The organism is Chryseobacterium taeanense (genome assembly GCF_900099685.1).
Lineage (GTDB): Bacteria > Bacteroidota > Bacteroidia > Flavobacteriales > Weeksellaceae > Chryseobacterium > Chryseobacterium taeanense.
Genome location: NZ_FNDW01000009.1, coordinates 1 through 115,343, shown reverse-complemented (window position 1 = coordinate 115,343; position 115,343 = coordinate 1). Strand labels below are relative to the sequence as shown.

Genomic DNA, 115,343 nt, shown 5'->3' with positions numbered 1-115,343 from the left:
AAAAAAGCTTCTTTAATTTCATCTGAATTTTTAATATAATACTCTCCGGTAGCAAGACCTCTTCTTTTGCCAAACCCTTTTCCTACAGGCGTTGAAAGTTTTTCACCATCTTTGATACAGCTTACTATATCCTGAATATTAGAATCGTCTTTATTGGTATAAAACGTTTCGTTCTGCGCTAAAATTTTAACATTATATTTATCGGCAAAATGAAGCAGAACATCATTCAAATGCTCTTCTTCAGGCAGTTTATGGTTTTGGATCTGAACATAAAAATCATCTTCAAAAGTATCTTTCCACCATTTGAAAAGCTCCTCTCCTTTTTGTTCACCGGTATTTAAAATAGCATCCGGAATATCTCCGTGAATACCTGAAGTTAACGCAATTACACCTTCTTTATATTGAGCAATCAATTCGCGGCTTACCCTGGGAACACCAAAATAGAAACCTTTCAGAAAACCAATACTTGAAAGTTTCGCTAAATTTTTATATCCGTTAAAATCTTTCGCCAGCAAAACAACCTGAGTTCTTCTGTCGGGATCATCTTTCGTAAACTGTTTTTGTTCATAACGGTCTGAAATATAAAATTCGCAACCCACAACCGGAATCAATGGTTCTGAAACCGGTTCAGTTTCACTAAATACTTCACCCTTTTCCTCTGCTTCCTGTTTCTTGGCTAAATATTCCTTATGCTTTTTTGCACGATCGCCATTAGCGCCCTCTACAGCAGAAACAAACTTAAATGCTCCCATCATATTCCCCAGATCCACCATACCGACGGCCGGGAAGTTATCATCAGTCGCTTTCTTAATCAGATCGTTAATACTTGAAGTCGCAGATAATGTTGAAAAAACACTGTGGTTATCAAAATTGAAATATTTTCCGAGATCAATTTCATCAATACTTCCGAAATCCTGCTGCTTTTTCTTGTTATGGAAATCCGCAACCTGCCTTCTGATAATAATATTGAATGGCTTTATCGGATCAGGATACAGCGTTTTGAAATACGTAAGCTGATCTTCAGAAATTTTTAAAACCTCAGCAGGAATCACTCCGATTCTCATCATTTCAAAGAAAACCTGAGCAGTAGCATTTACGTCGGCCGCAGCATTGTGAGCTTCATCAAATTTATGCCCGTAAAGTTTTTCGTAAAGTTCCTCCAGTTTCGGAGGTTTGAATCTTCCTCCACGTCCTCCGCCAAGTTGGCAAAAATCTGTCCCCAGAACCATCGTATCAGCTCTGGGTTTTTCCTGAAGATTGTCTTTTATATTTTTACGGTAAAATTCGGCTCCAACGATATTATAGTCGAACTCTACATTATGTCCGGAAACGACTCTTACTTTTTCTAAAACTTTAGCAAATTCATTTAAAATCTCTGTAAGATCACGGCCTTCTTCATTCGCAATTTTGGTCGTGATCCCGTGAATTCTTGCAGCGTTGAAAGGAATATCATATCCTTCCGGCTTTATAATATAATCCTGATTTTCAATTAATGTCCCATCATCATCATGCAACTGCCACGCAATCTGCACCATTCTTGGCCAGTTGTCTGAATCTGAAAGCGGAGCGTTGAAATTTTTCGGTAAACCTGTGGTTTCTGTGTCAAAAACTAAATACATGTAATTTTTCTAGCTTTTATTTAAAAGAGAATGTAAAGTTACTTCATTTTTTTGATGTAAATAGCTTAATAAATTGTTTTTAATTTGACCGATATTTCTTTTCAGTGTTTTTAAAATTTTTGTGAAGACTGATAAATTAATAAATAAAATTTAAGATTAATTAAAATTTCATTAATATTAGTTAACGTATTGCTAAATAACTATCAAGAATTATGAACTTTATATACATTTGCTATGCAAATTTATAATCACTAACCGGCATGAAGAAAAATCTAGTCTTTATAGGCACTTTGCTGTGCATATTGAGCTACGCGCAAAAGAGCAATGAAATTTTAAGAAGGGAGTTTGAACAGCAGAAAATTCAGAATGAAAAAAAGTTTGATGCTTATGCTGAAAGAGTTTACGGAAAAAACCCTGATTCATCAACGAAGAAAAAAATAGATTCATTAAAATCACGACTTGGAGGTTTCCATTTTAACGTCCCTTATTTTTTAGAAGAGCATGATACCAGACAATTATCGAATTCCAATTCTGACCAATTGAATACCGCCGGCAATATAACTGGGCTTTCAGGTGCTTTTAACGGAGAAAATATTAAATATACAATATATGATGGTGGCAGAATATATGAAGCTCATACTGCTTTCAATAATGCAACCGGAAGAATCACCAATAAAGAAGCAAGCACACAAGACTATTCCGACCATTCTACAGGTGTAGGAAGTTTTATTGGAGGGAAAAGCGTTAATTTGTCCAACGGTGGTGTTTCTGTAGGAAATGCGAAAGGAGTTGCCATCAATTCTACGATAGACAGTTATATGTTTGCTACAACCACTTTGCCCGGTGACGCTTCCACAAGTTCTGTTTTCGATAAAATTCTTACTGCTGCACCTAATATTTCCAACCATTCTTATGGCATTAATGCAGGGTGGGACGAAAAATATGACAGCAGCGGAAACCTATCATCTTATGTTTACAATGGCTCTAAAAGCGGAAATACATTTTACGACTTTCAGGGAACTTACGATACCAACGATTACAATTATGATGCTTTGGTGTATAATAATCCGTCTTTTATTATTGTGAAATCCGCCGGAAATTCCTTTGGTATGGGACCCAATGGAGCATCAACAACAATTCCTAAATATTACAGAACGTCAAGTGGACAAAGTGCGTTCGGTACCAGTGATACACCTCCGGCAAATAACTGTGCACAAGGCTACGACTGTATTGGTCCGGGATCACTGGCAAAAAATATTATTGTTGTAGGAGCTACAGACATAATCACAACTAATAATTATCGATATACAGCCGCAAGTGATGTTGTACATTCCGATTACAGCAGCGCAGGGCCAAGAGACGACGGAGGAATAAAACCGGATATATCAGCAGTCGGTACGGACGTTCTCTATGCCGCAACATCAACCACAGGAAGCAGCCTTTGGGCAGGCGGAAGCGGAACTTCTTTTTCAGCGCCGGTGGTCACAGGAATTATCGGGCTATGGACTCAGATTTACAAGCAGCTTTTCAATAATGCAACACTTAATGCTGCTTCTGCGAAGGTGCTTACTGTTCATTCTGCTGCTGAAGCAGGAAATATTGGTCCAGATCCATGGTTCGGATGGGGATTTATCGATGCTAAAAAAGGAGCAGAATTACTGGTAGGAAAAGCTAATAACACCGTAATTTTTAACGATGAAACTTTAAACAGCGGAGTTAAAAACAGTAAAACGATTACCGCAAGCGGAAGTGAACCATTAAAAGCAACCATCAGCTGGATAGATCCTGAATATGAGCCAAATTACCAATTGGTATCCGATGTTTATAATAACAGAACATCCAAGCTGATTAATGACCTTGATCTTAGAATTATAGACCTTACGACCAATACTGTATATTATCCGTGGAAACTTAATGCCAACAGTCCAATGACACCGGCAACGAAAGCAGATAACACGGTGGATAATGTGGAGCAGGTGGTTATTGATGCTCCTGTTGCCGGCAGAAGCTACAGAATCGAAATAACAAATAAAGGAACATTGGTTGATGAATCGGGATCCATTGCTCCGCAAAACTATTCTATCATGGTAACAGGACAAACCACTTCTTCATTAGCAACGAGCGATGTTGTAAAAGACAGCGGAATCATCGTATCGCCTACGCTTACCAAAGATTTTGTTAAAGTGTTAAAAGCACCGAAAAAATCAATCTTCAATGTCTATGATCTTTCAGGAAAGAAACTTCAGAGCGGAACGATTAATAGCAATGAAGAAAGCATCGATTTGACTTCATACACTAAAGGAATATATATCATTGAAGTAAAAACTGACCGCGATATAGTATCTAAAAAAGTAATTAAAGAGTAATAAATTTACTGTTTGAACATTGATAAATCCATAAAACACTAACGGTTGTTAGTGTTTTATTTTTTTGTTTATCTTTGCTTTCTATGGAAAATACACTTCACGAAAAAGTTTCTCAGGATATTCTGCTTAAAGCTTACAACCATATGATGCTTGCCAAAGCAATGGCTGACATTTATGAGGAAAACAGAAATGTTACCAAATATGTTCATAGTACATCAAGAGGTCATGAAGCCATTCAGCTGGCCACTGCTTATCAGCTTAAAAAAGAAGACTGGGTTTCTCCTTATTACAGAGACGAAAGCATTCTTTTAGGAATAGGTTTTGAACCTTATCAGCTGATGCTTCAGCTATTGGCAAAAGCAGAAGATCCTTTTTCAGGAGGAAGATCTTATTACTCCCATCCATCAAGCAGAGATGAAGATAAACCTAAAATAATTCACCAGAGTTCCGCCACAGGAATGCAGACAATTCCTACTGCAGGCGTTGCACAGGGAATAAAATATATTCAGGATTTCAATTTACAACAATTTGAAAATAATCCGGTTGTGGTATGCAGCCTCGGAGATAATTCAGTAACGGAAGGTGAAGTGAGTGAAGCGCTTCAGTTTTCTGCATTGCATCAGTTGCCAATTATTTTCCTTGTTCAGGATAATGAATGGGGAATTTCCGTAACGAAGGATGAAGCAAGAACCTGTGACGCTTACGATTTCGTAGCAGGATTTACAGGCTTAAGCAGAATGAGAGTCGACGGAACAGATTTCATCGAAAGCCTTGAAGTTATGAAAAAAGCCTTTGATTTTGTACGTAATGAAAGAAAGCCTTTAGTCGTTTGTGCAAAAACCGTTTTGATCGGTCACCATACTTCCGGAGTACGTAGAGAGTTCTACAGAGATGAAGAAGATTTATCAAAACACAGAGCAAAAGATCCGGGAGAGATTCTTAGAAACCAATTGCTGGAATCCGGAGTTGATGAAGAACTATTAAAACAGATTACCAAAAAAGCCCGTCTTGAAGCTGAAGAAGCTTTTGAAAGAGCTCAGAAGGCTGAAGATCCGAAACCCGAATCTGTGATGGAACACATTTTCGCACCGACTCCTATTACTGAAGAAGTGGGAACACGCGAACCTCAGGGTGGAGAAAAGATTGTAATGGTGGATGCGGCCATTCATGCCATTCAGGAACTGATGTGGAAACATCCGGAAGCCTTGCTTTACGGACAGGATGTAGGAGAAAGAATCGGTGGTGTTTTCCGTGAAACGGTAACATTAGGAAAGAAATTCGGAAGTAAGAGAGTTTTTAATACGGCCATCCAGGAAGCTTATATTATCGGTTCTACAACAGGCATGAGCGCAGTCGGATTAAAACCGATCGTCGAAGTGCAGTTTGCTGATTACATTTATCCGGGAATCAATCAGTTGATTACAGAAATTTCAAAATCAAGTTATTTAAGTCAGGGAAAATTCCCCGTAAGTAATATTATTCGTGTTCCGATCGGCGCTTATGGCGGTGGCGGACCTTACCACAGCGGTAGCGTAGAAAGTATTCTGGCAAATATTAAAGGAATTAAAATTGCTTATCCAAGTAACGCAGCAGATTTCAAAGGACTTTTAAAAGCAGCTTATTATGACCCAAACCCGGTAATCATGCTGGAACATAAAGGTCTTTACTGGAGCAAAGTTCCGGGAACTGAAGATGCAAAAACAATCGAGCCGGCGGAAGATTATATTTTACCTTTCGGAAAAGGAAAAGTAATTATCGAAGCCGATAAAGCAGAAACAGAAAAAGGGAGAACATTATTAGTGGTAACCTACGGAATGGGGGTTTACTGGGCAAAAGAAGCCGCGAAGAAATTTAACGGAAGAGTTGAAGTGATCGATTTAAGAACATTAATTCCGCTTGACGAAGAACTTGTTTTTGAAAGAGTAAAAGCGCACGGAAAATGTATCGTTCTTACCGAAGAACAATTAACCAATTCTTTTGCAGAAGCCTTTGCACACAGAATTTCAAAAAATTGTTTTAAATATCTTGATGCTCCGGTAGAAACGATGGGATCTTTGGATACACCGGCAGTTCCGATCAATTTGGTATTGGAAAAAGAAATGCTTCCTAACGCCGAAAAGTTAAGTGCAAAAATTGAAGAAATGCTGAACTATTAATTCAGAAAAAATAAAATTGAACCTCTAAAATTTTTTTAGAGGTTTTTTTGTACACTTTTTGTTAACTTCAATAAACTCTTATAAAGCATTACAGAATATGATTACTACAAAATACATCAATTACAGACAGGTTCTCAATTTATCGGGATTTCATCTTATCCTGATTTCTGTTTGGTGTACATTAATTGCCGTTCTTTTTCATTTTTTCAATTGGAACTGGATGGTTATTCCCTGGGTTCCCGTAGCACTGATTGGTACAGCCGAAGCTTTTTTAGTCGGGTTTAAAAATAACCAGGCCTACGACCGATTATGGGAAGCCCGAAAAATATGGGGCGGAATTGTTAATTCAAGCAGAATGCTCGGATCAATGGTCTATGCTTTCAATACGGAAAACGAACTCATAGGAAAATTTGATTCCGAAGACCGTAAAAAGAAAATCATTTGCAGACACATCGCCTGGTTATACGCTTTCCGCGATCAACTTTTGGTTCCTACAGAATGGGAACATATTAAAGTGGAAGAAGATCTTTCAAAAAATACCGATCTCAAACGTAATCGATTGATTAAAGCCGGATTTCCAGACTATACAAGAACCCCTTTATTTCTGAATAAATACTTATCCGAAGAAGAAGCAGAATCAAGATCTCATTACAAAAACTTTGCGACCTATCTCATCGCTCAGCAATCGAAAGACATAAATGAGCTGAAGAATATGGGTGCCATTTCAGAATTCAACCAGATGCAGCTTCAGGAATGCCTGAACGAATTTTATACCCTTCAGGGACAAGCCGAAAGAATCAAAAAATTCCCTTTACCAAGACAGTTTGCAAGTACTGCATTTGTGTTTAATGTCATTTTCATTATGCTGCTTCCATTAGGATTGGTAAGCGAGTTTGCACAGTTGGGAGACTGGGGAATTTGGGCTTCCATTCCTTTCTGTATCACAATTGGCTGGATTTATATCATCATGGAACTGGTAGGAGATTATTCAGAAAACCCTTTTGAAGGATTAATGTTCGATATCCCGATGCTTTCCATCTGCCGAACCATTGAGATTGATCTCCTTCAGATGACCGGAGAAACAGAATTACCGGATCCGATTGCCTCTAAAAACGGTGTTTTGGTTTAAAAAAACTACGACGGATATTGTTAAAATTTACAGAACAATTACCGTCGTATTTTTCACTTCGGAAATCATAAAAGAGCTGTGAGTGCTGGCAATATGCTGTAAAGTAGTAAGCTTGGAGAGCATAAAATTCCGGTAGTCTTCCATATCTTTAACAGCTATTTTTAAAATATAATCGTAATCTCCGCTCACGTGAAAACATTCGGTTACTTCTTCCAGATTCATGATTTCTTTCTCAAACTGTAGTACATATTGCTTTTTATGCTGAGTCAGTTTCACATGGCATAATACCGTAAAATCCCGGTCAACTTTCTGACGGTCAAGAAGAGCAACATACCTGGAAATAACACCATTGTTTTCCAATTTTCTCACACGTTCATAAACAGCAGTTACAGACAATCCCAGCTTGTAAGAAAGCTCTTTCGTCGTTTGTTTAGCATCTTCCTGCAAAAAAAGAAGCAGTTTTTTATCCGTTTCATCCAAAGCCATAGATAATTTTTTGTTAAAAGTTTATATTAATCAAATATAATAAACTTTATTTCTACCAAATTAAATAATCATAGATTTATATTCTAATAATCTGGTTTTACCTTGTAAAAAATCTTAAATAAACTCATTTTAGCAAAAACTAAAAAGGATATGAAAGATTTTAACGCCGCAAACGAAATTCAGGATTTACAGTATTTTGGTGAATTCGGGGGAGTGAACCCGTCCATTTCAGACAGTTCCACCTACACCTTCCTTTCTGCCAAAACAATGTTTGATACATTTGAAGGAAACGCAGACGGATGCTACTTATATTCAAGACATTCATCTCCGATGAATCTTTATCTTTCGGAAGCGCTTGCCAAAATGGAAAACACGGAGGCCGCCAATGTAACCGCTTCAGGAATGGGAGCCATTACCTCTGTATTGCTTCAGCTTTGTAAAAGTGGCGACCATATCATTTCCAGCAGAACAATTTACGGCGGAACATACGCTTTCATGAAAAATTTTCTGCCACCGTTTCATATTCAAACCACTTTCGTAGACATCAATAATTTTGAGTCCATCGAAAATTCCATACAACCCAACACAAAGATCATATATTGCGAAAGCGTGAGCAACCCACTGCTGGAAGTTGCTGACCTGAGAAAACTATCAGAAATCTGTAAAAAGCACAACTTAAAACTGATTGTTGATAATACATTCTCACCACTTTCCATCTCACCTGCTGTATTGGGAGCGGACATCGTCATCCACTCCCTTACAAAATTTATCAACGGAAGCAGTGATACCGTTGGCGGAGTCTACTGCGGAACCCAGGAATTCATCAATGATACGAAGAATGTGAATACCGGAGCCTGTATGCTTTTGGGGCCTACTATGGACAGCCTTCGTTCTGCAAGTATTCTGAAAAACCTGAGAACGCTTCACATCAGAATAAAGCAGCACAGCCACAACGCGATGTATCTTGCAGAAAGATTTGAAAAAGACGGACTTAAAATCTCTTATCCCGGACTAAAATCCCACAAAAACCATGAACTCATGAAAAGCATGATGCACGAAGAATATGGTTTTGGAGGATTATTAACACTTGATGCCGGAACAACTGAAAAAGCCAATGAACTGATGGAATTAATGCAGAAAGAAAACTTAGGCTATCTTGCGGTAAGCCTGGGATTCTATAAAACCTTATTCTCCTGTTCGGGAAGCTCTACCTCTTCTGAAATCCCTGAAGAAGAGCGTTCTGAAATGGGAATCTCAGACGGACTGATACGATTTTCCATTGGTCTCGATCACGATATCGAAAGAACTTATGAAAAGATGAGAGAATGCATGCTCAAAACAGGCGTTCTCAACCATGAAACCATATCTATATCTTAATTATTGTTTAAAGCTGTTGTTCAATCCGACAGCTTTTATTTTTTGATGATAATATTAAGTTACTCAAATAAACGAAGCTCATGCAATATGATTATCTTTTGTAACTTTAATTCTGAAATTAGTTTAAACCGTTCTAATGTTAAAAAACATTACCCTTTATGAAAATGTTTCGGAAATGCCTCTTCTGGCTTCATTCTGAAAACATTTAGCAATACCCAGGATTTTAAAAAGCCGTAACCATAAGAAAACATCTGAATATAAGTAGAAATTACCGCCATTCCGGCAATGCTGATATTTTTGGTCACGAACATTGCATGAAAAAGCACCATAAAAGTGTACAATCCGTAAAAAGCAAGAATAACCCCTTTTCCCATAGTGAAATATTCAAGGAAACCAATGATATAGCCTAATAAAAATAAAGTTGGAAACGCAAAGGATATCTTTACATAATTCGGATGCCGTTGGTTAAGAATAGGCCGCGCACAACCAAACTGGTACACCTGTTTTGAAAATTTACCGAAGTCTACCCTCCTTTTATGATAAACGGCAATATCATCAAAAAACGCAGTCGTGTAGCCATTTTCCCAAAGCGTCATCGAAAGATCCGGATCCTCTCCTATTCTCATTTCCGAAAAACCACCGACCTTTTCAAAAACTTCTTTCTTCACACCCATATTAAAGCTTCTCGGCTGAAATTTTGAAACAGCTTTCTTACTCCCACGAATTCCTCCGGTAGTAAAAACTGAAGTCATAGAATAAGAGATCGCCTTCTGCATCAGGTTAAAACCTTTATGGGCCTTATCTGCACCTCCAAATGCATCACAAGGAATCGAAATGATATCTTTTTTGATATTCTCAACATAGTTCTCTTCCACAATAACATCGCTGTCTACAAAAACAAGCCATTCGTTTTCTGCTCTTCTCGCACCAAAATTTCTCGACAAACCGGGCCCTGAATTATCTTTTCTGAAATATCTGATATTCAGAAAGCTTTCAAAATTCCCAATCGTCGGACGTAGATCAACAAGAGAACCATCATCTACAATGATAATTTCAAAATCTTTATCTGTCTGTATGACAAGAGAATTGAGGAGCTCAAAAAGCTCATCTTTACGGTTGAAAATAGCAACAATGATGGAAATAGTAGGCTTCAAATCTGAAATTTTTTCAAAAATACTTATTCACGGAGGAATGCGCAAAGCATTTATAATAATTTATAAAATGAATAGCTGATATAATTGAAGAGAATCCGGCAAACGTGAATTCAAAACATGAAATTTTAAACAAAATAATTTGACATTTTAAACAAAATTAAAAATGTTTACTGAGCCTAACTTTGCTTCAATAATTTAAAACAAATTTAAAATGAAAATTAATAATCTACAGCAACCTATCGATTCAGGTTTTAATGCACAATCTACGGCACATGACGTTATCAGAGGAATCAATCTTTCAGGAAAAACAGCAATCGTTACCGGAGGATACGCAGGGATAGGTCTGGAAACCGTGAAAACCCTTACCGATGCAGGAGCAGAAGTCATTGTTCCGGCAAGAGACCTTGAAAAAGCAGCAAAAAACCTTGAAGGAATTAAAAATATTCAGATTGAAAAACTTGATTTGATGACTCCCAACTCCATTAATGATTTCGCTGAGAAATTTATAGCTTCAGGAAGAAAATTAGATTTGCTAATCAATAACGCAGGGATTATGTGGGTTCCTTTACGAAGAGACAGCCGCGGAATAGAATCACAACTGGCAACCAATTATCTGGGGCAGTTTCATCTTACTGCAAAATTATGGGAGAGCCTGAAAAAAGCAGATGGTGCAAGAGTGATTAATGTTTCTTCTTACGGACATCAGATGGCACCTTTTGACTTTAACGATCCTAATTTCATAAACAGGGAATACCAGACCTTATTGGGATATGGTCAATCAAAAACGGCAAGCAATCTTTTTGCTGCAATATTAGATGAAAAAGCAAAAGACTTCAACGTAAGAGCCTATGCTGTACATCCGGGATCGGTGTATGGAACAGATCTTGGAAGAGAAGAGCCTATCGACCTCTATATTCAGATGGGAACTCACGATGCGAACGGAAAAATAAAACCTGAAGTACAGGCAAAATTAAAAACCATTCCACAGGGTGCAGCGACAACGGTTTGGTGCGCGACAAGTCCTGATCTCAAAGATATCGGTGGCGTTTATTGTGAAAATTGCGATATTGCTGAAATCGATCACGGACAGATCGAACACAGGTATGATGACCCTTCCACCATCAGAGGCGTTCAACCCTACTCCATTGATTTGGATCTGGCAGAAAAGCTCTGGAGTCTCAGCGAAGAAATGACGGGCATAAGATTCGAAGTCAGATAATTCTTTTTAATTAAATTTACTCTTGAAAAAGTTTACCCATGGATTTCCAGATTAAATACCTCACCCCCGACATCAAACTCTCAACCTACGACGATAAGCTTTTCAAAACAGAAACAGTGTTTGAATTTCATATGCTGGTTTGGTTTATCTCCGGAGAGACAAAGATTATTCAGGCAGACAAATCATATCTTTTCAAGGCCGGTGATATTTTCCTGATTCCGAGAAATCATCTCGCTACGATCATTAATTACCCTAAAGACAACCTTCCTCATAAAGCAGTAGTCATGCATCTGACGAAAGAGCTATTGAAAAACTTTTATTCAGGTATTGAAATTCCGGAGAAAAATATTCGGGATAAAGCTAAAATATATAGTTTCGAGAAACATCCTTTGCTGGAAAGCTGCCTGGCCTCTTTAATTCCTTATTTCGATCTTACGGAAGCTTTTCCTGAAAACATCGCTGCTTTAAAGATTACAGAGGCCATCAGCATTCTTAGAGCCATAGATCCGGATATCGATAATGTTCTTGCAAATTTTGAAGAACCGGGAAAAATCGATCTGGTGAATTTTATGGAAAAAAACTTCATGTTCAATATGCCACTGGAAAGATTCGGATATTTAACGGGTAGAAGTTTGTCAACCTTTAACAGGGATTTCAGGAAGATTTTTCAGATAACCCCTCAGCGGTGGCTCACACAGAAACGGCTCGAGCTTGCATTCTATCATTTATCAGAAAAGAACAAAAAGCCATCAGATGTTTTTATGGAAGTAGGTTTCGAAGATCTTTCCCACTTTTCCTATGCTTTTAAAAAACAATATGGTTTTGCGCCTTCTCTTGTGAAATAGCATTTACCAATAACTCAAAAGAGGAATCCGTAAATTCCTCTTTTCTATATTGTAATATTATAAATTTAAAATGGGAAACCATTAGAATATCCCCGATCTGAAATAGATCAACAGAACCAACGATATACAAAACGATACCACCGAAAGACTGAAAAACAGCCATTGAAAAACACTTTTGAAATGGTACGTCTCAAGAACATTCATCATGAAAAAAATCACCAGAGAAACTGCAAAGCCCAAGATTGAAGCAACCACAACCGACTGAATATACGTATCTGAAACAGGAGGATTTTTAAAGACCAGAAAGAAAAAAACAGCTGAAAAAAGGAACAATACTGTGCTTATTTTTTCTCTGACGTATTTTGTTTTTTTTTCTTATTTCTTGTAAATCTGGTAGCTCCTGAAGAACCGTAACTAAGCAGATTCAGAGCATTGTTACAGATATCTAATAAATTAAAAATGTCGAAATTCATAGGTAGAATTTCGACATTTTTAATTTATTCGGTCATTCGGAAACTTACTTCCGATACTTTTATTTAACCAGCTGAATATCTACTGCAGAAAAACCTTTTGGAGATTTCTCTTTCTCGTAAGATACTTTGTTTCCTTTTTTTACAGGCTCTGCGCAGTTGTTGCTGTGGAAGAAAATATTTTCTTTCGATTTGTCTTCCGTAATAAAACCATATCCCTTTTCACTGAAAAAAGTAATGATCCCTGTTTTTCTGATTTCCTCCGCTTCAATAGGAGCCGCTCCCAACTGAATATCATCAATGTTGATCTCCTCTTTTTCCGCATGATCCGGTGGAGTTGAAGTCAGCTGACCGTTGGCATCTACATACATCAACATGTCGTCCAGACTTTTACCTTTGTTGTTGCTCGTTTTACGCTCTTCACGCTTAAGAGCTTTTTCCTTTTGTTTTTGAATTTTCTTTTTGAAATTTTCTTTTTTAGAAAAAGAATCCGCCATATATTATTATAAAATTTAATTGTTATTGAAATAAAAACTTTCCGCTATCCGAAAAGAAATAAAAAGTTTTGAATAAGATCTCCGATTACGCCTTAAAAGGGCTTAAAAACGAAATAGTATTAAAATCTGTCAGCTGTAAAAGCAAAAAACTGATTGGGAAATAGAAATTCTAACTTGTTACAGAGAAAGGCAATTACCTTTTATTAGGGACAAAGATACGAAAAAAAGCCTACACTTCCTAGTAATGAATTGGATCTCAATTTGTTTTTGTCGTAAATAAAAAGTATTGATTCTATGATAAACCAACTTAAATCAGTTTTTTCCACAATCACCAATATATATTTGGGAGGATTGTCTTTTAAAAGTTTTTTAGAATTTTAAATAAATATAATTTTACCTACTTACATAATTTAGATTTAATTTCATTAACAAATAAATTCAAACTACAATTTTTATCTAAATAATTACCTTTTCTTATTTTCTTTTCTTTACAAAAATTATCACTTAACCATTTATAATTATCATAATCCACAACACTTGGTATTCCTTCTTTTTTTAATTCAAATTGAAGTTTTTCTTTTGGTTTAGCTGACGAACAAGTGCTTTTATCATAATATATTGTGAGTACCCAAGCATCCATTTCTTCTATTGTAACAGCATGTAAAATTTTATCTACTATAGCTTCATCATCAATCCATTCGTCAATTTTAGATACAACCCTCCCTCTCATATCTATACAATAGTCATGGTTTTGTTTAGGTGGTCTAACAACAGGATATTCATCAGCCTCCGCAGTATCTAAATGTATTACAATAAATTCATTTCCTTCAAATAATAGAAACTCTTCTATCAATTCTTTTTCCTCACATTCTTTTTTAACTAGAGACCAAGTACTAAATTCAAGATCTCCCTTTAAAAAACTTTTGCTGGTTTCATCCAATAAGTCTTGAGGTCTTAGCGCAACGACATCAGATGAATCTATATCAGCAACGCCCTCTAAAATATTTTCAATCACAGCTCTATCACTATGCCCTTCACATATTACTCCTATTTTCATAATTAGAAATTTTTGGGAACAGCACCTAACAAACCTTTAATCCACATATCAGATAAACGATATTTTTTATCACTTAAATCTTGCTTAAATTTAATTCTACGAGTTTTAGTTTTTCCATTATTATCTCTATAAACTTCAAAAAGCCTTTGGTCATCATCTAATAAATTTAAGCCATCAAGAATTGCAGGATTATGAGTTGTAATTAAAACCTGCTTTCCTCGTTCTTCAGCTAACTTTGCTAGTAACTTTATTAGAACCCTACACAATTTAGGGTTTAATGCTGTTTCAATATTATCAATTGCAAATATTTTTGGAGTTTTGTTACTAATAAACAAAGCTAAATAGAAAAGTACATGTAATATTCCTTCATTAGAATTTTCCGCGGAAAAAGTATTATTTTGTTTTTGCATAAATTTATCTACAAACAATAATGTTGAAGCACTTCTTCCAAGTTTTAATCCATCAAGCTTAGCTCTATCTTCTTTATCATTAGAAATACTAAATAACCAATCAAATAAATCAACACAATATTTTGTTAGCATTTCCCTTTCATAAGAATTAAAATTTGCTATTAATAAATCTAATCCTTCTCCATTAATTCCCAATGGAGTTCTACGACTATCAGCTGGAATTACACCTCTTAAAGATTTTGTATTTAGGTCATAAATTACATATTCCGACAATATGCTTGGTAAGGTTTCTTGAGTTCTAATGATTCTAAGTTTCTCTATATGTTCTAAAAAATTATTCTCAGTTAACTGTATTGAACCATCTTTATATTCTTCCAAAAGCTCAATAAAAAACCCCAACATCTTATTTCTATCATTTCTTTTATCTATCCAATTGGTAAATATATCATTTGAGTTCTCAGGTATTAACTCCATATTATGTGAGTAAGTTTCACCATCTTCTGTATATTCTAACCTAAAGTTAATTGATTCGTCTTGTGACATTGACTTAAAAGAACTCATAGTTAAGTTAGGTCTTGCGATTCTTACTCCTCGACCATAAAGACCTTCAAAATCAACTTCTTTATTAACTGACGCGCCTGCCATTGCAAAAGCTTCCAAAACATTACTTTTACCGCTCCCATTGGTACCAATGAAAACATTAAATCTACCTAATTCAATTTTATCTTCGTCTATAGACTTAAAATTTTTAATCTCAAACTTCGTCAATTTAAAATTTGGCATTGAATTTTCAGGGAACTGTTTTAATTTAAACTCCTCTACAGCTGATTCCCATTTTTCAGTATTATACTTTTTTATAGTTTCAACAGCAAGATCTGAAAGTGCATAGTTAGTAAGAGAACTTGTAGGACTTAATTTCCCATCTGGATTAAGAACAGCTAAATTGTAATTGACAAAAGGATTTAAGGCAATTTTTCTAAAGGATTCTCTACTGTTAGGCTTATAATCTGCATCATAATAATCATTTACAAATGTCATTATATCTTTAGAAAGAGTTAATCTTTTTGCTGTAGCGTTTTTCCACTTATCATTTGGTTTAATTCCTGCTAAAGCCAATAAAGTTAAAGCAGATAATTTATTTTGTTGAGATTCGGGAAGCCCTAAATTTTCTAGTATAGTTTGAGCTTCAATTATTTTTTTATTTTCCATTACTTATATATTGGAATTTCAAAATTTTCATTAACAATTATATCAATATTGTATTCTCTACCATTTTGGATACATTTTAGTATCTTTAAACCGATCCTTTCTATTATTTCAAAAGCAGGTAGAGGTAAATTTTTCAGTTCAGTAGCACTTACATTAATATTCCCATTAAATGTTCTAAAATATAAATCTAAAATTTTACTATTTAATATCGCAGCTATACCATAAGTCTGAGTTATTGACAATGTATTCGTCTTACTATAAACATAGTTTAAATGATTTTCTATTCCAATCTTTCCAAAATTATTAAAAAAATCTTTAGTAATGGGTGCCGCAATAATTCTTTTCAAATCATCTTTTGAGCTAAATCGACGGATTAAAATTAAATTTCCTTTACTAACGAGACATTTCTGAGTAAATTCATTATCAACCACATACTGCCCTTTTGGTTTTCCTTTAATTTTATAATTTGGCCAAAGAATTTGCATTGGATAAATATTGTGCAGCCAAATTAAAGGAACTGTATCACTACCTTCTGCAAATCTAATCAATTCCTTATTCCTAAAATCAACTATTGGCCCAGTAGAAACTTCCAATTCATATTTTTTTAGAGAGCCATTCCAACTTTTAAACAATTTAATAATTTCATCATCCTTATCCGTTAATGGGATATGTATAATTTTTTGTTCTGACTTAAAATCAATTAAATTAGAAATTAAATAACTTTTCGAAAAAGATTTAGAAATATCAGATAAATCCATTGAAGACGACAAGAGAACATTATAATCATCCAATTTTTCATTTCTAGATGCCGATAAAATAATATTTTCTTGCAGTACATTATCTTTTTTGAAGGCTTTATCTCTAGAATCGAATACATGTATAGCATTGAGATTCACGTATTCAAGAAATTTTTCTCTAAATAATCTAAAATAGCTTCCTGAACAGAAACTACGGGGAATAATAAATATTAATTGCCCATTAGATTTCAATAATCTAGCGGAAATAGCCATAAAAATAGTATAAATATTTGATTGCCCATAAATTACTGATTTTGCAATTTTTTTTCTCGTATCATCCTTTGATAATTTAAAATAGGGAGGATTCGAAATAACAATATCAAATTCAGGTGAAAAAACTTTTTCGCCTTCTAGTACTGAAGAATTATGGAGTATAAAATCATTTTTGCACAAATAATACGAAAAAGAAATATTTCTTTCAGAAAGCCAATTTCTTAAATACTCGTAATTAGCCTCTGTTAATGTTAATATATCAGGGTCATTTTCAAATGCTATTAATTCTATGTTTTTAATATTTTCCTTAAAAGCTAGTTTTTGAATTAAGACTGTAGATAGAATGCCAATCCCACATCCTGGATCTAGTATTTTAATTTTTTTCTTATGAATTTTATTAAAATCTGCGATAAAATTCGCCAAATTTATAGAAGTAAAATATTGACCATTTTCTTTTTTATGAGTTGTTGTAACTAAATCAGAATAATAATTTCCTAATCTATCTGCATATACACTTGGGTCTTCATCATTAGTTGGCAAAGGAAATTGTAACGACATTTTATTTAATTCAATTGAATTTTCAAAGATAAAGAATGCTTAATAAGTAAGAAGAATAAAATTTAATTTAATTTGCCTCTATTATGAGCGATCCATTTTGCAGCCACAAAAAAATCAATACAACAAACTCGGTACAATTTAACATAAAATAATGATTATCAATTATTCACTATAAAAAGACACATCAATTCAAAATAAATTTTATATTTGTTCAGTAAATTTAAAAACACAAATACTATGTCTTCAATGTTCCCATCGGAAAGCAATTCCGAATCCGGCAAAAACAACAAAAAAACAGTAAGTGAAGTAGGACACGCCAGAAATGTCGCCAACCTGCACAAACTCATCCAGCAGGTTTCCGTGTATCCATTGTACAATCCGCCGGTTCCCGAACTGAGCGTCGACAGTCTTCAGACCCTTTACAACACAGCCACTGCAAAATTGAGCGAGGTCGAAGAAAAACGCAATGCCAACAAAAATGCCATCACTTTGCGCCAGACCGCCTTTGAAAACCTGAAAACAACCCGCACCCGCATTGTCAACCGTCTGGAGATCCTCGGATTACCACAAGGCACCGTAGACCAGGCGAAATCCCTGAAACGATCCATACAGGGAGCTAAAAAGAAATCTACCACTGCACCCGAAGCAGGTGTAGAAGCACCCAAAACCATTTCTACCTCCCGCCAGTCTTTCACCCAGCAGGCCGAAAATTTCGGAATCCTGTTGCAGATGCTGACCACCATTTCAGCCTATGATCCCCAGGAAGATGAATTGAAATTAGCTAGCCTCAACACCTACAAAGATTCACTGGTAAGCGCCACCCAGGCCGTAGATCAGACCGAAGCCGAACTCAACCTCAAAATGATGGAAAGAAATAAAATACTATATACGGAAGGAAGCGGCCTCTACTCCATTGCCCAGAACGTCAAAAAATATGTGAAGAGCCTCTATGGAGCCACTTCTCCGGAATATCTTACGGTTTCAGCCATCATATTTACCCGCACTAAATAAAATAGTATAATGATTGAAGAATGTAGGATCGATAGCATCTTATATTCCTCCGAGATAAAGTTACATTCCTGCAATGTAACTTTACTTTTTTATGATATGGTTTTACTTTCTTGTAATATGGTTTCACTTTCTTGCGATCCGGTTTCACTTTTTTGCCATCTGGTTTTACTTTTTTGCTTCATTGTTTCACTTTTTTACCTTATTGTTTTACATTGGCACGATATAAAGTTACATTTTTGCAATATCGTAAAAGACTTTGCCGTGCTTGGCATAAATTCTATTAATCCTGTACCACCAGAATTAGCTTGATTGGGTGCGTCGGACTTAAAAGTTCCACCACTTTCCCATCTAAATACCGCCATAAGATTATTTGCCATTTTAATTTTATTTTCTTCTCCCCACAGATCAGCACAAATCTCCACAACCTTTTTCCTAAATTCACAACTCACTTTATTCCCCCAAACCAAATCATACTGCTGGCACAAACACTTACCATCCTGTTTCCTCATTGGTTGACTCTTCACCCCAACAGTAGACCTCCCATGATTTCTATTCACCGTAATCTTCTTATCCTTCTGCGCTTTTCCCTTTACCTCCGCCCAATCAAGCAGATAACCATTGGCCTGATGGATCAAAATATTCTTTTCATCTCTCTTGGAAAGAGGCTTTTGTTCTGCTGGTGAGCCTTGTGCTTTTGGATGGAATTTCTTCTTTTCAAGAACTTTGTATAACGGATTATGGACATTCACATTCTCAGAATCATGAGTCTTGCCTTTGTAATATTCTACCGTTACATAAAACTCAAATTCTTTGGCATCAGCTTCACCTTTCATGGCTTTTTGCATCAAGCCTTTCGTAAGAGTAAATTCTAAGACGGCCAGCCCGTTATGACCCACTTTTGCTGTTGTTGTTTCTATAGCTTGGTTACCAGCGCTGTGTCCGGCACCTTTTGCATCATCCTCCCAAAGCGTAAAAACCAGTTCTTTCCCGTGCATCCCCGTTGTATGCGCTTTTGCCCGAAGCCGGTCATAGAAACTGAAAGTATCACCCTTTTTATCATCCACATAATGCAGCTCCACTTTTCCTATTTTGGGAATAGTTGAAGGTTTAGGATTAATTATCAGGCCCCCACCTTCCAGCTTATGAAGATATGCCTCAAGACGGTAGGTATTTTGGATTGAAATTTCGCCAAATGTAAAAGTTCCGTCTCCGATTTTTTTAATATTTGTTGAAGTAAACTTACCGTTGCTTCTCTTTTTGAAAAGCTCCCAGGTTACCTTTTCAGGGTTTCTATCTGCATATAGAGTGTCCTTATACCAGCCTGCAACGTGATAGGTATTTTTCTCTCCGACAACAGGAGTTGGGTTTCCCAAGACCATTGAAACGCCATGCTTACCCTTGTTTGCAAGCTGTCTTTTGATTCTGCTTTATTTATTTTTTACAGGGAACCAGTACAGCAGCTAAATTATTTTTATCGAAAGGATTTTCTGTTTCAATATTTTTCTTTAATTTTTTATGATAAAAACCAAACCATATTAAAATCAATTTAGATTCACTCACAATTTCAATCGTTCCAACTGGCTTCGTATTATCCATATCATCCCAAATCTGCATATTATCAGGTAAAGGAATAATTGGTGGGAAATCTGTGAAGTAAAATTCGTATTTGTCTGTATTAATTTTCTTTAATTGCGCATTCATTGAAAATCTACCATAAATACTGAACTGCACATTATTTATATTTGTTTCTATAATAATATCTTTTCTATATTCTTCTTGGTTACAATCTGATGACCATCTTGAAATTTTTGGAAAAACTATGCTGTCAGATAATTTTTCATCTTTATTATCCTGTATTTTTCCATTACCTTTTAATAAATCCAAGCAAAATTTTAAATAATCTTCTGGAATGTCTTTTGATTTTATACTTTTCAAAAGTTCCCATTTATTATTTCCTAAGTACAGATATATTTTTCTCTCTGCATTTTCTGTAATATCAAATTCTCCTGAGGTTACATCAAAATTTTGAATATATTTTTTATCTAAATAATTAGCAATAATATAGTAATTGTCTTTTCTTGTGTTTAAGATATCCCGAATTCTATTAGACTTTTTTGCCTCATTTTCAGGAAAATCATTATTAAAATAACCTGAACTATCTTTTATATTCCAGAAATCTCGTTCTTTCTTTGTCTTACCAATATAATCAACCGTAAAACAGCCCATATTTATATCAAAAAACGAGTACGATGGGTTTAAATTACCAGTTAAATTGTCAGGAATTGAATAACCCTTTTTTTGATATTTTAAATCTAAAAAATTAATAGGTTCAGACAAAGTATCTTTTTTTATATTTCGTCTTCTATCATTTAGGCTATTATCTTTTTTTTCTTGACCATTACAACTTATAAGTATAAGTAAAGGTAGAAGATATATAATTAATTTATTCATCATTTTATTGGATTTCCTTTGGTTGTTTCATCAAATTTTGTTTTCATAAATTCTTCTGGATCTACTCTGTTTTTACCCCTATAAAAGACCCCGTCCCTAGATGCTTCAATGTGGACATGGTAATATTGCGGTAAAATATTCTTTGCATTACCAGTATTACCAGATAGTCCTACAACAGTGCCATGTTTTGTCTTATCCCCCTTAGATACTTTGATTGAAGAAAGATGGCAATATCTTATCCAAATAAACTTTCCAGCCTTATCCTTAGATTTCACTGTAACTATAACCCCTAGATCTCCTTTAGTATCATACGCATCAGTTACTTCACCACATAACATAGATTTTAATGGAGTATTTAATGATGCTAAAATATCAGTTCCTGTATGGTAATACCCTTCGGGATGAGATTTATTATATCTCATTTTCCTGTGAAACCTATTTTTATTAACATCATTACTTTGATTATTAATTTTTGGGGTTTCAACAACATCTACATATTCTAAGCATTGGGAATAATCTTTCATGCATTTATTGTTAGCGTCTTGGTTTTGATTGTCTATATTGTTCTGGCAACAACCGTATCCAAACTCTTTTAAAAAACCCTTTTTTAAATATAAATTCCATGTTTGTGTTTCATTGAGTTCTTCTCTTAAATAATTCTCATAAATTGCTTTTACAATCGCAAAAGTATATCCTAGCTGCTGTTGACCATAAGGAGAATCAGGTAAGCTCGCCCAGCATAAACTAGATATTAAAGCCGCTCTTTTAATATCATTGTCAATAATCATTTGTATGATATCACCCTGCTGACCTTTAAACCTTTTTCTCCATTCTTTAATTTTTTCTTCTTTTTCGGTATCACGAATATGTTTTTTCTTATCTTTCCAAATTGTTGGGTTATAAAAGCTATCCGAACGATCTTTTACATAATTATGCTTCATTATTACTAAGCAGAATTTGTCTTGAGATTCTTGATCGAAACTTGTGATATTATATTTTTTTGCATAATCTATTTTTTCAGAATAATGCCATTTTTTATTTTCATCCTTATAATATCCTGTAAGATTTTTCCATGTATCTGTCATTATTTGATAAGCTCCTGCTGCTGACGAAGAATATTTTCCAGCTGTAATTACTTTTTCAGGGTGCTTACTCATATCTGAAAATTGTTTTCCACTATATTGAGTTGTATATCCTATGTCTTTATCAGTACCTTCTTTATATCTTAACATTCTCATAAACGCCCTCACTCTAGCCTCACACTCACAAACCTCATTTTTATCATCCTGTTTCACCGCCGGTGGAGCCTTCACCCCAACCATACTCCTCCCAGACTTCTCCATAGCATCAACCCCCACCTGCTTTTTATATTTCCCTTTTATAACAACTTCTTCAATCAGTATTTCTTTACCGTAAATCTTATTGGGGCCTATAGTGCTGCTTACAGTTTGTGTAAAAATATAATCAGGATTTTTTACCTCAGCATTTTTGCTTACAGATTTGTGCTGGGCGGTTTCTGCCACTACATAATATTCATGGATCTTGTCTTGGCTTCCATCCATCACGGCATTGGCAATTTTGGAAAATTCAACAGGCAGTTTAAACTCATGCCATAAGAATCCATCCTTATTCAGATTTCGTGTAATGCTGGCTACCTTATTTTTCTCATTCTTGGCACTATGCCCGGAGCCGTTAACATCATCTTCATACAAGCTAAGCTTTATTTTTTCTCCCGGCATATTTTGGGTGTAAACCTTTACCTTAATGCTTTGCCCGTATTTGAGAACAGTATTTTCTTTGATAGGAGTATCATCGCGCATAAACAATTCTACATTTTAAATTCTCTAATATCAATTAATTCAATACTGCTTGTTCCAACAATATTTAATTTATTTTTGTTGATTTACATTTTTTCTTATCATTATTAATTTTTCTATATCTTGTCTTTTCTGAAACCTTTTCATTAATAATTTCCTCACACTCTAATTTTTCAGTATATTCTTTTTTGTCAATTGTGGTACGAATAATTTTTTCGAGAATAATAGGATAAGTTTTTGATAGATAAATGTCTTCATACTGATTTGCATTATCTCCAATCTCAATGTTTATAACAATATTTTTTTTATCATATAAAACTTGTGCATAACTACTTTCACTTATTAACTGATTTTTAATCGGTTGAAAAAAATTGACAATCTCCTTTTTTGGACGACTTAGTATTTCTAAATCATAATCTTTATTAATATTAATAGCTATTGTATCTAGCTTTTTCATACTATTTATTTCACAAAGACTCTCCTCGAGAGAAACTTTAAAACTTTCTTTTTTACAATTTGTAAATAGAAATATTATTGTTAAAAAAATTATATTTTTCATGCTTATAATTTATTATATTCATTTTTCATTTTTGTGTGATAATGATTTTTTGCATAATCTTCACCATTGTACAACTCTGCAACTTTATTCCAGTTTTTATCTTTCATAGCTTTTATTATTGATGCTCCAGTAACATCTTTTAAAAAAACTTTAAAATATGCAAAGTGTTGTACCTCACATCTATTCATTGCTTCCTCTAATTCATTGGGAGAACTATATAAATAACTATAATATTTTCCCATAACCTGAAATTTTCCCCAAGAACAACTTTTTATTGCAGCACCATTATTTATTTTTTTGGCTTTACTAAGTTTCTCAAACTGTTCTGTTTCAGAACCATATTTAGCATTTGGATCTTTATAAGTTCCAACATTATGAACAAGATCTGGAGAAGCTTTCTTCAATTTTTCTAATTCGTCTTCAGATTTTATCTTTGTTAAGAAGCGATACATATAATGTCTCTCATAAAGTATTTTAGCCCTTTGTTCTCCTTTATAATTAATAAATGACTTTCTTCCACCAGACTCTATAATTGCAACTGTTTTAAATACTTTAGCTTCTACTCCAATATCTTTTGCTAGGTTTTGATAATGTTCATCCGTAACTGAACTACCTTTTCCACTGCATGGCATTTTAGCTATGCCTTGTAAAAAGCAATAGCAATTCTTTGAATTTTTATTAATTTCCTGTTTTTGAGACGACTGAGCTGCTACCTCAACCATACTTCTCCCATGATTTCTATTCACCGTAACCTCCTTATCCTTCTGCGCTTTTCCCTTTACCTCCGCCCAATCATGCAGATAACCATTGGCCTGATGGATCAAAATATTCTTTTCCTCTCTCTTGGAAAGAGGCTTTTGTTCTGCTGGTGAGCCTTGTGCTTTTGGATGGGATTTCTTCTTTTCCGGAGCTTTGTATAACGGATTATGGACATTTACATTCTCAGAATCATGAATCTTTCCTTTGTAATATTCCACCGTCACATAAAACTCAAGTTCCTTCACATCCGCTTCACCTTTCATGGCTTTTTGCATTAAACCTTTTGTTAGAGCAAATTCTGCGACGGCCAGTCCGTTATGACCCACTTTTGCTGTTGTTGTTTCTATAGCCTGGTTGCCGGCGCTGTGTCCGGCACCTTTTGCATCATCCTCCCAGAGCGTAAAAACCAGTTCTTTCCCGGGCATCCCCGTTGTATGCGCTTTTGCACGAAGCCGGTCATAGAAACTGAAAGTATCACCCTTTTTATCATCCACATAATGCAGCTCCACTTTTCCTATTTTGGGAATAGTTGAAGGTTTAGGATTGATGATCAGGCCCCCACCTTCCGGCTTATGAAGATATGCCTCAAGACGGTAGGTATTTTGGATTGAAATTTCGCCAAATGTAAAAGTTCCATCTCCGATTTTTTTAATATTTGCTGAAGTAAACTTACCGTTGCTTCTCTTTTTGAAAAGCTCCCAGGTTACCTTTTCAGGATTTCTATCTGCATATGGAGTGTCCTCATACCAGCCTGCAACGTGATAGGTATTTTTCTCTCCGACAACAGGAGTTGGGTTTCCCGAAACCATTGAAACGCCATGCTTACCCTTGTTTGCAAGCTGTCTTTTCACCTCTGCTTCGCGTGTTTTTTTCTCTTCTGCTAATTCCTTTTGATATTCCTTCTCATATTTCTCATTTTCATCAGCAAGAAAGCTAAATTTTCTTTTCGCCATATTTTTGTGTTTCTAAAATTAATAAGCATCCAATTCTTCTTCATCCATCTCATCCACAAAACTCCTCAAATCCACCAACGGATTGATATAGCTGTGGAAATTCCTGTCCGCATTCCTGAAGTTCTGTTTGGTCAGCTCTTCCCGCTGGCCGTGATCCATTACTTTTATTTTTCCGCCGATGGTGCATTGGAGCTCTGAGATTTCGGTAATAAGAGCGTTGTCCATAACTTTTACATTCTGGTAGACCTTCTGCCATTTACCTGCAGGAGAAAAAGTGCATGACTGGCCGTTTTGAAGCGAACAATTCCCAAAAGGTGCTGCAGGAGGATTGAATTGCACATCATTTTGGGTCACGGCAAGATAATTGTCGGATGAACCATCGTCATTGATATAATGCTTTTTGTGACTAGTAACCTTAAATTGTGGAAACTTAGCCCCCTTGTCGCAGATGGCTTTACCTTTCTGGATTACAAAAAGTTTTCCGTCGTGCTCACTTGCCGCTTTCTCTTTAGGTTCATTTTTATTTTCCCTTTCATGCTGATCTTCATTAGATTCTTTTTTGTTATTTCCGGAAATTTCCTTTGCATTTAATTTATCAGCATTTTTCGCTCTCTTACTTTCCATTTCACCGTTAATTTTCTCTACTTCATGGGCATCCGGGATGGTAAGGATCATTCCTTCACGGATGTCATTTCCTATACCTTTCTCTATAGAACCATTAAAATTGTGAAATGTTTTCAGCGTATAGGCATCAGGTAATCCTATATCTCGGGCGATAGACGATAAGGTCTCGCCCTTTTTTACTTTATATTCTTTCATTTGTGTGTATTTGTGTCGAATTAATGTTTCAAACGTATCTGTATTTCTTGAACTTTCTTTGTGTGATAATCTAATGATTCTACTTTTATTTCGGCATTTTGCAGTATTTTTTGACTTTTATCCAGATGGTATTTAGCCGTGATGGTAAATTCAGGCAATTCACTTTCATCATTCTGCTCCTCTTTACTTTTTATGTTCCCGAAGATTTCGTGCAGACTGCGTTTATCAATAGATTGAGATTCCTGCTTTATGGCAATCAGTTTATCATTGATGTCAATTTCATACACATTTTCGTGCAGTATTTCATCAAATAAGAAATGAGCTATATTTTCAGATTTCCCTTCAGCATACATTTTAAAATAAACCGAAAAATAAAACTGAAGAAAAATTTCCTTCCTAAGATAAGAGGTCAGAGTATCCCTATCTTCTATAACAGTATTTATTTCATCAATATATCTTAGAGACAGAGCATCTTCATAAAGATTGTAAAGGTTCTCTTTTAAGGTTTTCCATTTATTATAAATCTCTTTGTAGTTATGAACATACGACAACAAAGCATTTTTGTTAATCCCTACCTCTACATAAGAAAACACAGATGCACATTTCGAGGCCAGATTATATACTTTCAATTCGGGCTTTTCACCACTTAATAAAAGATTTTCTTTTTTGAATTTAAAAATATAATTGGAGTCCTGTTTATCCAGATATTGTAATAAAACTTCAAATTGTACATGATCTGTTCTATTTTCAAAAACATCTCTTATTTCAACGATATAAGTGTGATCAATAGATTGAAAATCAGGCAATAAATTTCCGTTTTCAATCTGATTGTGATTTTTTATATTATTTTCTTCACTATTTAAATTTCTTTTTTCTAAAATAGTACGGATATCATTTTCATCAGGGATAAAAATTTCCTGTCCGGCAAAAAGAGTTGTTCCCAGATGATTGCTGTTTTTAGGGGCATGCTGATGGTGAAAATATTTCAATAGCTCTATATCAGGAATCTCATATAGTTCAGCAATCTGTTTCAAAGTTTCTCCCTTTTTTACAATATGGCATTTAAGGTAAAAACTCATACCGTAAAAAATGTTTTGAAAGTAAGCCTTGAAATTAAAGAAGAAAAAATAGAATTCTCCTGAAAAGGGAAATTTTGTGAAAGTATATTTTCCATGTATTTGTATTTCTGTTTGCTCAAAAATATAAAAATTAATTTAAATTTTTTGCCGCAAACATAAAATCCGGTAAATTCAAGGATATAAATGTTTTTTTTGAATGTAAATAAAAACATAACTAAACCCGTTGTGCATTTTGAGAAATTTTGACAATAGCTTTGTCACGTCGAGTGTTTTTTTCGCAACAAAGTGTAGAAAAATGTATTGAGGATGGAATCTATCTTCAAAATTATAAACTTCTCGATATGATTTTTTTCAAAAATCTACTCGAAGTGACGAAAATGAAGCAAAATACACAACGGGTTAACTAAATATTTGCTTACGCATACATTTAAGCAGAGATAAAAAGACGTTTGATTAGGTTTGAATTAGAAAAAATCTTTTAATTCCCAAACGGGGCAGTAATTAATACGCCAACTCAGAATTGCAATCCGAAACATCTTGGTCTTTACAGAATGCATGATCGATAACATCTTATATTCCTCCGACATAAAGTTACATTCCTGCAATGTAACTTTACTTTTTTATGATCTGGTTTTACTTTCTTGTAATATGGTTTCACTTTCTTGCGATCCGGTTTCACTTTTTTGCCTTATTGTTTTACATTGGCACGGTATAGAGTTACATTTTAGCAATACGGTAGAACATTCTTGCATGATAAACTAATATTCTTGTCCGAAAATGTAAAGAAAGTAATAGACATTCAAATGCTAAAGCAGTTTTTCCAGGAAAATTCTTCATTCCATTGCATTTCATTCAGCATGACACACCAGATAGCGCAGACTTACAATCCTTACTTCTATACAAGGCCAAACAAAAAACCACCGGAAATCCGGTGGTTTCAAATATCATAGATAAATACTAATCTTATGCTTCAGTTGAAGGATTGTTGTCCTCAGCAGGCTTTTCACCCTGTGGTTTTTGCCCTTCAGGTCGGTTTGGTCTTCCCTCACCTTCCTGTCTTGGTTTCCCTTCCGGCTTCGGAGGTCTTGGCAACAACACTTTTCTTGAAAGCTTCATTTTCTTACGGTCATCATATCCCATAAATTTCACTTCCACTTCATCTCCTTCTTTATAAGGTACTTTATCAAGACGCTTCCACTCGATTTCTGAGATGTGAAGAAGTCCTTCCGTACCTTTTGCAATCGCTACGAAAGCTCCGAAATCCATGATCTTCACCACCTTTCCGTTGTACACCTGTCCTACAACCGGTACAAAAGTGATTTCGTTGATTTTTGCCACTGCCGCATTGATCTTCTCTCTGTCGGTACCCGCAATTTCGATACGTCCGATTTCACCGATTTCTTCAATCGCGATAACGGTATCCGTATCTTTCTGCATCTGCTGAATGATTTTTCCACCAGGCCCGATTACCGCACCGATGAAGTCTTTCGGAATCTCCATTACGACCATTTTCGGAGCGTGTGGTTTTACATCCGCTCTTGGCTCAGCAATCGTTTCCGTAATTTTATTTAAAATGTGTAATCTTCCGTCTTTAGCCTGCATCAAAGCTTTTTCCATGATGTCCATAGAAAGCCCCTGGATTTTGATATCCATCTGACAGGCAGTGATACCGTCAGCAGTTCCCGTTACTTTAAAGTCCATATCCCCAAGGTGATCTTCATCTCCTAAGATATCAGAAAGTACGGTGAATTTACCTGATTTTGTATCTGTAATCAATCCCATTGCAATCCCGGAAACAGGTTTTGTGATCTGTACCCCAGCATCCATTAACGCTAAAGTACCCGCACAAACTGTTGCCATTGAAGACGAACCATTTGATTCTAAGATATCAGAAACAATTCTGATTGTATAAGGATTCTCTTCAGGAATTACAGCCTGTAAAGCTCTTTGAGCTAAGTTTCCGTGTCCTACTTCTCTTCTTGAAGTTCCTCTCAAAGGTCTTGCTTCACCTGTAGAGAACGGAGGGAAGTTGTAATGTAAAAAGAATTTTTCGTCGTGCTGAGAAATAACGCTGTCCACCATGTTGGCATCTTTTACAGAGCCTAATGTTACCGCTGTTAAAGATTGCGTTTCCCCTCTTGTAAAGATGGCAGAACCGTGTGCTCCCGGAAGATAGTCGATCTCAGACCAGATAGGGCGGATCGTTTGAGGATCACGGCCATCCAGACGGATGTTATCTTCTAAAATCATCTGACGCATAGCCTCTTTCTCTACATCATGATAATATATTTTTGCGAAAGGAGATACTCTTTCCAGTTCTTCAGGATTATCTACATACTGAGCAAGGAATTCTTCCAGAACCGCTTTGAATTTTTCTCCTCTTTCTTCTTTTGCAGAAGGAGTTCTTGCAACTTCGTAAACTTTATCGTAAGTTTCTTTCCACACTTTTTCACGGATATCTTCATCGTGAACTTCGTGAGAATATTCTCTTTTCGGGAAAGCCTTACCTACTTTTTCAGCTAATCTTTCCTGAGCTTCAATTTGTTTTTTGATTTCAGCATGGGCGAAGATGATGGCTTCCAACATTTCCTGTTCAGAAATTTCCTTCATTTCCCCTTCTACCATTACGATGGAATCTTTTGTAGCTCCCACCATGATATCCAGTTCAGAATCTTTTAGCTGCTCATAACTTGGATTAATAGCCAATTCACCGTTGAATCTTACCACTCTTACTTCAGACATCGGCCCGTTGAAAGGGATATCCGTAATAGCGATTGCCGCAGAAGCTGCCAAACCTGCTAAATCATCAGGGATGGTTTTTCCGTCGTAAGAAATTAATGAAATCATCACCTGCACTTCCGCATGGAAGTCTTCAGGGAAAAGTGGACGTAGCACTCTGTCTACCAATCGCATTGTTAAAATTTCCTGATCAGAAGGTCTTGCTTCTCTACGGAAAAAATTCCCCGGAATTCTGCCTCCTGCATAGAATTTTTCTCTGTAATCAACCGTTAATGGTAAAAAATCCACTCCCGGATTTGCTTCTTTATTGGCTACAACGGTTGCTAAAAGCATCGTTCCGCCCATTTTCACTACCACAGATCCATCAGCCTGTTTTGCCAATTTACCTGTTTCAATTGTAATTTCTCTGCCGTCTGCAAGAGTAATCGTTTCTGTAAACGCTTGAGGTACGCTCATAAAATTTTTCGTCTCTTGTACTCCGTATGAGTACGAATTAATATTTAAACTTTTTAAATTTTCGATGCAAATTTAATGTAATTATTTGGATATATCACTTCTTCAGCCTAAAATCCGTATCAAAACACAGGTTTGTCTATATTTTTTATATTCAAACAGTCTGTTTTTCCAGACTATAGGCAAAGAAAAAAGCAACCTCTTTCGAAGTTGCTTCTTTTTAAATCTTTGTAGATTATTTTCTTAAACCTAGTTCAGCAATAATTGCTCTATATCTTTCGATATCCTTATTTTTAAGGTAATCTAGTAAACTTTTTCTCTTACCTACCAATTTCACCAAAGATCTTTCTGTGTTGAAATCGTGACGGTTAGCCTTTAAATGCTGAGATAAGTGATTGATTCTGAAAGTGAAAAGTGCAATCTGTCCTTCAGCACTTCCTGTGTCTTGTGCAGATTTTCCGTGTTTTGCGAAAATTTCCTGCTTTTTTTCTGTTGTTAAGTACATTCCAATATTGTTTAATGATTATTATGTAACGGCTGCAAAATTACAACAATTTTTTAATTCTGCAACAATTATTGATTTCATAAATTGAATTTGATAGATAAAAATGTTAAAAATTTCTTAAAAACATTATGCTATCCCGTTAAAAGGCAATAATTTTGCATATGAGTTCATGATGAGAAAATCTACTACTTTCATAATTTTCGCCCTATTCATTTTATCCGGCTTTTCTTTGTTTAAAGCGCAAAGAAATAATGGCCATAAGATAAAAAAAGTCTTATACTTCAATCCTGAAGTAGATCCTGATATTGAAGAAATCAAAGAGCCGACTAATACCGCTTTTTTCAGTGCTGTTTCTGACAATTTAAGCGAAAGAAAAAGTAAAATGCTAAAAACCGAGGTACAAATTTCTTTTGACAGTATTGATAAAAAAACGATTTCAGATTATTGCCTCAATAATGATGCGGATTTTGCGATTGTACCTAAAGTTAAATATTTTAAGGTTGGAATCGGAAAATATGTTTTCTCCAATCAGGTTATCGTAAGTATGAAGCTTTTCGATGCTGAAGGTAATCTCATTACCCAAACCGATTACGACACCTACCGAAAGAATATGCGACTGTTGGGATCTACTGTAAATTCTATAAAAATAGGGACAAACGGTGCCATCAAAGGAATCCTCAAACAATTAAGGAAGATAAAACCTTCTGATGAAAATGGTTTTTAGTTTCTAATCACTATAGCCTTAACTACTTATAGCATTACTGCACAATCTCTTAATTAAAATACTATGCACATCATTAAAGTTCATAAAATTATATTCATCACATGGTGAATAATTAAAATATATTTTTTATTTTAGTCGAAACAATTCATTTCAAACTATCTCAATTCAAATTCTTCATACACTCGCAGTTTTTGTGGGTGTTTTTTGTTTTATTAATACATAAATGATATATAACAATCACTGTAATACACATTTAATTGGTATTTTTTATCATTTAAGAGTGAATAATTAGATTTATTTTATTACATTTATTATCTAATTAAAACTTACTATTTATGAAAAATTTAAAGAAACTGACCCGAAACGATCAGAAAACAATCAACGGCGGCGTACTGCAAAAATGTAAATATCATTTTGAATGTCCTGGTGGATCCTGTTGCCAGAATGTCTGTGTTTATTATAACTGCCCGGAAGTTTAAGGAATAAAACAATAATAATCACCAATAATCTATTATTATGAAAAATTTAAAAAAATTAACCCGCAAACAACAGGAAAAAATTAATGGTGCCGCACTTACTAAATGTACCAGCCATTCACAATGCGTAATCGGCTGGTGTTGCAACAGAATGTGCGTTGAATATGCGTGTATAGAGGAGTAAACCATTAAACTAAATTTGATTTTAAGCATCTGTAAGCAGATGCTTTTTTTATTCTTCCAGTTTAATTAATTCTTAAATTTCTGGCAGTCTTGGCTTGTTTTAAAAATTTGAGCTATTTTTGCGTATCCAAAAAAATGACGTTTTGAATTCTAGAGATGAACTTATCTTCAATCCTGCCGATATTGCCGAAACTCTAAGCGAATTGCACGCTGATGAGAGGCTTTTGGCATTTCTGAAAGTTCCGAAAGAATACAAAGCGGAGGTTTTTTCACATCTCGATCCTGATTTTCAGGAAGAAACGATCCGAAGTATCGGAAGTGATGAGGTTTCTGAAATCCTCAATGCCATGACCCCCGATGACCGGACAGCACTGTTTGAAGATTTTCCAGATGAACTCATTAAATATTCTATTAATCATCTGAATCCGCAGGAAAGAAGAATCGCATTAAAATTATTGGGATATGATTCCGATTCAATTGCGCGTCTGATGACACCTTATTATATTCAGATCCGTAAAGAATGGACGATAAAAAGATGTCTTCAACAAATTAAAAAAGTCGGAAGTAAGGTAGAAACGATGAATTACCTGTATGTTGTTGATGAAAGAAACCGACTGATTGATGACATTGCGTTGGGAAGCCTTCTACTTGCAGAAGAAGAAACTTTAATTTCAGAGATTACAGATAATCATTTCGTAGCTATTACAACAACCACTTCAAAAGAGGATGCCGTGCAATATTTTGAGAAATATGACAGGGCTGCCCTTCCGATTATTACAGAAGCCGGCGTGTTAGTAGGAATCGTAACTATTGATGACATTCTCGACCAGATTGAGCAGCAAAACACTGAAGATATCCAGAAATTCGGGGGTCTTGAAGCCCTAGACCTTCCCTATACGCAGACTTCACTGATGGAAATGGTAAAGAAGAGAGGAATGTGGTTGATTATCTTATTTTTCTCAGAAATGCTTACCGCTTCGGCGATGGGATATTTTGAAGATGAAATTCAGAAAGCCGTTGTACTCGCTTTGTTTGTTCCTTTGATTATATCGAGTGGCGGAAATTCGGGTTCCCAGGCAGCAACACTGATTATCAGAGCAATGGCACTTCAGGAAATCGGATTGAAAGACTGGTGGTATGTGATGAGAAAGGAAATATTCACGGGATTATTTCTAGGTGGGATTTTAGGGATTATCGGATTTTTGAGAATCATGATCTGGCATAAAGCCGGCTTTTTCGACTACGGAATACACTGGTCTTTTGTAGGCTTAAGTGTAGGTTTTTCTCTTGTTTTGATCGTTCTTTGGGGAACACTCTCCGGTTCTATGGTTCCATTTATTCTTAAAAAATTAAAACTTGACCCGGCTACTTCTTCTGCTCCTTTTGTAGCAACACTGGTTGATGTTACAGGACTTATTATCTATTTTTCCGTTGCCGGACTTTTCTTAACGGGTAAACTTTTGTAATTTTAGGCGACATCTAAAATATTATAATGAAAGTAGTTTCTTTGGTTCCCTCTATAACTGAGGCTTTATTTGATTTGGGTTTAACGGAAAATGAAGTAATCGGAAGGACAAAATTTTGCATCCATCCCAAAGAAAAAGTGAAAAACGTTGACATTGTCGGAGGGACAAAAAATATTAATATCGATAAAATAAGAGCATTAAATCCGGATCTTATTCTAGCCAACAAAGAAGAAAATATAAAAGAACAGGTCGAAACCTTAATGAATGATTTTAAAGTCTTTGTAAGTAACGTTGAGAATATTGAAGACAATTATTATTTGCTCAAAAATTTAGGCAAAATCTTTAATAAAGAAGATAAAGCCCAACTTTTCAATCTTAAAATTTATGATATTCTCAATCAGGCTAAAATTAATCAAAAAGTAAAAGTTGCCTATCTCATATGGAAAAATCCTTATATGACGGTAGGATCTGATACATTTATCCATAAAATACTGGAAGAAATTGGCTTTGAAAATGCATTTAAAGATCAGAAACGTTATCCTGTCATTGAAACTGAAGATTTAGCAGAAGCTGAGATTATCATGCTTTCTTCCGAACCTTTTCCTTTTAAAGAAAAACATATTAGTGAGCTGAAAGCGTTTTATCCTGATAAAAAAATTATGATTGTAGACGGCGAAGCTTTTTCGTGGTACGGAACGCATATAGCGAAATGCGAAAATTATTTTAAGGAACTGATTGCTGAAGTGGAAGCAATTAAAATGTAATATGAAATTATGCAACTGCTTTTTTATCTCCCGCAGATTTCACAAATCATACAGATATATGCGCGGAGATTGTGGAACTTCTGTGAGACGATATAGTAGCTTTTCAACCCATTTTTGAAATCACTCAATGCTTTTTAATTAACACATAACCAAAGATTTACACGAATTGCTTTAAGCAGATAATTTACTTTATTATTTTATCTCCCGCAGATTTTGCTTATTATGCAGATAATAATATTATATAGAAAATAGTCAGGTAAAAAAGAACGAAAACTAAATAACTCCGGCCCGTCGGGCCGGAGTCATTATAAATAAGAAACTTTTTAATTACAAAATCTTTGCAACTTCGTTGCAAAGCCACTCCAATAATTCCCTGTCTTCATCAGTAAAAGGATCCACAGTATGAGAATCAATATCGATCTGGCCAATATTTTTTCCGTCTTTGAAAATAGGAACAACAATTTCGGCTTTCGTATCAATGGAACAGCTTAGATAGTTGCTTTCTTCATTTACATCGGGAACGACAAATGTTTCATTAGAAACCGCAACCTGTCCGCAGATTCCTTTTCCGTATGGAATAATCGTATGATCTGTAGGAGCCCCGACGTAAGGCCCTAGTTTCAATTCGTCTTTATCCCCATTTTTGAAATAAAACCCGGTCCAGTTGAAATAAGATATTTCCTGATCCAAAAGATGGCAAACTTTCTCAAGTTTCTCTTCCGTATTATGTTTAGGGCTTTCTAAAATCGATGAAAGCCTTTTTTTTAATTCTGACATTTAATATTATTTTTAAGAAAATTGTTTTAGTGAAAGTTCTTCTTTGTAACCGAACATTCCACGTTCTTTAATCATTTCCGCCACACCTTCCGGAACCTGTGTTTCCCAGCCTTTTATATTGCATGCGATTTTCTTCAGAATATCTCTTGAATAAATTTCCAAAAACTCCGGATTATAATTCGTAATATCTACAATACGTTCGTTGTGCTTGAAATATTTATACAGCTCTTTCAGATTTTCTTCTACTTTTAATGTGGAAGAATCCAGCAATTCATGTGTTTCAGGATCTTTATAAGGATATAAATATACCTGCATTCCATTTCGGAAAAACTTACCGAATGCTTCCAGGATTCCTCCAGAAAGATTTTTGTAATATTTTTCATCGAAAACCATGAGGAGATTATTTACCCCCATAGCAACGCCGATGTTTCCGCTTGTGTATGAGGCAAAATAATCAATAAGCCTGTAATACTCCGAATAATTTGAAATAATTACCGTATATCCCAGCTTAGCCAGCACATCAACTCTGTCAAGGAAATCCCGTTCATCAATATCGCCGTCTGCACGAAGATTCGAAATAGTAATCTCAATCAGAACTTCAATTTCATCAGGTGTACAGATTGCATCTTTCTGGAACATCTCAAGACCGTTCTTCAGCATATCAATATTCACTTTAGTCACCGGGCGAAAACTTCCTCTTACGGCAAAAATATTTTTCTTGTATAAAATATCTGCAGGAAGCATATTGTTTCCTTCGGAATTAAAGATCACCGCATCTGTCATTCCATTTTTAACCAATTGCAAAGACATCAGCCTGTTATCAACATAAGAAAACGCAGGTCCGCTGAAATCAATCATATCAATTTCAAGATTGTCTTTAGCAACATCATCGTATAGAGATTCAATTAAATTTCGAGGATTATCGTAATAATGAAATGCCCCGAAAATAAGGTTTACCCCAAGATTTCCTAAAGTTTCCTGTTGTAACGTGGCATCATTTTCTTTAAATTTTACGTGAATAACAATTTCATTGTAATCTTCATTTTCCTTTACCTGAAAACGGATTCCTACCCAGCCGTGACCTTTAACTGTTTTATCGAAATTAATTGTCGTAACGGTATTTGCGTAAGAAAAAAACTTTCTGTTCGGGTTGTTTTCTCTGGAAATCCGCTCTTCAATCAAAGCTACTTCATAACGAAGCATTTTTCGCAGCCTGTTTTGGGTGACGTATCTGTTTTTTACCTCTTTTCCATAGATCGCATCACTAAAATCTTTGTCGTAAGCAGACATTGCCTTAGCGATTGTACCGGAAGCCCCCCCTGCTCTAAAAAAGTGTCGAACAGTCTCCTGCCCTGCTCCAATTTCTGCGAAAGTACCATAAATAGTAGGATCTAGATTAATTGTTAATGCTTTTTGTTTAGGAGTTAGTTTCTGATACATTAGGACATTAAATTTTTCGTAAATTTACCAAAATTAAAACAACCTCAAAAGAAATGAAGTTGAAATTTTTAGGAACGGGAACTTCCCAGGGTGTACCCGTGATTGGCTGCACCTGCGAGGTATGCAAATCAGAAAATCCCAAAGACAAGCGTCTAAGATCTTCTGCTATGATAACCACCGATGAAGGCAAAAAAATATTGATTGATTGTGGTCCCGACTTCAGGCAACAAATGCTTGTAAACAAAGAAAATACAGTTGATATTACACTCCTTACCCATGAACACAACGATCATGTAATTGGTCTTGACGATATGCGGCCTCTCATTTTCAAAAGTGGAAATGATGTACCTATTTACTGCCAATCAAGAGTAGGAAATGAGGTAAAAAAACGATTTCCTTACGCTTTTGCAGATGAAAAATACCCCGGAGCTCCTACCTTTGAGCTTCATGAAATTGAAAATGAACCATTTACTGTATTTGATACTGAAATTACACCAATTGAGGTCGTTCATTTTAAGATTACCATTTTTGGTTATAAATTTAAAAAGCTTGCCTATATTACCGATGCCGGTTTTATTTCTGACGCTGAAAAAGAAAAACTCAAGAATTTGGACGTATTAATTTTAAACTGTATCAGGAAATCTGATCCACATCCTGCTCATTTCATCTTGCCTGATGTGATAAGATTATTTGAGGAACTAAAACCTAAAAAATTATTTTTAACACACATCAGCCATCATTTGGGACTGCATGATATTGAAGACAAACAACTTCCATCCGGGATGCACCTTGCTTACGATGGATTAGAAATAATTTTTTAATTTTTTTCTTAATATTTTTTCGGAATTCGTAAAAAGTTTCTATATTTGCACACCGATTCAAACAAGGTAACACTGGCCCAGGTGGCGGAATTGGTAGACGCGCTGGTCTCAAACACCAGTTCTTAGGAGTACCGGTTCGATCCCGGTCCTGGGTACAAAACCGGAAAGAGGTGATAATTCACTTTCTTTCCGGTTTTTTTTCGCTCCTAACTCATTGTTTATCTGATATATATAAGAGAGTATAACATTAGGTCGGGTGGTTCGATAATGATTTTTTGAAAATTGCAATTTTTCAGGAAATATCGAACCAATGATCTTACGTTTTACGTCAATATCCCCATCAGTATAGACTTTCGCAAGGTCTACTAGGTTCGATAATGCTTCGTCTAGTAGTTTTGGAAAATCTGTTTTCTTATTATCTTTTCCTTTAGTTAACTTAGCTTCGAGCTTTTCAATTTGTACCTTACAATCTATTTTAATTTCAAGATAATCTTCATCATCAATTACCTCCTGCATCAGTTTATTTCTTGCCTGTTTCAATCTGCTGTTTAAACGATCTATTTCTAATAGAATTGCTTTCCTTTCTCTTTGGGGATTATTAATAAATTTTTCAAAATTTTGCTTCAGCACCTTTTTCAAATAATTTTTTATAGATGCACGCATTTCCAATGACTGTAATATCTCTAAAAATTTAGAATTTAAAATCTCAGATCTGTAACGGTATGAACACGGTGACTGGCAATGGTAGTAATAATATTTATTTCCGGAACGTCCCGTAGATGCACTGCCGGTAACCAAATGACCACATTCCGGGCAAACTAGAAAACCTCGCAAAGGTAAATTATCGTCGGACAATACTTTTACATTGGGTCTGGCTGGATTCACGTTTCCATCCATTATACATTGAACTTTTTCGAATAGTTCTTCACTAATCAGAGGTTCATGAATACTTTTAACAAAATGAGCCTCCTCTTCATTGAATTGCTCCACGTAAATTTTTCCACAATATGCCGTATTGCGTAAACTTGCGAGAAAGGCACTTATTTTAACTGATTTTCCTTCCTTCCTGTTCATCATATCCATAATTTGGCTCGCTGAATATACTCCTCTGGCCATCTCGTTAAATGCCCATTGCATATTAGAAGCTTCCGGTTCCTTCGGCGTCACATACTTTTCCCCTTTCTCCGTAATTCTATTAATATAACCGTAAGGTGCCCTTCCCATTAATCTGCCTTCTTTTTTTGCACGACGCATTCCATAATATGTGTTCAAAGCGCGCCTGTCGTTTTCGACTTCAGGAGCAGCAAGATAGATCGCCAACATCATTTTATTTTCGGGAATTGAAAGATCTAATGGTTGCTCAATAGCCTGTGGTTCCACGCTAATTTTCCTAAGTATATTAATCATTTGATAAGCATCTCCAGCGTTCCTGCTGAAGCGATCCCATTTTGTAAAGAGCAGTAGATTGGTTTTTGAGCTTTTTCTCTTTAGCGTATCCAGTAGTTTGATCCACTCTGGCCTGTTAAAGGTCTTTGCGGAATAATCTTCATAGATTATTTGACCTACTTTAATATTATTGTTTTCACAGTAACGTTTTAATCGCTCTTCCTGATCTCTTTGCGAATAGCCCTTATCTGCCTGCTCGTCAGTTGACACACGAATATATAAATCAGCTTTTTTCATATATAAATCTTAAAATGTTATTCATCTAAAAAACGCTTTATCGTAATTGTTGCTAGCATTTTTAGAAATTCTACAATCAGTTCCGCATCCGCAATAGTTAGTTCAACTCTCTCCTCTTCTTTAAATATTTTGATAATTTCATCTACCGTAATGTTACTAATTTCAACTTTCTTCTCCATGCCAATACTTTTTTAATAAAAGTATTGGACAAGTGTTCTAAAAGTAAATCCAGACACTTTTCTGTTGCATTTGGCTTTAAATATAAATGTGTGAAGCTTAAAAAAAAGTGAAATCAAACGAAATACTTAACATTTACTATCATAGTAGAAAAATTTCTGTTTACAAAAGATGTGATTACGTTTAAAATTTATTTTTAAGTGCAACAAGAGAAAATTAATGCAAAGAAATTCATCATTCTTAGCTTAAACTAATTTACAAATAAAATCAAAAATGTTGAAATTAAACATTCAATTCATATAAAAAAGCAGGTTATTGACCGTTATTAGACTTAACATTTTCCATAATAAAACCGGCAAGAAGGCAGCTAAGGTATTGTTGTCAGCCGTCATCTTATCCCACCAAAACACTACGGCATAAACGGCTTCCTCCCTAAAGGTACCCTCCAATTATTCCGTTTCCTTTTGGCTTTTACTTATTGTCAACACTTCATATCTGCTTTCTTTTTTCCAGTTTTTCTTTTGAAAAATATTCAGCGAAGCCTGAAAGGCTTTCAAGAGCAAGAACGGAGAAGAGATTGAAAACAAATCAAAATGTACAATCTTAAAATAAGCAATTATGAACATTATCGGAAGACTGACAAGAGATGCGGAAGTCCGTACCCTGTCAAACAAAAAACAAGTTGTCAATTTCTCTATTGCTACCAATGACAACTATCGCAATAAGCAAGGCGAACGAATCGAACAGACGACCTATTTTGAATGTGCTTATTGGATTTCTCCAAAAGTAGCGGAAATCCTCACCAAAGGAACATTAGTTGAGTTAAGCGGTAGAGCTTATACAAGCGCATGGATAGGAAAAGACGGAGAAGCCCATGCAGGGCTTAATTTCCACACCTCACAGATCAAAGTTCATAGTAGTAGTAGTAGTAGTAGTACTGAAAACAAGTCTACTGAATCGAAAAATACACCTCGGAAGGAAATTTCGAATTCTGCTCCTCAAAAAGGTGAGGAAGATGATGATATCCCATTCTAAAACGATAAACAAGATTTTTAACAATTAAATATTATCATCATGGCACATAATTTAAATTTCAACAACAGAACAGGGAAATATTCATTTTTCAGTGTTAAGGAAAAACCATGGCACAATTTAGGACAGATCATAGAGGAACATCCAACAAGCAAAGAAGCTATCAAATTTGCAGGACTTGACTATCAAGTCGAAAAATCTCCCTTATTTACTAAAGTTTCTGGAATTATAGAAAACAATAGCGGAATCGAAATAATATATTCAGAATTGAAAGTTCCCAACTATTTTGCCAATATCCGTACCGACAATAACACCGTTTTAGGCGTAGTCGGAAAAGATTACCAGATCGTACAAAACCGCGAAGCCTTTTCATTTTTGGATTCTATTGTAGGCGGTGGAGATTGAATCCTATATGAGACTCTGATTAGATAAAGCATACTAAAATTTTAATTTCATAACAAATCCCGACCAATGTCGGGATTTGTGTTATTCAATACCTTTATTCTCTATTTCATTTCAGGAAACAAACAATAACCTACAACTATGCAGTGTATTCACCTTCTTCCTCTTTATGCCAGAATCGCACCCTGCTTGCATGCACTTTGATCAGACAGATGCCTGGAGTATCGACGCCTTCCGGAAACCATTGGTCAAGGCCTTCAACCCATTTTTCTTTAAGTGTGTCCTTATCCTTTATAATTTCACCGGTACCGGTACATTCGATAAATAACATATCATCAGTTTGGTATATAAGATTGACATGCTTATTTTCCTTAATCTGCTCGACTTTATGACTATCTTCATAGGAAAAGAACCAGGAGTCGCCGTCATATTCAACTTTACCGTTGTTGCTCATAGGCCTTGAATAAGAGACCTGTTGTTCGTCCTGCGTGACCATCATACAGAAATCGAGATTCTTCATTCTTTCTGCAATGGTTTTCAATGATGCTTTTTTCATAATATTGTTCTTGGTTTAATGGTGATCATATCCTGAGCTCATAAATAGCAAGGGTATTGATCTGCTTTATTTGCACAGACCAAAATCCGTACCGATACATGATCTCTTGTCCGTTACCATTCTTTATTATTGTCGCATCTTTTCTGTAAGAAGGTTTGGCAATTGCATTTCCTAAAATTACCATGATCTTTTAAAAAGCGTTTTAAATAGTATCATTAAATTAGTTATTTTTAAATATAAAACATCTGTCAAAATGATAAGACCAACCGATCCAAAACCATCAGATTTTTTTCAATTCGTAGAACATCATTGCCGATTGGATGAAAAAGCCGGCATTGCATTACATTCTAAAATTAGAGAACAAGCATATAAAAAAGGGGATATTCTTGTAGAGGAAGGGAAGATCTGCAATAAAATATACTTTTTAAATATCGGACTTGTAAAAACCCTATTGACTACTGACAGCCGGGAATTTACGATGCGCTTCTTTTCGGAAGGCAATGTGTTTTCAGTGTTGGATAGTTTTATTCAACAAAAACCTTCCGTTTGCGATATTGTAGCACTGGAAGATTCTACGGTAAGCTATATTCTCCATAATGATCTTCAAACATTATGTCAGGAGTATCATCAGATCGAAACATTTTACCGCAAGCTCCTTTCTATGGCAGTTATTGAAATGATGAGCCGGGTGGGCCATTCGCTGGAGGAAACGGGAGTTGTTGCATATAACAGATTTTTAAAAGATCAGGGGCATCTCCTACAGCGGATCAGTCTGGCCGACCTTGCCTCCTATCTGGGAATTACCCAAGTTTCCTTGAGCAGGATTCGGAGGATAAAATAGCGATTTTATCATTTGATAAATGCAGGCTATAAGCGGATTTGTAATTTGGCCAAAAATTCATACCGCTATGATCCATCCATTATTCTTTAATCAAAAACTCAGCGTTGCTTTAGTAGTCGTCATTACCATTGTTACCCCGATAGCAGGATATTTTTCCATCGGACTTCCACCGGTCATTATCGTTGGCGGCTCAGCAATTATCGCATTTTTCTGCTGGCATAGGACCTATCTAAGGAATCCTGTCAGTCCATCATTGATATTACCACTCTTTGTTCTTACGGTAGCCGCATTGCAGATCCATATTATTGAAGAGTACCAGATGGGTTTCGCTCCCGCAATGAGCCGCCTATTCGGAATTCCATGGAGTGAAAAAAGTTTCCTAATGGTATTTGCACTGGTAGGACCTACCATTTATACGCTGACCTCCTTGGGTTTATATTACAGAATTCCGATTGCCGGATTTGTAGCCTGGTTTATTTTCATCGGTCCTGGTGTCGCTGAATTTACGCACTTTATTTTTCCATTAATTGCGCCTGATCTTTTTCCACATAACCCCCATCCCATCACGGGTTCAATTAAAGGATCTGTCATCGAAAACATGCCTAATTTCTACTATAAGACGACGGGGAAATACTACTTTCCCGGGATGTGGACAGCCATTCTGCCGATGATCCCGGGATGTTTTGCTATTATTAGATTACGTGTATTCTGGAAGAAGACCCTTTAATCCGATTAAGGAATCGTTATAATATAAGAATACTTTCATGATTTTCTATTCTAGGTTGGTATATTTCAATATACTAAGGTACTGATATACTTTAACGGTACCGTTAGTATCTTCACCTTAAATTATGAATTTTACTGTTGATCAAAAAATGAACTAGCTTCATCAGGGGCACTTAATCTTCCATATGATCGAGTTTGGCTCAAAAATTATTTCTTGGAACACTGAAGAATATTATCATTTCCTTAACAATTTAAGTCAATGGAAAGATTTGTGGGATGATCATATCTCATAGCTCGTCAGCAAAAAATCATTCAATACTTTCCGAAAACGGATTCACACTGATCTCTATCATGAGATTTTCAAAATAGAAATAGAAACTAAAAATATTTCTGATAGATTCGGTTCTGCTTCAAATCGTAAGTTTTCTTTCTCCCTGAGCTTTCTGTACATATTCCAAACAGCTTCCTCATCCTCCTGATAAAATCCGATATGGAAATTCTTGGGATAGTCAGGTATCTTCCTTTTTGTTCAATACCTGTCCCCAGATCACAAGGGCAAATTGATCGTTGTTTTCCAAGACTGCCATTTTGCTGTTGCGGTTTGCGATTATGCTGAAGCCGAAATAATTTTTAAATAAATGCAAAGCCTTGTCTACATCTTTTACCACCATACGCTCCAAATTGACAGGGCAATGAAAAAAGCACATATATTGTAAAAATTTCTATCGTTTTTTTTGGATTCTGATCTAATTATTATAAGTAGCACATATTTTAATGTACCGATTTAAATTTAATAGATTTTGGCTATATTATGTTTTAAGGTAACAAATAGATAATATTCTCAAAATTCTCTTTCTAATTGAGAATGGTCATAATTTTCACTAAAATAGTGAAATAGTTCCCTATTGGTACATAGAAGTATATAGCCACCTTGGAGAGTGTTTTCACTACCAGTTCATTTGCGCGCAAGCTCATACTTGTTAAAATTGTTACCTTACATGTAAAGTTCCTGTGGCGATGAGAAATGATGAAAAGAAAAAAGATTTTAAGCCTATTTCCAAAACATGGATTATAGAGAGAGCTTTCGCTTGGTTTGATAATGGCAGAGGGTTATGCAGGGACTATAAACTTCTATGGAAAATTATGAAACTATGGTCAAATTATCCGCAATAAAAATTTTATTCAATAAAATTTAAACAGGCTCTTATTAATGAAGATTTCTATATCCTTTTTTATAGATGTCTTAATTGTGTAGGTTTCCCGCTTTCAGTAGTATTCAAAAGTAGTAATTTTTCATCCAATAAAAAACATTTTCATGGAAAATATTTAGTTTGGTTTACTACGAAAAAGTTCAATATATTTGTGGAAATACATTTATAATTAATGAAAAGAAGCCAATCCTTGTTGTTTCTGCTGTTATTTCCAATTACGATGTTGGCTCAGCAAAATGCTACTGCTGATGAGCTGTTTCAGAAAGCGTATACTACGGCTTTTGAGAAGAAAGACTATGCGGCATCTATTTCTCTCGCAAAAGAGGCATTAGAAAAAGCTCCCGATTATACAGATATTTCTATTTTTTTAGGCAGATTATACACATGGAATAAAGATATTTCTGCTGCCAGAACTGTATTTGAAAATTTGCAGAGTAGAGGAGTAAAAGATGAAGACTATTTTATCGCATATGCCTCGCTTGAGTATTGGAATGATCAAAATACAAATGCCATTAAGATGATCGATGAGGGATTGATCAATCATCCTTCGTCTGAAGCATTATGGCTTTTGAAAGCAAAGGTTTATTTTGGAATGAATGAGTATTCCGAGGCTGAAAAAGCGATCACTAATCTTTTAGTAATCAATCCAAAAAATACGGAGGCAAGAGCTCTTGCTGTTAGAATAAATGAGTTTTCTTCTAAAAATGAAGTAGGTATAACTTACAATTATTCACATTTTGATAAGCAATTTGGCGATGATTGGCATATTGTAGGGGTCAGTTATAAAAGAATGACTTCGCTGGGATCAATAATCCTGAGAGGAAATTATGCCAACAAGTTTGCGCAAAACGGTACACAGATAGAACTGGAAGCTTATCCGAGATTGTCTAAAACATTTTATTTGTATGTAGGTGCTGGTTATTCTGAGGATGTTGGTATTTTCCCGAAATACCGTACGGGAGTTTCTTTGAATGCCAATTTACCACACAGCTTTGAAGCAGAGATTGGTTACCGACAACTTTATTTCACGAATAATATATGGTTGTATACCGCTTCAGTAGGTAAATATTACAAGAATTTTTGGTTTAATCTGCGTACCTATATTACTCCAGATAACAAAAATATTTCACATTCTTACACAGGAACTGTACGTTACTATACTAAAAGCAGCCATGATTATTTTGCCTTTCAGATAGGAAAAGGAATTAGTCCTGAAGAAAACCGTAGCAATCTTTTGGAGAACGAAACCTTTAAACTAAAAACTTTCAAAGTAGGAGCAGAATATAATTTTGCTGTCTACAGAAATTTCTTTTCAGTGGGAACAATGTATTATAATCAGGAATATCTACCGAATGTAAAAGGCAATCAGTTTGATGTTACATTAGGGTACACAAGAAAATTTTAGTTATTTAAATAATCAAAAACAATTGGTGAAATTCTTTGAAACACAGGTTGTTTTTGATATATAAAAGGTTTATTGAAATTTATTTAATAAACCTTTTTTTTTATGTTTAAAAATTCAACAGAATCTTTCAAAGTCTTAATATAATTTCATCTGGAAATATGATTTCGGAGAATTTATTTTAGAAAAACCCTACTTTACTTTTTTCATAAAATTAACAACTACCGAATCTGGCATTAATTTTTTAGAAGCATAGAAGCGGGAGTTCATTGTTTTAAATTGATTGAATCTTGCATTGAGCTTTTGTAGTTGTGCATCATCATTGTAGACACCTTCTTCTAAATTTTTGGTAATAAAAAGCTGTCCGTCATGAAGATAATAATTTTTAAAAACAAAATCGATCAGAAGGTTTTTACTTTGCATCATAGGAATCCCGGAAGTTAAAGTTTCCGAACCCACAGAAAGTCCTCTTCCCAACCATGCAACCGTAGAAGGTGTATGTAAGCTGTAATTATTTCTGTAATAAGATAGCAACGAAGGCGCAAGATCAAAATGGCTAACGATTTTATTAAATTTTGTTGGCGTTTTGATTAATGGCGAATAAACCATCATCGGCACATGAAATCTATCAATTTTAGATTGCAGAATAACCTCCGGCATACTGTGGTCACCGGTGATTACAAAAATTGTATTGCCAAAATCCGGACGTTTGCTGTAATTTTCGAAGAATTTCTTTAGAGCATCATCAGCATTCAGAACAGAAATTAATTCTTTCTTATGTATTGTTGCCCACTTTTTTTGCTCAGGATTCAAAATATCAGATTGCAGCCTTTTGCTGTACATTTTTTCGTAATAATCATTATTATTTATCAAGAAAGGATTGTGAGTTGATAAGGTCAAAATCATGTTAAAATAAGGTCGATCGCTTGGAGTTTGTACTTCTAGCATCTTACTAAATACAGCCTGATCTTCGTATCCCCAACTATCTCCATTTTTAGAAGGAAGCTTACGGTATGGTTTGCTGAATAATTCTTCATCTACAATATGATCTACCTTGCTGTACGTCAAAAACTCACGATAACGGTCAAACTGTATATGGCCACCATAATAGAAACCGGTTTCAAAACCATTTGCTTTAAGGACATTATATAAATTAAAATTGTGCGGAGTTTTTTCGAGTTCTAAAAATCCATTCTTACCAAAAGGAAGAGAACCTGTCAATGAAGGCAATGCTCCAAATGTTCTACCTGCCGAACTTAAGCTGTTTTCCCAATAGAGACTTTTATTTGATAATGAATTCAGGAAAGGAGTAAAGTTACCGACATATCCTTTCGGAGAAGAATACGCATGCCCAAAGCCTTCCATAACAATAAAAACCAAGTTAGGTGCTTTTTCAGATTTGTTAAGATATTGACCTAAAAAGTCGGGCGTAGTTTCTTTTCTCCAAAAAGGAAAATTCTCATTCAGCATTTCAGAATTCCTTTGAAACTTGTCACTTCCACCCCAAAGTTTAACGATTTCAGGATGATCGCTGATGAAATTATCTTCATTTGAATTAAAAAAATAGACCCACTTGCTTTTTGCGGCGTCTTTATTAAATTCGTTGGTATTGTTCAAAACAATTGTGTCTAAAACAAAAGAAGGGACAAAGAAAGCCAGTAACCCGATGATCAATAATGTCAGACCCATGTAAATTGATTTTAATGCTCGTTTCCCCATCACCCACAAGGGGACAAGTACCACTACAATCAAAATGCCCATTAAGGCAAAATTTTTGTAATTAAGCATTCCGCTTGCCCGTAAAATCTGTTTTATTTCTGCTTTTGTGTAATAGAAAACGTCTGCTCCGAGGAGATTATGGGTTTCAGAAAAATAAAGAAACAAAATGTATTGCGTAACAGCTACCGTAAGAAAAACTCCAATAGTGAGTGTTTTTGCCCAGCTTTTTTTAATGAACGATAAAATTAAATAAATAATACCCATTAAGGCTATCAGCTTTAAGGCAAATAGAATATTTTCAAACAAAAGGTTGCCAATTATTTGTGATGTGTCTATTGAGGGAAATGAATACCAATACCAAAGCGATTCTGCGGCAATTCCTACTAAAAAAAGAATCATGAATACGACCGCAAGAATTCCCCATTGCTTAAGTCCAGTTTTTAGGATAACTAAAATTCTTTCTTTTAAAGGTAAATTTTTTGTGCTTTGATTAAAGCCCTGTCTCGTCATTTCTCCCCAACCGTGAGAGTTTCTAAAATAATCGATAAATCCGTTAACCCCAGCTTTTACAACAATAGGATGAAAATAAAACGGTTCGGAAAAAGAAGTTGCAATAAGCGAAAAAAAGTCTTTTCTCTTGGTATACACCTGATAACTCACAAGATCAACCAATACTGCGTAGATAGAATACAAAAATCCCATTGAAATTACCAACGCAAACAGAACTGTGAAAAAGGGCCAACTGATAATGCCCAGTAATAGAAAAATAATAAAAATAATATATCCCGAAAATTCTACCAATGGACCCAGAAGCTCGAAAAAGAACCAATATGGAAGACTGATCATTCCCAGTTTTCCGTATTTTGGGTTAAACATCATCTTTCTGTGCTTCCAAAGTGTTTCTATGGTGCCGCGCATCCATCTGTTTCTCTGTTTTTTGAGGATGTCTTTTGTTTCCGGAGCTTCTGTCCAGCATAAAGGGTCAGGAATGGTAAGTACTTCATAGGGTTCATTTCTTTCTTCCATATACTTTCGCATACGTACGACCAACTCCATGTCTTCTCCTACAGTATTCTTATCATACCCACCACAGGCCAGTACAATTTTTCTGTCAAAAACTCCAAATGCTCCTGAGATTAAAATCAACCCCGATGCTCGTGACCAAGCCATTCTTCCGAGCACGAAAGCTCTTATATATTCTAATGCCTGAGTTCTTCCCAGCAGTGTTCTTGGCATATTGACACTGATTACTTTACCATTTTCAATAACGCAGTTGTTCGCCAGACGAATCACTCCGCCACATGCGATAAACTTTTTATCTTTTTGTTCCAAAAATGGCTTGGCTAGTTTAAGAATAGCATCCTGTTCCAAAATACAATCTACATCTATGCAGACAAGATATTGGCCGGAAGAAATATTAACACCAACATTGAGTGCATCTGCTTTACCACCATTTTCTTTATCTACAACAATGAGCTTTTTAAATGCAGGATTTTTACTTTTATAGACACCTCTCACTTTGTTGGTCTCTATTTTACCTTGTATGAAATAAGCAATAGATTCAAGATCATAAGCTTCAATCAGTTTTTGTATAGAATCATCTTTACTGCCATCATTTACAATAATAATTTCCAGATTGTGATAGTAAAGAGATAGAAGAGAACGCACATTTTCTACAATGGTCATTCCTTCGTTGTAAGCCGGAGCGATAATACTAAAAGTAGGAGCGTTGGGATTCGCTGCTATGATGCTATAATCTGTAAAAGTATTTTCTTTTTTATATCTTAATACAGCTCCCAATGCATAGATTCCTATCCATCCGTAAATAATTGCCACAGCTAAACCATAAATGAGAAACACCCATATAACGACTTCGTAAATGATATGCGAGAATTCTATCATATTTTTTCCTGCAATGCGTGTTTAATTATTTTTATTAATTCTTTTGAGGAAGATTCATCCTGAGAAAGCAGTTCTAAAAATTCCTGTTGTCCCAACGAAAAAAGTACTTCAGCAGCATAAACTTTTACAGCAGATTCAGTGCTGTTGAGCAGCTGATTTTTAAGAAAATTTAGAGAGCTTTTATCTCCTGAACTTTTAATTGCTTTAAGAATTTCGAACTGAACTTCGATAGGTTGATCGGGATAGGCTTCAATAAGATACGTAATCGTTGAGGCATTCTCTAGAGATAGTAAAGTTTGTACTGCCTGTACTCTTACTTCTGTGGAAGAATGCACCGTAAGTTCGGCAACCATAGAGTAAACCGAAAGAATCTGGAATTTCCTGATTAATTTAAGCGTAAAAATAGTCACAGAATCGTTTGAACTTTGTAGCCAGCCATTTATTAAACCATCAGAATTTTCTGAAATGTGAGTGATAGAACTCAGCAGACGCAACTGCTGCCACTCTGAAATTACAGACTGTATAGTATCTAGATAATGTAGTCCTTCAAAACCGTTAAAATTTACCAAAGCATATTGAGCTTCCTGATAAACCTGTGGCGAAGCATGGGTAAGAAATTTGGAGATTTCCGGCAGGCTTTCTTCCACGTTCATAGCGGTAAGTTCCTGTATTCCGCCTGCAATAAGATGGCTTTTCTTTTGGCTTAATTTTTTTAAGGCATCATCCTGAAGTTTATATTCTTCAAAAAGATGTTTTATCTTGCCTTTGGCAGCTCCGGAAAATTTCTTTTCAGAATCGACCAGTTTTTGCAAAAAAAGATTCCTAAAGAGTGGATCTTTGTTTGCTTCTATAAAATCATGATCGGTCAACGCTTCATCTTCCTCATAAACGATCACTTTTGTGATTTTTTTATTGATTATTTCAGACCATCCCGAAATGCGGACTGAAAATCGGTACTGATAAATACTGTAAATGATGACTATAATAATCATTACAAGTACCAGTGACAGCATTCCCAGAAAAACCAGAAAAATAAAATGTACAGAATCTAGCATCTTTACTCTTTATCTTGTAGAAAATCTTTTTATTCTTAACATCAATTCATTAGGACTGAAAGGCTTTACAATAAAATCGGCTGCACCTAAATCGAAAGCATTTAATACAACCTCTTCCTGACCCATACTTGAAAGAATGATTACAGGTATTCTTTTTTCCATCGATTGTATAGCAGATAAAATTTCAATTCCTGATGCGAAAGGCATCATAATATCTGTAATCGCAAGATCTACATGTTTGTTTTTCAAGGTTTCAATAGCTTCTTTGCCATTACGGCTTAAAATTACCTCGTGTCCTTCCTTTAGTAATTTATGTTCTATCGTTTTTAAAATAAGTTCGTCGTCTTCAGCAATTAGAATTACCATAATCTTATTATTTATACTAAATCTTTTATCAATTGTAATCCTACTGTTATTTCATGTGCTATTTCTTGCTCCATAGCAGAATAATCCATGTTTTCTTCAATGCGTTTCTCCCAACTGGAAGTTTCTTCTGTAAGCATGATTAAGCCAGCAGTTCCGGCAGTTCCTCTCAGCTTGTGAAGAATTTTCTTTAGCTCTTCGGTATTTTTTTCTTTTACAGCTGATTTTATATTTTCTCTAGCTTGATGAAGCTCCTGAATCAGTAAGTTTAAAAATATTACTTTAAAATCATCATCGTCACCCATCTGTTCGCTCAGAAGATTCATATCCAAAGAACCTTCAGGATGTGGTAGGATTTCAGACAATTCCTGAACACCAGTGCCAATATATTTTGTCAGCATTTCTAAAAGATCGTTTTGTCTAAGAGGTTTTGGCAGGAAATCATCCATTCCCGAACTCAGACATTTTTCTTTTTCACCTACAACATTTCCTGCGGTAATGCCAATAATCGGAACGGCAGAATATTCCGGCAACAGACGAATCTTTTTTGTAGCTTCAATCCCGTCCATTACCGGCATTTGCACATCCATTAAAACAATATCAAAAAACTGTTCACGGCATTGTTCTAAAGCCTGTAACCCATCCGTTGCTTCTGTTACTTTTGCATCCTGAATCAGCAATTTCATCATTCTGTTATTCAAAACCATGTTAACAGGATTATCATCAACAAGCAAAACGTTGGGAGAAGTCATTAGTGGAAAGTCTTCTTTCTGCACCGGTTTAGCGGCAGCCAATTCTTTTTCTGAACTTTTAACTGCACGTCGTAACGTCTTGTATAATTCCTCAGATTTAATCGGTTTTAGCAGAAAATAGGAGCTTTCTTCTTTCCTGAATGAATTAATAACATCATGTTCTTCAGAAGATGTATGAAGAATAACGAAAGGCGATGCCTCATTTTGTTCACTAAATAGCTGCTTTATTTTTTCAATTGTTTCTAGACCTGATATAATCGGCATGTGGTAATCTACCAGAATAATATCAAAACGCTCGCCGGCTAAAAGCATCTGAAGAGCTTCCATTCCGTTGGCTGCCAGTCTAGAATCTATATTCTTGTAAGCAAGCATGTGCTGAAGAATAACCCTGTTTGCTTCGTTATCGTCAACAATTAGAACCTTGTTAATTTTCAGTATTTCATCTTCGCTTTGGTCAGAAATTTCAAAAGGAATCTCAATATCAAAATAGAAAACAGAACCTTTCTCAGGTTCACTTACCAAAGTAAGATTACTTCCCATATATTTCAAAATGTTATTTGAAATGGTAAGCCCGAGCCCTGTTCCACCATATCGCTTGCTGATAGAACTGTTTTCCTGAGTGAAAGCATTAAAGATATGCTGCTGTTTTTCTATAGGAATACCAATTCCTGTATCTCTTACTGAGAATCTCAATTTTATATTTTTATCGTCTTTATTTAGTTTTTTAACTTTAAGCTCAATCTCACCTTGTTCTGTAAATTTTACAGCGTTCCCAAGAAGGTTGATCAAAATCTGCTTCAATCGTGTTTCATCAAGCCAGATTGTTTTAGGTAACCCAGGTTCAATATTTAAAAGAAGTTCGATGTTTTTTTTCTGAGACTGATAAAGAACTGCATTGATTACCTGGCTCACCATGTCATAAACATTGGCTTTTTCTATCAAAAGCTCCATTTTTCCTGATTCAATTTTAGAGAAATCAAGGATGTCATTAATAATAGCTAGAAGGTTTTCACCCGACTCATTAATGTAATTGAGATACTGTGTTTGTATCCCATTTAACGGAGTTTGAAGCAGAAGATCAGAAAACCCAATGACACCGTTCAGCGGAGTTCGTATCTCATGACTCATATTGGCTAAAAATTCAGACTTGGTTTTGTTGGCAATATCTGCCATCTGTTTTGCATTTTTAAGCTCTTCATTAATTTTTTCCGACTCCGTAATATTTTGTGCAGAAACAATAACTCCCCCCACCACATTATCTGATATATACCAGGGGCTTACCACAATATTATAATGTTGTATTCCTTCTTTATGAGGAACTTCTAAAGCCATGTTCCTATTTATGTAAGTTTTACCTCCGAGTGCATCTCTATATATTTTCTTTCTTTCATCGGGTACATTAGGCGAAACGATAAACATATTTTTTCCGATAAGTTCTGTATCATGCATCTGAAACTCATTTTTCCAACTGCTGCTTACTGAAAGATAGTTGAGGTCATTATCCAACATTGCTACTGCAGTAGGAACGTATGTTATAAATGACTGTAGCATGGCTTCCTTCGTAGCCAGTTCGACATATATATTTTTGAAGGTATCAATATCCTGAATAATCCCAAATACTCTTGTACAAACCTCATCCTCAAATTCAGGTATTCCCTTCACCCTTACCCATATCATCACTCCATCATTACGCATGAGCTGTAATTCTTCATCATATGGTATCCCTTTTTGTACAGCTGTTTCAAATAATGATTTTACTTTTTTTCTGCTTTCTGTACTGTAAAACCCTAATGCATTTTCAAAATCAGGTTGAAATGTTTTGTCTACTTTATGAATTTCTTTAGTAGATTGTGACCAAAAAACAGTATTGGCCTTAAGATTGACCTCCCAACCTCCTACTTGAGCTACAGCACTCGTCTGCTCTAGCATCTTTTTAGTGTACAGCAAATCTTTTTCAAGAGACATCCTTTCCGTTACATTCAAAGCGGTACTTACCACATATGGCATTCCTTCTTTATCAGTTTCTACAAGATTATGATACATCCAAACCATTTCTTCTCCTTCCTTAGATTTTAGGATCATGGTTCCGAGATCTTCCTGATTAGTGTTTATTCTTTCGAGATATTCTGCAAGTAAAGGCCAGTTTTTTTCAGGAATGAGATCTTTTAAATTCAATTTTCTTACTTCTTCTGCCGAATATTGAAGTATTTTTCTTCCTTTTTCATTAACTGAAAGTATATTTCCCTGCATATCATGCATACTCATTAATCCGATTGCGTTTTCAAAAAAACTTCTGAAGCGGCGCTCTGAACTTTCAAGTTTTTGCCTTTCTTTGATCTGTTGGGTAATATTGATACCGAAACAGAAAATCTCAGAGTTGTTTTGGTTCTGCTTTAAAAACCACTCTACTATAATCGCTGTGCCATCACTGATTTTCGTGGAAGTAGAAAATGTAGCTTCCTCATGAATATTACGAAGATTTTTTATGAGTAGTTGCAATTCACTATTATCTTCGCCCAATATCCTTAAAAAATTCTGATCATTGGTATTTATTTTAAACTTAAAAATTTTCTTGAAAGCAGGGTTAGCATCCTTAAGCATAAAATTATTATCCAGGACACAAATTAAATTATTGGAAATATTGAAAGTCTTCTGAAAATATTCAGCTTGAATATTGTTCCTTTTTGCGGTCAGTATATTTGTAACTGCACTTCCTATTTTTTGAAGAGCGGTTACCTGTTTTTCTGTTAATGTTTTAGGCTTAAAGTCAATCACGCACAGAGTTCCTAATGCAAATCCTTCGTCATCTAAAAGAGGGATTCCTGCATAAAAGCGAATTCCACCTTCTAATATCAGAGGATTGTCAGATGATCTTTCATCTAATAATGTATCATTGATGATGACAACCTCGCCACTTGCAATGGAATATTGGCATAAAGTGCTTTTTCTGTCTACAGAATCAAATGCAAGGCCTATACAACTTTGGATAACCTGCGTATCGCTTTCCATAATACCAATAAGAGAGGCCGGGCAATCGGCAATAAGGCACGCTGTTTCTGCGAAAATATCTAGCTGCGGATCTTTCTCCAACTGTAAAAGATCAAAAAACTTGAGTTTATTAATTCGTCCATATTCATTATCCGGAACAGGGTATTTATCCATATAGCAGCATCTTCTTTTAGAAATGATATTAGTTTTTTTCGGGCTTAAAAATTTAATTATTTTAACTAATAATCGATTATGTAAATAAAATCCTAAATTACAAATTATTTTACACTTAACTGTAAATCTTTATTTCCAGTAGTATAAAAAGTCTTGAGTTGCTATCTTTGTTAGGCCAGAATTCTTATACTATTCTATCTTTTAGATTATAATCTTCGGGAATTTAATCAGCTTTTATAAATCGTTCAGCTCATCCAATTCTTCCTTTTAAATCTTCATTATCAACAAGACGGTTAACCTATTCCTTTTGGTTCAAACGAAACAAAGCCATCATTAAAGGTATTGGAACATATTTAAGTTGTTTTCATTAGAGAGAATTAATTATTTTGAAATTTGTAAAATTTGCCGTAAATCTTTTAGCAAATCTTTCGACATTTCTTCAGTTATGGATAAAAGACAAGCGCAGCCATCTAAAGACCTACTATTACAATGCAGATTGTTTTTCATCTTTAAAACTAAATTTCGATACAGTTTACAATATTATCAACTAAAAGAAATTATTTCATGAAAATTAGTTTTGTAATTCTTGTTTAATTTTGCTCAATCGAACCGAATCATCGATAAAAGTGTTTGAAGATACGCTCGTCTTGGTCGAAAGACAGGATTATTATTTTAATATTTCAGAAATTCTTTCCAAATCTTCCACCAAATGTTTCGATATTTCTTCGGTGCTGGGTACACAAGCCAGATGGCACCAATTGAAGACAATTGGTGCTATTTTTTATGGTATTTATATTCAATAACGAAAGTTCCAGAAATTTGCTAAAACGTGAAGCAAGTTAAAAAAATCTACTCCTACCAAATCATCTTTGATGCAGGTTTAACCCAAATCATTCTTTTATTGATATAATCTTTGGCTACTATTAATTAACTTTTCTCATGCGAGATTAATTTTAAGTCAGTTAAATAACTTTATCATTTGAAAATTTAATTTAAAGTTTTGCTAAAAGATGTCCGAAGTAATCTTTCTTTGTCATAAGATAAGGAGCATTAACAGGATTTGATTCTATTTCCAAAGGAATTCTTTTGTTTAGCAAAATTCCACTATTATGAAAAGCTTTTAGTTTTTCAGGATTATTGGTCAATAAATTAACTTTAGTGACTTCAAGAATTTTCAGCATCTCAATGGCTACATTAAAATTTCTTCCGTCTGCCGGCAAGCCTAATCTCAAATTAGCCTCTACCGTATCGAAACCTTGTTCCTGAAGAGCGTAAGCCTTTAGCTTATTAATAATTCCTATATTTCTGCCTTCCTGCCTCAGATAAATAATAATTCCACCATTTTCCGACATAAATTTCATTGCGGCATCCAGTTGTTGTCCGCATTCACATTTCTTGGAATGAAAAACTTCTCCAGTAATACACTCCGAATGAAAGCGTACATTCACAACTTCATTAAAATTTGTTTTTTCAGAAACCCATACCAAATGCGGACTCCAATCATTTTTATTTTCAGAAAATGCATAGACGGTGAACATTCCAAAATCGGTTGGTATATTAGATTGAGCTTGTATTTTGAACATTAGTTATATTTTAAATCATTATTATAGTGCAAATTTATACTTTATTTATTTAATTAATAAAATTAATTACTAAATTCGTTAATAAATAAAATCAATAATGGAACAAGAAAATATAACCACAGAAGATAAAATATTTGAATTGTATGGCGATTACATTTTAAATCACGGCGAGAGACCAAAAAATATTTATCGTTTCGCAAAGGAAAATGATTTCGAAGAAAAAGACTTCTACACTTGCTTTTCAAGCTTTGAACAGGTCGAAAAATCAATATTGGCCAATCTTTTCGATAAGTCTGTAGAACTGGCCTCGGAAGTTAACAGTTCTGATAAAATCAATTCGAAAGAAAAGCTTTTAAATGTATATTTTATATTTTTTGAAAATATGACAATGAACCGTTCTTTGGTTCTCATGATTCTTGGGAATGGCAAATTACATTCAGCAAAAATTTTAAATCAGCTAAAGGAAACGCATCGACAATTCATTAAAACTCTTGATTTTAATGATTGGGAAATGATTCAAAAGGCGAAAGATGATGTGAAAAATTTTCACGAAAAAGCACGTGAAGAAGCACTTTGGATACATTTGGTTTCTGCGATTGATTTCTGGAAAAAAGATACTTCGACAGCTTTCGAAAAAACAGATATTTTCATTGAAAAAACCATTGATACCGGATTTGAGTTGATGGATAATGAACCATTGAGAAAAATAATCGATCTGGGGAAGTTTTTATTTAAAGAAAAAATTAAAAAGAACTAGATGAAAACACTCAATAAAATACCAACAGGAAAGTTGGAAAGAACAAGCAGTTTGCTGAAAGCAGGCGCAAAAGTGGGCATTAATTACATCAAATATTACGGAAATAAAATTACAAAAGATAAAGATGAGGACGAAGCAAAAAAAACTTTAAACGAAGACAACGCAACCGATATTTACGACTCTTTGAAAGAACTGAAAGGTTCTGCGTTGAAAGTCGCGCAGATGTTGAGTATGGAGAAAAACATTTTGCCACAGGCTTATGTAGAGAAATTTTCTTTGTCGCAATTTTCGGTTCCGCCGCTTTCCGGAGCTTTGGTAAAGAAGACTTTCAGAAAATATTTTGGAAAAAATCCCGAAGATCTCTTTGATGAATTCACAAATGAATCGGTCAACGCAGCGAGTATTGGCCAGGTTCATAAAGCGAAGAAAGACGGTCAGAATTTCGCGGTTAAAATTCAATACCCAGGTGTGAGGGAAAGCATTTCAAGCGATTTGAAAATGGTAAAACCAATTGCAATAAAGATGTTCAACATCAAAAAAGAAGGTTCAGAATCCTACTTTCAGGAAGTGGAAAACAAGTTGTTTGAGGAAACAGACTATAACCTGGAACTCAAAAGAAGTCAGGAAATTTCTGAAAAATGCGCGCATCTTCCGAATCTTCAGTTCCCCAAATATTATCCTGAATTCTCTTGTGAAAGAATCATCACAATGGATTGGATGAACGGAAAACATTTTTCAGAATTCTCAAAATTGGACAATTCTCGGGAAGATTTGAATAAAATCGGACAAACACTTTGGGATTTCTATATGTATCAAATGCATATTTTGAGGCAGGTTCATGCCGATCCGCATCCTGGAAATTTTCTGGTTTCGGAAGATAAGAATTTACTAGTAATTGACTTTGGCTGCATTAAAGAAATTCCCAATGACTTTTATAAACCTTATTTTGAATTAGCAAAACGAGAGAATCTAAATAATCCTGAATTCTATAAAGAAAAATTATACGAGCTTGAAATATTAAGCGATAATGATTCTGCAATAGAACAGGAGTTTTTCACCAAATTATTCTACGAATTGCTGGAATTGTTTACAAGACCCTTCAACGAAGAGATTTTTGATTTTTCGGATAAATCCTTCTTTCAGGAAATTGCAGACCTTGGTCAGAAATACGCAAAAATCAACGATCTGAAAGGGATGAATACCAACAGAGGCTCAAAGCATTTTATTTATATGAATCGAACTTTTTTCGGGCTTTATAATATGATGCACGATCTGAAAGCGAACAATATCAATATTGATCAATACAAAAATTTCATCCAATAAATGCCTGCTAACTTACCTTCAAAGATTTGTGAAGTTTGCGGGCTTCCCTTCAACTGGCGGAAATAGTGGAAGAAAAATTGGGACGATGTAAAATATTGCAGTGAAAAATGCCGGAAAAACAAAAAACCAACATCTTCTGTTGCAGAAACGAAGAATTTAAAAGAATGACAAAAGAATTTAATTTAATACATACAGACCGTATCATCGAGATGGCGTGGGAAGACAGAACGCCCTTTGAAGCTATAAAATTTCAGTTTGGAATTTCCGAATCTGATGTAATTGAAGTGATGAGAAGAGAATTGAAACCGTCAAGTTTTCGGTTATGGAGAAAGAGAGTGAATTCAGGAGTGAGCCAGAAACATGCGATAAAAAGAAATCCTGAAATTAATAGGTTTAAATGTACGAGGCAACGGGCAATCAGCCATAATAAAATTTCTAAACGCTAAATTGTAATAAAATGAAAAACATAGTCATCATCGGTTGTGGACAAGGAATTGGATTTGCTGCTGCAAAAATATTGTCGGAGAATTGCAACGTCATTGGCATTTCTAAAACTCAAAATCCTGAAGTTGAAAATTTAAATATTAAGTTTCATCCAATGGATATTCTTTCTGGAAATCTGGATGAAATTAATTTTCCGGATATAGTTGATGGGTTGGTTTATGCACCGGGAAGCATTAATTTGAAACCTTTCAACCGACTTTCTGTGGATGATTTTAAAAATGATTTTGAAATCAATGTTTTGGGTGCTGTAAAAATTATTCAGAAACTGTTGCCGAATCTTAAAAAGTCGGAAAGTGCATCGGTTGTGCTTTTCAGTTCGGTGGCGGCCAAACTTGGAATGCCTTTTCACGCTTCGATTGCTGCAAGTAAAAATGCAGTGGAAGGTCTTGCGAAAAGTCTGGCTGCAGAATTTTCAGCACAGAAAATCAGGGTGAATGCGATTGCACCTTCTTTAACGGATACGAATTTAGCATCACAACTTTTAGCAACGCCTGAGAAGAGAGAAGCTTCTGCGAAAAGGCATCCTTTGCACAGAGTAGGAACAGCTGAAGAAATCGCGGAAATGACAGCTTTTCTTATCTCGGATAAATCATCGTGGATTACAGGACAAATATTTGGAATTGACGGCGGAATGGGAAGTGTTAAATTGTAAAAATATTTAGATTAAATTTGCGCTATGAATACTGACTTTTTCATTGATTTACTTCATCAGGTCAAAGAATTTGAAAATTCTGAAATTTATAAACCTCACTCGACGGTCGAGGATTTCCGCATTTGGCTGAATGATAAAAAATACAAAGAAGAGAGTCCGACAAAGCTTTTTAAAAATGAACAGCATCAGGTTTCATTCACAGAGAACGAAATCTGTAAACAGGTTTTGCTTTTGGGACGATATTCTAAACAGCTCATCCGAAAAGGATTGAATGACTTCCCTGAACTTGCCAATGAAGAATTTACCTACCTCTATCGGCTGAAAGATGAACCAAATCTGACTAAAATTCAATTAATTGAAAGAAACGGACACGAAAAACAGACCGGAACACAGATCATCAAACGCCTTCTGGAATATGGATTAATCGAAGAAAAGAATGACAGTGAGGATAAAAGAAGCAAACGCCTCAACATTACAGAAAAGGGGGAAGATTACTTTCACCGTTCCGTTGAAAAAGTGAATACGACATCAAGAATTCTTGCAGGAAAACTTGAAAAAAAAGAAAAAACCGAACTTCTAGAGTTACTCAGAAAACTAAATGATTTTCATTCGCACATCTATTCGGAATATAAGAACTTAAATATTGATAAAATTCTGGAATTATCTGATTCTTAATAAAAACCAATTGTTACTTAATTTGGCTCAAAAAAACTGAATTAGTCAATACTTAATCTGACAGTTATAATCAAATTGAATAACTTTAAAACAGATTAAGTATAATGACAACACATCAAAAGATTATCAAAAAACAAGTTAAGTGTACTCGAATTAGCACAACATTTAGGAAACGTATCCAAAGCCTGCAAAATGATGAGGTATCCCGGATGGATCTGTATAATTAACGGGATCGTTCCAGGTATAAGCATAAGGCGACATCGTGATTTCTACCAATGGATCTACCGACAGCCAGAAACTTCTCTGCGGATCCTATACCGGCCTACATAATAGTACAGCCCGGTTTGAGAATCAAATTCTTACCGTTGATTTGTACGAGTTAATATAATTTTTATTGGTAAGCTCCAGTAAAAACACACCACATTATTGCCACATTATCTCTATAGTATACCAGTTTACAGATATTAAAAAGCTATTTTTTTCATCCGTTATAAAATATTCCATTCCGTAACATTCTTCAATCAATTTAGAGAAATATTTCCCATCTTTTAATACAAATATTTGATTTTTATTATAATAATCTTGTTCAAAAAAAATATAGACAGTTCCTGAAAGATATTTTTCAGAAAATACAAATTCATATTCATCCGTAGGCAATTTTTTTGAAATCTCACTACCTATAGATAAATGATCCGTAATTTTAAACGGTTTAAATTTATCAAATGTGTTTTTGATAAATCTCTCTGCTATTTCCCCTCCAATAACTGAATGCATCAAAAATAATTTCTTTGCTACAGTTTTTAACTCCTCTATTTTATGTAAAAAAACATGATTTTCCATTTACATCTTTAACTTCATTGATTTTAAAATAAATAATCGCTTGCATTTTTTTATTTGACACATCAAAAAATATAGTTATCTAAATTTTAAGGAATAAGTGTCGTAAAAAGATAAAGGAAAAAAATAGAAATCAAAACTAATCCCTGCATAATATTGGTTCGTCCCGTTGCCAGCGAAATTGTAATTATAAATAAAGACAATCCTAACAAAAGCATTGACTTTAAATCTATACCAAGTGTCATTCTGAAATCACCAATTACCGAAGCCACAGCTACAGCAGGAATACTGAGACCGATACTTGCCAATGCAGACCCAAAGGCCAGATTAAGACTCGTCTGTAATCGATTATTATATGCAGCACGGATTGCCGCAATTCCTTCAGGCAATAAAACAATTCCGGCTATGATTATTCCAACGATAGATTTGGGAGCTCCGACTTTGAATACAAGATCCTCAACATCTTTTGAGAGATATTTCGCTAAAAGAACGACAATTCCCAAACATAAAATCAAAAATATAATGCTGTAAAGCATCATCTTTCGAGTGGGTTTTTCTGGAAGGATTTCAGTCTCTTCATTCGCATCATCACTATTTTTCGGAATGGGCGCAATGAAAAAAGCACGGTGTCTGATGGTCTGAACCATTGTAAAACCTATATATAATAACAAACAGATAACAGAAATAAAGATTAACTGCAATGAAGTATATTCTCCTTCACTGTGACTTGTCGTGTAATTTGGAAGAATAAGTATAAATACTACAATCACAACAAGTGTAATCATTGCGGTACTTACACCCTGCAGCGTAAAAACTTGTTGTTTATAACGGATTGATCCAACAACAATACAAATACCGATAATCCCTGTAAGAATAACCATCACAGCGGCAAATACAGTATCTCTCGCAAGACTAATTGTTTCCAAGCCTTTTGCACTCAGCATTATCGAAATAATAAGAGAAACTTCTATCACGGTTATTGCAAAAGCCAAAAGTAAAGTTCCATAAGGCTCGCCTACCCGATAAGCAATGATTTCCGAATGATAAACCGCTGCTAAAACGGCTCCTATAAGGAAGAATGTAAGGATTAAAGAATATAAATGTCCCGTTAGCGAATAATGCAGCAAATAGACTATCCAAGCCAATATGGGAACAATTATCGTCCAGCCTAAAAGATAGATCTTTTTTTTCATATATTTTAATTATCTGATGATTGAAAATCTTGGTTGGTAAAATCAGATAACATCATAGTCGTTCAAAGTTGTTACAAAATGATAATCAATAAAACTTTTAGAAGTCTTGCATAATTCTAACAATTCTTCATCGGTGTGGTATTCAAAATTAAAATCGTCAGGAACATCAATTTTATATTCTGTTATTATTTCTGTATCCAGAAGATCAATTGCCATCAGATCATTAAGTGAACTAAGCAGACTTTTTTCTTTCAGAAGAGGCATTTTCTGCGTGACAGAGTTTTTAAATTTATATAATATGATTGTTTTCATTTTTTTATTTTTTCTTTCTCGAACGTAACAAGCTGCATCCTAATAGACGAAAGATATTGCTTTAGATCCTGAACCGTAATATCCTCCTGATTTATAGACATAAAAAGAGGCGTTTCATTCAACAGGAAATATAATTCTGGATGTGAAGACTGAATTTTACCCGTTACTTTAAAGATCTTTCTTGTAAGATTCTGCAAATTATCTGGTGGTCTCATATTTTTTATTTAAATGGAGCATAACATTGTAGGATATTTTCAAATAAAAAAGGACAGGGGCTTTAAAAGCACCTGCCCCTTTTTCTATTAAAAACCCATCAAAACATATGTACTATTTCTCTGGATTTAATATGCTCATTATGAAAGTTGAGTATTATTAAGAATCTTAATAACCTCTTCACGGCTTTTGCTTAGTTTATTTTCTAATCTTCCCAGCAATTCATTTTCTTTTCCTTTTTCAAGCACTAAATCTGAATCTTTAAGTTGTGAAAATTTTTCTTTCAATTGTTTTGATTGTTCTTTCCAATCTCCTGTAATTTTAAAAGCCTCATGAGCTTTATTGTGATTTGTATTCATAATTCGAATTTGTATGTAACAGAATTATTACAATCCAAAGGTGATCTATTTTAATCTTATCCTGTTATACATTTCGAAAGTAGATTTACAGATATCACACTTTATTATAAATCCTCTAAATTTTTCAGACGTTTTTGCTTCAGCTGTTTATAAAAAGAAGGCGAAAGTCCTGTTATTTTTTTAAACTGGTTGGAAAGATGTGCAACACTGCTGTAATTGAGTTTATAAGAGATTTCGGTAAGATTGAGTTCATCATACAAAAGCAGCTCTTTTACCCTTTCCACTTTATTGATAATGATAAAATGCTGTAAGGTCATTCCTTTCACTTCGGAAAATGTGTTGGCAAGGTAAGTGTAATCGTAGCCAAGCTTTTCACTGATGTAATCTGAGAAATTTTCTTTAGGAAGAGATTCGGAATAATGGATCATTTCTGTGACTGTATTTTTTATTTTTTCGATCAGAATGCTTTTTTTGTCATCCAGTAATTCAAGTCCGGTTTTGAGGAGGTTTTCTTTTAACAACTGTCGCTGTTCATCCGTAATATCATCCAATATTTCTACAAGTCCCAGATCTACTATGGCATTTCTGATATTCAGTTTTTCAAGCTCCTGATGAACCACCATTTTGCAGCGCAGGCTTACCATATATTTTATATATAACTTCATAATCCTTACCGTATTTCGAGTTTGTCAATCTATATGTTGACAGCCACTCTTTCAAAGTTAGTCCTTTAAATTTTAATATCTATGATTTATGTAACAAATTGAAAGACTATTACAAACCTTTCTTTTTTTAATAGATGACCTTTACATATAATTAAAAATATTTTAAAATGTCAAAAGAAAAGGATACAAAGAAAAAAACAGATAAAACACCTGCGTCAAAATCACTAAAAGAGAAACGGGAAGACAAACAAAACAAAAGGAAAGACAAAGAAAATGAAAGTCGCAACGCAACAACCTAAATGGTAGAAATAAAAAAAGAAGGAGTTATACTCAGAAAAACCAACATAAGTTTTGAAAACGAAGGAGTTCTGAATCCGGCAATCATTAAGGAAAATGGCAAAATACATTTATTTTATCGCGCTGTTGCCAAAGGTAATTTTTCAACTGTCGGGCATTGTATATTATCAGATCCACTTACGGTAGAAAAACGGTCAGATTCGCCAATCATTATTCCTGAATATGAATATGAAAAACACGGTATAGAAGATCCTCGAATTGTAAAAATAGATGATCTATTTTATCTTACTTACACCAGTTATGACGGCATCAATGCTTTAGGATCATTAACGACTTCAAAAGATCTTAAATCCTGGAAAAATGACGGAATTATTGTTCCGAAAATTTCTTATGAGGAGTTTAAGTTTTTATCGGAATCAGCGGGTTTAATACCGGATAAATATAGAAGATACAACCAATTTCAAATTAGTCATCCTGACAGTGACCCTATTTTTTTATGGGATAAAAATCTGATTTTCTTCCCCAGAAAAATAAACGATAAATTTTATTTCCTTCACAGAATAAGACCTGACATTCAGATTGTCAGCATAAAAAATATAGAAGATCTGAATTCTAATTTCTGGCAGGATTACTTTTCACATTTTAAAGACCATATTCTTTTATCACCTAAATACGATCACGAATCAAGTTATATCGGAGGCGGATGTCCGCCAATAGAAACAGAATATGGCTGGCTGGTGATTTATCACGGTGCTTATGATACCGTTAATGGTTATGTTTACAACGGCTGTGCAGCTTTATTGAACATTGAAAATCCTGAAAAAGAAATTTCCCGACTTCCCTATCCGCTTTTCAAACCCGAAGAAGAATGGGAACTGAAGGGTGAAGTTAACAATGTGTGTTTCCCGACAGGAACCATTGTAGAAAATGACAGACTGTATATCTATTATGGAGCTGCAGACGAAAGAATAGCTGTTGCATCACTCAATATTTCAAAACTATTGAAAGAGTTAATGATGTACGCGGTATAAAGATGATTAGGCAGAATATGGTTAAAGAAGAAATTAAAAATGAATAAAAGTATTAATTCAGACGTGGAGGATAAAGCAATTAGACAATCTTATAATGATAAAAAGCATAAAACCTATAATAACACCAACATTGTCTTTATAAGCACTTTCCCTCCGAAAGTATGTGGGATTGCTACCTACACACAAGATTTGATACAATCCCTTCAGTCGAAATTCGGAGATTCATTCAACGCAATCATTTGCCCGATAGAAACAGAAGAGGAAAACTATGAGTATAATGAATATATTGAGTATAAATTAAATCTCTCAGATGCCTTTTCTTATTTGGAATTGGCTGCAAAGATCAATAAAAACGATACAGTTGATTTGGTGATGCTTCAGCACGAATTCGGCTTTTTTAATGAAACCCGAAATGGGTTGTTTCTTTTTCTCAAGAACTTAAAAAAAGATGTTGTTATCTCTTTTCACACTGTTTTGCCGAAACCTGATAAAGAGCTAAAGCAAAAGGTGAAAGAAATTGCCGATTTTGCAAAATCTATTGTTGTAATGACGAGTATTTCTGCGGACATTCTCTCGAATGATTATGAAATTCCTTCCGATAAAATTACGGTAATCCCTCACGGAACACATCTCCTGCCTTTCACAGACAAAATTGCGCTGAAAGAAAAGTATAAACTTAAAAATAAAAAAGTTCTTTCCACTTTCGGATTACTAGGTTCCGGAAAAAATATTGAAACGACACTGAAAGCCTTACCGGAAATCGTTGCTAAAAATCCTTATGTAATTTTTTTAATTCTTGGCAAAACACATCCTGCAATAGTAAGGCACGAAGGCGAAAAATATCGTGATTTTTTGGAAGATCTCACTTGTAAACTTCATCTGGAAAACAACATCCGCTTTATCAATGATTATCTGCCACTCCCGGAATTACTAGAATATCTTCAGCTTACCGATGTTTATCTTTTCACGTCAAAAGACAGAAACCAGGCAGTGAGCGGAACATTTTCCTATGCAATCAGCTGCGGATGCGCTATTGTTTCCACTCCAATTCCACACGCTTTGGAAGTTTTAAAGGAAGATATCGGAATTATTATTGATTTTGAAGCTCCGGAGCAATTGTCTTCTGCAGTAAACACATTATTAGAAAATGAAAGCAAACGGGAGGAGCTACGTCAGAAATCATTGGAAAAAATGGCTCCGACAGCGTGGGAAAATTCATCTATTTTACACGCTTTGTTATTTCAGAAATTTAGAAATAATAAAACAGAACTTAATTATACTCTACCGGAAATCAATCTTGGGCATATTCAAAATATGACAACCGATTTCGGGATGATTCAGTTTTCAAAGATCAGTAAACCAGATATCAATTCAGGATATACGCTCGATGATAATGCACGGGCGATGATTGCTATTTGCAAGCATTTTCAGATCAGTAAAGACAAAGCAGATCTGCAATTAATTTCAATTTATTTAAACTTTATTAAATTTTGCCAGCATAATGACGGGAGTTTCTTGAATTACGTTGACGAGCACAAACAGTTTACACAGCAGAATTACGAAACTAATCTGGATGATTCCAACGGAAGAGCAATCTGGGCTTTAGGTTATTTAATTTCATTGAAACAAATTTTGCCGCAGGAATTTTCCGAGACTGCAGAAAAGATCATTCAAAAAAATCTTATCTGGGCAGAAAAAATCCATTCTACAAGAGCAATGGCTTTTATTATTAAAGGATTGCATTATCAAAACTCAGAAAAAAACCTTCCTTTATTAAAAGAATTAGCGAATCGTCTAGTAAAAATGTATCAACATGAAGCAAAAGACGATTGGCATTGGTTTGAGGGTTATCTGACCTACGGAAACAGTGTATTGCCGGAAGCTTTACTGTGTGCGTGGATTTCAACCAAAGATGAGCTTTACAAACAAATCGCAGAAGAATCTTTCCAATTTCTGTTATCTAAAATTATAATTGATGGCAATATAAAAGTGATTTCCAATAAAGGCTGGATGCAAAAAGAAAACACTGAAAACAGCACTCCAATTGGTGGAGAACAACCTATTGATATTGCTTATACTATTTTGGCATTATCATTATTTTACAAAATTTTTAATGATGAAAAATATTTACAGATGATGAATAACTCATTCAATTGGTTTTTGGGAAAAAATCATTTGAATCAGATCGTTTATAACCCTGCAACGGGAGGTTGTTATGATGGGCTTGAGGAAAAAAATGTAAATCTCAATCAGGGGGCAGAATCTACCGTCAGTTATCTGATGGCAAGGCTCAGTCTGGAATTTTCAATAGAATAAATAACTCCCTTTTGATACTTAAAATGAAACATACAATTAATAAAAGAAGAATTAAATTTCGCCTGCTCAATAAAAAAAACAGCTTGAATAAAATCTCTCATACTGAATTTGCCTCATTGCTTTATATCAGAAATACCAATATCGCCTTAAATAAAGACCTGGAAGAAATTCTTCGTATACTAAAAGAGCTGCAAAAAATAAATAAAAAATCCCGATTGGTTTTTAAGACCAACTGTACATTGACTCAACATATTCTTTGGGAAACCATTATCAATGAGATAAATCAAAATCTTATGTATATAAAACTCCAAATTGAATACCTAAAAGAAAATACTATACAAGCAAACCACTTTAATTTTTCTTTGTTTTGGCAACAGAATAAAATTTTCGTGAAAACCATTGAAGACAATTACGAAAAACTGGAGCTGTTAGGACATGAAATTCTCCCCAATGAAGAATTACTATATTGGAGAGCAAACATTTGTAATATGTATGATGAGTTTTTTCATATTCTGATTTCACTTTTAAATATTGGCAAAATAGAGCTAAACTTTATCAAAACCCATTCTCCTCATAATCTATCAGAGATCATACAGAACATTATTATAAACATTCCAAAAATCAAAAATAATGATAAACTTAAAAGGTATGAACGAATATATATTGAGGCTTTAAAAAACTATAAAGAGGAATCTAGCGAAAGACTTAGCTTTTGGAATGTAGTATTAAAAGCTTTGAGCATGAATAAAGATAAATCTCCCTCAGAACAAATAATGCTAGGAAGATGGATTGATGGTAAGGATAGAAGAATGATTAATAGCATTTAAAAACAATTTTAACCTCATAAAATTAATAGCATGAAACTGTTCAGCCAAAATTGCCTTGATATACGGTTTTAAATTATTTCTATACCGGTTTCCTATCCTTCTCCAATTTCCAAACACGGTGATTGGCGACCGCATTAATGAAAGATTCATCAGAATTATTATTCTTCAAATCCCTAATCATTAAAATAAATCTATGAATACTATACGCTTATATAAATTTAAAGATTCAATCACCAGGAAAATACCTTTTTTGAATAAGGAATCTAATTTGGATATTTTAGATGATCCGAGGCAAATTACAACGTTAGATATTCAAATTGTTACGGAATATGTAATTAATATCCCCAGTGCCTTTACTTATGAAGATCTGTCGTACAAAGAATTGATACACCTATGCAGTTCTGCAAAACAAACTATAGAACATTATTTTATTAAAAACAACAATGGCTATGATCTGATATAATATTTCTGAATTACAAAATTATATCTACAACCTGAAATAAGAAGCTTATATTATTTCTAATAGTCCATCCGCCAGCATTTTCTACTGAATTTCAGAAATTCAATCAATCCTCCGAAACCTGTAAAGAGATTTCTTATTTTTAAAAAAAAAATCCTACATATAGATTAGGATACTCGTTCCTTCCATAAACCCCTATCTTTAAATTTATCACCTCTGTAAACCTCTTCCGCAATAATTTTAGATTAAAAATCTATCTTTTCAGAATTTTGAATTGATTGTGATTTCAAACTTTCAAAATTCTTCTGACTTTCAGTATCGTTAAACTTCCTTGTATGTCTTTTGGTACTTTGCAATTGATTTAGGTTTAATTATTTAGATATTTTTTGTCTAACTGAAAATAATTATTAATGATTATTTGTCTAATTATTTTAAATATCCTTTTAAGCAAGAATAAATAGAGAAAAATCTAATCGAATAATTATGGTTAAATAAAATCTGTTTATTGATATTTTATTTTGATTATCTTAAGTTTCTGTAAAAAAACCATTGTCTGAAATCCCATGTCCCACTCAAACCACTTCGTTGCATTATTAGGTCTTTGCGGATGCTTATGATGATTATTGTGATAGGCTTCGCCCCAGAAAATAAAATCAAATGGTAGAATATTCTTTGAAGTATTTGTTAACTTATAGTTTTCATAACCAAATTTATGCGCCCACCAATTTACTGCCATTCCCTGTAGAGAACCCATTATTACAGTCGCTGGTAAAAAAAGCCATTGCCACCAAGCGGTTGCCAATAAAGCATAAATAATTACATATGCAGCAATCCAACAAAATCTTGTAATATAATTGTGTGCTATTTTATCAAACCTCTCCCATTCCGGAAGATTCTTTTTGTATTTTTCAGCGGCATCTGTTTTTCCTATATAAAGGTTAAAATAGTTATTTCGTGTCGTCCACATCATCACAAAAGGATTAGGATCGTTGTGAGGTGAATGCGGATCTTCGGTTTTATCTGTATGTGCATGATGCAAACGGTGCATTAGACCATACGTGTAAGCGCTGATGTAAGAGGAACCCTGAGTAAAAAAACAGCCGAGGTAAAACATCTTTTCCCAAAATTTTGACATTGTGAAAAGATTGTGTGCAGCATAACGATGGTGAAAAACCGACTGAAAAAAAAGAGATCCATACCAATGGATGAGTATAAAAATTAATATTGCCATAAGTTTTAAATTAAAGTGAATAATTATCGTAGAAGTATTACGGAAGACAAAGAAAAAATTATGCTTTATTGATGAGCCATTATTCACACGAAAATTAATTTTCATTCTGCAATATCTTTTATAAGGTACGACAATTTTGTGAATTTGTTTTGATTTTCTTTCAAAGATTTATAAAATAAATAGGAAAATAAAAATGTTGTGCCCTCTTTACTCATCAATATCAATTTACATTCTATCACTTTCAAAACATTATTTATTTATAAATAAAATGGTTTATGTAATGTTTCATGAGACAGATACCCGCTTTAATTATAGAAATTCATTATCAATATTTGTCATATTTTTTAAAATCTCAATCAAGATGTGAAAGACGATCGAAGTAAGACCAAATCAATCATATCAACTTCGATTATTTCATATGCTTAAGACTTTACAACTATAAGAAATCAAATGCTAAATTCGCAATAGCCAATTTTTGTTTAATTTGGCTCAAACGTACAAGGTCATCGATAAAAGTGTTTGAAGATACGCTCGTCTTGGTCGCAAGACAGGATTATTATTTTAATATTTCAGAAATTCTTTCCAAATCTTCCACCAAATGTTTCGACATTTCTTCGGTCCTGGGTACAAAAAAATCCTCTGCTAACAATAGTTTCAGAGGATTTTTATTTTAAAGGGTGACTATTTTTCCAAGTCTTTTTTTTATTTAATTATTATATTCAAATGCAACATTTGAACAGTTGCATGACCTAGTTTTACTGGTAACAATGAGCTATACAGGAAAGTAAATTGAACCATACAGGAAAGTCAGTTGGTTGATAAATAGAGACCTTTGTCTTATACATTAAATCAATCATATGTCAGAAATTACAAAAATTCAATTGGGTCAAAATGGACCTATGGTATCCAAGCTGGGGCTTGGATGTATGCGGATGTCTTCCATCTGGGGCGGGCCAACACCGGACGAAGCGGAAAGCATTGCCACCATTCATCAGGCTTTGGATAATGGTATCGACTTCCTGAATACTGGTGATTTTTACGGTGCAGGCCACAATGAAATCCTCATCGGAAAAGCTTTAAAAGGAAGAAGGGAACAGGCTTTTATCAGTGTCAAATTCGGGGCGATCTTCCATAACGGTCAATGGATCGGGATGGATCTTCGTCCGATAGCAATTAAAAACTTTGTCAACTATTCGCTGACCCGCTTGGGAGTTGAGGTTATTGACCTTTATCAACCCAGCAGGATAGACGACAGCGTACCCATCGAAGACATCATCGGAACGATCGCCGACCTGGTGGAGGAAGGCAAGGTACGTCATATCGGAGTATCTGAAATCACTGCTGATCAGCTTCGGAAAGCTAACAGCATTTATCCTATCAGCGCACTGGAGATAGGTTACTCTCTGGCTGATCGTCAGATTGAAAACGACCTCTTGCCGGCGGCTAAAGAATTAGGAATTAGCATCGTAGCATTTGCCAATACGGCAGAAGGCCTTTTAACCGGCGACCTACAGACACCTTTGCCGGTTGACGATTATCGGAATCACTTCTCGCGGTTTCAGGGTGACAACCTTATCTATAATCTTGAAAAAGTGGCCGTATTAAAAGAAATGGCACACGTTAAAAATGTTAGCCCTACACAGCTTGCGATTGCCTGGGTGAAAGAACAGGGCAACCATATCATGCCATTGGTGAGCATGAGCCGCAGATCAAGACTGCCTGAAAATATCGCCGCGATGGAAATTATGTTTACCCCGGACGAGATGAACATTTTAAACACTACATTTGCAATTGGTGCCATCAAAGGCGGCACTTACCTACAAAGATAAATGGAAAGTCCAGCAGAAATTCTTCCCGGTGTTATATTTTACTCCTATCTTTCTTCAGAACGAAAGGAAAAGGCCTGTGTTTGGAATCACCATACCCTGATATTGCAGGTCTCCGGTCAGATGGTTCTGGAAACTTCTGATCAGAATATCAGCATCTCTGCCGGAGAAGTATTGCTGATCCATAAAAATCAGCTGGGAACATTAACTAAAATGCCTGGATCAAATGGTCATTATGAAACGATCGTCATCTCCCTGCAAGAGGATCTGATGCGACAGATTGTGCTGGAGGATAAAATGGAAGTTCACGGTAAATATACAGGATCTCCGAATCTATGCCTTCCCAATAATGCGTTTCTCACAGGATATTTCCAGTCTATCATTCCTTATGCCAGAAGCTCTGGTTCTGAAATGACCGATGAATTGGGGCTGTTAAAGGTGAAGGAAGGTATCAAGTTAATGCTGATTGCCGTTCCCGAGCTTCATAATTTTCTGTTCGACTTTTCAGAACCTTACAAGATCGATCTGGAAAGATTTATGTTGAGCAATTATCATTTCAATGTGCCGGTTGAAAAGCTGGCACAGCTGACCGGGAGAAGCCTTTCAGGTTTTAAAAGGGATTTTCAGAAGATATTCGGAATGCCTCCACGTAAGTGGCTGCAGGATAAAAGACTGAATGAGGCCCGACATCTCCTTGAAAATAAAAATAAAAAACCGTCCTCCATCTATCTCGACCTGGGTTTTGAAAGCCTGTCACATTTCTCTTATGCATTCAAGAAGAAATTCGGGAGAGCGCTGACCGATGGTTTGGTAAAAACTGATTAAAATTACGTAGTGCATCGAAAAGATGAAGAGTTAAATAATTAACTTTAAGAAAAAATTCAGAACAAAATGAAATTTTAGCGTTTTCTAATAACCCGGTTTGATATCAAATGTCCTTTCGTATTAAGAATATGCTTTATTATCAATGTCTTTTAAGCACATAGCTGTAGGTGAAAGCGATCTTCTGATCCTGAAGGTCCCATTTTGCAGTTTCTGTGTTGATCAGTTCTCCATGCTTTTTGCTGATATCCCTCAAAGAATTGCCAACCGACTTCCGAAGGTATTCACTATCGTTGGCTTTATGCCGGCTTATGAGATCGATAGCCACTTCAGGATGCATTTTAAAATAAGGTCGCCCCGTCCATATCCGCAGACCTTCGGTAACTGCACGGCAAACATTGGGATGTTCATCACTGAGCCATTCCTTAATTTCGGGGAGCGAATTTTCATAGCCATTCTCTTTGCAGTAATGGTCAAATGCCTTTGCAATGATTTCCTGTACCTGCCAGCTTTCATCTGAGCGGGCAATTCCTTTTAATAAACAAAGTACGGAACAATCTTTGGATGCAATAAATCCGAGGATGAAGATTGCACAACATCGCACTTGGTAGAACTCACTCCGAAGCATATCAACAGCTATAGCTTTTGAATCCGATAACGTTTCTTTATCGACTATTCTTTGAGCTTCCAGTTCAAAAGGTTTGAAGCCGTGTTCCACTGCCATTAATTTATCTATAAGCGCATTCATTATTTCATTATTTAATCTGTATCAATCTTTCATTCACATTAGTATTTGAATTAACTTTGCCTGATTCCTATTAATTTTACTTTATTAAGCCAAATTTTACGTTGATTTTCATCAGAGGTTTTAATAATTCCTATGTAAGTAACTTTTACCGGTTTTATTCCGCAAAACTGCAGAACCGATTTCCTGAGCTGATTCACACTTGGTCTTCCAAACATCAATCTGTAATATAGCCCAGGTTGATCTAATGTCGTAATAATATGTGCTGTTTTACCCTTCAGAAGCTTATCCCACCAGACAGAATTTTTCCTGTATCTGAAAGCATATCCGGGTAAAAACAACCTGTCAATAAAACCTTTTGTGATTGCCGGTAACCCACCCCACCAGACAGGATGAATCCAGACCAGATGATCTGCCCAGACAATTTTTTCCCAAGCCTGTATAAGATCAGGTTCCAGTTGCATTATTTTCTGATATCCAAACTGAAGATTAGGATTAAAGTCCAGTTCTGCAATAATAATTTCCTTTACCTCAGCACCTGATTCAACAGCTCCTTTCCTGTAGGATTCAGCAATTCCAAAATTAAAGGATTCCTTATTTGGGTGACCATTGATAATCAATATTTTTTTCATTATGCTCATTTAATACTGTCAACAATTTAAAGATATATTTTGTAATACAGATTGTTTTAAAGAAATTAAAAACTTATTGAAATCAATTCCTGCAATCGGCGCTAAAGTTAAAAAAGATTGCGATATACATCTTTGATTCAAAAATTATAAAATCGAAACCCACTGCAATCCAAGTCGCAGTGGGTTTTTATATGAGTTTCGATCGTGGGTATAAATAATAAATGGATTAAAACTAAAGTAAAAAAACTTTTGTTCTGTGTCTCTTTTTCTCAGATTTAATTTTTTTAAAGATGAGTTACCATATTTATTTATCAGATAATCGTTTTTCTACTACTGAGCATATTATCAGGATCTTTGCTATAGTCTTTTTTTATTTCTTTGAGCCTGTCATAATTTTCCTGAAAATAAACACGTGTCGGAATGCTGTCGTCTTTAAAACTGATGAAAGCACCATATGTGGCAGGAATCTCATAATTTCGGCAAACCTCTAACCAATCCATAGCACGGTTCACGTAAGGCTGAACTTTAGGATTTTCAATGCCGTCATTGTCCCACCACGCTTGATATTGGATCGTATAAAAGCATTTTTTATATGCGAAAGAACTTCCTTCCGGAAATTGGTTTGCGGCAAAATCATAATCCCGGTAATACGCTCCCGAAATAGCTCCTAAAGTAAAATAAGTATTCATCCCCTGCTTTTCACCTTCTGTAACCAAAAGGTTCGACTCCAGACTTTCTATCAGCTTAATTCTCCTTTGCGATGCAAGTTCTTCATCATCTATAACCGTGGCAAATCTTGAAGTGATTTTATGTGGTGCAGGTTTGTCTATTTCAGGTGGAATAGCCTGGTAGTGATGAGGTAAGAAATCAGTGTTATATAAAGCTTCTAAAACCGGATGTTTATTCTGCTTTGTATCCCATTTTACAATTCTGTCCCAAGCTGAGAATGGGCTCCATTGCCGTTTGTGAACATCCGATACGGCAGTGAGCTTACCTGAGTTATTGCTAACATTATTGGATAATACTGCCTCGATACTATCTTCAAAATTAACATTGTACTGCCTAAACTGGTTCTTTGGAAACCACTTTTCTTCAATAATGCGCTGCAGGTTGTCTTCAAAATCCTTCTGGCTCTGAAACTGGTCTTTGCTTCCCATGTAATATCCATAAAAATAGCAATTATGTAAAGATTTTTCTACGGGAGTTGTATCCTGTAGATCTTTGAATTTAGCAACCACTTTAAGATTAGTGCCCAGTAAGTCAATATTTTCATTATATCCTATAAGCTCTTCCCAACGTTTAAGGATATCAACAGCAGGCGGAATATCCTGACCAAATTTTTGGTCCCATGCAACGGTAAATTTAGTCGTATAATCAGGCATGGTGAATGTTTTATAAATAAGTTCCGTAATAATACCATAACTCATACCGCCGCCACCGCGTAATGCCCACAAAATTTTGCGGTCTTCTTCATTAAGATCCAGCACCGGCTGTCCTTTATATTCAGGGATAAGCTTATTATCTACGATAGTCCGGTATGAGCCATCACCCAATACAATGGTTACGCCGGCAAGACTTTCGCATCCCATACCTTTTTGTCGGGTCCATGGTCCCCATCCGCCACCAAATGTAAATCCTGCTATACGTACAGAATAACATGTACCGTGTGGCAACCCTACATTCTGTGCATTCATTTGTTTTATCAGGTCGATAAACATGATTCCGGGCTGGATGGTTGCATAGTTGAGATCCGCATTAATATCGACTTTTGTCATTTTGGAAAGGTCTAGTACAAGAGCATCAGTTGCCGAACATTCCCCTTCATGATCATGACCGCCAGAACGAATTCTCAATACCCCTGTATAATTGTTCTCTCTAATACATTTAATGATTTCAGAAACTTGTTGTGTATTGGTACAGAATACAATTGCCGTCGGCCGGAACTGAAAATAAGTATTGAATATTTGTCTTTTGTCGTTGTACTCTTTATTTGTTAAAGGCGAATCAAACAATATTTCAGGCATATTGTCCTTTGGAAGATATTCCTTTAAGATCTCGATGATATTGAGCGTAGTTTCCATGAAATGGTGGTTTATTGATTATTAGTTTTATAGTTAGCTTAAGTAGTAAGCTTATTTAAAAATGAATGAATCAAATGTAAGTGAATTTATAAACAGTTTATTAAGTATTTTTACTGATTTTACGGAAACCATCAGTTCTTAAATACTGAAATATTAACTTTAAGATTGTAAATTTACCTTCCGTTTTCAAGCCATTCTTTGAAAGCAGTAACTTTCAGGCGGCTAACAATCGTTTGATTTTCAGGCTTAATTTTAAGCTCTAATATAACTTTTCTGTTGAAATAAGGCTGAATCGTTATGATAGCATTTCTGTTAACAAGCATCTGGCGATTGATCCTGAAAAAAATATGAGGATCGCAAGCATTCGTGATATAATCCATATTCTTGAAAACAGGATATCTCTTCCTGTCCAATGTATATAAATAAACAATATCCTGCTCTATGGCAAACATTGCAATATTTTCTGTAAAAACCACAATTGTTCTGTCTTTCTGCTGGGCAAGAAAACTTTCCTGATATACATGATTTTTTGATTTTTCTCCGGGAAATTCAAAGTTCAGCTGTCTTTTGAAACGCTCTGCCAGTTGCCTGAATTTATGGAGTGCATTCAGGACTTCCTCATCTTCAAAAGGTTTCAGAATATATTCTATTCCGTTGTTTCTGATAGCTTTAAGCGCATATTCATCGTAAGCAGTACAAAATATAACCGGGATACTGACATCAATATGGCGGAATATTTCAAAACTATGTCCGTCTGACAAATGGATATCAAGAAATATTAAATCTATATTCTGGCCGTACTTTGCAAGATAAGACACGGTCTCCGCAATGGAATCCAACGTTCTGAGAACGATAAAATCTTTATCTTTTTCGATGATTTCCTGCAACATCCGGGCTGTGTGATGCTCATCTTCCACCAACAAAACATTCATAATTAAATTAATTTTAGCTTTACTTCAAATATATCATCATCCGAAGTACTGACAATTCCATCGGATATCTTTAATAAGGCATAGCGCTGTGCAATATTTTCAAGACCAAATCCGGAAACTTTTCCGACGGTAAGTTTCGGTAATCTGTTATTTCTTATTAAAATGTAATGATTTTCTGTATAAATATTTATTTCCAGAGGTTTTGACGAAGAAATTCTGTTGTGTTTAAAACAATTCTCTGCAATAATCTGAAGGCTCAGTGTAGGAATTTGCTTCTGCAAAAGGTTTTCATCGATATTAATGGAGACTTTTATAGCGCCTTCGTTCCTGGTCTGCATGAGAAAAAAATAAGATTTCAGTACATCGATTTCATCTTTAAGAGATGTGGTGGATGTTTTGTTCAAAGAAAGCGTCAGCCTGTAAAAATTGGAAAGACTCATGACAAACTGTTCCGAGGAAGGATGCTGATTCCTTATCATGGTACGCAGCGTATTGAAAGAATTGAACAAAAAATGAGGGTCTACTTTCGTTCTGAGTTCCTGCAGCTGAACTTTGTAATTTTCAATCAGGATCTGCTCTTTCTCCAGCTGAAGTTTTGAAATGCTTTCGTTAGCTTTCAGTGCGAATTGAATAATGAAAAACAATACTGCCGCAAAAAATAATTTAACAATAAATACCCATTTGATCGCATTAGGAATTTTAAATATCAACAGGGCAAAAAGGACATAAACAATAAAGACAAAAGATGCAACAACTGCCGTAATAACGAGATTCTTATATTTTGTTTTGATATTGGAGACCGCTTGTAAAATGTACCAGAGAACATACAAAACAATAGAAGCATACAGCCATTTCTCTGCAAATCCGTCCGGCTGAATACCAGAAGTTTCCGAAATGGAAAAGAAATTAAGCCCCGGCAAAATGATGGCCAGTGCTATAGGCAGTATGATATGTATCCTTTTTTTCATGTAAAAGGTTCTTTAATTTAAATAAAATAAGAATCAGACAATGGCTTTCTAATAATTTTAATTTTTCTATTCAAATCTAATAAACATTTCGTAAAGATTTAGGCCTTAATACAGCATATATTTACAGCCCAAAACTATATCCGATATTAAATCTCAATCCTCTGGATCTTATCTCCTGAATGGGTTCTGATTTTTGACGAAGATCGAAAGTAAAAACACTCCAGTTTGTAGCGGTATTATCTTCATAAAGCTTCAGGCTATTGATAAAATCATATCCTATTCCCAGCGAAATTTTATGAATCCCTGATAATTTATATTCCAGGCTGCTCATCCCATACCAATTGTTTATCCTTATAAAACGACTGTTCTCATCACTTGCCGAAAGTCTGTAGCTGCCTGCGCTTGCAAATATTTCATTAGTCCAGGAGAGTTTATCATTAATGCTATAAATAAGCTTTGGCCGGATCGGAAGAAGACCTGTAAGCTGCAATTTGGGTGTAATTTGATAATCAAAGGATATGAACGGATTCAATTGATGCCCATAAAACTGCCTGTTATAGGAAATTCACCAGCCTGTCTTTAGATTATCATTATGCTGTATCGTGTATCTTGCACCGAAAGAATAACGGAAATCTTCTTCACTAATATCCTTAAAATCGGAATATGCACCAACCTGCGCAAAGAAATACAATTTATATTTTTGCTTTATTTTTACTTGCCAGAAAACGAAAAAATCTGTTCCATAAAGATCTTTTGAGAATGCAGGATCGAGACCGGAAATACTTCTTGATTTAAATTGGAGTCTTCCGCCAACTGCTTCTTCGTTATCACGGTAAATTGGAAAGTTCAGAAAAGCATCCACATCTTTTATTTTTCCTTTTACAGAATCATTTTTGATTTTATCTGATCCATAACTAACCCCAAAAAGATCGGGCTTCCCTTCCTGAGCCTGGATTTTGATGATGAAGAATATAGATAATAACAGTAATAATCCTCTATTCATTATTCTAATTTTTTTACTTTTTTGTATTAGCATTGGTGCAACTATTAAAGGATAATTTTACCATCAGCCATCTCAATAATACGGTCGCAATTGGCAGCAAACTCATCATCGTGAGTAACCGCAATGATGGTTTGCCCCCTTTCTTTTGCGAGTTCCCGAAAAATTTCGAAAACAATTTCTGTGTTTTTAGAATCCAGATTTCCGGTCGGCTCATCGCCCATAATAATTGCCGGATCATTAATCAATGCCCTGGCAATAGCTACGCGCTGTTGCTGACCTCCTGATATTTTAGAAGCTTTTTTATGTTCGTGCCCTTTTATATCGAGTAAGCTGAGAAGTTCCATTGCTTTATGTTCAATTTGTTCTTTTGGATGTTTTTTAAGTTTCAATGCGGGAAGCATGACATTATCCAGCACTGAAAATTCGGGCAGAAGGTAGTGGAACTGAAACACAAAACCGATATGTTCGTTACGGAAGGCAGAGAGTTGATTCTGCTTCAGACCCGTCACTAAAGTCTCATTGATTGAAATACGGCCTTCATAATCTGTATCCATAGTAGAAAGAAGATACAATAAGGTTGATTTTCCGGATCCCGATTTTCCTACAACAGCAACAAATTCACCTTTTTCCACTTCAAAAGAGACTTCTTTAAGCACCTGGAATTTTTCGGGTTCATAAAAATATTTATTGATATTATGTATTGATAATGCTTTCATAATTATAAAAAATTAATGTGTTCATTTTGGGTTTTTCATCCATAAAAAAAGGGTGATAATTAAAATCTCAATAATCGTAAGAACAATAAAGAGAATCAGTAATATAATTACCATAATCAGATTTTTAATACGGCTTTCAGCAATGTCTTGACTGCTGTATTTGCTGTTTTCAGATGGCCTGATTGTGATGTTCTTGAAATTTTCCGGACTCATAAAAATTATTGTTGATTCAGGTTTTTATTTCAGATCAATTATAAAAGAGGTAGCAATAGTAGCAAAACACCTCCTGCCCGTATGTATCGCAATAGTGATAATATGTCCAATATTCACGATATGCTTCCGCATAAAAAATCAGGATCAATACAATTACAAATAGTTTGATGTAGATTAAAACAGCGTCTTCATTATTTTCCCGATTGTTTGTTTTCATCATCCTCTCAAAATGGCTACAGGATCTATTTTCGAAGCATTTCTGGCGGGCAGATATCCTGCAATTGCCGTTATCAGCAATCCGAATACAAAGGCTAAAACATAATCGGTCGGACTGTAATCGATTGGCAAAGTGGTAAAAGAGCCTATCTTAAAAGGAATCTGGTCGACAATCATAGAAACAATATACCCAAAAGCAAGCCCCGTAAATCCACCGATAAGACCAATAATGACAGACTGTGTAAGAAAAATTTCAACAATATCGCTACTGTTAAAACCCATTGCTTTCAGGATGGCAATTTCTTTGATTTTTTCATTGACCGTCATATTCATGATATTATAAATTCCGAATCCTGCAACGATAAGAATCGTAAAAGAAACTGCTACTGCGAGAATATTCCGGAGAACATTTGCAGAATCCAGCTGGGCATTTCCTTCCTGCCACGCTTCAACTTTATAATCGGTCATCGAAGCTATTTTTTTTGAGACTTCTTTAGATTTATTAAAATCATCTATATTGATAAGAATATCGGTTGCATAGCTTCTGTTCTTTGAGAAAAGCTGTCTCGCTGTACGAATAGAAATAATAGCTCTGGTCTTATCTACACTGGCAGAACCGGTTTCGATGATTCCTATGATCTTAAAAATTCTTGAGATCCCGTCTGAGGTGAGTACCGTGATATTGTCGTCCATTCCTACTCCAAGATTTTGTGCCAGTTTCACCCCGAGAATAATTCCGTCTGCACGCTTTTCAAGGTCAAAAAAATTACCCTGCAGCATATAATCTGCTGTATGAAAAAGATGATCTTCATTTTCCACATCTACTCCGGAGAGAGAGGCATTGATTTTTGTCACGCCATTTCGAATGAAAATATTCTGATTAAGCTGTTCCGTTATTGCTGATATATTTTTCAGGCCTGAGACAGATGCTTTAATGGGTTCCGTATTTTTAATGCCTTCCGTATATCGTATATTTCTTGCATTGTTTACGATCACTAAGGTGTTATCATCTTTTTTAGATGGCTGCAAAATATTATTGACATCGGTCGGCAAATCATTATAGATCCTGATATGTGACATCGAAGTAAAGGTAATCTGCGTTTGGGCACTATTAACACCGGACATAAAACTGTTCATAAAAATATACATCGATATTCCAAATGTTACACTCAGAACGGCAACCAAAAGTTGTCTGACTTTGGATGATAGATGTACCCAGGATATTTTCCTATTCGTATTCATGACGTTTAGTCTTTAGGTTTTATGAGAATATCTTTTTCGGAAATCCCGCTGCGGATCTCTGTCCATTCATTATCTTTTGAACCAACAATTACCTGTCTTTGCTCATGATTTTCCAGTGTTACAAATTTTCCCTTAGAAATATAGGAAGTCGGTACCACCAGTACATTTTTTCTCTTCGATGTTTCTACATTGGCCTGAAGCTGTGTACCGGAAAAAACAGTTGCCGGAGTTTTGTCAAATTTTGCTTCGACGATGTATGACTGTTCTGTATCATCAAAAGCGGGTAAGATCTTAGCAACCGTTGCCATAAAATTTCCGTCAGGATAAGTATTGAGGTGAATCGCGGCTTTTTGTCCGGCCTGTATTTTAGCAATATCATCTTCCGAAACATAAAGTTTAATTTTAAATTTTCCACGCCCTATTTTTGCAATACCTTCTCCCTGTTTCACAAGCTCACCTTCCTTTTTGAATACATTTAGCACTTCGCCATTTCCTTCGGAACGGATGGTGTAATCTTTTAAAATATCTTGTTGCTGATTAACGCCTATTGCGCTTCTTCTCCTGGAAAGATCAAGTGCATTTTTTGAATCCTGATAATTTTTCTGAAGTGAAATTAAATTGTTCTGAGAAGACTGATACTGGAGTTGCGCCTTTTCAAAATCCAACTGGGAAACAGAGTTTTTCGCTCTTAGTTCCTGATACCGCTGAAAGTTTTTCCTGTCCTGCGCTACCTGATGCTGTGCCTGATCGATCTGCGACTGTAGCTGCATCAACTGCGGGGAGTTTGTGGAAGCATTTTCCTTTGACTGTGAGTAGACGGCTTCTGCATCTTTCAGCTGTTCTGTCTGTACATTGCTTTCGATGGTTGCGATAAGACTATTTTCGGCCAGCATATCGCCCTCTTTGATCGGAATATTCAAAATATTTCCGCTGATCTTGGCAGAGATTATATATTCATCTTCCATTTCTATATATCCGCTTGCAAAAACGGCATCCTCGATATTCTTTCTTACTGCTGATGTCTTTTCTGTTTTGGTACAGGAAACGAGCATTAATGCACATAAAAAAAGGCCCGTTCGTTTTGTTTTATTTATCATAATGTGTGCTATGGTTTATGAAAATCTATTGTCCGTAAGAAGATTTTATATTTTGCTAAAGAAAAATCTGAAAGGCTCTGGAGATAATTATACTGCGCGGAAAGAAGATCAGAATACCGGTCAAGACGTTCATCCAGACTGATGATTCCGCTTTCATATTTATTTTGGGTATGTATATCATTTTTCTCCTGCAATTCTAATATCCGGGTGCTTTTTTCAAGATCTGTGACAGACTGATCGTACTGAATTCTGAGTATCTCGTCTTCTTTATCTTTTACAATTTTTGTGTTTTCGAGCTGCATCTGCTGAATCTTCAGTTCAGCCTGAGATTCTTTTATTTTCTGGCTGATGGAAAAACCATTGAAAACAGGTACATTAATTTTAACTCCAAAAAATTGTTGAGGAAGCTTGTTAACATTTGAAAAGTCCATGAAATGATCCGTCGCCCAGTTGTAATTGTACTGATAAACGAATCCCAAAGATGGATATCGCATTGCTTCACTTTGTTTTATAAGTGACTTTGAAATATCGACCTGTTTTTCCTGAAAAAGGACTTCCGGATGAACAGCCTGAAAATCAGCATCAATAATATGACTCTCATCAATTCTGAGGTCTGATATCTGAATTTTTTCACGGAGATCAAGAATGCTTTGCAATTGGCGGTAAAGTTGAGCCAGGTTACTTTCTGTAGTTTTAAATTTCTTTTCATTCTGCAAATGTTGTATTGAAACACGGTTGAGATCAGATTCGCTGATGATGCCTTTCTGGTATTTTTCTGAGGCATTTTTCAGCATTTCTTTGGTCGTATTTATATTCTTTTCATCTATTTCTAATGATCTCTGAGCCAGCAATATGGAATAATACACAGAAGCCAGCTGATTGTAGGTATTGAAACGATTGACTTCCGTATTCAGTTTTCCTGCTTCTGACTGAAATTCGGATGTTTTAATCGCAAAGATCTTTTGAAAATCAAGAACATTCCACTGTGCCTGTAACGAAGCTGTATAAAGATAAGGTTTACCAAATGTCATTTCTTCAAAACTTCCTTCCGGTGCCTGTGGATTAAAAAGCCTTGACGGAACCAAAGTAGGCTGCAAAGTGATGTTGTCATTAAATCCCGCCGATGCATTGACGGATGGATACAGAAACGACCTTGACTGTTTTTCCCGAATGACATTCACGGCCTGCTGCTCTTCAGAAATACGTATGGAAATGCTATGTTTATCTGCATAGTCCAGTACTTCCTGAAAAGAACCAAATACGACCTGGCTTTTTACGGAAAGGCAAAACAGCATGGAAGACAGTATTAAAAATGATTTTCTCATGGATCTATAATCTCGTCCAGACCTGAGTTTTCGACATCATCCCGTAAGACGCTTTAATATTCAGCAAACCGTCTTTCGTAATCTGTGCTGAGCAGGATGCTGTTTTTCCTTTTTTTATGATGTAAACAGTACCATCTATATAGCTGTCTTTTCCTGAAGATTTCAGCCCGCTTATCTGCTTTTTACCAATTAAACCTGCATCTTCGGCTTTCCTGATAATAGCGTCATAAGAAGTTCCGTTCTTCACAAATTCTATCACTCTCGTTTTTCCTTCGTTAGTCCATTTTCCAATAAGTTTATCTTCAGAGGTCTGCGCCTTCATATTCATTGACAGAAGTATGAATATCAATGGGAAAATTACTCTTGCTGTTTTAAAAAAGTTTTTCATATTCAAATTGTTTATATTTTTAAAGAATTATAGATAAGATTCGGCCTATCTGTTTTCTGCTGCAAATATCAATAAGCAGATAAGGCAATACTCATAGAAACATATGCAAGTGGGCTATTGACAAAATGAAATGAACAAAACAGCGCTTTAAATGAACATCAACTTTATTTTTAAGCTTTTCAATAACAAATAATCCCCCGATAGTCTCGAGGGATTACATTACACATTGCCAAATAAGAGATGACTTTTACTTACTCAAAATTATCAAAATAGGTAAAGTCTTTGGTAATTTTACCGTTTTCGATAGTGAAAATCGTGCAGATTGGAAGTTCAAAAGTAGTATTATCAGGTGCTGTACCTGTTGATACAAATTCAACTATGATGTTGCTGTCTCCTGAAGTATATATTTTGATTATTTTATCTTTCACATCAGGAAACATCTGGTTTAAAGCGGTATACTTATCAATAATCTGCTGTTTTGATTGTTTTACAATACCTTTTCCCAGACTTGGATCTTTAAATTCGGCAGTCTCGGTGTACATTTCTGCCGTTTTTTTCCAGTCATGATTATTGAAATGCTTAAAATACTGTTGACCCAATTTCTCATTTTCAGTCGGTACTGTGCTTTTTCGATCGTTGCAGTTAATCAATATAAAGGCTGCAAAGGCTAATGTCAACAGATACTTCATTATTTTGTTTTTAATGGTTATAAAATTTTTAAATACTGAGATAATTAATCATTGGTGAGTTCCGAAGTCTGAGTATGAGTCTTAAATTTTCTTTTATAAAAAACCATAAAAGCTATCCAGATCACTAATAACACGGCAATCAAAATCAATTCCTTTTCATGCAGTCCATTTCTGAAAAAATTATTCAGCGAATGAAATGCCGCTACTGCCAGTAATGAATAAGTACTACTATATACTTTACCAATTCCCCAGGTTCCCAGAATCAGGACACCGAGAAAAATCATATTGGAGGGAGTGAATTCAAAATTCAAATGCCATACAAACCATAAAACAGCAATAATCGTTATGCTTTGAAATTTAGGTAAGTTTTTCAGCTGTTCCTGCAAAAACCCGCGCCAGCCGATTTCCTCCAATAATCCATACACTAAAACGGTGAAAAGAAGCATAATAGGAAATCTGCCTTCCTGAATAAAAGTTACCGTTCCGATCAATATCACAGGAAAAATCCAGAAAATCGTCAGCGGCAAAAACAGGTTTCGGTAATTTCCTTTCAGAGAAAGTTTTAACGGAATTTTAAAAAGTGTAATAGAAACAAAAGCGCCTATTGTCGGACCAATACCGCGAAGCAGTATCTTCAAAAATTCATTGTCTGCGAAATGAAAAAGATTAGTTTTAACAGCCAAAAAACGAAATAAAACTGCAATGGCGTAAAACACGATGATGCTCCCGATTTGTTTTTCTCTCATGGATTTTGTTTTTGAAATAAGAATATCCAAAGCTAATAATAACAAAGCGAAATAAAATTGACGATGGGTAAGTTTTAATTTCCGGTGACTCTTTTTCTGAGCCTGCTCAGGCTTTCTGCGGTTAATCCCAGATAAGAAGCTATTATTTTGAGAGGTGTACGCTGAAAAATTTCAGGACGCTGGCTGATGAGGTTGAGATAACGTTCTTTAGGGCTAAGCGTCAGCAGATTGATCTGCTCCTGCTGTTTTCGTAAAAATAAAATCTCAGAAATTGCCTTCCCGATTCGTAATCCTGTCTCATTTCTCGCGTACAGCTCATTGAGATCAGGATAGCTTATCGACCAGAGTGTACATTCTTCCAGCGCCTGGGTTTTAATTCCGGAAGGTTGCTGTCTGAGAAAAGAAAAATAATCACTCATAAAACTCTTTTCATACAAAAGGTTGATGCATATATCTTTTTTACCATTCCAAACGAATAGTCCTAAGGAGCCTTCGGCGACAATATTCAGATATTTTTCTACACCGTCATAATCCTTTATGATTTCATTTTTCTGAAACGTTCTTACTGTTAATTTTTCTGAAAATCGTTCCCAAATATTACTGTCTGCATGATAATACACTGAAAAGACTTCCTGAATCTGTTGAGGTGTCGGCATGAATGAAATTTTCATTAAAAATAAAATTTTAAATGTTATGAGTATTAAAAATTTAATTGATTAGCCATAACAATTTTCCTGAAAATTATTGGAACAGTTTTTGGCAGAAGTCAAAATATATTCTTTTTTACGCAAGATTGCACAATGCTCTTCAATTTTAAGATCATGATTAAAAGCTATATACAAGCCAACATCCGATAAAATTTTCATACTGAAGCGAACATGAATGCTGATTTTTTTATTTATCTGATTACACTAATCGCGATTGCCGGAGTAATCATAAGACCATATAAAATACAGGAATCGGTATGGGCTGTTGGCGGCGCAATGATTTTATTACTTTTCGGACTGATATCGCTTCATAATGCCTGGACAGGTATAAGCAAAGGCCTGGATGTATATCTTTTTTTAATAGGAATGATGGCGCTGGCAGAATCTGCACGTAAGGAAGGTTTGTTTGACTGGCTCGCGTCCTATGCCATAAAACTTGCAGCCGGATCCGCTGTAAGACTTTTCATTTTAATTTATTTAATAGGAACTTTCGTTACAGTTTTGATGTCTAATGATGCTACAGCAGTAGTTCTCACCCCGGCAGTTGCAGCAGCGGTAGTGAAAGCAAAGGTTAAAAATCCCCTGCCATACTTGCTTATCTGCGCTTTTATTGCCAATGCGGCATCCTTTGTTTTACCGATCTCCAATCCCGCCAATCTTGTCATCTATGGATCTGATTTACCTTCTTTAACAGTTTGGATCAGCACCTATTTCCTCCCGTCAATCGTTGCGGTAGGAATAACATTTTCAGCTCTTTTTATTACTCAGAAAAAATTTTTGAAAGAAAATTTAATAACTGATAATGAATCACACACCTTAGATATCGGGGGTAAAATGGCGCTGGCAGGAATTATATTTACTACTCTGATATTATTGCTGGCCTCTTTTCAGCATTGGGATCTTGGGCTACCCACCGCTATTACAGGACTGAGTACAGCTATTATTATTTCTATAGCCGGCAGAAAAAATCCTGCTGAATTTTTGCGTGATATTTCATGGTCTGTAATTCCTTTGGTTGCAGGTCTTTTTATTCTGGTGGAGGCAGTACAGCAAACAGGCATCATAAACATCTTATCTCAGAAACTTTCAGAGGGTGCTCATCTGGCAACTGAAAATACAATATGGTCAGCGGGCTTTATAACTGCATTTGGAAGCAATCTTATCAATAATTTACCGGCCGGACTCATTGCAGGAACTACACTTTCAGATCTCCACTTACCCGAAATGATCAGAAACAGCATACTCATCGGTATTGATCTCGGGCCAAATCTTTCAATCACAGGATCTCTGGCGACCATTCTCTGGCTCAGGGAACTCAGAAAAAACGGATATGAAATCAGCGCTTGGGATTTCCTTACATTAGGAATTGTAGTTATGATCCCCGCACTTATTGGAGCCCTGTTTGTGTTAACGATTAATATTTAATCCGGAAATGACACTGTAAATTCTTATAAAATTTTATTTACACTTGTTTTTACCGTCTTATTTGACATTGATAATCAACTAGGTATAAATACGCAGTTTATAATTTAAGTATTTTCACCTACAGGTGTATTATTTTATTTTCGTTACTTTGGATAGTTCATTAATGAAAGATTATAAGTATAAAACAATCGCAAATTTTAAAACCGATTAAGATTGGATATATCAATAAGATTTCTTCATGAACATATTCCGGAATAAATTAATATTTAATTTTTTTTAACCTCAAAACTAATAATTATGTCACAAAATCCAGAAATCAATCAAAGTGGAAGTGCAAGTATTAATTCAGGACAGTATTGTACCTGGAAAACAGCAAATGGTACTTCTTCAACTCTTAACATCACTAATGCAAGCCTTGCTAATAATCTGACAGTAGCTATTACAGGTGCTCCTGCAAGTGGCCTTACTGTACAGGTGAACGGCGCTATGGTTTCTAGCGTTGACGGTATTTGGACGTTGCCTCCTAACAATCCATCAATGGCAATTATTGCCACAGGTAATTTTCTAGGAACAACAGTTACCATCACCAATATTACCAATGTTCAGAATGACGCTCAGGCCGCTATTCAGTGCCAGACAAGTCAATCGTAGCGGAAAACTTCGCTTTCAGATTCTCTTATTATTTATTCTTGGTCATACCCTGGCAATGGCTCAGGGTATGGTCAAGTCTAAAGCAGACACTGTTAGCCTTACCCGTTTTGAATTTGCCCAAAAACAAACCAACAACGGAAGTGATTGTATCTGCTCTATTACCAATAACAGCCAGGCCAATACAGCTACAATCGTACTAACCGGCGCACCCGATACCAGTACGATTACACTGGACAGCACGACAACATTCAATGGTACACACTATTTAAAGCCCGGTCAACAGGCAATTGCTGTAGGCAACTTTGCCGGAACAGTAATTACAGTATTAAATCTGTCACTCCTGAATGTAGTAATTGTCGTTATGCTATTCTGTCCCGGTTAAGAATTCACATTTATCCATTCAGATAAAAAATAATTATTCTTATGGAACAATCCGAAACAGAAATCGTATTCAGCAATGAAAACTCAGGAAACCCTGAGCTGTATATATACAACCAAACAGGGCAACACTGGACTGCTTTATTGCTTCCGGAAGGGTCTTCTTATACCGATCCGGATATCAGTCTTCAGACTGCGGTACAGCAACAGGTCTACTTTCTGTTTGCCGACACAGCGCCTGCAGATCCAAAGACTTTTATTGATAATTACCGGCCTTATCTTCTTACATTTCGTCAGAATGTAACAGCTAATCTCACAACTGCATGGCTGAGCAATCCGAATGAGATACCTTCTTCTAAAAATACAACTGTCCTCAACTTTGCACAATATGGTACCAACAAACCTTTTGTTGTAGGACAGACATTTAACGCTACCATTGGAAATGGTTTTGCTACACTTACCATACGGAACAATACCACAATGACATTGCAACCAGACGTAACTCCAAATGCGTTGCGGCTTATCTGGACTCCCGGCAATTCCAATATGAGTTTCGCCAATAAAGTATTTGGTACCAGTTCGATTTTCAACAGTGACATTACGATTCCTTTCAGTGGCCCGGGTACAGGGTGTTTTCGTTTTTCACTGGGGCTGAACATGAGTTCGGATTTTAAAGCCTATGGTTTACAAAATAACTATTACTATGGCGACAGCGTACCACCTTCGTACTTCGCCTATCCTATGCTGAAAGCAGGCAGCACCAATGATTATCTAATTACCCAAACCGAAATCGACCTGCTAGATATAGCAAACAACAACGGACTGAATACCTATTTTGCCATCACTGGCAAGATCTACAATACCGTTACCAGCCAGACAAGAGTTGCTTCCTTACCAAGTAATTATGCCATTAATACCGGCTATCCACTTACCTTGTGGCCCGCTGTAAATATGATAGATTCGGGAGCACCGGTTAATAATTTATTTCCAACAGACTACAGCGCACGCTTTGTCATATCACCACAAGATGCCGCTGGCACTATGCCATATTATCTTTCCCCGGAAGGCGATTTTTATCTTGATCCAGGAGCATCACAAGCCGCCTTTGCCGATGAAAACGGACAATACAATCTACTTCCCGGACTCTCAGGTACCGAGGTAATTACATTTACACCTTATAAAAACAATGCAGGTGTCATTACAGGAGACACCATACGCTTTACATCAAAGCAGGCTGCCTTTGCGGCCAATTTTCCAGGACAGGAAGTTTCGCTGGCAAATCCAGGCACCGATAATCCCATACTTGAAAGCACTTATCTTACAGCATGGGCCAATATTGCAACCTCTACACCGGGCAATGTGCAGTATGCTTCACAACCTCAGGGCGCATCTTTATTTGCTAAAGATCATGGAATAGCATCATCTGCCAATAATATCACAGGATTTCTCGGTTTTTATGAACCTTCAGTAGATATGCCACAAAATAATGGTTTTGCCGTACCGTTGGCACCTTATCTTGGGGTAATTCTTATACCTCCGCCCAGCGCAGAAAATATTGATACATTTGAATCTAAAGTACTCAGTGCAGAAAGAAAAGCATTGATATCAGCCGCCTTCACAGCTCCTCGCTCCAGTAAAAGCTCTTCAAAAAGAGCCATGGCCGAAACAGGATCAACAACATATACTGCTTCTGCTACACCACAGGGAATGGTGGCCAATGTAAACAATGATGGAAGCTGGGGATTATTAAACCTGGCTCAGAATACCGTAACTAACGGTTCACCCGAATATCTTAATCCTGAAGGACAAATTCCGGCAACACCACCACAATATCAGCTCAGTTTTATTAATCTGATGCCACAAATGCAGAGTGCCTTTCTCACCAATCAGCAATTTCTGGTGATGACCAATAATCAATATTTAGGCGATTTATTCTCAACGATGAATACACCAGGCGGTGGCTCAAGCAATCAACCTGTGTTCAACAATAAAATGTCTATCGAAGACTGGCCATTTGATCTGAACGTAGGAACGAGTAATACCTATGCCGACTATAATAATGTTTTAATTTTTAAATTCTGTCAGGGTACCATCATTGACAGGGTTAAAAATCCAAAAGAATGGACACAGGCTAATGCATTTAATATTGATAAAGACAATACTGATCCAAACTCTGCTTATAACCAGCTTGTTGCCGTATCGTCGTGGCTTCAGAATTATTTACAAGCGGCTGAAGACGCGTACAATGACGCACTCGCAGATCCTACATCCGGACAGCTGGAATATTATCAGAAATTTCACGACATTATCAATGATCCCAATTGGAATGGTATTCTGGCTCTGAAAGCAACCATCGATTTGCAGGAGTTTCCACAACAATTAAAAGGATTAATCAGTGGTATTAATCTTAAGAACTTCTATGCGCATCACTTTGGGATAGAGGTAAACCGTGTAGATGCCAGTGATGTGATAACGATGGATCCGGTCAGCTCTCTATTCGGATTGATAAATTATGTTGACCCTGCGTACGCCCAGCAAATCTCGCAAGGATTGAATCCTAATAAGCCGATACAGCCCGCAGCAGGGGCTACGTATGATTTTAAAGTACTTTTCCTTCAGGTATTGTTTGAAAATACGGCTATAAAGGATTTTGCCAGCAAGATTCAGCTGACTATGAATAACCTTTTCTCCGATAAAGTGATCGGAACAAACAATCCGTACGGTTCAAATAGTTTAAATACTGTAGTACTGAATGGAACTTATCAGGATCATAACGGCACTCCTGTATATGTTTTCGACAATAAAGACGATAATCTTTTCTTTTTTGACAGTAATCTTCTGACTAATGTGGAGATTACTAAGATACAGTTTAACACACTTACTACCGATCCTGCAGCACTCGATATACAATCAAGATTTACTATGTGGGGTTATCTTAACTTTGGTACTATGATAGCTCTGGCTATGAACGAAGGAGATACAGACTATGCATTGGATGCGTTCTCTTTTGGTATCAAATTAAATAGTGATACGCTGCAACAAGGACTCAATTACAGTAATTTGTATGTAAATATGGCATTTAATCTCAATACGCCATCAGTTACAACTTTTGCTTTTGATGCTTCGCAGATTGCATTTAATTCATCACAAAGTAATGCGAGACAGAACAGCCTTTATCCAAATTTTGCTTTACAGATTAATAAGCTGTTGAGCGGTAATGACGAGTCGGCTCCATCAGGACAGGGTTTTTTAAAGCTTTCTTTACCCGGAATCAATGCCACAGGACTTGCAGGTGATTGGTATGGATTGCAAATGACACTTAATATGGGTTCACCAGGTGAATTGGCAAGCAGCGCAGGCTTTAATGCCAGTCTCCTGATAGCATGGAGCCCAGGTTCTAAAAGTGCCGCTCCCGCCTACAACGCGTTTGTGGGTATTAAGCTGCCCGGCACTTCCAGCAACGCCAAACTTCTGAGCATACAAGGTGTATTGAAACTATCTATTGATAAGCTGAGTTTACAATACGTAACAGAACAAAACTCATACCTCCTTACACTATCTAATATTGCCTTGAAACTCCTCGGTATACTGAAGTTACCGCCAGGAGGTAATACTGATTTCTTGTTATTTGGCAATCCTAATCCTGGTGCTACAGCTAAAAGTCTTGGCTGGTACGCTGCCTATAATAAATCAGAATAAACTGTTATAAAAAAAAAAGGCATACATAAAAATAACAACCATGGCAAGAATACTTTACTGGAACATACGGCAATTCTCGATTAACAAGATCGACGCACCCCGAGCTAAAAGAAGAAGGGATGGTACTTTTATTATTCCTCCTCAACCAGGCTACAGAAAACGGGTAATCAGAACAACACTTACTCAGAACAAACCCGATATTTTTGTCGTAGTAGAAACATCTACCGGAGCCGGAGCTTCTGGTACTTTAATTTCTGCCGGCGGGGCTGATGGAAGCATATTCTTACTGCAGGAAATGAGAACCTGGTTTCCGGGTGATGACTGGCGGCTTATTCCTCCCTTAAGATTAGGACAGGGAAGTGTTCAGGAAGGCATTTCTGTATTTTATAATCATGCAAGAGTGCAATTTACAGGTCCGTGGGGTTGGCAGGGAGGAGCTAACCCTTCTGATTCTATAGCCAATATCGGAGCGGGTAACCTGGTTAATTATGGGCTTCCCTGGGTAAACCTTCTGCCTGCAGGCAATGCACCCGGTGGGCTTAACACGATTAACCCGGGCGTACCATATAGGCAACTGGCAGGGCAATGGCAGTTTCACGGCCCTATAGCTGGTGGCGTGGCTCCCGTATTGGGTTTTCCTAATGCACTTAACAGAACACCTTTCTTAACTACATTCTGGGAACCGGGAGTAGGAGGTGCAGCAGGCAAGATGATTAAATTATTGACTTTCCATGCTTCGCCCAAAAAACAACAGGCAGCTGATGGAACCAACCAATTATCCAATATTCTTGAAATGACTACAGATCTTGCTGCCAATCAGGTAGGAGTCATTGTGGGAGATTTTAATGTTGATTTATTTAATACTCATTTTGAGCCGATTGCCTACAATCGTTTACTCACCGCCGGCGGTTATACGCGTCAAATTAATCCTACGGCTAACATATGGCCAGACAAAGGCTATGTGTGTACCATGCTGAGGTCACATAACAGTGCAAGACCCTGGGCAACAAACGGATATCCGGGTTATGAATATGTAATACAAGATACTTTCTCAAGTGTAGATAATATTTTAACACGTTATGGTGGAGGCTCGGCTGTTGGGCCGGCAACCAATATCACCATAGCCAACAGAGTAACCGGCACACCTTACAATCGGGATGTGCCTGTAATAGCAGGTGCTCCACAAGGAAGTTTAATTTATAATTCTGCCATGGCATTAGCAGGCGGATTGCCTACCGCCCTTCCTCTTCCTACAGCCGGCCCGACAGGGCACGGAGGAGTTGTCACCGGGAATATAGGAGCGCTAACTTCTTTTGTTGGCTGGAATAATTACCGCAGAATCATCAGTACCAGTGACCACATGGGATTAATTGTGGACGTTTAACAGAATCATTTTATTATTATGAGCTTATCCAATTTAGTTACAACGTTTAAGAGCCAGGCTGCTGCCAATAATGGAGAAATCACCATTAACGCAACATCTTTTACTGATTCAGGTCTAATCCCGCCAGCAGGGCTGGATGATTTGCTATCCAAAAGTTATCAACTTCCGGATGGCTCATTTTTGTTAATTGATACTTCCGGTACTTCTATTCCTGAGCCTGTAGGAAACACCTTAACGATTTCCAATGCCACGGCAGCAATACTTAATGTAGAAAAAGCAAATACTTCAGTTACGCTGATCGTTACGGCGAATGAAGCGAATGAAGTACAATTTACCATACAAATTAATTTATCCAACTGGAAATTTGCAACCAGTTGGCAATATATGACAGGCGGCGTATTTGATAATTTTCCTTATACCTCGCCTTCATTCATTTTCAGTACCCAGGATGTAGCCATTTTCAACTGGCAGCAAAAGAATATTTCATTAACAGAAGGCCAAAACTTCGCAGCCTTTATTACCCTCACCCAATGGCTTCAGCCTGTTGTGAATTTTTTCACGTCCTGGTCATCTTCTACCAAGCTGGCACTTGTGGGAAGTATAGATCCTTCTCAGGTCAATAATGAAGACATTATTTATCCCGATATAGATTTATTTGTGCCTGTTGATGCAACCCTTATATCATTAGGTTTTCTTAAAGTCAGTAATCCGGGTGTCGGATTTCAGATTAAAACAGAAGAAGAAACAGTCACTACAGATCCGGAAGACGAAGGAGAGGCACTACGTTTAGAGTACGAACCTATCGATGGGCTTACACCAACTGAAGGTGAAACACAAAAAGTACAAACCCCTATTTTGTACTTCAAATTATTATTGGAAGCCGGAGATTCGATCGTATTGAATTTTAGTGCAGCCGTTGAATCAGAATCGTCTTCTTTTACGCTGAATGTAGATTCTGAGCCAGACAAGCCGCTTACACCACTTAATTTGTTTGGTTTAATGGCCGGACAGAACTGGTTTCAAAACATCCCTCCTACCCTGCAACAGTACCTTAACAGTATAGCCTTTAAAGGGTTTAATACCTGTCTGGATTTCAGCAACGGACTTAATATTACCAGTGTTTCTGCTTTTGTAGGTTCAAATGGTGCATGGACGCTTTTTGATGATTTCGTTATTGAGCAGTTTGATGTTAATTGGGTCATTATTGATCCGGGTAGTACCAACTCCCAAAGTTTATATTTCAGCGCACACGTAAACTTTTTCCCAACCATATTCGTAGGTGGTTTTGATGTGGAGATCACTTCAGACCTTACGCTTTCTGCTGCCTTTGCAGGATCTGTGACATTTAATAATTTACTATCAGCTATTACCGCAGGAGCCATTACTATCCCGGAAAATCTATTATTGGTGGAATTTACCGCTTTTGGGATCAATATGGATATCAACAGCAAGTATTATGAATTTTATGCTAATGCGAATATTGACCTTAACTTCATTACCAATGTTTCGGTAACGGATGGAACATTACGCCTCACTTCTTCTTCACCCGCAAGCGGCACCGGACCAAGCATATTTACCGCTCAGGTATCAGGATTGTTTGCTATTGGTCAGTTACAGCTTAATACTGATGTGAATTACAATTCATCTGACGGATGGGACTTAAGTCTTGCTATGCCTGAAGGCAGTAATTTAAATTTGGGAGAACTCATTAAGCAATTGTTCCAGGCTATCAATTTACCTACAAGCTTTTTGCCCGACAGTTTGAGTATTACTCAATTTTCATTGGATGCTACTATTCCGAGCGGAACAGGAGAAAGCAGTTATGAAGTAAAAGGTGGATTGCAGTGGATCTTCACCTTCCCTATTATCAACCAGCCGATCAATATCATTGCCAATCTCTGGCTGAAATATGAAGCTGCAAGCAATGATTCCACCACCGGCAAATACTCTGGTGGAGTTCTAGGTAGTATAACATTAGAATATTTTAACGCTACTGTTGATATCAGTTATAATTTCGAAGACAACAATCAGCAGCTTGCTATCACCTGGGAAGGCTTTACCGCGATGTATGATGTAAGCGGACAAAGCCGCACGATTGTTTTTTCCATTAAAAACTGGACGTTGGGTGGATTGATTACTTCTTTTATGAAGATGTTGTTTAATCCAACATTTGAACTCGATGCACCATGGGATATACTCAACAAAATAAGCCTGGACGGATTCTCAGTAACTTATAATCTCGACACAAAAGATATTAAGGTTACCTACAAATTACCTAAAACATTAGACCTTATATTCATCAATATTAATGGAATTAACCTTACTAAAAATCAGAAAGGGGTATTCATTACATTCGATGGAAATTCCGTTGTGCCTTCTATCAACGAAAGTAATTTATTTAAACCAGAAAGTGGCGGGCAGGACATTCAGAAAATGCCTGAGGTTCCGGGACAAGGTACCCAGTATTTCGATTTGCGACTGCTGGCAATGGGTCAGCACGTAGAATTGGTAAATCCCGCCCAGTACAACTCTATTAAAGATGTCACAAAGGCAATGCAGGAAGCCTTTACGGAACCATCACCTGGAACAGTTCCTATAGGACCGGGTTCAGGCAACACCCTGCTTCAATTCAACGAAGACAGCAACTGGCTCATCGCCACCAATTTCGGTGTACTCAATGCCGGAACTAAAGACAAACCTGTATGGACGCTGGATATGCAGGTGGTATTTAATGACCCTAATTTATATGGCCTCCGCATTGCTATGGCAGGCGGGAAAGCCAAAGTATTCGAAGGACTCGATTTTGAGATCATGTATAAAAAAATCTCAGAATCCATCGGTGTTTATCAAATGGATCTTACCCTTCCTAATGCATTACGCTATCTGCAGTTTGGTGCAGTCAATATCACTTTACCTTCCATTGGTGTCGAAATTTATACCAATGGTGATTTTACGGTAGACATTGGTTTTCCATACAATATGGATTTTTCACGCTCTTTCACCCTGCAGGCTATTGTTCCTCCGGGAATCCCTGCAATGGGTTCGGGTGGGATCTATTTCGGAAAACTCAGCAGTGCCACTACCAATAAAGTCCCTAAAACCAATTACGGAAACTTTAATCCGGTAATCGTTTTCGGTATCGGCTTACAGGTAGGTGTAGGATATAGTGTGAATTATGGTTTGCTCAGCGCCGGTTTCAGCGTTACTATGTTTGGGGTCATTGAAGGTGTTATAGCCGCTTATTATCCTTACAGCGGCACTTTACAGGAAAGCAATAAAGAACAGGTAGAAACCTCTTATTATTATTACCTGCAAGGAACCATCGGAATCATCGGTAAATTATATGGTTCTATAGACTTCGGTATTATATCGGCAAGCGTAAATATTACCGTAATGGTGTACGCACAGGCAACCTTTGAAGCGTATAACAAAATACCATTGGCTATTGTAGCTTCGGTAGATGTAAGAGTTTCTGCTAAATTAAATTTAGGAATCTTTTCGATTACCATTCATTTTAGCTTCACTGCCAAAATTCGCTTTGACCTTACCATTGGTACAGACCAGACGGCTCAAGCACCTTGGAATAACAATCTTTCGGCGCCAAATGCTGCATCAAGAATATCCTCACCTGCCGCAGAATTTCGTATTGCTCCTGCCCGACAGGCAACGCCATTGGATGGTGCCAAACCTGTTTATTTTGTAGCAATAGATTCATTTGAAACCACAGAGCAAACTGCATCTGATGCGATGGTTATTCGTCGATCTCCAAATATGCCGATCAACTACAGTTCTGTATTAACAGAAGATTCCTCTGACGTTCAGCCTACGCTGAATCTGTATTTTGTACCACATTTAACGGTGGCTGGACCTGAAAATGGCAATCTGAAAGATCAGACTGCACAATATGTAGCAACTTTATTTATTGATGCTCCTGACCCGTCGGGCGATAGCAATGGAGCAACCACTTCTTTTGAATACTTATGTTCTGACTTTTTCAGTTGGCTGGTACTGAACTACATTGACCACACGCCTTCGCAGTCTTCCCGTGCAGAAGTAGAAACTGAAGGTATTTCAAAAGCGGATCTCGATGCATTAATTGCATTCCTGTCCAGCGAAGAAAATCCTTTCCCTATTCCTACCAACGACTTGCTTAGTTTTCTGCAAAACAGTTTTCAGGCACTAAACGTACAGGTTTTACAAGAAGATCTTACTGCAGCAGCTATCTTCCCGATGTTTTTTGATCTTGAATTAAAAGTGCCGGATATAGGATTGGATATTCAGTTTAACAATTATAATATGGCTACTCAGGAATATCTGTCGGCTGTAAAAGAATGGTTTAATGAACTTGCCGTAAAAATGCAGGAAGAAACTGCTTCTACAGCCAGATTTGCAACCTTGGCCGATCCGCAGGAATGGAGCATGTCGACCTTTGTATTTGAAGACTATTTTGTTCTGATTGGTAAGCAATTGGCAGGCTATGCATCCGACGCTATGGATAATTTCACCTATCGTCTCAGCAATGGCAATAGCCTAGCAGCTATGGTAAACTGGGCCAATAGCATTAGCGTAGATGGAACCAGCAACAAAGTAAATGTACAGGATATTGCTACGGCTAATCAAACCCATCCGCTTAACGGCAATAGTCCGGTAGCTATTACAGGAGTGATGTACAACATTCTGGACGGTGATACCTTTACTTCAGTAGCGAGTATATATGCCATCACTGCTACAATGCTTATTACAGAGAACGCAGACGTTCCTGGCTTGTTGGCACCGCAAACGGTTACTTACAATGGTAATACATACAATGTACAATCTACAGATACCATTAATGAAGTTGCTACAGGCTTAAAGACCACGCTTAGTGATCTCGCGGCTGATAGTAATTTCCAAAATACGGCAATCCTCACAACAGGTAACTGGCTAATTATTGGAGCGGCAATTTATACGGCTAAAAACGAAGATACCTTTAACAGCATCAGCACCATCATTTATAACAATCTCGATGTAAGTGCCTTATTGATGCAGAACCAAATAACTCCCGGCCTTTTCATTGCAGGCAATAGTTTTGAATATAACAGTATTAAGTATGTAATCGTACCTGGTGATACGCTTACCAGCATGGCAACGGCTATTTCAGCATTAGCAGGCACTACGGTTACGCCGCAGGATCTTGCAGGCAATGCACAGGTACAGGCACAACAAGTACAACCGCTCGGTCAGGTATTGATACAGCCTTTCATACACACAACCGCTGAGTTTACTGATGCGGCAAATGCCGATACGCTGGATACACTGGCGCAGCAATACAATACCACAGCAGCATTATTGGCTACCAACTATGCCAACCAGCAGCAAAATAATTTCTTCTATAATGGTGAAGGATTTACCAATGCCAATATCCCGGGTCTGCAATATTTAACTGTAGGCAGCATCTTGGAATACTTTGCCGATAATAATTCTTACGGACAGCTATCCGGTATGGCATCACGTTATCAGTTACATGGTATGCGTCTACCGACTGATCTTCCGGGACTTACTCTTTCCGAGGGTTCACCTTGCACAGGAAACAATTGTGCGCTATATGCGCTCACCGGTCAGGAGTTTGCTCTGCCGGCTACGATACCTGCCGACTTCTCTATACAGCTCATTAATAATTCGTTAAGCTGGCTTCAGTTTAATGGAAAATCAATGCAGGAAGAAGGTGGTAATATATTAGATATACAATTAACACCTGAAGATATCAATCAGATCAATACTCTGCTTAGTTATGCACAGACAAACGGTATAAAACCAGACGTATTGGAGCTTGCACCTATGCAGCCTTTCAATCTGCAACCTGTACAATACACATTCCAGACGACCACAAAATGGCAGACATCCGGAGCATTGAATTTACCTTACGGATCACCAGGTGGTCAAAGTAATGTATCTCCGCTTATCTGGCACTTCCCTTCAGGTCTGCTCAACCAGTTGGCATTGCCTAAAGAAGAAGGTTCTGCATTCAGCATACAGATAGGTCAATACGATGCTGCCAAAGGTGTCATGGACTATTGGCCATCCTCTTATTACGGTTGGAGTACCATGGTAGATATTGAACTTAAACTTCTTGATACAGATTCTACAGCTCCCGTCAATGCTTATAGTTATGAATTGTTAGGTGCAGGTGAAGCTGGTGCTAATATACTTCAAAGATTGTTATTAGCATTAGATCCAAAATCTGCCAACAACAATCTGGATAAAATAGTCGATATACAGTGGTTGTATGAAGGCTCAGACGGTTTATTGTCCGTAGGTATGGAACACATGAAGACGTTCATTGTACAGGCTAATCTTTCTACAGAAACTAATCCTGATACTCCTGCCATGAGAATGATGGCCTTGGAAGTGACAGAAGAAGCTCCCAATACAGGAATACTGAACAGTATTTATGACTTCATACGTATGTTATGGGAGTGTAGCATTACCCGTTCAGGAGGATATTACCTCATGTATAATGAAACAGAAGGTAACACAGGTTTCCCTTCCAGTATATTTGGAAAAGGAGATAATGCGAATGTACGATTGCTCGTTACCTACAGCAGTCAGTACAATAACAAGCCTACAGATTACATGAACTGTGCGGTAACCGGTGACAAGATCGATGCTAATTCCTGTGTAGTTTATGCGCAAAGCGAAATGCAGGAGGGACTGTCTTATTATGTAAACACACCAGAAGATACAATCGATACAATAACTGCCCGCTTCAATATATTGCCTGCCGAATTGGTAGATCTGAATAAGAAAGTAATACTTAACACCAAAGCAGGTGCAACTGATCCTGTAGCATATCCTGTTCCGACAATCACTTTTGATGGATTGATATGCGAAATAGGAACTGATGGTCCAGGCAATACCCTGACATCAATAGCAGCCTATTATAATGTTGATACAGCGGCAATACAGCAGCTCAACCCGAACATTACCGACTGGAACAATCTCCCGCTCTGGCAGCTGATAGTCTTACCTCAGGTACAATACACAATCAGTACGGAAGGTAAGGCAGGTCTTACATTTGAAACGATTGCAGCTTATTATTTTATAGATATGGCTGCCATGGCATGGGCTGCAAAAGATGTAGCTAATATTTTCGTAAGTCCGACAACCCTTACCATCAACGATCAGATACTGCATAAAGTAGCTTCAGTACAACAAGGCACCGCAGGTTTTGACCTGAACAGAACCAATCCGAACCCTGATCCTGACAATCAGCCAAAGGTAACAGACCCAGATTATGCTGAGGTGTACCTCAACAATATGTACAATCTGCTAAGTTATCAGGTTGTAGAAAACAAATGGTTTAGTGAAAGTGTTGTCGGCTTGCCTGCAGGTCCTGCCAAACCACAAACACAGGACGATGTATTGGGCAAAACAGAGAACAGTGATGCTCAGGATGATCTGATCTGGTATTACAACCAGGTTGTGCCGATTGCCAAATTTGCCAAGACCAATTCATTTATGACCTATCCGGCCGGCTATCCACAGGAAGAGGATAATCCGTATCGTGGTATCGGTCATCAGGTACAGGTACATTTCGACTGGGTAGATTATTATGGTAACGTAACGGTAACTCCATTCAGCGATCCGCAATTAGATCCTTCTACACCGGTGAACAATCCGCCGATACAAACCGGCTATGTGGATGAGCTAAAAGGATTGGGTAAATGGCCAAGCGTGGAATTAAGTTATTTATTTGATCTTGATGCCAATACTCAACCGGAACTTAAATTAGAATTTAACTTTAATATTCAGCGTTATAATGAACTGCCTGATGTACCGGCAGACCAGCAGCAGGACTGGAAACAGAATGCCGCCAACGACCTGATAACATATACAAACATATATTATCAATTAACACAATTAAATCCGATAGATGGTAAGAACACCTTAACTATTACACTCAGCACGTCTCTTACTCCAGGTAAAACCACTGATCTTTCCGGCGAGCAGTTCGACCAGTTGTTGCAGTTTGTAAAGGATATTTATACCTATTTATCCGCAAGAAGTCAGGGCAATGAGGCTACAGCACCTGTTATGGATCCGATCACGAGTCCTGTTAACATAGCAGATATTGATACCCATTCTATCCTTCAACTGACTGTAAATCTTGATTTTTACCGTGACCTGCAATATGTTAATACCGATTTTAAAGACAGCGATCTGGTAACCCGGGCTCTTACTCAGGTGAAACCAAAGACAATGTCTACGCCAGCACAAAACGGTACAGATCCGCAATACAGTCTGAATGAGTTTGCAACGTTATTTGAAGCGGCTTTCTTAAGTGTTGGTAATTATGAACTGAAAATTGCCATTGGTACCAATGCAGCCACAGCAGGTGGTGTGAATAACCAGGCAGTATTTGTAGTACGTATGGGATTAAAATCCGGACAGGGTATTTACTGGCGGGTTAATCAGGCTGGTACTTACCAATTAACTACAGAATCCATTACACAGCTTACGGCAGAGGGTGTTCCTGCAGATATTACCACAGCTATCAGTACTTTGGTCGGTACTCTATATCAAAGCAGGGATGAGTTCGACACTGCGTTGCAACAACAGCTGACTGAAGAAGAATTTAACCAATACCGTATCAACATCTACACTTACAGTTTGCTGAATGCCGTATTCTATGCACCTAAACCATTGGCCACAAGCCTTGTTTCTAAAAGCGGAGTGCCTATATGCAAATATGTAACAGGTCAGGGTCTGGATTGCAGCAAAGGAGAAGTACAGACATTTACCAGCATAGATATGGATACCTGGGGAGCGCAATCTCTCAATGCGATTGATGTATTTCTGAGTGCAGACTATGCAATACCAGCCTTCCTCGTAGATCAATTAAATTCGGATGAAGAGAAGGAATGGCTAGCAACTCAGGGAATTGATGCTACCACTTATTTACAGGCTATTACCAACGCTAAGACTACTTTGGCGGGTGCCATCGCTTCAGAAGTTGAACCTATCCTTAAAGCTCCTTATGTTTCACCATCAACAGGAGATAATACAAGCCTTGGCAATGCAAAAGAGAAATTTGAACAACAATTGCTCAACCAATTAGGTAATGCTTATACCGTAAATGCTTTAGTACAATTTGAAGTAACAGCAGAATCTGACTTTACAGCGGACAGCAACTACAAGACACCACCAAGGTTATATGGAACACCGGTGATTAGTAACAAAGCAGATGGCGATGCAAAAGAATACAGCATCTCTACTTCCAAAATACAACTAAATGAAAAAGATGCAGCAGATACTGATTCCTTCCTTACTTTTAGTTTCACCACTAAAAATGCGAAAGAATTTACCAGTGTAGATCTGGATATGACTTATGTAGTAACCCATGTGGAATGTGACATCAGTGATGTTGCCGGTATCAACGGGTATCAGGGATCCAACTGGCTGACGTTCATTATACCGGCCGACGTAAGCAGCAATAATGAAAATCTTGTTGCCGCATCGCTACAACAAAGCTTAGGCACAGTGGATATCCCGGTAGTACTCCGTAACTATCCTACACCGCCAACATTGACCACGCAGACAGGCAAAGCTGTTGCTGTATCAGGAGATACCACCCAAGCACGGTTGGCAAAAGCATCTGAATGGAATTTCATGTATTCCTATACGGAAGATCAGGCGGCGCAGGACAAGATATTCTCTGATATTGAGTTTAATATGGTACCCAATCTTTCCGCAAGAATGCTCGGAGCTCCTAGCCGTGATCTTTTCAGTGACCTTGCTCAGTTTGTGACCGTATGGCCACAGGTACTCGATGATTTTAATCGCTACCTGAAGATGATTACCGCACAGTCAGACAACAGTGATCCTAATCTTAACAATGCTTATTATGCCTTGCAGACTATGGTAACCTTAACGAATAATCTTGCTATTGCCTGGAGCCAATACAGCGGAATGCTATTTAATAATCCTAATGACAATGGTACTGCAAGCGCTTATGATTTCATTATCCGCCAGACAGACGATATCGATTTCGATAACCGTCTGCTTGTAACTATTGTTCCGGCCGCGGATATATCTTCCGATGATCTTTCGCTCTACAGAGGTAATAAAGATGTTCTGGAAGCAGAATTGCCAAAAACTCCTTATGTGACGATTGATAACTATACAAAAGTGAACGCCACTGATAAAAATGGAGTTCTTATCCCTAATTCATATTGGTATCAGGCGGCAGATAAAACCTACCTGTCATGGGAAGAATCATTTAATATTCCATCCCGCAACGTCAACGTAGATGCACTGAATGTTTTACAATTCCAGTATGCGTGGGCGGGTCTGTCTGTTATCCGTAATGAAGACCTCGTTCCTTACAACCCGACCGTAAATGACTTTATTTACCGTACACCACTGGTAAGATTTTCTAATAAGCTAATCCCTTTGCTTAGCAATGATGATATTTTTGATATTGCGAAGATCAATACTGAAACGGGAGTAAATCTTCCTCTCGCACAGCAATTGGCCAATTTCCTAAGTACTTTCTTCACTTATGATGAGCTGGCAGAACAATTGATGAAGCTAAGCGTATCATGGAATTATCCTTTGCCCAGCACATCTGGAACCGACGATTTTCTACCTGCTATAGAATTGCCTGTCTTACTTGCTGCACCATTTGTTTTTGAAATACCAACAGATTATGAGATACCTGCCGGAGGATGTCAGCCTTCATTCAGTGAAGCCGATCCGTTTGTATGTCGTCTATCTAATGCTCTTAAAACATGGTATAGCCAGCACAAACCCGTTAGCAACGGTGCATGGTTCCAGATTGATATCGCGGTATTCTCATCACTCAGCGAAAGCAAGCTGCCACTGATAGCGCTTAAGAATGTCGTATTATATTACAAAAATATCACTGATCTGAATGCGTGAAAATTCTTACAACAGGAAAATAATTATTACCTATAATAGCAGTTGTTCGTATCTTGGATATTAATTTTTCTTGTATTTAAAAGTTTATAGAAAATACGATCTGATTTTCACAAATTACTTTTATAATAATAATTTTTAAAAAACTCAAGCAAAATCAACTTGAGTTTTTTCTCTTCAAAAAAAGCAACAAAGTTGCAATAAAGAAATTTAATACCTAGTTTTGCAATAAAGTTAGTTTAATGAAAACAAAAATTTTAGATTATATCGGTATTTCCGCGGCAGTTGCCTGCCTGATTCATTGTATACTGTTTCCTCTGTTGATGATTATTCCCATAGGAATTTCGCATAATCCTTATATTGATCTGGTATTCCTGCTCATAGGAGCCACAGTTGTTTACAGGGTCACAAAAAGGATCTCATCATTTTGGTTAAAAGCTCTTTTCTGGGCCTCTATCTCTCTTATCAGTATTTCCGTAGGATTAGATTTTATATTTCATATTCATTCAGAATTAATATTTGCCGGTGCTGCGGGATTAATCACCGCTCATTTTATCAATTTCAAAAAACATAACCACTAGCTGATAATTAAAAAATATCATTGATCTGATAACTTAACTATCAGACTAAATATTTGTTTGAGAAATGTATTACCAGATTACAGATATATCAAATTTTAATGAATAAAAATTTTTAATGAATAATATTTTTATTCCAAATAAAATACGTTAAAAATATATTAATAGTATCACAAAAAATAGAATATTAATTTCATATGATAAGGCTTAATAAATACGTATCTTTGTATATGTCAGAATGATACCCATTTATAAGCGTAAAAACATTTTAATAAATAAATAGGAATTATCTTTAAAAATTAAATTAATCAATATGAAAATTATTCTCGCCGAAGACACTTCTTATATGAAAGAAGAAATAATCTTTACATTAAAGAAATTTAAAAACGAGGGAAATCTAATCGGGGATGAAAAAAGAAATATTGTTAAATTTTTCAACCTTACTGATTCAACCTTAAATTTTAAACTTTTCAGGCAGCGCAATATCTTAAACAGACAGGGCTACAAGCTTTACCGTAAATCTAAAGCCCGATTGTCCTTTGAGCATGCACAATTCCTCATCAGCAAGAATTTTCATACTCCAAAGCCTGTTGCTTATATTGAAAGATATGATTTTTCAGGACTTGCAGCAAATTATTACATCAGCGAGCAACTTAATAACTCAACTATTTTTACAGAAATCCTTGATGATCTTTCGTTCACTGACAGAGAAAAAATCATCAGGCAATACGCTTCCCTAATGTATGAACTTCATAACAACGGAATCGAGTTTGTTGACAATTCTCCAGGAAATTTTCTGGTAAAAAGAATAAAAAAGGAATATCTGATCTATCTTGTGGATCTTGATAAAATGAACTTTTATGACAAAATAGAACCCAAAAAACGTCTGAAAAACCTTGCAAAATTGACAAAAGATACAGAAATACTAAGTCTTATCGCTTCCGAATATGCTGCTTTATCGGGAATTCCGGAAGATTATTGTCTAAAAAAGATGAGTAAAGCTTCTACAATAAACATTTAAATATGAAAAGTATTAAAATTTATGATAGAATTTCAACACATTAATTTTCTTCATAGTATATAAAAAAAGACTGTCATATAGATGACAGTCTCAGAAAAATTAGAAGTTATTTTATTTATTTTGCTTTAAAATATACTCTTCTATTGGCTCTGTTTTTCCATTCAGGACATTTAGATGCAGGATCACATTCCGGATATTTAAGGTCAGTTTTTCCATTTCCCTGAGCATCAAGCTTTGAAGACTGCACACCGTTCTGAATAAGATAATTTTTTACGTTGCTTGCTCTTTTTTCAGATAATCTTTTGTTGTAAGCTTCTGTTCCTCTTGTATCAGTAGCTCCTACAACAGTGTAAGAACCATCAGAAGAGTTAATATAGCTCACTGCATTATTCAGGATTGGTGTGTTTGATGGCAAAATTCTGTCTGAATTAAGATCAAATTCAATTCCTTCCAGCTTTGTTTCAGTTTCAGAAACGACTCCCTGTCCCTGAGTCTGGTCAGGACATCCGTTGTTTTCAACACTTCCAGGAACTGTTACACATTTGTCATAAAGATCGATAACACCATCCAAATCTACATCCAATGCAACACCAGATCCGTCAACTCTTGCTCCGGCAGGAGTATCAAGCTGTCTGTCCCAATCGTCACATACTCCGTCGTTATCGGCATCTCCATTTTTACAAACAACAATATCTGTAGTTTTAGATTCCAGCACATCCATTCTGTAGTACATTTCCTGCAAAGGATCGTGCCACATTAAGTGAGATTCGTGTTTCCCTAGGTTAACCGTAAGACCCAAAGTGGTATTTATGAAGTTATCTGAAGCCTTGTTATTTCTATCCATACCAGCTCCATCAAATGTATCATCGGTTGTTACAACATACATTACTCTTCCTTCTAGGTCAAGACGGTTGTTGATTTTATATTTCAAACCTGCACCAGCCTGACCAAATAATGAACCGAATTTGAATGGTTTAACCTCTTTCATTAATCTTTGTCCGAATTCATCCTTCTGATACGCTCTGTAAGCTAGAGTTCCTATACCTGCATAACCATGTAAAGCCCATCTGTACGGAGATTTGTTATCAACTCTTCTTAAAAGATTTGAGAAATTAATATCCCCTAAAATTGATATAGCATCATACTGAGTTCTTGCCCCTATTTGCCCGTTTGCTCTCGCATTGGCCGGTGCTGCATCTTTCGTATTGAAGTACCCTTGTCTTGTTTCTCCACGGTCATATTGTAATTTCAAACCAAATGCATGAGTAATTGCTTTATCAACGCTGAAATACGCTGAATATCCAAACAAATCTTTACCTTTTCCGCTACTTGTTTTAATAGATACCAGATCTGCAGACTGCATTAAAGGCACACCCCCACCAAAGGAGATCGACCAGTCATTGAATCTCTTTGAAGAATTAGTAAATGGCTGTACGTTTACAGATCCCGAAGAATAAGTATTAGGATATTGCGTATTGTTCATTACCTGAAGCGAATCCTGTGCAAAAACGCATGTGGGTAATGCGATTGCTAATGATAAGATTGATAGTCTTGATTTCATATATTATTTTTTAATGTTTCGTTAAGAAAAAAGGCAGTTCAGTTTATGTAAGCACAAAACAAAATAGCCTCAATTTTTGAGTTTCAGCTCGTGCTCATCATTATCCAATTATTATACCACAAGCCCTTTATATCACATTTCAGAAGCCTGACATGCACTTGAAACATAAGAGAAAAAGAAAAAACATGGTATGTCATAAACCTGCATATCAATAATTTACAACATTTAATATGCTAAGCATATTATTTTTGAAAAAAATAAATCAATTTCATTTTTAAAGCGAAAATTAATCTATTAAATTTCATTTTTTAAGTCAAATTTCAATCAAAAATCACTCTTTATCTTATTGTCATTTAATTTTTTTTGCAGTAGATAAGGATTAACATTTATTTAATAGTAATTCAACAAATAAATATTAATATTTGTTAATTATTGAATATCAAAGCATTAGTTATGAATTATATAAATTATCGAACGAATCTCTATTTGCGATCATTACAGATTAACAATTAAAAAACTGATATACAATTAATTAAAATAATTCAATAAATAATGAAAAAAATACAATACCAAAACTTAATGACAGATATTAATTTTTTTCTTTACATTTGCTGAGAGGAAATATAAAAATGTTTTAGTTTTTTATTCTTTTGACAATTGTACCAAATTATAAAACAGAAAAGTTGCCTTATGAGAAAAATAATTCTACTATTTACATGTTTGTTCGGTATTTCAGCCTTCTCACAAATTAAGGTTCTGAAAAATGAGAGTGTGGTGGAAATTGGTAAAGATAATTCCGTAGGTTTATATAAAAAAGATGATAAATTTACGATCAACTATCAGGATCTGAACACTGCTAACCTGAACACATTCAGATCTTTCTCTTTTCAGAATCTCAATAAAGACGTATCCGGATTATATGAACTTATTATAAATGGATTTATTGACAGCCCTTCAAGCAATATCATCCTGGAACTTCCTAATGACATTATTGAGCTGCATTTTGAAAAAAACTATGGGCAACCAACCGTTCAGTTTATACAATATATAAATAAGAACAGGAAATACGTCGGTAAATCACAGTTTCTGAATAAAAAACAAATCGACAAAATCTTTGGCAGGCAAAACGGGAAATCGGCAATGTATGAAAAGCCTTCTTCGACAAATGCAGGTTCAGCAGGAGCTTCAGGGTCTAAGGACAAAAAAACAAAGAAATAATCAATTATAATAAGATTAATCAGGCTCGTTCATCAGAATGAGCTTTTTTATTTTTATTTTTGCAAAAAGATCATTATCAATTATGTCTCTTCAGATAAACAATTTAACAAAAAAATTCGGTGAGCAAACTGCACTGAACAACATTAATATTTCCATCGACAGAAACGAAATCATCGGGCTTCTTGGGCCGAACGGAGCCGGAAAATCTACCCTGATGAAATCTATTGTAGGAGCTTTAAAAATTGATGAAGGAGAAATAATTTTCAATGGAAAAAATATTACCGAATACGAAATAGAAAGCAAAAAAAACATAGGTTTTCTGCTCGAAAACAACCCGCTTTATCTCGAAATGTTCGTGAAAGAATATCTTCAGTTTGTAGCTGATATTCACAAGATTTCTTCATCAAGAGTAGACGAAGTAATCGAACTGGTAGGCATCACCCCGGAAAAAGCAAAGAAAATCAGGCAGCTTTCCAAAGGGTACAAACAGAGAGTAGGCCTTGCACAGGCTATCCTCCACCAGCCAGATCTACTGATCCTTGATGAACCTACCAATGGTCTGGATCCCAATCAAATCATAGAAATAAGGAATGTCATAAAAGAAATAGGTCAGCAAAAAACAGTATTACTCTCCACTCACATCATGCAGGAAGTCGAAGCTCTTTGCTCAAGGGTAATTCTTATTCATAAAGGAAATATTCTTCAGGACGGTCCTATCGAAGAATTTAAAGGTAAATTCGGAAGTCTGGAAGAAGCTTTTGCCAGCTACACTCAAACGAATCCAGTTGCTGAAACTGACCATTAGGAATTTACATATTAAAAATCAGAATAGTCTTAAAAATATATTTGAACTCTCCAATTCAGTGAGAGTTTTTTTATGCCGGCGATTGTTTTGTAAGATAAAAGCTGCTTTCATTGAAACTTTCTTTTGCAGCCTCATATCCGATTTGAAAGATTTTTTCTAACCGGTCTTTTCTTCTTTCAAAAGTTCCGTACGTTGAAAGTTCCTGTGAAGAGATAAACCAATCGCAATGGTCAAATTTTATTTTTTCAATTCTGTACGAAAGCAAATCGTAAGAACGAGAAACAATGGCTTTAATTGATTTGAGATCATCAATTTTAATATCATGAGGCGGAGAAACAAAAACGCCTATCAGCTTATCACATTTATCTCTGATAATGTCGGCAGGGAAATTATTAAGTACTCCCCCGTCACAATACATTTCATCATTAATAATGTATGGTGTCGTTATTCCGGGAATTGAGCATGAGGCAATAATCGCATCAACCACTTTAAAATCCTGGTCAAATATTTTTTCGATTCCGTTTACCAGTTCTGTAGCGACAATTCTGACCTCTTTATCGAGATCTTTAAGCTTCATATCTCCAAAAACAGGTGCAAGGTAATTTCTGAAAATCACCGATGAAACCAGTCCGGGTTGATTAAATGCAAAATGCTTCCAGTTGAAAAAATATACCGATTTGAAGAATTCCAGAATTTCTTCCGGAGTTTTTCCAACGGCGTACATTGAGCCGACAATAGAGCCTGCGCTGCAGCATGAAAGAATATCAATTTCAATATCTTTTTCTTTCAGAAATTTTAAAACGCCTGCGTGTGCGATGCCTTTTGTTCCGCCACCTGACAAAACGAGTCCGATTTTTTCAGAATTCATTGAATAAATTTAAGAAAATACAACAAGATACAAGGTCTGCTTATTCTAAATTTTTGTTAATTAAAAAAAGATCTGCTATTTATAATTCTCATAGTAAAAAATAAGTCATTGCCAGTCTGTATCATAGAAAAAGCCCGGAAATTCCGGGCTTTTATATTATATGTGCTTGAATTAAATATGAATCACTTCTCCGTAAGCAGCAGCAGCAGCTTCCATGATTGCTTCAGAAACTGTCGGGTGAGGGTGAATAGATTTAATGATCTCGTGACCTGTAGTTTCCAGTTTTCTGGCAACAACAGCTTCAGCAACCATATCTGTAACACCTTCTCCGATCATGTGGCAACCTAACCACTCACCGTATTTAGCATCGAAAATAACTTTGATGAAACCATCTGTATTTCCGTTTGCCGTAGCTTTTCCGCTTGCAGAAAGAGGGAATTTACCCACTTTAATTTCGTATCCTTTTTCTTTAGCCTGCTTTTCGGTAAGACCCACAGAAGCAACTTCAGGGTGACAGTATGTACATCCCGGAATATTGCCATAGTCGATTTTTTCAACATGCATTCCTTTGATTTTTTCAACACAAGTAATTCCTTCAGCAGAAGCAACGTGTGCCAAAGCCTGAGTAGGAATAATATCCCCGATTGCGTAATAACCCGGAACTGAAGTTTCGTACCATTCATTAACCAAAACTCTTCCTTTATCTGTCTGGATTCCCACCTCTTCAAGGCCGATATTTTCGATGTTGGCAGCAATACCAACCGCAGACAACAAGATATCAGCTTCCAGCGTAATGTTTCCTTTTGCAGTTTTAACCGTAGCTTTTACACCTTCTCCACTTGTATCAACACTTTCTACAGAAGCATTAGTCATAATTTCAATTCCTGATTTTTTCAGAGATTTTTCCAAGTGTTTAGAGATTTCTTCATCTTCTACAGGAACGATGTTTGGCATGAATTCCACAACCGTTACTTTTGTTCCCATGGTGTTATAGAAATCGGCAAATTCTACCCCGATCGCTCCGGAACCTACAACGATCATCGATTTAGGCTGCTCAGGAAGAGATAATGCCTGTCTGTATCCGATTACTTTTTTACCATCCTGAGGCAGGTTTGGTAATTCTCTGGAACGCGCTCCGGTAGCGATAATGATATGATTTCCCGTATATTCAGTTACTTTACCTTCTTTATCGGTAACAGAAACTTTTTTACCTTTTTGTACTTTTGCAGTCCCTAAAATAACGTCGATTTTATTCTTTTTCATTAAGAATTCAATCCCTTTGCTCATTTTGTTGGCTACGCCACGGCTTCTCTGAATTACATTCGGAAATTCAAAGCTTCCTTCTACTTTATTTAAACCATAATCTTCAGCATGATTGATATAATGGAAAACCTGAGCCGATTTTAATAAAGCTTTCGTCGGAATACATCCCCAGTTAAGGCAAATTCCTCCCAAACTTTCTTTTTCGATAATTGCAGTTTTAAAACCCAACTGTGCTGCTCTGATTGCAGTAACATATCCACCAGGACCACTTCCGATGACAATAATATCGTAATTCATTAGCTTAAAATTTTTATGCGAATTTAAGGAAAAATATTGGATGTTGAGTGTTTCTTACGCTACAACTGACATGGTATCATCCATTACAAAAAGAAAAAGAGAGCGCCGGAACACTCTCTTTATTTTATTGTTTCTAAATTGATGACTAAAGAAATATACTTCCTCAGTCATTAAGTTTTACTTTACCGCTCTAAGCAGTCTTTTTTCATTTCTGTATCTTTCATTAAGCGCTTTCAGCTGGGCATTTTTCATTTTTTTGGTTGCCAGCGGATGGTTAAGGATCATTCGCTTTTCCTTATTATATCTTTTTTCCAGTTCCCGCGCTTTATTGTTATATAGTTCTGTTTTTGAAGGATGCGGAGAAACAGGTGGTCGAGGAGGATGTTTCTGTGCAAATACATTCGACGACAAACCTAAAAATAAAAGTGCTGGTATAAAAAACTTTTTCATGAGATTTACTTTTTTGAATGATTTTATTAATTACTTTCAATAAATCCATTCCGTTTCGAAGCAGATATTACACATATCATACCATATTTTTCAAAAAAAGTTTATTCAATTTCAACATTCTGTTTCAAAGTCAGATTCTTTGAAGAATTCCCTACAAAAATTCTGTACGTTCCTTTCTCTACGATATAGTTCATTTTCTCGTCTAAAAACTGCAGATCTTTCACAGGAACTTCAATTGAAATTTGTTTTGATTCTCCCGGTTTTAAATATACTTTATAAAATCCTTTTAGTTCAATAATAGGTCTTGAAACCGAGGCGAGCAAATCTTTCACATAAAGCTGCACTACCTCACTTCCAGCTTTTGAACCTGTATTTTTTACAGTTACTTTAGCAATAATCGTATCGTTTGCCTTAAATTTTAATGTATTCAGTTTTAGATCAGAAATATCAAAAGTCGTATAGCTCAATCCGAAGCCAAACGGATATAAAGGTTCACCGCTCAAATCATAATAATCGTTTCCTCTTCCGGTCGGATGATGATTGTACGTTAAAGGCAATTGTCCTTCCTCAATGGGAAAGGTAATCGGCAATTTCCCCGAAGGGTTTTCTTCTCCGAAAAGAACTTTTGCCACGGCATTCCCACCCTCTTCGCCCGGGTACCATACATCCAGAATAGCTCCTACTTTATCTTTCCAATCGGTTGTTTTTACAGCAGAACCGCCTACCAATATTACACTTACCGGTTTATTTAATTTTGAAACTTCATGAATAAATGGTTCCTGATTTCCGGGAAGGCTTAGCGAAGAACGATCCTGAAATTCTCCTTCGTGAATTCCTGCGGTTACAATGATATAATCTGCATTTTGAGCAAGCTTTAAAGCATCATCAAAATCTTTTTGATAGTCTTGCAAACCATAATTCCAGATCAGTTCGATGTTGGCTTCTCCCCTATTTTCATGGAATTCAACAACAATATCATATTTTTGACCTTTCACAAAATCAAATGCAACTGTTTTTGTTGAATAGCCTAACTTTTCCCAATTATCAATCAATAGCTTTCCATTTAAAAACAATCTGAAACCATCATTTCCACGAAGTCCCAATTGATATTTTCCTGAATTCGGAGCTTCCAATTTTCCTGTCCAACGAACGCCGTAATTGTCGGGTTGTAATTTCTCAGGATTTGGAGAATACAAAGTCCATTTGAAATTTAATTGTTCATCCTGTCTTTCAAAAGCCGGATTTCCTTTTAAATCAGGATTAGAAAAATATGTTCCTTTTAATCCTTTTTGGTTTTCAAAAGATAAAAACTCACTAGGAACAGTTGAAAATTTTTTCAGATTCCAGTCGATTCCTTTTGAATAATTGACTTCAATATTTTTGTTTTTAACAAAGCTTTTAATTCCATCCAAAATACTCACTTTCTTATTTCCCGGACCGGAATAACCGCCTAATCTTGCATCAACAGCATCGGTTCCAACCACCAAAATTCTTTTATAATTTTCAGAAACCGGAAGCGTCTGATTATTATTTTGAAGCAACACAAACGATTCAACGGCAGCTCTTTCTGCTAAAGGTTTATGATTGATTTTCTTTAATTCTTCAATCTCTTTATCGGAAACATAAGGATTTTCAAACAAACCCAATTCAAATTTTGCTCTTAAAACTCTCGAAACTGCATCATCAATTCTTTCCTGTGAAATTCTACCATCCAGAAACGGTGGAATAAACAATTTATAATGTTGATATTCTGTTTGAAAAATTACATCAAGACCTGCATTCATGGCCTGCGCAGAAGCATCATCATAATCTTTTGCCGTAAAATGCAGCACATTGGCACCTCCAACTGCACTAGCATCGCTGATGACGAAGCCTGTGAAATTCCATTCTTTCTTTAATTTTTCGGTTAGTAACCAATGATTTGCTGTTGAAGGTCTTCCATCCAATAAATTATAAGAAGTCATCACAGAACGACTTTTACCTTCTTTAAAAGCTTTTTCAAATGGAATTAAATGCGTTTCTTCCAAATATCTTTTACTCCAATGAATCGGGTACGAATCGCGGCCTCCTTCTCCCACATTCGCTAAAAAATGTTTTGGTGTAGTGATGATTCCCTGGCTTTCAAAGGAACTGACAAAATTCACACCCATCACAGAAGTCAGGAACGGATCTTCACCATAGGTTTCCTCGGTTCTTCCCCATCGCACATCGCTTGCAAGATTCACCACAGGTGTTAAAATCTGTCGGATTCCTCTCAATTTCGATTCTTTAGCAATTGCTGTTGAAACTTCTTTCATCAGTTCAGGATTAAATGTGGCCGACAAACCGATCGCCTGCGGAAAAGCTATTGCGCCTTCCCTCATTAATCCGTGCAAAGCTTCATCAAAAGGAATAATAGGAATTCCCAATCGTGATTCTTCAACAAAATATTTCTGGATGGCATTGATTTTTTTAGCCAATCTTTCTGCATCTTCATTGGCGTTATAGGTCAGCATTTGCCCTGCTGCTCCACCTCCCTGATTCCCTGCACTCACCTGTAATCCAAAAATCCCGTGAGAATATTGACCTTTCGGAACGTTATCCAAATCTCCGGGAATCATGAAGCATTGCCAGAATTTTTCTTCAGGTGTCATTCTTTTTAATAGATCCTGAACTCTGGCTTCAACAGGCTGCTTCGGGTCTTTGTATAATGGTTTTTGAGCGGTAATAAATGTTGTGCTCAATAACGAAATCATTATAATTTTAAATCGAAGTTTAAAATGCATTTTAAGAATAATTTAATTTAAGATTTGTTCTTTTACCTTGAAGCAAAAGGTACTGTGTTAATATGCAAATTATTTTTTAAATTTGTTTAAACTATTTTAGGGGAAAGCTATTATTTATCCCGTTCAGACAGGCGAAACC

At 36.0% G+C, this 115,343-nt stretch carries 95 protein-coding genes, 1 tRNA gene and 2 pseudogenes (1 of these 98 running past the window's edge); 42 read left to right on the top strand and 56 right to left on the bottom strand.

The features are described from left to right. Window positions 1-1,619, bottom strand: the beginning of a protein-coding gene (dnaE, locus tag BLR30_RS13025) for a DNA polymerase III subunit alpha (protein WP_089859580.1). It extends 3,058 nt beyond the left edge of the window; only the first 1,619 of its 4,677 coding nucleotides appear in the window; its start codon is at window positions 1,617-1,619; its stop codon lies off the left edge, out of view. 260 nt (window positions 1,620-1,879) lie between these two features. On the opposite strand from dnaE, the gene BLR30_RS13020 reads away from it, so the two are divergent. The 3 genes from BLR30_RS13020 (at window position 1,880) to BLR30_RS13010 (ending at window position 7,270) form a co-directional block, all read left to right on the top strand. After that, on the top strand, window positions 1,880-3,985 hold the full coding sequence (locus BLR30_RS13020) for a S8 family peptidase (protein ID WP_089859578.1): 2,106 nt from the start codon (window positions 1,880-1,882) through the stop codon (window positions 3,983-3,985). Window positions 3,986-4,068: 83 nt separating this feature from the next. After that, on the top strand, window positions 4,069-6,141 hold the full coding sequence (locus BLR30_RS13015; protein ID WP_089859575.1) for an alpha-ketoacid dehydrogenase subunit alpha/beta: 2,073 nt from the start codon (window positions 4,069-4,071) through the stop codon (window positions 6,139-6,141). A 97-nt stretch (window positions 6,142-6,238) separates the two neighbouring features. Next, entirely contained in the window at window positions 6,239-7,270 is a 1,032-nt protein-coding gene (locus tag BLR30_RS13010; RefSeq protein WP_089859570.1) for a bestrophin family protein, read from the top strand. A 27-nt stretch (window positions 7,271-7,297) separates the two neighbouring features. Here BLR30_RS13010 and BLR30_RS13005 read toward each other — a convergent pair whose 3' ends face one another. Next, window positions 7,298-7,756 carry an Lrp/AsnC family transcriptional regulator gene (locus tag BLR30_RS13005; RefSeq protein WP_089859568.1) on the bottom strand — a complete coding sequence of 153 codons (459 nt, stop codon included), beginning with the start codon at window positions 7,754-7,756 and terminating at the stop codon, window positions 7,298-7,300. Between the two features lie 150 nt (window positions 7,757-7,906). On the opposite strand from BLR30_RS13005, the gene BLR30_RS13000 reads away from it, so the two are divergent. Beyond that, complete coding sequence (locus BLR30_RS13000; RefSeq protein ID WP_089859565.1) at window positions 7,907-9,133, top strand: aminotransferase class I/II-fold pyridoxal phosphate-dependent enzyme; 1,227 nt, start codon at window positions 7,907-7,909, stop codon at window positions 9,131-9,133. Between the two features lie 149 nt (window positions 9,134-9,282). Here BLR30_RS13000 and BLR30_RS12995 read toward each other — a convergent pair whose 3' ends face one another. Next, window positions 9,283-10,287: a glycosyltransferase family 2 protein gene (locus tag BLR30_RS12995; RefSeq protein ID WP_089859562.1), complete on the bottom strand. Its 1,005-nt coding sequence runs from the start codon at window positions 10,285-10,287 to the stop codon at window positions 9,283-9,285. A gap of 211 nt (window positions 10,288-10,498) precedes the next feature. Between BLR30_RS12995 and BLR30_RS12990 the strand changes: the two genes are divergently transcribed. After that, window positions 10,499-11,506, top strand: a complete 1,008-nt coding sequence (locus BLR30_RS12990) for an SDR family NAD(P)-dependent oxidoreductase (protein ID WP_089859557.1) — start codon at window positions 10,499-10,501, stop codon at window positions 11,504-11,506. A 38-nt stretch (window positions 11,507-11,544) separates the two neighbouring features. Beyond that, window positions 11,545-12,351 carry a helix-turn-helix domain-containing protein gene (locus tag BLR30_RS12985; protein WP_089859553.1) on the top strand — a complete coding sequence of 269 codons (807 nt, stop codon included), beginning with the start codon at window positions 11,545-11,547 and terminating at the stop codon, window positions 12,349-12,351. A gap of 532 nt (window positions 12,352-12,883) precedes the next feature. On the opposite strand, the gene BLR30_RS12975 is transcribed toward BLR30_RS12985, so the two are convergent. The 4 genes from BLR30_RS12975 to BLR30_RS12960 form a co-directional block, all read right to left on the bottom strand. Next, window positions 12,884-13,318, bottom strand: a complete 435-nt coding sequence (locus BLR30_RS12975) for a cold shock domain-containing protein (RefSeq protein ID WP_089859547.1) — start codon at window positions 13,316-13,318, stop codon at window positions 12,884-12,886. Between the two features lie 397 nt (window positions 13,319-13,715). Further along, window positions 13,716-14,375 (bottom strand): hypothetical protein, encoded by a 660-nt coding sequence (locus BLR30_RS12970; RefSeq protein WP_089859543.1) that lies wholly within the window; start codon window positions 14,373-14,375, stop codon window positions 13,716-13,718. 2 nt (window positions 14,376-14,377) lie between these two features. After that, window positions 14,378-15,994 (bottom strand): AAA family ATPase, encoded by a 1,617-nt coding sequence (locus tag BLR30_RS12965; RefSeq protein ID WP_089859540.1) that lies wholly within the window; start codon window positions 15,992-15,994, stop codon window positions 14,378-14,380. Then, on the bottom strand, window positions 15,994-17,562 hold the full coding sequence (locus BLR30_RS12960) for an Eco57I restriction-modification methylase domain-containing protein (protein WP_089859536.1): 1,569 nt from the start codon (window positions 17,560-17,562) through the stop codon (window positions 15,994-15,996). Before BLR30_RS12960 ends, BLR30_RS12965 begins: the two co-directional genes overlap by 1 nt. A gap of 237 nt (window positions 17,563-17,799) precedes the next feature. Here BLR30_RS12960 and BLR30_RS12955 point away from each other — a divergent pair, with 237 nt between their 5' ends. After that, window positions 17,800-18,573: a hypothetical protein gene (locus BLR30_RS12955; protein WP_228400768.1), complete on the top strand. Its 774-nt coding sequence runs from the start codon at window positions 17,800-17,802 to the stop codon at window positions 18,571-18,573. 194 nt (window positions 18,574-18,767) lie between these two features. On the opposite strand, the gene BLR30_RS12950 is transcribed toward BLR30_RS12955, so the two are convergent. The 9 genes from BLR30_RS12950 to rpsO all read right to left on the bottom strand — a co-directional run bounded on the left by BLR30_RS12950 (window position 18,768) and on the right by rpsO (window position 30,707). Continuing rightward, window positions 18,768-19,952, bottom strand: coding sequence for a hypothetical protein (locus BLR30_RS12950; protein WP_089859532.1), 1,185 nt, complete (start codon window positions 19,950-19,952; stop codon window positions 18,768-18,770). Between the two features lie 52 nt (window positions 19,953-20,004). Then, window positions 20,005-21,027 (bottom strand): GIY-YIG nuclease family protein, encoded by a 1,023-nt coding sequence (locus tag BLR30_RS12945; RefSeq protein ID WP_089859529.1) that lies wholly within the window; start codon window positions 21,025-21,027, stop codon window positions 20,005-20,007. After that, window positions 21,024-22,844 (bottom strand): peptidoglycan DD-metalloendopeptidase family protein, encoded by a 1,821-nt coding sequence (locus BLR30_RS12940; protein WP_089859526.1) that lies wholly within the window; start codon window positions 22,842-22,844, stop codon window positions 21,024-21,026. Before BLR30_RS12940 ends, BLR30_RS12945 begins: the two co-directional genes overlap by 4 nt. A gap of 64 nt (window positions 22,845-22,908) precedes the next feature. Beyond that, a complete protein-coding gene (locus tag BLR30_RS12935; protein ID WP_139164632.1) occupies window positions 22,909-23,298 on the bottom strand; it encodes a hypothetical protein in 390 nt (129 codons plus the stop codon). 104 nt (window positions 23,299-23,402) lie between these two features. After that, window positions 23,403-25,112: an N-acetylmuramidase domain-containing protein gene (locus BLR30_RS12930; protein ID WP_089859520.1), complete on the bottom strand. Its 1,710-nt coding sequence runs from the start codon at window positions 25,110-25,112 to the stop codon at window positions 23,403-23,405. Between the two features lie 18 nt (window positions 25,113-25,130). Then, on the bottom strand, window positions 25,131-25,931 hold the full coding sequence (locus BLR30_RS12925) for a PAAR-like protein (RefSeq protein ID WP_089859516.1): 801 nt from the start codon (window positions 25,929-25,931) through the stop codon (window positions 25,131-25,133). A 20-nt stretch (window positions 25,932-25,951) separates the two neighbouring features. After that, window positions 25,952-27,010: a LysM peptidoglycan-binding domain-containing protein gene (locus BLR30_RS12920; protein WP_089859513.1), complete on the bottom strand. Its 1,059-nt coding sequence runs from the start codon at window positions 27,008-27,010 to the stop codon at window positions 25,952-25,954. A gap of 963 nt (window positions 27,011-27,973) precedes the next feature. Beyond that, the gene (locus tag BLR30_RS12910) at window positions 27,974-30,205 is read right to left on the bottom strand and encodes a polyribonucleotide nucleotidyltransferase (RefSeq protein WP_089859507.1); all 2,232 of its coding nucleotides are present in this window, start codon (window positions 30,203-30,205) and stop codon (window positions 27,974-27,976) included. Between the two features lie 232 nt (window positions 30,206-30,437). Next, the gene (rpsO, locus tag BLR30_RS12905; RefSeq protein ID WP_089859502.1) at window positions 30,438-30,707 is read right to left on the bottom strand and encodes a 30S ribosomal protein S15; all 270 of its coding nucleotides are present in this window, start codon (window positions 30,705-30,707) and stop codon (window positions 30,438-30,440) included. Window positions 30,708-30,876: 169 nt separating this feature from the next. Between rpsO and BLR30_RS12900 the strand changes: the two genes are divergently transcribed. The 5 genes from BLR30_RS12900 to BLR30_RS12890 all read left to right on the top strand — a co-directional run bounded on the left by BLR30_RS12900 (window position 30,877) and on the right by BLR30_RS12890 (window position 34,320). After that, window positions 30,877-31,431, top strand: a complete 555-nt coding sequence (locus BLR30_RS12900) for a pyruvate decarboxylase (RefSeq protein WP_228400767.1) — start codon at window positions 30,877-30,879, stop codon at window positions 31,429-31,431. A gap of 335 nt (window positions 31,432-31,766) precedes the next feature. Then, on the top strand, window positions 31,767-31,910 hold the full coding sequence (locus BLR30_RS17785) for a bacteriocin-like protein (RefSeq protein ID WP_175443664.1): 144 nt from the start codon (window positions 31,767-31,769) through the stop codon (window positions 31,908-31,910). 37 nt (window positions 31,911-31,947) lie between these two features. After that, a complete protein-coding gene (locus tag BLR30_RS18095) occupies window positions 31,948-32,091 on the top strand; it encodes a bacteriocin-like protein (RefSeq protein WP_449390419.1) in 144 nt (47 codons plus the stop codon). Between the two features lie 142 nt (window positions 32,092-32,233). Further along, entirely contained in the window at window positions 32,234-33,556 is a 1,323-nt protein-coding gene (mgtE, locus tag BLR30_RS12895; RefSeq protein ID WP_089859496.1) for a magnesium transporter, read from the top strand. Window positions 33,557-33,582: 26 nt separating this feature from the next. Then, the gene (locus BLR30_RS12890) at window positions 33,583-34,320 is read left to right on the top strand and encodes an ABC transporter substrate-binding protein (RefSeq protein WP_089859493.1); all 738 of its coding nucleotides are present in this window, start codon (window positions 33,583-33,585) and stop codon (window positions 34,318-34,320) included. 327 nt (window positions 34,321-34,647) lie between these two features. Here the strand turns inward: BLR30_RS12890 and BLR30_RS12885 are convergent, their stop codons facing one another. Together BLR30_RS12885 and BLR30_RS12880 are read right to left on the bottom strand one after the other, a co-directional pair. Next, on the bottom strand, window positions 34,648-35,097 hold the full coding sequence (locus BLR30_RS12885; protein WP_089859490.1) for a GAF domain-containing protein: 450 nt from the start codon (window positions 35,095-35,097) through the stop codon (window positions 34,648-34,650). A 12-nt stretch (window positions 35,098-35,109) separates the two neighbouring features. Continuing rightward, entirely contained in the window at window positions 35,110-36,537 is a 1,428-nt protein-coding gene (locus BLR30_RS12880; protein ID WP_089859488.1) for a nicotinate-nucleotide adenylyltransferase, read from the bottom strand. 53 nt (window positions 36,538-36,590) lie between these two features. Here BLR30_RS12880 and BLR30_RS12875 point away from each other — a divergent pair, with 53 nt between their 5' ends. Together BLR30_RS12875 and BLR30_RS12870 are read left to right on the top strand one after the other, a co-directional pair. Further along, window positions 36,591-37,358 carry an MBL fold metallo-hydrolase gene (locus BLR30_RS12875; protein WP_089859485.1) on the top strand — a complete coding sequence of 256 codons (768 nt, stop codon included), beginning with the start codon at window positions 36,591-36,593 and terminating at the stop codon, window positions 37,356-37,358. Window positions 37,359-37,433: 75 nt separating this feature from the next. Next, window positions 37,434-37,513: transfer RNA gene (locus tag BLR30_RS12870), tRNA-Leu, on the top strand. On the opposite strand, the gene BLR30_RS12865 is transcribed toward BLR30_RS12870, so the two are convergent. Together BLR30_RS12865 and BLR30_RS17780 are read right to left on the bottom strand one after the other, a co-directional pair. Then, window positions 37,467-39,041 carry a recombinase family protein gene (locus BLR30_RS12865; RefSeq protein ID WP_089859685.1) on the bottom strand — a complete coding sequence of 525 codons (1,575 nt, stop codon included), beginning with the start codon at window positions 39,039-39,041 and terminating at the stop codon, window positions 37,467-37,469. The genes BLR30_RS12870 and BLR30_RS12865 overlap by 47 nt on opposite strands. A 17-nt stretch (window positions 39,042-39,058) precedes the next feature. Continuing rightward, window positions 39,059-39,220, bottom strand: coding sequence for a hypothetical protein (locus BLR30_RS17780; protein WP_175443663.1), 162 nt, complete (start codon window positions 39,218-39,220; stop codon window positions 39,059-39,061). 616 nt (window positions 39,221-39,836) lie between these two features. On the opposite strand from BLR30_RS17780, the gene BLR30_RS12860 reads away from it, so the two are divergent. Both BLR30_RS12860 and BLR30_RS12855 read left to right on the top strand, forming a co-directional pair. Beyond that, window positions 39,837-40,253 carry a single-stranded DNA-binding protein gene (locus BLR30_RS12860; RefSeq protein WP_089859482.1) on the top strand — a complete coding sequence of 139 codons (417 nt, stop codon included), beginning with the start codon at window positions 39,837-39,839 and terminating at the stop codon, window positions 40,251-40,253. Between the two features lie 39 nt (window positions 40,254-40,292). Next, window positions 40,293-40,652 (top strand): annotated as a pseudogene (locus tag BLR30_RS12855) (DUF932 domain-containing protein); the annotation flags it as partial. A gap of 139 nt (window positions 40,653-40,791) precedes the next feature. Here BLR30_RS12855 and BLR30_RS12850 read toward each other — a convergent pair. Together BLR30_RS12850 and BLR30_RS17775 are read right to left on the bottom strand one after the other, a co-directional pair. After that, the gene (locus BLR30_RS12850; protein ID WP_089859480.1) at window positions 40,792-41,208 is read right to left on the bottom strand and encodes a pyridoxamine 5'-phosphate oxidase family protein; all 417 of its coding nucleotides are present in this window, start codon (window positions 41,206-41,208) and stop codon (window positions 40,792-40,794) included. Between the two features lie 25 nt (window positions 41,209-41,233). Next, window positions 41,234-41,392: a hypothetical protein gene (locus BLR30_RS17775; RefSeq protein WP_175443662.1), complete on the bottom strand. Its 159-nt coding sequence runs from the start codon at window positions 41,390-41,392 to the stop codon at window positions 41,234-41,236. Window positions 41,393-41,461: 69 nt separating this feature from the next. On the opposite strand from BLR30_RS17775, the gene BLR30_RS17770 reads away from it, so the two are divergent. Both BLR30_RS17770 and BLR30_RS17925 read left to right on the top strand, forming a co-directional pair. Next, window positions 41,462-42,049, top strand: coding sequence for a Crp/Fnr family transcriptional regulator (locus BLR30_RS17770; protein ID WP_089859476.1), 588 nt, complete (start codon window positions 41,462-41,464; stop codon window positions 42,047-42,049). A 253-nt stretch (window positions 42,050-42,302) separates the two neighbouring features. After that, window positions 42,303-42,776, top strand: coding sequence for a hypothetical protein (locus BLR30_RS17925; RefSeq protein ID WP_228400766.1), 474 nt, complete (start codon window positions 42,303-42,305; stop codon window positions 42,774-42,776). A gap of 508 nt (window positions 42,777-43,284) precedes the next feature. Here BLR30_RS17925 and BLR30_RS17585 read toward each other — a convergent pair. Next, window positions 43,285-43,446, bottom strand: a complete 162-nt coding sequence (locus BLR30_RS17585; protein WP_175443661.1) for a hypothetical protein — start codon at window positions 43,444-43,446, stop codon at window positions 43,285-43,287. A gap of 712 nt (window positions 43,447-44,158) precedes the next feature. Between BLR30_RS17585 and BLR30_RS12830 the strand changes: the two genes are divergently transcribed. After that, window positions 44,159-45,391, top strand: a complete 1,233-nt coding sequence (locus BLR30_RS12830) for a YaiO family outer membrane beta-barrel protein (RefSeq protein ID WP_089859473.1) — start codon at window positions 44,159-44,161, stop codon at window positions 45,389-45,391. 189 nt (window positions 45,392-45,580) lie between these two features. Here BLR30_RS12830 and BLR30_RS12825 read toward each other — a convergent pair whose 3' ends face one another. From BLR30_RS12825 to ribA, 5 genes are all read right to left on the bottom strand, one after another. Beyond that, on the bottom strand, window positions 45,581-49,009 hold the full coding sequence (locus BLR30_RS12825; protein WP_089859471.1) for a sulfatase-like hydrolase/transferase: 3,429 nt from the start codon (window positions 49,007-49,009) through the stop codon (window positions 45,581-45,583). Beyond that, on the bottom strand, window positions 49,006-50,064 hold the full coding sequence (locus BLR30_RS12820; RefSeq protein ID WP_089859469.1) for a HEAT repeat domain-containing protein: 1,059 nt from the start codon (window positions 50,062-50,064) through the stop codon (window positions 49,006-49,008). The genes BLR30_RS12825 and BLR30_RS12820 overlap by 4 nt, the downstream gene beginning before the upstream one ends. Window positions 50,065-50,073: 9 nt before the next feature. Next, window positions 50,074-50,430, bottom strand: a complete 357-nt coding sequence (locus BLR30_RS12815; RefSeq protein WP_089859466.1) for a response regulator transcription factor — start codon at window positions 50,428-50,430, stop codon at window positions 50,074-50,076. An 11-nt stretch (window positions 50,431-50,441) separates the two neighbouring features. Continuing rightward, a complete protein-coding gene (locus tag BLR30_RS12810; protein ID WP_089859463.1) occupies window positions 50,442-54,341 on the bottom strand; it encodes a response regulator in 3,900 nt (1,299 codons plus the stop codon). A gap of 992 nt (window positions 54,342-55,333) precedes the next feature. Further along, window positions 55,334-55,924 carry a GTP cyclohydrolase II gene (ribA, locus tag BLR30_RS12805; RefSeq protein WP_089859460.1) on the bottom strand — a complete coding sequence of 197 codons (591 nt, stop codon included), beginning with the start codon at window positions 55,922-55,924 and terminating at the stop codon, window positions 55,334-55,336. A 97-nt stretch (window positions 55,925-56,021) separates the two neighbouring features. On the opposite strand from ribA, the gene BLR30_RS12800 reads away from it, so the two are divergent. The 6 genes and pseudogenes from BLR30_RS12800 to BLR30_RS12775 all read left to right on the top strand — a co-directional run bounded on the left by BLR30_RS12800 (window position 56,022) and on the right by BLR30_RS12775 (window position 59,835). Then, on the top strand, window positions 56,022-56,681 hold the full coding sequence (locus BLR30_RS12800; RefSeq protein ID WP_089859457.1) for a hypothetical protein: 660 nt from the start codon (window positions 56,022-56,024) through the stop codon (window positions 56,679-56,681). Then, window positions 56,682-58,004: an ABC1 kinase family protein gene (locus BLR30_RS12795; protein ID WP_089859454.1), complete on the top strand. Its 1,323-nt coding sequence runs from the start codon at window positions 56,682-56,684 to the stop codon at window positions 58,002-58,004. Beyond that, window positions 58,005-58,172, top strand: a pseudogene (locus BLR30_RS12790) (DUF2256 domain-containing protein). Continuing rightward, entirely contained in the window at window positions 58,169-58,450 is a 282-nt protein-coding gene (locus BLR30_RS12785) for a TIGR03643 family protein (RefSeq protein WP_089859452.1), read from the top strand. Before BLR30_RS12790 ends, BLR30_RS12785 begins: the two are co-directional and overlap by 4 nt. 11 nt (window positions 58,451-58,461) lie before the next feature. Further along, window positions 58,462-59,160, top strand: a complete 699-nt coding sequence (locus BLR30_RS12780; RefSeq protein WP_089859449.1) for an SDR family NAD(P)-dependent oxidoreductase — start codon at window positions 58,462-58,464, stop codon at window positions 59,158-59,160. Window positions 59,161-59,184: 24 nt separating this feature from the next. After that, entirely contained in the window at window positions 59,185-59,835 is a 651-nt protein-coding gene (locus tag BLR30_RS12775) for a MarR family winged helix-turn-helix transcriptional regulator (RefSeq protein WP_089859446.1), read from the top strand. 165 nt (window positions 59,836-60,000) lie between these two features. Here BLR30_RS12775 and BLR30_RS18040 read toward each other — a convergent pair whose 3' ends face one another. From BLR30_RS18040 to BLR30_RS12745, 7 genes are all read right to left on the bottom strand, one after another. Then, a complete protein-coding gene (locus BLR30_RS18040) occupies window positions 60,001-60,096 on the bottom strand; it encodes an RHS repeat-associated core domain-containing protein (RefSeq protein ID WP_317041395.1) in 96 nt (31 codons plus the stop codon). A 162-nt stretch (window positions 60,097-60,258) separates the two neighbouring features. Continuing rightward, window positions 60,259-60,675, bottom strand: a complete 417-nt coding sequence (locus tag BLR30_RS12770) for a hypothetical protein (RefSeq protein WP_089859443.1) — start codon at window positions 60,673-60,675, stop codon at window positions 60,259-60,261. A gap of 86 nt (window positions 60,676-60,761) precedes the next feature. Then, window positions 60,762-61,865 (bottom strand): calcium:cation antiporter, encoded by a 1,104-nt coding sequence (locus BLR30_RS12765; RefSeq protein WP_089859439.1) that lies wholly within the window; start codon window positions 61,863-61,865, stop codon window positions 60,762-60,764. 42 nt (window positions 61,866-61,907) lie between these two features. Continuing rightward, window positions 61,908-62,177 (bottom strand): hypothetical protein, encoded by a 270-nt coding sequence (locus BLR30_RS12760; RefSeq protein WP_089859435.1) that lies wholly within the window; start codon window positions 62,175-62,177, stop codon window positions 61,908-61,910. Next, complete coding sequence (locus BLR30_RS12755) at window positions 62,174-62,392, bottom strand: hypothetical protein (protein WP_089859432.1); 219 nt, start codon at window positions 62,390-62,392, stop codon at window positions 62,174-62,176. The genes BLR30_RS12760 and BLR30_RS12755 overlap by 4 nt, the downstream gene beginning before the upstream one ends. 138 nt (window positions 62,393-62,530) lie before the next feature. Further along, the gene (locus BLR30_RS12750) at window positions 62,531-62,749 is read right to left on the bottom strand and encodes a CsbD family protein (RefSeq protein WP_089859429.1); all 219 of its coding nucleotides are present in this window, start codon (window positions 62,747-62,749) and stop codon (window positions 62,531-62,533) included. A 104-nt stretch (window positions 62,750-62,853) separates the two neighbouring features. Beyond that, window positions 62,854-63,414 (bottom strand): helix-turn-helix domain-containing protein, encoded by a 561-nt coding sequence (locus tag BLR30_RS12745; protein ID WP_228400765.1) that lies wholly within the window; start codon window positions 63,412-63,414, stop codon window positions 62,854-62,856. 167 nt (window positions 63,415-63,581) lie between these two features. On the opposite strand from BLR30_RS12745, the gene BLR30_RS18000 reads away from it, so the two are divergent. The 5 genes from BLR30_RS18000 (at window position 63,582) to BLR30_RS12725 (ending at window position 68,348) form a co-directional block, all read left to right on the top strand. Then, a complete protein-coding gene (locus BLR30_RS18000) occupies window positions 63,582-63,713 on the top strand; it encodes a hypothetical protein (protein WP_262484108.1) in 132 nt (43 codons plus the stop codon). Then, window positions 63,714-64,742, top strand: coding sequence for a glycoside hydrolase family 130 protein (locus tag BLR30_RS12740; RefSeq protein ID WP_089859427.1), 1,029 nt, complete (start codon window positions 63,714-63,716; stop codon window positions 64,740-64,742). Window positions 64,743-64,781: 39 nt separating this feature from the next. Beyond that, the gene (locus tag BLR30_RS12735; protein ID WP_089859424.1) at window positions 64,782-67,058 is read left to right on the top strand and encodes a glycosyltransferase; all 2,277 of its coding nucleotides are present in this window, start codon (window positions 64,782-64,784) and stop codon (window positions 67,056-67,058) included. Window positions 67,059-67,081: 23 nt separating this feature from the next. Continuing rightward, complete coding sequence (locus BLR30_RS12730; protein ID WP_089859422.1) at window positions 67,082-67,885, top strand: hypothetical protein; 804 nt, start codon at window positions 67,082-67,084, stop codon at window positions 67,883-67,885. Between the two features lie 193 nt (window positions 67,886-68,078). Next, window positions 68,079-68,348, top strand: a complete 270-nt coding sequence (locus BLR30_RS12725; RefSeq protein WP_089859419.1) for a hypothetical protein — start codon at window positions 68,079-68,081, stop codon at window positions 68,346-68,348. 499 nt (window positions 68,349-68,847) lie between these two features. Here the strand turns inward: BLR30_RS12725 and BLR30_RS12720 are convergent, their stop codons facing one another. Further along, entirely contained in the window at window positions 68,848-69,576 is a 729-nt protein-coding gene (locus BLR30_RS12720) for a fatty acid desaturase (protein ID WP_089859674.1), read from the bottom strand. Window positions 69,577-70,433: 857 nt separating this feature from the next. Between BLR30_RS12720 and BLR30_RS12715 the strand changes: the two genes are divergently transcribed. Continuing rightward, window positions 70,434-71,405, top strand: coding sequence for an aldo/keto reductase (locus BLR30_RS12715; protein WP_089859416.1), 972 nt, complete (start codon window positions 70,434-70,436; stop codon window positions 71,403-71,405). Further along, a complete protein-coding gene (locus tag BLR30_RS12710) occupies window positions 71,406-72,227 on the top strand; it encodes a helix-turn-helix domain-containing protein (protein ID WP_089859413.1) in 822 nt (273 codons plus the stop codon). It abuts the gene before it with no gap. A 139-nt stretch (window positions 72,228-72,366) separates the two neighbouring features. Here the strand turns inward: BLR30_RS12710 and BLR30_RS12705 are convergent, their stop codons facing one another. From BLR30_RS12705 to BLR30_RS12630, 15 genes are all read right to left on the bottom strand, one after another. Further along, window positions 72,367-72,972 (bottom strand): HEAT repeat domain-containing protein, encoded by a 606-nt coding sequence (locus BLR30_RS12705; RefSeq protein WP_089859410.1) that lies wholly within the window; start codon window positions 72,970-72,972, stop codon window positions 72,367-72,369. Between the two features lie 50 nt (window positions 72,973-73,022). Then, window positions 73,023-73,601, bottom strand: a complete 579-nt coding sequence (locus tag BLR30_RS12700; RefSeq protein WP_089859408.1) for an NAD(P)H-dependent oxidoreductase — start codon at window positions 73,599-73,601, stop codon at window positions 73,023-73,025. Between the two features lie 311 nt (window positions 73,602-73,912). Then, window positions 73,913-75,682 carry an FAD-dependent oxidoreductase gene (locus tag BLR30_RS12695; RefSeq protein WP_089859406.1) on the bottom strand — a complete coding sequence of 590 codons (1,770 nt, stop codon included), beginning with the start codon at window positions 75,680-75,682 and terminating at the stop codon, window positions 73,913-73,915. A gap of 173 nt (window positions 75,683-75,855) precedes the next feature. Then, window positions 75,856-76,614, bottom strand: a complete 759-nt coding sequence (locus BLR30_RS12690) for a LytR/AlgR family response regulator transcription factor (RefSeq protein ID WP_089859403.1) — start codon at window positions 76,612-76,614, stop codon at window positions 75,856-75,858. Between the two features lie 2 nt (window positions 76,615-76,616). Then, window positions 76,617-77,582, bottom strand: coding sequence for a sensor histidine kinase (locus tag BLR30_RS12685; RefSeq protein ID WP_089859400.1), 966 nt, complete (start codon window positions 77,580-77,582; stop codon window positions 76,617-76,619). A 121-nt stretch (window positions 77,583-77,703) separates the two neighbouring features. Continuing rightward, window positions 77,704-78,072, bottom strand: a complete 369-nt coding sequence (locus BLR30_RS12680; RefSeq protein WP_089859397.1) for a hypothetical protein — start codon at window positions 78,070-78,072, stop codon at window positions 77,704-77,706. A gap of 75 nt (window positions 78,073-78,147) precedes the next feature. Further along, window positions 78,148-78,585 (bottom strand): hypothetical protein, encoded by a 438-nt coding sequence (locus BLR30_RS12675; RefSeq protein WP_089859392.1) that lies wholly within the window; start codon window positions 78,583-78,585, stop codon window positions 78,148-78,150. Window positions 78,586-78,629: 44 nt separating this feature from the next. Next, window positions 78,630-79,301, bottom strand: coding sequence for an ABC transporter ATP-binding protein (locus tag BLR30_RS12670; protein WP_089859388.1), 672 nt, complete (start codon window positions 79,299-79,301; stop codon window positions 78,630-78,632). A gap of 429 nt (window positions 79,302-79,730) precedes the next feature. Next, window positions 79,731-80,972: an ABC transporter permease gene (locus BLR30_RS12660; protein WP_089859382.1), complete on the bottom strand. Its 1,242-nt coding sequence runs from the start codon at window positions 80,970-80,972 to the stop codon at window positions 79,731-79,733. A 5-nt stretch (window positions 80,973-80,977) separates the two neighbouring features. After that, window positions 80,978-82,069, bottom strand: a complete 1,092-nt coding sequence (locus BLR30_RS12655) for an efflux RND transporter periplasmic adaptor subunit (protein WP_089859378.1) — start codon at window positions 82,067-82,069, stop codon at window positions 80,978-80,980. Window positions 82,070-82,077: 8 nt separating this feature from the next. Next, window positions 82,078-83,394 carry a TolC family protein gene (locus BLR30_RS12650; RefSeq protein ID WP_089859374.1) on the bottom strand — a complete coding sequence of 439 codons (1,317 nt, stop codon included), beginning with the start codon at window positions 83,392-83,394 and terminating at the stop codon, window positions 82,078-82,080. A gap of 4 nt (window positions 83,395-83,398) precedes the next feature. Then, window positions 83,399-83,782, bottom strand: a complete 384-nt coding sequence (locus BLR30_RS12645) for a DUF2147 domain-containing protein (RefSeq protein WP_089859372.1) — start codon at window positions 83,780-83,782, stop codon at window positions 83,399-83,401. Between the two features lie 251 nt (window positions 83,783-84,033). Next, on the bottom strand, window positions 84,034-84,471 hold the full coding sequence (locus tag BLR30_RS12640) for a nuclear transport factor 2 family protein (RefSeq protein ID WP_089859370.1): 438 nt from the start codon (window positions 84,469-84,471) through the stop codon (window positions 84,034-84,036). 44 nt (window positions 84,472-84,515) lie between these two features. Then, on the bottom strand, window positions 84,516-85,217 hold the full coding sequence (locus BLR30_RS12635; protein WP_089859366.1) for a CPBP family intramembrane glutamic endopeptidase: 702 nt from the start codon (window positions 85,215-85,217) through the stop codon (window positions 84,516-84,518). A 74-nt stretch (window positions 85,218-85,291) separates the two neighbouring features. Further along, on the bottom strand, window positions 85,292-85,888 hold the full coding sequence (locus BLR30_RS12630) for a Crp/Fnr family transcriptional regulator (protein WP_089859364.1): 597 nt from the start codon (window positions 85,886-85,888) through the stop codon (window positions 85,292-85,294). Between the two features lie 207 nt (window positions 85,889-86,095). On the opposite strand from BLR30_RS12630, the gene BLR30_RS12625 reads away from it, so the two are divergent. From BLR30_RS12625 to BLR30_RS12590, 8 genes are all read left to right on the top strand, one after another. After that, window positions 86,096-87,349, top strand: a complete 1,254-nt coding sequence (locus BLR30_RS12625; protein WP_089859360.1) for an arsenic transporter — start codon at window positions 86,096-86,098, stop codon at window positions 87,347-87,349. A gap of 297 nt (window positions 87,350-87,646) precedes the next feature. Continuing rightward, the gene (locus BLR30_RS12620) at window positions 87,647-88,000 is read left to right on the top strand and encodes a hypothetical protein (RefSeq protein ID WP_089859357.1); all 354 of its coding nucleotides are present in this window, start codon (window positions 87,647-87,649) and stop codon (window positions 87,998-88,000) included. Beyond that, window positions 87,948-88,382: a hypothetical protein gene (locus BLR30_RS12615; RefSeq protein ID WP_175443660.1), complete on the top strand. Its 435-nt coding sequence runs from the start codon at window positions 87,948-87,950 to the stop codon at window positions 88,380-88,382. The genes BLR30_RS12620 and BLR30_RS12615 overlap by 53 nt, the downstream gene beginning before the upstream one ends. A gap of 41 nt (window positions 88,383-88,423) precedes the next feature. Next, entirely contained in the window at window positions 88,424-92,077 is a 3,654-nt protein-coding gene (locus BLR30_RS12610; RefSeq protein WP_089859351.1) for a hypothetical protein, read from the top strand. 40 nt (window positions 92,078-92,117) lie between these two features. Next, entirely contained in the window at window positions 92,118-93,461 is a 1,344-nt protein-coding gene (locus BLR30_RS12605; protein WP_089859348.1) for a hypothetical protein, read from the top strand. 18 nt (window positions 93,462-93,479) lie between these two features. Further along, window positions 93,480-104,381 (top strand): LysM peptidoglycan-binding domain-containing protein, encoded by a 10,902-nt coding sequence (locus BLR30_RS12600; protein WP_089859345.1) that lies wholly within the window; start codon window positions 93,480-93,482, stop codon window positions 104,379-104,381. Window positions 104,382-104,620: 239 nt separating this feature from the next. After that, entirely contained in the window at window positions 104,621-104,959 is a 339-nt protein-coding gene (locus BLR30_RS12595) for a MerC domain-containing protein (RefSeq protein WP_089859342.1), read from the top strand. A gap of 310 nt (window positions 104,960-105,269) precedes the next feature. Beyond that, window positions 105,270-105,977 (top strand): lipopolysaccharide kinase InaA family protein, encoded by a 708-nt coding sequence (locus BLR30_RS12590; RefSeq protein WP_089859339.1) that lies wholly within the window; start codon window positions 105,270-105,272, stop codon window positions 105,975-105,977. Window positions 105,978-106,092: 115 nt separating this feature from the next. On the opposite strand, the gene BLR30_RS12585 is transcribed toward BLR30_RS12590, so the two are convergent. Continuing rightward, complete coding sequence (locus BLR30_RS12585) at window positions 106,093-107,538, bottom strand: OmpA family protein (protein ID WP_089859336.1); 1,446 nt, start codon at window positions 107,536-107,538, stop codon at window positions 106,093-106,095. Between the two features lie 690 nt (window positions 107,539-108,228). Between BLR30_RS12585 and BLR30_RS12580 the strand changes: the two genes are divergently transcribed. Then, window positions 108,229-108,756: a hypothetical protein gene (locus tag BLR30_RS12580; protein ID WP_089859333.1), complete on the top strand. Its 528-nt coding sequence runs from the start codon at window positions 108,229-108,231 to the stop codon at window positions 108,754-108,756. 82 nt (window positions 108,757-108,838) lie between these two features. Then, window positions 108,839-109,561, top strand: a complete 723-nt coding sequence (locus tag BLR30_RS12575) for an ABC transporter ATP-binding protein (protein ID WP_089859330.1) — start codon at window positions 108,839-108,841, stop codon at window positions 109,559-109,561. 70 nt (window positions 109,562-109,631) lie between these two features. Here BLR30_RS12575 and BLR30_RS12570 read toward each other — a convergent pair whose 3' ends face one another. The 4 genes from BLR30_RS12570 to BLR30_RS12555 form a co-directional block, all read right to left on the bottom strand. Further along, complete coding sequence (locus tag BLR30_RS12570) at window positions 109,632-110,429, bottom strand: patatin-like phospholipase family protein (RefSeq protein ID WP_089859327.1); 798 nt, start codon at window positions 110,427-110,429, stop codon at window positions 109,632-109,634. Window positions 110,430-110,600: 171 nt separating this feature from the next. Continuing rightward, entirely contained in the window at window positions 110,601-111,989 is a 1,389-nt protein-coding gene (lpdA, locus tag BLR30_RS12565; protein ID WP_089859324.1) for a dihydrolipoyl dehydrogenase, read from the bottom strand. Window positions 111,990-112,166: 177 nt separating this feature from the next. Next, complete coding sequence (locus BLR30_RS12560; protein WP_089859320.1) at window positions 112,167-112,439, bottom strand: hypothetical protein; 273 nt, start codon at window positions 112,437-112,439, stop codon at window positions 112,167-112,169. Between the two features lie 101 nt (window positions 112,440-112,540). After that, complete coding sequence (locus tag BLR30_RS12555; RefSeq protein WP_228400764.1) at window positions 112,541-115,174, bottom strand: glycoside hydrolase family 3 N-terminal domain-containing protein; 2,634 nt, start codon at window positions 115,172-115,174, stop codon at window positions 112,541-112,543. Between the last annotated feature and the right edge of the window lie 169 nt (window positions 115,175-115,343).

Coding starts and splice junctions, on each gene's coding strand:
- BLR30_RS13020 (WP_089859578.1), top strand. CDS start 1,880: ATGAAGAAAAATCTAGTCTTTATAGGCACTTTGCTGTGCATATTGAGC.
- BLR30_RS13015 (WP_089859575.1), top strand. CDS start 4,069: ATGGAAAATACACTTCACGAAAAAGTTTCTCAGGATATTCTGCTTAAA.
- BLR30_RS13010 (WP_089859570.1), top strand. CDS start 6,239: ATGATTACTACAAAATACATCAATTACAGACAGGTTCTCAATTTATCG.
- BLR30_RS13005 (WP_089859568.1), bottom strand. CDS start 7,756: ATGGCTTTGGATGAAACGGATAAAAAACTGCTTCTTTTTTTGCAGGAA.
- BLR30_RS13000 (WP_089859565.1), top strand. CDS start 7,907: ATGAAAGATTTTAACGCCGCAAACGAAATTCAGGATTTACAGTATTTT.
- BLR30_RS12990 (WP_089859557.1), top strand. CDS start 10,499: ATGAAAATTAATAATCTACAGCAACCTATCGATTCAGGTTTTAATGCA.
- BLR30_RS12985 (WP_089859553.1), top strand. CDS start 11,545: ATGGATTTCCAGATTAAATACCTCACCCCCGACATCAAACTCTCAACC.
- BLR30_RS12975 (WP_089859547.1), bottom strand. CDS start 13,318: ATGGCGGATTCTTTTTCTAAAAAAGAAAATTTCAAAAAGAAAATTCAA.
- BLR30_RS12970 (WP_089859543.1), bottom strand. CDS start 14,375: ATGAAAATAGGAGTAATATGTGAAGGGCATAGTGATAGAGCTGTGATT.
- BLR30_RS12965 (WP_089859540.1), bottom strand. CDS start 15,994: ATGGAAAATAAAAAAATAATTGAAGCTCAAACTATACTAGAAAATTTA.
- BLR30_RS12960 (WP_089859536.1), bottom strand. CDS start 17,562: ATGTCGTTACAATTTCCTTTGCCAACTAATGATGAAGACCCAAGTGTA.
- BLR30_RS12955 (WP_228400768.1), top strand. CDS start 17,800: ATGTCTTCAATGTTCCCATCGGAAAGCAATTCCGAATCCGGCAAAAAC.
- BLR30_RS12950 (WP_089859532.1), bottom strand. CDS start 19,952: ATGGTCTTGGGAAACCCAACTCCTGTTGTCGGAGAGAAAAATACCTAT.
- BLR30_RS12945 (WP_089859529.1), bottom strand. CDS start 21,027: ATGATGAATAAATTAATTATATATCTTCTACCTTTACTTATACTTATA.
- BLR30_RS12940 (WP_089859526.1), bottom strand. CDS start 22,844: ATGCGCGATGATACTCCTATCAAAGAAAATACTGTTCTCAAATACGGG.
- BLR30_RS12935 (WP_139164632.1), bottom strand. CDS start 23,298: ATGAAAAAGCTAGATACAATAGCTATTAATATTAATAAAGATTATGAT.
- BLR30_RS12930 (WP_089859520.1), bottom strand. CDS start 25,112: ATGGCGAAAAGAAAATTTAGCTTTCTTGCTGATGAAAATGAGAAATAT.
- BLR30_RS12925 (WP_089859516.1), bottom strand. CDS start 25,931: ATGAAAGAATATAAAGTAAAAAAGGGCGAGACCTTATCGTCTATCGCC.
- BLR30_RS12920 (WP_089859513.1), bottom strand. CDS start 27,010: ATGAGTTTTTACCTTAAATGCCATATTGTAAAAAAGGGAGAAACTTTG.
- BLR30_RS12910 (WP_089859507.1), bottom strand. CDS start 30,205: ATGAGCGTACCTCAAGCGTTTACAGAAACGATTACTCTTGCAGACGGC.
- rpsO (WP_089859502.1), bottom strand. CDS start 30,707: ATGTACTTAACAACAGAAAAAAAGCAGGAAATTTTCGCAAAACACGGA.
- BLR30_RS12900 (WP_228400767.1), top strand. CDS start 30,877: ATGATGAGAAAATCTACTACTTTCATAATTTTCGCCCTATTCATTTTA.
- BLR30_RS17785 (WP_175443664.1), top strand. CDS start 31,767: ATGAAAAATTTAAAGAAACTGACCCGAAACGATCAGAAAACAATCAAC.
- BLR30_RS18095 (WP_449390419.1), top strand. CDS start 31,948: ATGAAAAATTTAAAAAAATTAACCCGCAAACAACAGGAAAAAATTAAT.
- BLR30_RS12890 (WP_089859493.1), top strand. CDS start 33,583: ATGAAAGTAGTTTCTTTGGTTCCCTCTATAACTGAGGCTTTATTTGAT.
- BLR30_RS12885 (WP_089859490.1), bottom strand. CDS start 35,097: ATGTCAGAATTAAAAAAAAGGCTTTCATCGATTTTAGAAAGCCCTAAA.
- BLR30_RS12880 (WP_089859488.1), bottom strand. CDS start 36,537: ATGTATCAGAAACTAACTCCTAAACAAAAAGCATTAACAATTAATCTA.
- BLR30_RS12875 (WP_089859485.1), top strand. CDS start 36,591: ATGAAGTTGAAATTTTTAGGAACGGGAACTTCCCAGGGTGTACCCGTG.
- BLR30_RS12865 (WP_089859685.1), bottom strand. CDS start 39,041: ATGAAAAAAGCTGATTTATATATTCGTGTGTCAACTGACGAGCAGGCA.
- BLR30_RS17780 (WP_175443663.1), bottom strand. CDS start 39,220: ATGGAGAAGAAAGTTGAAATTAGTAACATTACGGTAGATGAAATTATC.
- BLR30_RS12860 (WP_089859482.1), top strand. CDS start 39,837: ATGAACATTATCGGAAGACTGACAAGAGATGCGGAAGTCCGTACCCTG.
- BLR30_RS12850 (WP_089859480.1), bottom strand. CDS start 41,208: ATGAAAAAAGCATCATTGAAAACCATTGCAGAAAGAATGAAGAATCTC.
- BLR30_RS17775 (WP_175443662.1), bottom strand. CDS start 41,392: ATGGTAATTTTAGGAAATGCAATTGCCAAACCTTCTTACAGAAAAGAT.
- BLR30_RS17770 (WP_089859476.1), top strand. CDS start 41,462: ATGATAAGACCAACCGATCCAAAACCATCAGATTTTTTTCAATTCGTA.
- BLR30_RS17585 (WP_175443661.1), bottom strand. CDS start 43,446: ATGGTGGTAAAAGATGTAGACAAGGCTTTGCATTTATTTAAAAATTAT.
- BLR30_RS12830 (WP_089859473.1), top strand. CDS start 44,159: ATGAAAAGAAGCCAATCCTTGTTGTTTCTGCTGTTATTTCCAATTACG.
- BLR30_RS12825 (WP_089859471.1), bottom strand. CDS start 49,009: ATGATAGAATTCTCGCATATCATTTACGAAGTCGTTATATGGGTGTTT.
- BLR30_RS12820 (WP_089859469.1), bottom strand. CDS start 50,064: ATGCTAGATTCTGTACATTTTATTTTTCTGGTTTTTCTGGGAATGCTG.
- BLR30_RS12815 (WP_089859466.1), bottom strand. CDS start 50,430: ATGGTAATTCTAATTGCTGAAGACGACGAACTTATTTTAAAAACGATA.
- BLR30_RS12810 (WP_089859463.1), bottom strand. CDS start 54,341: ATGGATAAATACCCTGTTCCGGATAATGAATATGGACGAATTAATAAA.
- ribA (WP_089859460.1), bottom strand. CDS start 55,924: ATGTTCAAAATACAAGCTCAATCTAATATACCAACCGATTTTGGAATG.
- BLR30_RS12800 (WP_089859457.1), top strand. CDS start 56,022: ATGGAACAAGAAAATATAACCACAGAAGATAAAATATTTGAATTGTAT.
- BLR30_RS12795 (WP_089859454.1), top strand. CDS start 56,682: ATGAAAACACTCAATAAAATACCAACAGGAAAGTTGGAAAGAACAAGC.
- BLR30_RS12785 (WP_089859452.1), top strand. CDS start 58,169: ATGACAAAAGAATTTAATTTAATACATACAGACCGTATCATCGAGATG.
- BLR30_RS12780 (WP_089859449.1), top strand. CDS start 58,462: ATGAAAAACATAGTCATCATCGGTTGTGGACAAGGAATTGGATTTGCT.
- BLR30_RS12775 (WP_089859446.1), top strand. CDS start 59,185: ATGAATACTGACTTTTTCATTGATTTACTTCATCAGGTCAAAGAATTT.
- BLR30_RS18040 (WP_317041395.1), bottom strand. CDS start 60,096: ATGTCGCCTTATGCTTATACCTGGAACGATCCCGTTAATTATACAGAT.
- BLR30_RS12770 (WP_089859443.1), bottom strand. CDS start 60,675: ATGGAAAATCATGTTTTTTTACATAAAATAGAGGAGTTAAAAACTGTA.
- BLR30_RS12765 (WP_089859439.1), bottom strand. CDS start 61,865: ATGAAAAAAAAGATCTATCTTTTAGGCTGGACGATAATTGTTCCCATA.
- BLR30_RS12760 (WP_089859435.1), bottom strand. CDS start 62,177: ATGAAAACAATCATATTATATAAATTTAAAAACTCTGTCACGCAGAAA.
- BLR30_RS12755 (WP_089859432.1), bottom strand. CDS start 62,392: ATGAGACCACCAGATAATTTGCAGAATCTTACAAGAAAGATCTTTAAA.
- BLR30_RS12750 (WP_089859429.1), bottom strand. CDS start 62,749: ATGAATACAAATCACAATAAAGCTCATGAGGCTTTTAAAATTACAGGA.
- BLR30_RS12745 (WP_228400765.1), bottom strand. CDS start 63,414: ATGAAGTTATATATAAAATATATGGTAAGCCTGCGCTGCAAAATGGTG.
- BLR30_RS18000 (WP_262484108.1), top strand. CDS start 63,582: ATGTCAAAAGAAAAGGATACAAAGAAAAAAACAGATAAAACACCTGCG.
- BLR30_RS12740 (WP_089859427.1), top strand. CDS start 63,714: ATGGTAGAAATAAAAAAAGAAGGAGTTATACTCAGAAAAACCAACATA.
- BLR30_RS12735 (WP_089859424.1), top strand. CDS start 64,782: ATGAATAAAAGTATTAATTCAGACGTGGAGGATAAAGCAATTAGACAA.
- BLR30_RS12730 (WP_089859422.1), top strand. CDS start 67,082: ATGAAACATACAATTAATAAAAGAAGAATTAAATTTCGCCTGCTCAAT.
- BLR30_RS12725 (WP_089859419.1), top strand. CDS start 68,079: ATGAATACTATACGCTTATATAAATTTAAAGATTCAATCACCAGGAAA.
- BLR30_RS12720 (WP_089859674.1), bottom strand. CDS start 69,576: ATGGCAATATTAATTTTTATACTCATCCATTGGTATGGATCTCTTTTT.
- BLR30_RS12715 (WP_089859416.1), top strand. CDS start 70,434: ATGTCAGAAATTACAAAAATTCAATTGGGTCAAAATGGACCTATGGTA.
- BLR30_RS12710 (WP_089859413.1), top strand. CDS start 71,406: ATGGAAAGTCCAGCAGAAATTCTTCCCGGTGTTATATTTTACTCCTAT.
- BLR30_RS12705 (WP_089859410.1), bottom strand. CDS start 72,972: ATGAATGCGCTTATAGATAAATTAATGGCAGTGGAACACGGCTTCAAA.
- BLR30_RS12700 (WP_089859408.1), bottom strand. CDS start 73,601: ATGAAAAAAATATTGATTATCAATGGTCACCCAAATAAGGAATCCTTT.
- BLR30_RS12695 (WP_089859406.1), bottom strand. CDS start 75,682: ATGGAAACTACGCTCAATATCATCGAGATCTTAAAGGAATATCTTCCA.
- BLR30_RS12690 (WP_089859403.1), bottom strand. CDS start 76,614: ATGAATGTTTTGTTGGTGGAAGATGAGCATCACACAGCCCGGATGTTG.
- BLR30_RS12685 (WP_089859400.1), bottom strand. CDS start 77,582: ATGAAAAAAAGGATACATATCATACTGCCTATAGCACTGGCCATCATT.
- BLR30_RS12675 (WP_089859392.1), bottom strand. CDS start 78,585: ATGAATAGAGGATTATTACTGTTATTATCTATATTCTTCATCATCAAA.
- BLR30_RS12670 (WP_089859388.1), bottom strand. CDS start 79,301: ATGAAAGCATTATCAATACATAATATCAATAAATATTTTTATGAACCC.
- BLR30_RS12660 (WP_089859382.1), bottom strand. CDS start 80,972: ATGAATACGAATAGGAAAATATCCTGGGTACATCTATCATCCAAAGTC.
- BLR30_RS12655 (WP_089859378.1), bottom strand. CDS start 82,069: ATGATAAATAAAACAAAACGAACGGGCCTTTTTTTATGTGCATTAATG.
- BLR30_RS12650 (WP_089859374.1), bottom strand. CDS start 83,394: ATGAGAAAATCATTTTTAATACTGTCTTCCATGCTGTTTTGCCTTTCC.
- BLR30_RS12645 (WP_089859372.1), bottom strand. CDS start 83,782: ATGAAAAACTTTTTTAAAACAGCAAGAGTAATTTTCCCATTGATATTC.
- BLR30_RS12640 (WP_089859370.1), bottom strand. CDS start 84,471: ATGAAGTATCTGTTGACATTAGCCTTTGCAGCCTTTATATTGATTAAC.
- BLR30_RS12635 (WP_089859366.1), bottom strand. CDS start 85,217: ATGAGAGAAAAACAAATCGGGAGCATCATCGTGTTTTACGCCATTGCA.
- BLR30_RS12630 (WP_089859364.1), bottom strand. CDS start 85,888: ATGAAAATTTCATTCATGCCGACACCTCAACAGATTCAGGAAGTCTTT.
- BLR30_RS12625 (WP_089859360.1), top strand. CDS start 86,096: ATGAATGCTGATTTTTTTATTTATCTGATTACACTAATCGCGATTGCC.
- BLR30_RS12620 (WP_089859357.1), top strand. CDS start 87,647: ATGTCACAAAATCCAGAAATCAATCAAAGTGGAAGTGCAAGTATTAAT.
- BLR30_RS12615 (WP_175443660.1), top strand. CDS start 87,948: ATGTTCAGAATGACGCTCAGGCCGCTATTCAGTGCCAGACAAGTCAAT.
- BLR30_RS12610 (WP_089859351.1), top strand. CDS start 88,424: ATGGAACAATCCGAAACAGAAATCGTATTCAGCAATGAAAACTCAGGA.
- BLR30_RS12605 (WP_089859348.1), top strand. CDS start 92,118: ATGGCAAGAATACTTTACTGGAACATACGGCAATTCTCGATTAACAAG.
- BLR30_RS12600 (WP_089859345.1), top strand. CDS start 93,480: ATGAGCTTATCCAATTTAGTTACAACGTTTAAGAGCCAGGCTGCTGCC.
- BLR30_RS12595 (WP_089859342.1), top strand. CDS start 104,621: ATGAAAACAAAAATTTTAGATTATATCGGTATTTCCGCGGCAGTTGCC.
- BLR30_RS12590 (WP_089859339.1), top strand. CDS start 105,270: ATGAAAATTATTCTCGCCGAAGACACTTCTTATATGAAAGAAGAAATA.
- BLR30_RS12585 (WP_089859336.1), bottom strand. CDS start 107,538: ATGAAATCAAGACTATCAATCTTATCATTAGCAATCGCATTACCCACA.
- BLR30_RS12580 (WP_089859333.1), top strand. CDS start 108,229: ATGAGAAAAATAATTCTACTATTTACATGTTTGTTCGGTATTTCAGCC.
- BLR30_RS12575 (WP_089859330.1), top strand. CDS start 108,839: ATGTCTCTTCAGATAAACAATTTAACAAAAAAATTCGGTGAGCAAACT.
- BLR30_RS12570 (WP_089859327.1), bottom strand. CDS start 110,429: ATGAATTCTGAAAAAATCGGACTCGTTTTGTCAGGTGGCGGAACAAAA.
- lpdA (WP_089859324.1), bottom strand. CDS start 111,989: ATGAATTACGATATTATTGTCATCGGAAGTGGTCCTGGTGGATATGTT.
- BLR30_RS12560 (WP_089859320.1), bottom strand. CDS start 112,439: ATGAAAAAGTTTTTTATACCAGCACTTTTATTTTTAGGTTTGTCGTCG.
- BLR30_RS12555 (WP_228400764.1), bottom strand. CDS start 115,174: ATGATTTCGTTATTGAGCACAACATTTATTACCGCTCAAAAACCATTA.